The organism is Roseicella sp. DB1501 (genome assembly GCF_013112485.1).
Classification (GTDB): domain Bacteria; phylum Pseudomonadota; class Alphaproteobacteria; order Acetobacterales; family Acetobacteraceae; genus Paracraurococcus.
Genome location: NZ_JABFHG010000001.1, coordinates 610144 through 702909, shown reverse-complemented (window position 1 = coordinate 702909; position 92766 = coordinate 610144). Strand labels below are relative to the sequence as shown.

Annotated in this window: 82 protein-coding genes and 1 tRNA gene (1 of these 83 only partly in view); 34 read left to right on the top strand and 49 right to left on the bottom strand. The window is 72.6% G+C overall.

The genetic code is table 11. The features are described 5' to 3' along the window. Positions 1-50: 50 nt before the first annotated feature. Positions 51-127, top strand: a tRNA-Met gene (locus tag HJG45_RS03350). A 45-nt stretch (positions 128-172) separates the two neighbouring features. Here the strand turns inward: HJG45_RS03350 and HJG45_RS03345 are convergent. Beyond that, positions 173-1468, bottom strand: coding sequence for a thiolase family protein (locus HJG45_RS03345; protein WP_254452233.1), 1296 nt, complete (start codon positions 1466-1468; stop codon positions 173-175). A gap of 170 nt (positions 1469-1638) precedes the next feature. Between HJG45_RS03345 and HJG45_RS03340 the strand changes: the two genes are divergently transcribed. The 4 genes from HJG45_RS03340 (at position 1639) to HJG45_RS03325 (ending at position 5904) form a co-directional block, all read left to right on the top strand. Continuing rightward, entirely contained in the window at positions 1639-2448 is an 810-nt protein-coding gene (locus HJG45_RS03340) for an alpha/beta fold hydrolase (protein WP_171610627.1), read from the top strand. Positions 2449-2542: 94 nt separating this feature from the next. Continuing rightward, a complete protein-coding gene (locus HJG45_RS03335) occupies positions 2543-4126 on the top strand; it encodes an ABC transporter substrate-binding protein (RefSeq protein ID WP_171610687.1) in 1584 nt (527 codons plus the stop codon). 197 nt (positions 4127-4323) lie between these two features. Continuing rightward, entirely contained in the window at positions 4324-4635 is a 312-nt protein-coding gene (locus HJG45_RS03330; RefSeq protein ID WP_171610626.1) for a PepSY domain-containing protein, read from the top strand. Positions 4636-4758: 123 nt separating this feature from the next. Then, complete coding sequence (locus HJG45_RS03325; RefSeq protein WP_171610625.1) at positions 4759-5904, top strand: mandelate racemase/muconate lactonizing enzyme family protein; 1146 nt, start codon at positions 4759-4761, stop codon at positions 5902-5904. A gap of 39 nt (positions 5905-5943) precedes the next feature. On the opposite strand, the gene HJG45_RS03320 is transcribed toward HJG45_RS03325, so the two are convergent. From HJG45_RS03320 to HJG45_RS03270, 11 genes are all read right to left on the bottom strand, one after another. After that, positions 5944-6747: an enoyl-CoA hydratase gene (locus tag HJG45_RS03320; RefSeq protein ID WP_171610624.1), complete on the bottom strand. Its 804-nt coding sequence runs from the start codon at positions 6745-6747 to the stop codon at positions 5944-5946. A 54-nt stretch (positions 6748-6801) separates the two neighbouring features. Further along, entirely contained in the window at positions 6802-7431 is a 630-nt protein-coding gene (gene upp / locus HJG45_RS03315; protein ID WP_171610623.1) for a uracil phosphoribosyltransferase, read from the bottom strand. A gap of 73 nt (positions 7432-7504) precedes the next feature. After that, a complete protein-coding gene (gene pcaB, locus HJG45_RS03310) occupies positions 7505-8848 on the bottom strand; it encodes a 3-carboxy-cis,cis-muconate cycloisomerase (protein WP_171610622.1) in 1344 nt (447 codons plus the stop codon). Positions 8849-8852: 4 nt separating this feature from the next. Further along, entirely contained in the window at positions 8853-10004 is a 1152-nt protein-coding gene (locus tag HJG45_RS03305) for an alpha/beta fold hydrolase (protein ID WP_171610621.1), read from the bottom strand. A gap of 107 nt (positions 10005-10111) precedes the next feature. Further along, the gene (gene pcaF / locus HJG45_RS03300; RefSeq protein WP_171610620.1) at positions 10112-11320 is read right to left on the bottom strand and encodes a 3-oxoadipyl-CoA thiolase; all 1209 of its coding nucleotides are present in this window, start codon (positions 11318-11320) and stop codon (positions 10112-10114) included. A 123-nt stretch (positions 11321-11443) separates the two neighbouring features. After that, on the bottom strand, positions 11444-12451 hold the full coding sequence (locus HJG45_RS03295) for a serine hydrolase (RefSeq protein ID WP_171610619.1): 1008 nt from the start codon (positions 12449-12451) through the stop codon (positions 11444-11446). Between the two features lie 123 nt (positions 12452-12574). Next, positions 12575-13900, bottom strand: a complete 1326-nt coding sequence (locus tag HJG45_RS03290) for a TRAP transporter large permease (protein WP_171610618.1) — start codon at positions 13898-13900, stop codon at positions 12575-12577. Next, positions 13900-14421: a TRAP transporter small permease gene (locus HJG45_RS03285; RefSeq protein WP_171610617.1), complete on the bottom strand. Its 522-nt coding sequence runs from the start codon at positions 14419-14421 to the stop codon at positions 13900-13902. Before HJG45_RS03285 ends, HJG45_RS03290 begins: the two co-directional genes overlap by 1 nt. A gap of 1 nt (position 14422) precedes the next feature. After that, a complete protein-coding gene (locus tag HJG45_RS03280) occupies positions 14423-15478 on the bottom strand; it encodes a TRAP transporter substrate-binding protein (RefSeq protein WP_171610616.1) in 1056 nt (351 codons plus the stop codon). An 87-nt stretch (positions 15479-15565) separates the two neighbouring features. Then, entirely contained in the window at positions 15566-16192 is a 627-nt protein-coding gene (locus tag HJG45_RS03275) for a 2-dehydro-3-deoxy-6-phosphogalactonate aldolase (RefSeq protein WP_171610615.1), read from the bottom strand. Beyond that, complete coding sequence (locus tag HJG45_RS03270) at positions 16183-17103, bottom strand: 2-dehydro-3-deoxygalactonokinase (protein ID WP_171610614.1); 921 nt, start codon at positions 17101-17103, stop codon at positions 16183-16185. The genes HJG45_RS03275 and HJG45_RS03270 overlap by 10 nt, the downstream gene beginning before the upstream one ends. A 115-nt stretch (positions 17104-17218) precedes the next feature. Between HJG45_RS03270 and HJG45_RS03265 the strand changes: the two genes are divergently transcribed. Continuing rightward, entirely contained in the window at positions 17219-18400 is a 1182-nt protein-coding gene (locus HJG45_RS03265; protein ID WP_171610613.1) for a YncE family protein, read from the top strand. A 126-nt stretch (positions 18401-18526) separates the two neighbouring features. On the opposite strand, the gene HJG45_RS03260 is transcribed toward HJG45_RS03265, so the two are convergent. Beyond that, the gene (locus HJG45_RS03260) at positions 18527-19501 is read right to left on the bottom strand and encodes a hypothetical protein (protein WP_171610612.1); all 975 of its coding nucleotides are present in this window, start codon (positions 19499-19501) and stop codon (positions 18527-18529) included. Between the two features lie 208 nt (positions 19502-19709). On the opposite strand from HJG45_RS03260, the gene HJG45_RS03255 reads away from it, so the two are divergent. Beyond that, positions 19710-20906, top strand: coding sequence for an LLM class flavin-dependent oxidoreductase (locus HJG45_RS03255; RefSeq protein WP_171610611.1), 1197 nt, complete (start codon positions 19710-19712; stop codon positions 20904-20906). Positions 20907-20942: 36 nt separating this feature from the next. Here the strand turns inward: HJG45_RS03255 and HJG45_RS03250 are convergent, their stop codons facing one another. Continuing rightward, positions 20943-22799, bottom strand: a complete 1857-nt coding sequence (locus HJG45_RS03250) for an ABC transporter ATP-binding protein/permease (protein WP_171610610.1) — start codon at positions 22797-22799, stop codon at positions 20943-20945. Between the two features lie 162 nt (positions 22800-22961). Beyond that, entirely contained in the window at positions 22962-23933 is a 972-nt protein-coding gene (locus HJG45_RS03245) for a 2-hydroxyacid dehydrogenase (RefSeq protein WP_171610609.1), read from the bottom strand. 188 nt (positions 23934-24121) lie between these two features. Between HJG45_RS03245 and HJG45_RS03240 the strand changes: the two genes are divergently transcribed. Beyond that, on the top strand, positions 24122-24781 hold the full coding sequence (locus HJG45_RS03240) for a LysE family transporter (RefSeq protein ID WP_171610608.1): 660 nt from the start codon (positions 24122-24124) through the stop codon (positions 24779-24781). Positions 24782-24787: 6 nt separating this feature from the next. Here the strand turns inward: HJG45_RS03240 and HJG45_RS03235 are convergent, their stop codons facing one another. The 3 genes from HJG45_RS03235 to ggt all read right to left on the bottom strand — a co-directional run bounded on the left by HJG45_RS03235 (position 24788) and on the right by ggt (position 30043). Continuing rightward, a complete protein-coding gene (locus HJG45_RS03235; RefSeq protein WP_171610607.1) occupies positions 24788-26104 on the bottom strand; it encodes an NtaA/DmoA family FMN-dependent monooxygenase in 1317 nt (438 codons plus the stop codon). Positions 26105-26275: 171 nt separating this feature from the next. After that, complete coding sequence (locus tag HJG45_RS03230; RefSeq protein WP_171610606.1) at positions 26276-28093, bottom strand: ATP-binding protein; 1818 nt, start codon at positions 28091-28093, stop codon at positions 26276-26278. 201 nt (positions 28094-28294) lie between these two features. After that, entirely contained in the window at positions 28295-30043 is a 1749-nt protein-coding gene (ggt, locus tag HJG45_RS03225; RefSeq protein ID WP_171610605.1) for a gamma-glutamyltransferase, read from the bottom strand. Between the two features lie 98 nt (positions 30044-30141). Here ggt and pncA point away from each other — a divergent pair, with 98 nt between their 5' ends. Further along, positions 30142-30798 (top strand): bifunctional nicotinamidase/pyrazinamidase, encoded by a 657-nt coding sequence (pncA, locus tag HJG45_RS03220; RefSeq protein ID WP_171610604.1) that lies wholly within the window; start codon positions 30142-30144, stop codon positions 30796-30798. A 106-nt stretch (positions 30799-30904) separates the two neighbouring features. Here the strand turns inward: pncA and HJG45_RS03215 are convergent, their stop codons facing one another. Both HJG45_RS03215 and HJG45_RS03210 read right to left on the bottom strand, forming a co-directional pair. Continuing rightward, positions 30905-33055, bottom strand: a complete 2151-nt coding sequence (locus tag HJG45_RS03215) for a TonB-dependent receptor (RefSeq protein WP_171610603.1) — start codon at positions 33053-33055, stop codon at positions 30905-30907. A 68-nt stretch (positions 33056-33123) separates the two neighbouring features. Continuing rightward, complete coding sequence (locus HJG45_RS03210) at positions 33124-33852, bottom strand: aspartate/glutamate racemase family protein (RefSeq protein ID WP_171610602.1); 729 nt, start codon at positions 33850-33852, stop codon at positions 33124-33126. A gap of 173 nt (positions 33853-34025) precedes the next feature. Here HJG45_RS03210 and HJG45_RS03205 point away from each other — a divergent pair, with 173 nt between their 5' ends. Together HJG45_RS03205 and dinB are read left to right on the top strand one after the other, a co-directional pair. Next, positions 34026-34889 (top strand): hypothetical protein, encoded by an 864-nt coding sequence (locus HJG45_RS03205; RefSeq protein WP_171610601.1) that lies wholly within the window; start codon positions 34026-34028, stop codon positions 34887-34889. Positions 34890-34952: 63 nt separating this feature from the next. Next, positions 34953-36044: a DNA polymerase IV gene (dinB, locus tag HJG45_RS03200; RefSeq protein ID WP_368040504.1), complete on the top strand. Its 1092-nt coding sequence runs from the start codon at positions 34953-34955 to the stop codon at positions 36042-36044. A gap of 16 nt (positions 36045-36060) precedes the next feature. Here dinB and HJG45_RS03195 read toward each other — a convergent pair whose 3' ends face one another. Next, on the bottom strand, positions 36061-36738 hold the full coding sequence (locus HJG45_RS03195) for a TetR/AcrR family transcriptional regulator (protein ID WP_171610599.1): 678 nt from the start codon (positions 36736-36738) through the stop codon (positions 36061-36063). 124 nt (positions 36739-36862) lie between these two features. Between HJG45_RS03195 and HJG45_RS03190 the strand changes: the two genes are divergently transcribed. Then, the gene (locus HJG45_RS03190) at positions 36863-38053 is read left to right on the top strand and encodes an efflux RND transporter periplasmic adaptor subunit (protein WP_171610598.1); all 1191 of its coding nucleotides are present in this window, start codon (positions 36863-36865) and stop codon (positions 38051-38053) included. Positions 38054-38065: 12 nt separating this feature from the next. Next, positions 38066-41263 (top strand): efflux RND transporter permease subunit, encoded by a 3198-nt coding sequence (locus HJG45_RS03185; protein ID WP_171610597.1) that lies wholly within the window; start codon positions 38066-38068, stop codon positions 41261-41263. A 140-nt stretch (positions 41264-41403) separates the two neighbouring features. On the opposite strand, the gene HJG45_RS03180 is transcribed toward HJG45_RS03185, so the two are convergent. Continuing rightward, positions 41404-42243, bottom strand: a complete 840-nt coding sequence (locus HJG45_RS03180) for an IclR family transcriptional regulator (RefSeq protein ID WP_171610596.1) — start codon at positions 42241-42243, stop codon at positions 41404-41406. A gap of 131 nt (positions 42244-42374) precedes the next feature. Here HJG45_RS03180 and HJG45_RS03175 point away from each other — a divergent pair, with 131 nt between their 5' ends. The 5 genes from HJG45_RS03175 (at position 42375) to HJG45_RS03155 (ending at position 46181) form a co-directional block, all read left to right on the top strand. Then, the gene (locus HJG45_RS03175; RefSeq protein ID WP_171610595.1) at positions 42375-43475 is read left to right on the top strand and encodes an amidohydrolase family protein; all 1101 of its coding nucleotides are present in this window, start codon (positions 42375-42377) and stop codon (positions 43473-43475) included. Positions 43476-43506: 31 nt separating this feature from the next. Beyond that, positions 43507-44619, top strand: coding sequence for an amidohydrolase family protein (locus tag HJG45_RS03170; protein WP_171610594.1), 1113 nt, complete (start codon positions 43507-43509; stop codon positions 44617-44619). A 2-nt stretch (positions 44620-44621) separates the two neighbouring features. Then, positions 44622-45035, top strand: coding sequence for a Rieske 2Fe-2S domain-containing protein (locus tag HJG45_RS03165; RefSeq protein ID WP_171610593.1), 414 nt, complete (start codon positions 44622-44624; stop codon positions 45033-45035). 233 nt (positions 45036-45268) lie between these two features. Next, positions 45269-45685: a rhodanese-like domain-containing protein gene (locus HJG45_RS03160; RefSeq protein WP_171610592.1), complete on the top strand. Its 417-nt coding sequence runs from the start codon at positions 45269-45271 to the stop codon at positions 45683-45685. 22 nt (positions 45686-45707) lie between these two features. Beyond that, complete coding sequence (locus HJG45_RS03155; protein ID WP_174890352.1) at positions 45708-46181, top strand: DUF3237 domain-containing protein; 474 nt, start codon at positions 45708-45710, stop codon at positions 46179-46181. Positions 46182-46229: 48 nt separating this feature from the next. Here HJG45_RS03155 and HJG45_RS03150 read toward each other — a convergent pair whose 3' ends face one another. Both HJG45_RS03150 and HJG45_RS03145 read right to left on the bottom strand, forming a co-directional pair. After that, on the bottom strand, positions 46230-46910 hold the full coding sequence (locus tag HJG45_RS03150; protein ID WP_171610591.1) for an amino acid ABC transporter permease: 681 nt from the start codon (positions 46908-46910) through the stop codon (positions 46230-46232). Positions 46911-46973: 63 nt separating this feature from the next. Then, positions 46974-47654: an amino acid ABC transporter permease gene (locus HJG45_RS03145; RefSeq protein ID WP_171610590.1), complete on the bottom strand. Its 681-nt coding sequence runs from the start codon at positions 47652-47654 to the stop codon at positions 46974-46976. A gap of 83 nt (positions 47655-47737) precedes the next feature. Between HJG45_RS03145 and HJG45_RS03140 the strand changes: the two genes are divergently transcribed. Beyond that, complete coding sequence (locus HJG45_RS03140; RefSeq protein ID WP_171610589.1) at positions 47738-48325, top strand: hypothetical protein; 588 nt, start codon at positions 47738-47740, stop codon at positions 48323-48325. Between the two features lie 24 nt (positions 48326-48349). Here the strand turns inward: HJG45_RS03140 and HJG45_RS03135 are convergent, their stop codons facing one another. Together HJG45_RS03135 and HJG45_RS03130 are read right to left on the bottom strand one after the other, a co-directional pair. Beyond that, on the bottom strand, positions 48350-49108 hold the full coding sequence (locus HJG45_RS03135) for an amino acid ABC transporter ATP-binding protein (protein ID WP_368040503.1): 759 nt from the start codon (positions 49106-49108) through the stop codon (positions 48350-48352). Between the two features lie 44 nt (positions 49109-49152). After that, positions 49153-50019, bottom strand: coding sequence for a transporter substrate-binding domain-containing protein (locus HJG45_RS03130; RefSeq protein WP_171610588.1), 867 nt, complete (start codon positions 50017-50019; stop codon positions 49153-49155). A 343-nt stretch (positions 50020-50362) separates the two neighbouring features. Between HJG45_RS03130 and HJG45_RS03125 the strand changes: the two genes are divergently transcribed. Further along, the gene (locus tag HJG45_RS03125; RefSeq protein WP_171610587.1) at positions 50363-50608 is read left to right on the top strand and encodes a hypothetical protein; all 246 of its coding nucleotides are present in this window, start codon (positions 50363-50365) and stop codon (positions 50606-50608) included. Between the two features lie 79 nt (positions 50609-50687). On the opposite strand, the gene HJG45_RS03120 is transcribed toward HJG45_RS03125, so the two are convergent. From HJG45_RS03120 to HJG45_RS03110, 3 genes are all read right to left on the bottom strand, one after another. After that, complete coding sequence (locus HJG45_RS03120; RefSeq protein WP_171610586.1) at positions 50688-52127, bottom strand: OprO/OprP family phosphate-selective porin; 1440 nt, start codon at positions 52125-52127, stop codon at positions 50688-50690. Between the two features lie 448 nt (positions 52128-52575). Continuing rightward, positions 52576-53667 carry an S-methyl-5-thioribose-1-phosphate isomerase gene (mtnA, locus tag HJG45_RS03115; RefSeq protein ID WP_171610585.1) on the bottom strand — a complete coding sequence of 364 codons (1092 nt, stop codon included), beginning with the start codon at positions 53665-53667 and terminating at the stop codon, positions 52576-52578. A gap of 54 nt (positions 53668-53721) precedes the next feature. Then, the gene (locus HJG45_RS03110; protein ID WP_171610584.1) at positions 53722-54363 is read right to left on the bottom strand and encodes a glutathione S-transferase family protein; all 642 of its coding nucleotides are present in this window, start codon (positions 54361-54363) and stop codon (positions 53722-53724) included. A 209-nt stretch (positions 54364-54572) separates the two neighbouring features. On the opposite strand from HJG45_RS03110, the gene pal reads away from it, so the two are divergent. Continuing rightward, positions 54573-55109: a peptidoglycan-associated lipoprotein Pal gene (pal, locus tag HJG45_RS03105; protein ID WP_171610583.1), complete on the top strand. Its 537-nt coding sequence runs from the start codon at positions 54573-54575 to the stop codon at positions 55107-55109. Positions 55110-55272: 163 nt separating this feature from the next. Here the strand turns inward: pal and HJG45_RS03100 are convergent, their stop codons facing one another. After that, entirely contained in the window at positions 55273-55794 is a 522-nt protein-coding gene (locus tag HJG45_RS03100; protein WP_254452232.1) for a UPF0262 family protein, read from the bottom strand. Next, positions 55787-56248 (bottom strand): DUF983 domain-containing protein, encoded by a 462-nt coding sequence (locus HJG45_RS03095; protein WP_171610582.1) that lies wholly within the window; start codon positions 56246-56248, stop codon positions 55787-55789. The genes HJG45_RS03100 and HJG45_RS03095 overlap by 8 nt, the downstream gene beginning before the upstream one ends. A 421-nt stretch (positions 56249-56669) precedes the next feature. Here HJG45_RS03095 and HJG45_RS03090 point away from each other — a divergent pair, with 421 nt between their 5' ends. Beyond that, positions 56670-57335, top strand: a complete 666-nt coding sequence (locus HJG45_RS03090) for an aspartate/glutamate racemase family protein (RefSeq protein ID WP_171610581.1) — start codon at positions 56670-56672, stop codon at positions 57333-57335. A 144-nt stretch (positions 57336-57479) separates the two neighbouring features. Beyond that, on the top strand, positions 57480-60332 hold the full coding sequence (locus tag HJG45_RS03085) for a PAS-domain containing protein (RefSeq protein ID WP_171610580.1): 2853 nt from the start codon (positions 57480-57482) through the stop codon (positions 60330-60332). Positions 60333-60335: 3 nt separating this feature from the next. On the opposite strand, the gene HJG45_RS03080 is transcribed toward HJG45_RS03085, so the two are convergent. The 3 genes from HJG45_RS03080 to HJG45_RS03070 all read right to left on the bottom strand — a co-directional run bounded on the left by HJG45_RS03080 (position 60336) and on the right by HJG45_RS03070 (position 64460). Continuing rightward, positions 60336-60635, bottom strand: coding sequence for a hypothetical protein (locus HJG45_RS03080; protein ID WP_171610579.1), 300 nt, complete (start codon positions 60633-60635; stop codon positions 60336-60338). 83 nt (positions 60636-60718) lie between these two features. Next, on the bottom strand, positions 60719-61672 hold the full coding sequence (locus tag HJG45_RS03075; RefSeq protein WP_171610578.1) for an N-carbamoyl-D-amino-acid hydrolase: 954 nt from the start codon (positions 61670-61672) through the stop codon (positions 60719-60721). Between the two features lie 112 nt (positions 61673-61784). Continuing rightward, positions 61785-64460: a leucine-rich repeat domain-containing protein gene (locus HJG45_RS03070; RefSeq protein WP_171610577.1), complete on the bottom strand. Its 2676-nt coding sequence runs from the start codon at positions 64458-64460 to the stop codon at positions 61785-61787. Positions 64461-64879: 419 nt separating this feature from the next. Between HJG45_RS03070 and HJG45_RS03065 the strand changes: the two genes are divergently transcribed. Both HJG45_RS03065 and HJG45_RS03060 read left to right on the top strand, forming a co-directional pair. Next, a complete protein-coding gene (locus tag HJG45_RS03065) occupies positions 64880-65872 on the top strand; it encodes a tripartite tricarboxylate transporter substrate binding protein (RefSeq protein WP_171610576.1) in 993 nt (330 codons plus the stop codon). 221 nt (positions 65873-66093) lie between these two features. Further along, a complete protein-coding gene (locus HJG45_RS03060; RefSeq protein WP_254452231.1) occupies positions 66094-67011 on the top strand; it encodes a manganese catalase family protein in 918 nt (305 codons plus the stop codon). Between the two features lie 90 nt (positions 67012-67101). Here HJG45_RS03060 and HJG45_RS03055 read toward each other — a convergent pair whose 3' ends face one another. Together HJG45_RS03055 and HJG45_RS03050 are read right to left on the bottom strand one after the other, a co-directional pair. After that, on the bottom strand, positions 67102-68049 hold the full coding sequence (locus HJG45_RS03055; RefSeq protein WP_217362802.1) for an N-carbamoyl-D-amino-acid hydrolase: 948 nt from the start codon (positions 68047-68049) through the stop codon (positions 67102-67104). 3 nt (positions 68050-68052) lie between these two features. Further along, positions 68053-69441, bottom strand: coding sequence for a dihydroorotase family protein (locus tag HJG45_RS03050; RefSeq protein ID WP_171610574.1), 1389 nt, complete (start codon positions 69439-69441; stop codon positions 68053-68055). A gap of 484 nt (positions 69442-69925) precedes the next feature. Between HJG45_RS03050 and HJG45_RS03045 the strand changes: the two genes are divergently transcribed. Further along, positions 69926-70105, top strand: a complete 180-nt coding sequence (locus HJG45_RS03045) for a hypothetical protein (RefSeq protein WP_171610573.1) — start codon at positions 69926-69928, stop codon at positions 70103-70105. Between the two features lie 54 nt (positions 70106-70159). Here HJG45_RS03045 and HJG45_RS03040 read toward each other — a convergent pair whose 3' ends face one another. Further along, entirely contained in the window at positions 70160-71077 is a 918-nt protein-coding gene (locus tag HJG45_RS03040; protein ID WP_171610572.1) for a LysR family transcriptional regulator, read from the bottom strand. Between the two features lie 335 nt (positions 71078-71412). Here HJG45_RS03040 and HJG45_RS03035 point away from each other — a divergent pair, with 335 nt between their 5' ends. From HJG45_RS03035 to HJG45_RS03025, 3 genes are all read left to right on the top strand, one after another. Next, on the top strand, positions 71413-72951 hold the full coding sequence (locus HJG45_RS03035; RefSeq protein ID WP_171610571.1) for an MmgE/PrpD family protein: 1539 nt from the start codon (positions 71413-71415) through the stop codon (positions 72949-72951). Positions 72952-73194: 243 nt separating this feature from the next. Then, on the top strand, positions 73195-74334 hold the full coding sequence (locus tag HJG45_RS03030) for a bifunctional 2-methylcitrate synthase/citrate synthase (RefSeq protein WP_171610570.1): 1140 nt from the start codon (positions 73195-73197) through the stop codon (positions 74332-74334). A 581-nt stretch (positions 74335-74915) separates the two neighbouring features. Beyond that, the gene (locus tag HJG45_RS03025; RefSeq protein ID WP_217362801.1) at positions 74916-75542 is read left to right on the top strand and encodes a histone H1-like repetitive region-containing protein; all 627 of its coding nucleotides are present in this window, start codon (positions 74916-74918) and stop codon (positions 75540-75542) included. A 184-nt stretch (positions 75543-75726) separates the two neighbouring features. On the opposite strand, the gene HJG45_RS03020 is transcribed toward HJG45_RS03025, so the two are convergent. The 11 genes from HJG45_RS03020 to mobA form a co-directional block, all read right to left on the bottom strand. Then, entirely contained in the window at positions 75727-76344 is a 618-nt protein-coding gene (locus tag HJG45_RS03020; protein ID WP_171610569.1) for a nitroreductase family protein, read from the bottom strand. 69 nt (positions 76345-76413) lie between these two features. Beyond that, a complete protein-coding gene (locus HJG45_RS03015; RefSeq protein WP_171610568.1) occupies positions 76414-77046 on the bottom strand; it encodes an aldolase in 633 nt (210 codons plus the stop codon). A gap of 18 nt (positions 77047-77064) precedes the next feature. After that, positions 77065-78330, bottom strand: coding sequence for a 3-oxo-tetronate kinase (otnK, locus tag HJG45_RS03010; RefSeq protein WP_171610567.1), 1266 nt, complete (start codon positions 78328-78330; stop codon positions 77065-77067). Between the two features lie 67 nt (positions 78331-78397). Beyond that, on the bottom strand, positions 78398-78886 hold the full coding sequence (locus tag HJG45_RS03005; RefSeq protein ID WP_368040497.1) for a cupin domain-containing protein: 489 nt from the start codon (positions 78884-78886) through the stop codon (positions 78398-78400). Continuing rightward, entirely contained in the window at positions 78883-79326 is a 444-nt protein-coding gene (locus HJG45_RS03000; protein ID WP_171610566.1) for a GNAT family N-acetyltransferase, read from the bottom strand. The genes HJG45_RS03005 and HJG45_RS03000 overlap by 4 nt, the downstream gene beginning before the upstream one ends. Positions 79327-79370: 44 nt before the next feature. Continuing rightward, positions 79371-80270, bottom strand: a complete 900-nt coding sequence (locus HJG45_RS02995; RefSeq protein WP_171610565.1) for a class I SAM-dependent methyltransferase — start codon at positions 80268-80270, stop codon at positions 79371-79373. Between the two features lie 40 nt (positions 80271-80310). After that, positions 80311-81351 carry a glycosyltransferase family 4 protein gene (locus tag HJG45_RS02990; protein WP_171610564.1) on the bottom strand — a complete coding sequence of 347 codons (1041 nt, stop codon included), beginning with the start codon at positions 81349-81351 and terminating at the stop codon, positions 80311-80313. 43 nt (positions 81352-81394) lie between these two features. Continuing rightward, entirely contained in the window at positions 81395-81796 is a 402-nt protein-coding gene (locus HJG45_RS02985; protein ID WP_171610563.1) for a 6-carboxytetrahydropterin synthase, read from the bottom strand. Positions 81797-81807: 11 nt separating this feature from the next. Beyond that, positions 81808-82800 (bottom strand): zinc-binding alcohol dehydrogenase, encoded by a 993-nt coding sequence (locus HJG45_RS02980; protein WP_368040496.1) that lies wholly within the window; start codon positions 82798-82800, stop codon positions 81808-81810. Then, positions 82797-83618 (bottom strand): RibD family protein, encoded by an 822-nt coding sequence (locus HJG45_RS02975; protein WP_171610562.1) that lies wholly within the window; start codon positions 83616-83618, stop codon positions 82797-82799. The genes HJG45_RS02980 and HJG45_RS02975 overlap by 4 nt, the downstream gene beginning before the upstream one ends. Before the next feature lie 144 nt (positions 83619-83762). Further along, positions 83763-84404 carry a molybdenum cofactor guanylyltransferase MobA gene (gene mobA / locus HJG45_RS02970; RefSeq protein ID WP_171610561.1) on the bottom strand — a complete coding sequence of 214 codons (642 nt, stop codon included), beginning with the start codon at positions 84402-84404 and terminating at the stop codon, positions 83763-83765. Between the two features lie 159 nt (positions 84405-84563). Between mobA and HJG45_RS02965 the strand changes: the two genes are divergently transcribed. Next, the gene (locus tag HJG45_RS02965; protein ID WP_171610560.1) at positions 84564-85109 is read left to right on the top strand and encodes a BON domain-containing protein; all 546 of its coding nucleotides are present in this window, start codon (positions 84564-84566) and stop codon (positions 85107-85109) included. Between the two features lie 549 nt (positions 85110-85658). Next, positions 85659-87359 (top strand): sigma-70 family RNA polymerase sigma factor, encoded by a 1701-nt coding sequence (locus HJG45_RS02960; protein ID WP_171610559.1) that lies wholly within the window; start codon positions 85659-85661, stop codon positions 87357-87359. A 70-nt stretch (positions 87360-87429) separates the two neighbouring features. Here HJG45_RS02960 and HJG45_RS02955 read toward each other — a convergent pair whose 3' ends face one another. Next, positions 87430-88725, bottom strand: coding sequence for a dicarboxylate/amino acid:cation symporter (locus tag HJG45_RS02955; RefSeq protein ID WP_254452230.1), 1296 nt, complete (start codon positions 88723-88725; stop codon positions 87430-87432). A 245-nt stretch (positions 88726-88970) separates the two neighbouring features. On the opposite strand from HJG45_RS02955, the gene HJG45_RS02950 reads away from it, so the two are divergent. The 3 genes in view from HJG45_RS02950 to ftsH are tightly spaced (at most 8 nt apart) and all read left to right on the top strand, a layout consistent with a single transcriptional unit that may run on beyond the window. Further along, positions 88971-89384: an Hsp20/alpha crystallin family protein gene (locus tag HJG45_RS02950; protein WP_171610558.1), complete on the top strand. Its 414-nt coding sequence runs from the start codon at positions 88971-88973 to the stop codon at positions 89382-89384. Positions 89385-89392: 8 nt separating this feature from the next. After that, a complete protein-coding gene (lon, locus tag HJG45_RS02945; RefSeq protein WP_171610557.1) occupies positions 89393-91804 on the top strand; it encodes an endopeptidase La in 2412 nt (803 codons plus the stop codon). Continuing rightward, positions 91801-92766, top strand: the 5' portion of a protein-coding gene (ftsH, locus tag HJG45_RS02940; RefSeq protein WP_171610556.1) for an ATP-dependent zinc metalloprotease FtsH. Its footprint extends 876 nt past the window's final position; 966 of the gene's 1842 nt are visible here — the first part of the coding sequence; the start codon lies at positions 91801-91803; its stop codon lies beyond the right edge, outside the window. Before lon ends, ftsH begins: the two co-directional genes overlap by 4 nt.

Sequence of the window (92766 nt, the reverse complement as noted above, 5' to 3'; positions counted from 1 at the left end):
CGCCGCCGGGCCACCCAGCCGGATCCAAACACCCTCACACACACCACCCACGCGGGGTGGAGCAGCCCGGTAGCTCGTCAGGCTCATAACCTGAAGGTCACAGGTTCAAATCCTGTCCCCGCATCCAAACTCCTGACAAAGAAGCCCGCCCTACCGGCGGGCTTCTTCGCGTTCAGGCGGCCTCCACCAGCACGGCCATGCCCTGTCCGCCGCCCGCGCAGGCGCCGGCGATGCCGCGCTTCAGCCCGCGCCGCCGCAACTCCATCATCACCGAGAGCACGCAGCGCACCCCCGTCGCGGCCAGCGGATGGCCGAAGGCGATGGCGCCGCCATTCACGTTGAACCGCGCGTGCTCCACGCCGAGCGCGCGCCGCACCGCCTCCGCCTGCGCCCCGAAGGCCTCGTTGATCTCGAACAGATCGATATCCCCGATCCCGAGGCCGAGCCGCCGCAGCAGCGCGATCGTCGCCGGCACCGGGCCGATGCCCATCACCTCCGCCGGCACGCCCGCGGCACAGGCCGCGACCACCCGGCCGAGCGGCGCCGCGCCGCCACCGAGCGAGGCCGCGACCGCCCCGGTCGTCACCACCACCGCCGCCGCGCCATCGACGATGGCGCTGCTGTTGCCGCCCGTCTGCACGCCGCCGAAGACCGGCTTCAGCTTGGCCAGCGCCTCGATCGGCGTCGGCCGCACATGCGTATCCGCGGCAACCTCGGCGAGCTTGCGGGGCAGCGCGAGGCGGCGCGGCTTCAGCCCCTTGCCCTCGAAGACCTGCTCGGTGACCGGCGCGATCTCCTCGGCCAGGCGGCCGGCCTGCTGCGCGGCCAGCGCCCGGGCGAAGCTCTCCGCCGCATAGGCGTCCGTCTCCTCGCGGCTCACCTTGTGCAGTCGCGACAGGTTCTCCGCCGTGCTGCCCATCGGCAGCCCGCAGCCGGTGTCGAACAGCGCCTCCCACAGGAAATCCTTGAACTCCACCTGGCCCAGTCCGAAGCCGCCGCGCGAGGTGTAGGAGGCGACCGGGGCGCGGCTCATGCTCTCCGTGCCGACGCAGAGCGCCGCCTCCACCTGGCCGGCGCTGGTCGCCCGCGCGCCCTGCGCGATCGCCTCGAAGCCGGTGGTGCAGAGCCGCTGCACGCCATGCGCCGGCCGGTCATCCGGCATCCCGGCATAGAGGCCGATATGGCGGGCGAAGAAGAGGCTGTCGAAGCTCGCCTGGGTGCAATTGCCGGCGATGGTCACCCCGATCCGCGCCGGATCGATCCCCGCGCGCGCGATCGCCGCCCGCGCGGCATGGATGCCGAGATCGGTCGGCGAGACCAGGGCGAGGGCGCCGTTGTAGTCGACGAAGGGCGTGCGCGCCCCGGCGACCAACCTCGCATCGGCGAAGGTCTCGACAATGGCGCCCTCGGCATAGCGGCTCCAGTCGGGCGCATCGGCCATCGGCGCGGGATCGAGGGCGACATTCATGGCGGCGTGACCTCCGGGAGACTGGTTGCGGTCGGGCCGTGTCGGGCCGGCCCCTCGGCCGCAGCATGGCACGGACGGCGCGGCGGGAGGAGCGCCCCTCTTGGTCGCGCCTCTGGTCGCGCCGTCGGGACCCGTCCTAACCTGCGGTCCGGCAAGGCGGGCGAGGCGGCATGCGCGAGGGCGAGATCCTGCTGGCCGAGGGGCGGCTCGAGACCGGCTGGTGGGGCCCCGCGCCCGCGGCGGCGCCGACCCTCGTGCTGCTGCATCAGGGCCTCGGCAGCCTCGGCCTCTGGCGCGACATCCCGGCGCGCCTCGCGGCGGCGACCGGCTGCGGCGTCTTCGCCTGGTCCCGCTTCGGCTACGGCCATTCCGACCCGGTGCGGCTGCCGCGGCCCTTCGACTATCTGCGGCAGGAAGCGCAATCGGTGCTGCCGCGCGTGCTGGATGCGATCGGGCTGCGGCAGGGCGTGCTGGTCGGGCATTCGGATGGCGGTTCCATCGCCGCCATCCATGGCGGCACGGTCGAGGACCCGCGGCGGCGCGGCATCGTGGTGATGGCGCCGCATTTCTTCACCGAGGCCGCGGGCCTCGCCGCCGTCGCCGAGACCCGCGCCCGCTACGAGCAGGGCGATCTCCGCGCCCGGCTCGCCCGCCATCACCGGCATCCCGATATCGCCTTCCATGGCTGGTGCGACACCTGGCTGCATCCGGACTTCCCGGCCTTCTTCGACCTGCGGCCGGACATCGCCGGCCTTCGCCTGCCGGTGCTCGCCATCCAGGGCGAGGCCGATCCCTATGGCAGCCCGGCGCAACTCGAGGTGCTGGCGGAGCGGGCCGCCGGCCCGGTCGAGGTGATGCTGCTGCCAGGCATCGGCCATGACCCGCTGCTGGAGGCGCCCGAGACGGCCGTGCAGGCGCTGCGCGATTTCGTCGCCGGGCTGTTCGAGGGGCAGGGAGGGGCGCCAGGGCCGGGGAGGTGACGCCGCCGCGGCGGCCGGCTAGCCTCACCTTCGCTGAGGAGACCGCCGGTCCGCCGCCCCTAAGGAGAGCGACGTGACCCAATCCATGCCCCAAATGACCCGCCGCGGTGTATTGGCCGCGGCCGCCATCGGTATCGCCGCGCCGCGCCTCGCACTGGCGCAGGGGGCGCGGCTCATGCGATTCATTCCGCAGATTGATCTCTCGGTGCTCGATCCGCATGGCTCGCTCGCCTACATCACCCGCGGCCATGGGCAGATGGTCTTCGACACGCTCTACGGCATGGACAGCCAGTTCCAGCCGCAGCCGCAGATGGTCGAGGGCCATGTCGTCGAGGAGGATGGCAGGCGCTGGACGCTCACCCTGCGCGAGAACCTGCTCTGGCACGACGGCGAGAAGGTGACGGCGCGCGACTGCGTCGCCTCCATCCGCCGCTGGGCGAAGCGGGACGCGCTCGGCGGCGCGCTGATGGCGGCGACCGCAGAGCTTTCCGCGCCGGATGACCGCCGCATCCTCTTCCGCCTGAACAAGCCCTTCCCGCTGCTGCCGGCGGCGCTCGGCAAGGTCAGCTCGCCCATGCCGGCGATGATGCCGGAGCGGCTGGCCAATACCGATCCCTTCAAGCTGATCCCCGAGATGGTCGGCAGCGGGCCCTTCCGCTTCGTCGCCGGCGAGCGCGTCCCAGGCTCGCGCAACGTCTATGCGCGCTTCGAGACATACGTGCCGCGCGGCAATGGCAAGGCGGACTGGCTCGCCGGGCCCAAGGTGGTGCATTTCGACCGCGTCGAATGGACCACCATCCCCGATGCCGCGACCAAGGTGGCGGCGCTGCAGCAGGGCGAGCAGGACTGGTGGGAGAACCCGACCCATGACCTGCTGCCGCTGCTGACCAAGGACCGCAAGATCAAGGTCGAGGTGATCAACCCGACCGGCGCGGTGAACATGATGCGCCTCAACACGCTGCAGCCGCCCTTCGACAAGCCCGAAGGACGGCAGGCGCTGCTCCATGCCTTCAGCCAGACGGATTTCATGCAGGCGATCGTCGGCGACGATCCCGCCATGTACACCGTCCCGCACGGCGTCTTCTGCCCGAACACCCCGATGGCGAGCGAGGCGGGGCTGGAGCCGCTGAAGGGGCCGCGCAACTACGACAAGGCGAAGCAGCTGCTGAAACAAGCTGGCTATGGCGGCCAGAAGGTCGCCATGCTGGTCGCCACCGACTACGCCCAGTTCAAGGCGATCGGCGAGGTCGCGGCGGATGCCATGTCGAGGATCGGCATCAACGTCGATTTCGTCGCCACCGACTGGGGCACCATGCTGCAGCGGCGCAGCAACAAGGGGCCGCTCGACCAGGGCGGCTGGTCCTGCTTCAACACCGGCTGGGAGGGCGCGGACCATATGGACCCGTCCAACCACTATGCCATGCGCGGCAACGGCAACGATCCTTCCGCCTGGCCGGGCTGGTGCGTCGACCAGAGGCTTGAGGACCTGCGCAACGCCTGGTTCGACGCGCCCGATCTCGCCGCGCAGCAGGCGATCTGCCGCGACCTGCAGGTGCGGGCCATGCAGGTGGTCCCGAGCGTCCCGCTCGGCCAGTACATCCAGCCGACCGCCTACCGCACCAATGTCACCGGCGTCTCGCGCGGCTTCCCGGTCTTCTGGGGCGTGAAGAAGAGCTGATCCGAGGGGGCCGCCGGACAGAGAGGGCGGGCGGCCATCCGCCCCGGCCGCCGGCGCCTCGGCACGTCGCTGGACACGGGATTGTGTTGGAGCGAGCACGTCCTGCCCGCGGCATGCAGCGACGACCCCCCTGTGGCATTCTACCGCCGTCGGATTTGCCGGAGCTTCGATCCGATCCGGAAGAGGAGGCTCATCGCATGTCCCGCACCCTTCACCGCCGCTCCGCATTCCGCTTGGCGCTGCTCGGCTTCGCCATGGCGGCCACGCTGTCCGTCGCGCAGGCGGCGGATCGCCGCCGCGTCGAGAACGATGCGCCCACTGCGGCCGAGCGCAAGCGGATCGAGGGCGTGCTGCACGAGCGGGGCTATGTCCGCTGGAAGGAGATCGAGCGCGAGGATGCCGGCAAGACCTGGGAGGTCGACGACGCCTACATGGCCGATGGCAAGCGCTACGACCTTCGCCTCAGCGCCGATGACCTGAAGGAGATCGACAAGCATCCGGAGAACTGAGGGCGCAGCATTCGCGCCGATGGATGAAGTGCGCCGGGACGGTCGCGCGATGGCGGCTGCCCGGCCATACTGCGCGGGTGAGCGCGGCCTGCGCCACCATCGGGGCCTGGGCGGGGGAGACGGATGCGCATCGCCAGCGTCAGGACGCATGTGCTGGAGGCGGCGCTCGCCGCGCCCTTCGCCTATTCCCGCGCCTGGTATGGCACGCGCATGGCGATGCTGGTCGAGATCGAGACCGCATGCGGCCTGACCGGCTGGGGCGAGTGCTACGGCCCGGCCTGGATGACCGAGGCGGTGGTGCGCAGCGTCGCGCCATGGCTGATCGGCGAGGACCCGCTGCGGACCGAATGGATCTGGCAGGAGGTCTATGCCCGGTTGCGCGACCACGGCCAGAAGGGCGTGGTGATCGAGGGGCTGAGCGGCATCGACATCGCCCTCTGGGACCTCAAGGGCAAGCATTTCGGCGTGCCGGCGCACCGGCTGATGGGCGGGCCGCTGCGCAGCGAGGTGCACGCCTATGCCACCGGCCTCTACAGACGGCGGGAGGGCGACCCGCTCGCCTATCTCGCCGAGGAGGCGGCCGGCTATGCGGCCGAGGGCTTCCATGCGGTGAAGCTGAAGGTCGGCTTCGGCGTGGCCGAGGATGCCGCCATCGCCCGCGCGGTGCGGGAGGCGATCGGCCCCGATATCGGACTGATGGTCGATGCCAACCACGCCTATGACGCCGTCGCCGCCATCGAGCTCGGCCGGCGCATCGCGCCGCTCGGGATCGGCTGGTTCGAGGAGCCGGTGCCGCCGGAGGACCTCGACGGCTATCGCGCGGTGCGGGCGGCGCTGCCGATCCCGATTGCAGGCGGGGAGTGCGAGTTCACCCGGCTCGGCTTCCGCGAGGTGCTGGCCTCGCGCGCCATGGACATCATCCAGCCCGATACCTGCGCCGCCGGCGGCCTCTCGGAGTGCAAGAAGATCGCCGACATGGCCGCGGCCTTCGGCATCCGGTACAACCCGCATGTCTGGGGCACCGGCATCGGCCTCGCCGCCTCGCTGCAGCTCATGGCGGTGCTGCCGACGCATACGCCGACTTCGCTGGCGCCGGCCGAGCCGGTCTTCGAGTTCGACCGCACCGAGCACCCGATCCGCCAGGCGATCCTGCGCGCGCCGATCGAGCATGTCGGCGGCGTGGTGCGCATCCCGCAGGGGCCGGGCCTCGGCATCGAGATCGACCGCGCGGCGCTCGACCGCTTCCGGGCCCGCCCGCCCGGCGGGTGAGGCGGCCGGCGGCGCGCTGACGTCACCGGCCGGCCGATATCACGCCGCGGTCTGCGCCTTGCCGCGGGCGATGGCGGCGGCGAGGCCGGCCTCTCGGGTCTTGCGGAACTCCTCCGTCACATGCGCGAGCTGGTGCGTGTCGAAATGCGCGTTGATGGCGTCGCGGAAGCCCTGCATGTCGGCGGCGCGGTTCAGCGAGCGCTTGGTCAGCTTGATGGCGAAGGGCGGGGCGCTGGCGATGTCCTCGGCCAGCGCCTGCGTCGCCTCCTCCAGCGTCGCGCGCGGCACGACGCGGTTCACCATGCCGAGCCGGTGCGCCTCCGCCGCCCCCATGCGGCGGCCGGTGAAGAGGAACTCCTTGGCCGCCCGCAGCCCCATGACATAGGGATGCATCAGCACCTCCACCGCCGAGGCGGCCAGCGTCTTGCAGACCGGGTCGGCGAAGAAGGCATCCTCGGCGGCGACGATCATGTCGCACATATTCGCCACCATGAAGCCGCCCGCGATGCAGGCGCCCTGCACGGCGGCGATGGTCGGCTTCGGGCAGTCCCAGATCCGCAGCGAGTATTCCAGGTAGCGCCGCTCCTCATAGGCCCAGCGCTCCTCGACGGTGAAGGCCTGGCGGCGGGCCTGGCCTTCCTTCAGATCGTGGCCGGCGGAGAAGTGGTCGCCCTTGCCGGCGATGACGATGACGCGGACCGCATCCTCGGCGCTCGCCTCGCGCAGCGCCGCGTCGAGCTCGTCGAGCAGCACGCTGCTCTCGGCGTTGCGCATCTCCGGCCGGTTGTGGAACAGCCAGGCGACGGCGCCGCGGCGCTCCACCGCGATTTGCGTATAGGCCATGGTTTCCTCCTGTATCGAGCGTGAATCCTGGGGCGACGAGGGGCGTCCGGAGGGCTACCGGGTGCCGAACATCCGGTCGCCGGCATCGCCGAGGCCGGGGACGATGTAGCCGTGGGAATCGAGATGGCTGTCGATCGCCGCCGTCCAGATCGGCACCTCGGGATGCGCGCCGTGGAAGCGCTCCACCCCCTCCGGCGCGGCCAGCAGGCAGACCAGCCGCAGCTCCTTGCAGCCGCGCTCCTTCAGCCGGTCCACCGCGGCGACGGCGCTGTTGGCGGTGGCGAGCATCGGGTCGAGGACGATGACCAGCCGCTCCGCCACATCCGGCGGCGCCTTGAAGTAGTATTCCACCGCCTGCAGCGTCTTCGGGTCGCGGTAGAGGCCGATATGGGCGACGCGGGCCGAGGGCACCAGCTCCAGCATGCCGTCGACGAAGCCCATGCCGGCGCGCAGGATCGGCGCGAAGACCAGCTTCTTGCCGGCCAGCTTCGGCGCCTGCATCCGCGTCAGCGGCGTCTCGATCTCGACATCCTCGAGCGGCAGGTCGCGCGTGACCTCATAGGCCAGCAGCATGCCGATCTCGTTGAGCAGCTGCCGGAAGCCCTTGGTGGTGCGCTCCGCCTCCCGCATCAGGGTGAGCTTGTGCTGCACCAGGGGGTGGCGGACGAGATGCACGTCCCTCATCGCGGGTCCTTCCGGGCTGGGGGTTTCCCCCTGGGGGCTCTCCCCCCTGCTGTAGCACCGCAGGCGGGCGCGCCTATACCCGCGCCAGCACCCGGTCGACGAAGGCCTCGGCGGCGCCAAGGTAGCGCGACGGGTCGGTCAGCCGCTCCACCTGCTCGCGCGGCAGCTTGTCCGCCACCTGCGGGTCGCGCAGCAGCGCCTCGGCCAGCGGCACGCCCTCGGCCAAGGCGAGGTCGCAGGCGTGGTTCACCACGTGATGCGCCTCGCCGCGGCCCATCACCGGGGCGAGGCCCATCATCACCGCCTCGGCCATGATCAGCCCGCCGGTGCTCTCCAGGTTGCGCCGCATCCGTGCCGGGTCCACCACCAGCCCCTCGGCGATCACCCGGGCGCAGGCCAGCGCGCCATGCGCCAGCAGGAAGGCCTGGCCGACCGCCAGCGGCTCGGCCTGCCAGGGGCCGGTGCCGCGCTCCTGGTCCTGCGCCATGGCGGCGAGCATCTGCGGCACCAGCGCATGGACGCCCCGCGCCTGGGCGATGATGTACTCGCAGGAGATGGGGTTGCGCTTCTGCGGCATGGTGGAGGAGCCGCCGCGGCCCTCCTGGTGCGGCTCGGCCACCTCCGCCACCTCGGTCTGCATCAGCAGGATCACGTCGGTGGCGAGCTTCGAGAGGGCGCCGGTGACCAGGCCGAGGAAGGACACGGCCTCGGCCAGCCCGTCCCGCGCGACATGCCAGGGGATGTCCGGCACGGCGAGGCCGAGCTCCTCCGCCAGCGCCGCCTGCACCGCGAGCCCCTGCTCGCCGAGCGAGGCGAGGGTGCCGGCGGCGCCGCCGAATTGCAGCCGTTCCACCCGCGGGCGGAGCTGCACCAGCCGCTCGCGCATGGTCAGCAGCGGCGAGAGCCAGACGGCGGCCTTGTAGCCGAAGGTCACCGGCAGGGCGTGCTGCAGATGCGTGCGCCCGGCCATGACCGTGCCCCGATGCGCGCGCGCCAGCCGGGCGAGGCCGGCGATCACCGCCTCCAGCTCGGCCTCGATCAGGCCGAGCCCGTCGCGCACCTGCAGCACCACGGCCGTGTCCATGATGTCCTGCGTGGTGGCGCCCCAATGCGTCCAGCGCCCGGCCTCGGCCCCGGCCAGGGCGCTGAGCTGCCGCACCAGCCCGACCACCGGATAGCCGGTGTTGCGCGTCGCCGCGGCCAGGGCCGGCAGATCGAGCCGGTCGACATCGGCGGCGGCCGCGATCGCCTCGGCCGCCGCCGCCGGCACGATGCCGAGCCGCGCCTGGGCGCGGGCGAGGGCCGCCTCCACCGCCAGCATGCCGGCGAGGAAGGCGCGCTCGCCCATCGCGGCGCGCATGGCATCCGTGCCGTAGAGGGCGCCGAGGACGGGGCTGTCGGCCGGGTTCACGGGCATCGGGTCAGCCTTCCATCTCGTTCAGCGTCTCCTTGGCGATGCGGAGCGCGGTATTGGCGGTCGGCACGCCGCCATAGGCGGCGACCTGCAGCAGCACCTCGCCGATCTCCTCCGGCGTCACGCCGGTGTTGCGCGTCGCCCGCACATGCAGCCGGAATTCCTCGTGGTGGTGCAGGGCGGAGAGGATGCCGAGGCAGAGCAGGCTGCGGTCGCGCACCGAGAGGCCGGGGCGGGTCCAGACCCGGCCCCACACGCCCTCCAGGATGAAGTCGCGGAAGGGCTGGTCGATCGGCGTCAGCGCCGCCTCGGAGCGCGCCACATGCGCCTCGCCCAGCACCCGCTTGCGCATCACCATGCCGGCCTCGGCCGTCGCCGCGGGCAGGGCGGTGACGAGCTTCATATGGGCGAGCACGGCGCGGGTCATGGCCCCCTCGCGCTCGAGATTGGGGATATGCGCCGCCTCGGCGATGGTCACCAGATGGCTGCCGGGGATGGCGGCATGGATCGCCTGCGCCGCGGCGGGCGGCGTCGAGGCGTCGCGCTCGCCGACGATGACGGTGGCCGGGCAGCGGATGCGGCCGCGAACCTCCTCGGCGCGGCAGTCGCGCAGCGCCGCGGCGCAGCCGGCATAGCCGACCGGATCGGTGCCGAGCAGCATCCGCCGCAGGCCCCGGGAGGAGGCGAGGGAGCGGTCGCAGACCCAGCGCTCCATCACCGCGTCGGCGACGGCGCGCATGCCCCCCGTGGTCACGGCGTCGATCCGCTGCTGCCAAGTCTCCGGCGGGCCGAATTCCAGGGCGGTGTCGCAGGCCATCAGCGAGAGCACGCGATGCGGCGCCGTCGCCGCCATCTGCAGCGCGATCCGCCCGCCGATCGAGACGCCGCCGACATGCGCCGCGTCGATGCCGAGGCTGTCGAGCAGGGCCAGAGCGTCCTTCGCCAGCATGGCCATGCTGTAGGGGCCGGCAGGCGCCTCGGTCAGGCCATGACCGCGCATGTCCATGCGGATGACGCGGAAGCGCTTCGCCAGCGCCGCCGCCTGCGGGTCCCACATATGCAGCGTGGTGCCGAGCGAGTGCAGCAGCAGCACCGGCGGCGCATCCGCCGGTCCCTCGACCTGGGCATGGATGCCAATGTCGCCGATCTCGCAGAACATGCGATGCCTCCCGGTTCAGGCGGCACCAGGCCGGGGCCGGCCTGGCGCGGGGATGGAAGGGGCGCGCGGCCCCGTTCGGTCAGACCTGCCCAGTCGGACCTGCCCAGTCAGACCCGCTCGAGCACCATGGCGATGCCCTGGCCGACGCCGATGCACATGGTGGCCAGCGCGTAGCGGGCCTGGCGGTTCTGCAACTCCTGCACCGAGGTCTGCACCAGCCGCGCGCCCGACATGCCGAGCGGGTGGCCGAGCGCGATGGCGCCGCCATTCGGGTTCACGTGCTCGGCGTCGTCGGGCAGGCCGAGGTCGCGCGTCACCGCCAGCGCCTGGGCGGCGAAGGCCTCGTTCAGCTCGATGACCTCGATCTCCTTGAGCGAGAGGCCGGCCTTCTCCAGCACCTTCCGCGTCGCCGGCGCCGGGCCGAAGCCCATGATGCGCGGCGGCACGCCGGCGGTCGCGGCGGCGACCACCCGGGCGCGCGGCGTCAGCCCGTATTTCTTCGCCGCCGCCTCGCTGGCGACGATGATGGCACAGGCGCCGTCATTGACGCCGCTGGCATTGCCCGCGGTGACGCTGCCGCCTTCCTTGCGGAAGGGGGTGGGGAGCCTGGCCAGCGCCTCCAGCGTCGTCTCGGGGCGCGGATGCTCGTCCTTCTCGACCCTGAGCGGCTCGCCCTTCCGGCGCGGGATCTCGACCGCGACGATCTCCTGCGCGAAGCGGCCGCTGGCCTGGGCGCGGCCGGCGCGCTGCTGCGATCGCCAGGCGAAGGCGTCCTGGTCGGCGCGCGAGACCTGGAAGTCCTGCGCCACGTTCTCGGCCGTCTCCGGCATGGAATCGACGCCGTATTGCGCCTTCATCTTCGGATTGACGAAGCGCCAGCCGATCGTGGTGTCGTAGATCTCCGGCGCCCGGCCGAAGGGCTCGGCCTGCTTGCCCTGGACATAGGGGGCGCGGGTCATGCTCTCGACGCCGCCCGCGAGCATCAGCTCGCACTCGCCGGCCTTGATGGCGCGGGCGGCGATGCCGACGGCGTCCATGCCGGAGCCGCAGAGCCGGTTCACCGTGCTGCCTGGGATGGTGTCGGGCAGGCCGGCCAGCAGCAGCGCCATGCGGGCGACGTTGCGGTTGTCCTCGCCGGCCTGGTTGGCGCAGCCGAAGATCACATCCTCCACCGCCTGCCAATCGACGCCGGGATTGCGCGCCTGCAGCGCCTTCAGCGGCAGGGCGCCGAGATCGTCGGCGCGCACGGGGGCGAGGCCGCCGGCATAGCGGCCGATCGGGGTGCGGACGGCGTCGCAGATATAGGCCTCGGCCATGGCGTTCTCTCCCGCTTCGACGGATCGCCGCAGGGTTGATGGCCCGGCGGCGCGAATGAGACGGGAGAGTTGCGCCGGGGCGCAGCCGAGGTCAACGGGGCCGGGCTGCCGGCCCCGCTCCGGTCAGGCCAGGCTGCGCAGGGCGCCGCGCAGGATGTCGGCGATGGCGTCGAAGAACGCCTCCTGCACCGGGGCGAAGGCGCCGTCGGCGGTGTCCCAGTTCACCAGGAAGCAGAAGGTCACCGGGATGCGGCCGAAGGCGACCATCTGCCCGGCGAAGCTCTTGGCGTTGAAGCCGTAGAGGTCGCCGACCTCGCCGCCCTTGGCGTAGAGCACGGTGCCGGGCGGCGCCACGCGGGCGATCTGCGCCGCCATGGCCTGGATGCGCCTGAACTCCGTCAGCGTCGCCGGCTGGTTGAAGAAACTGCCGCGCAGAACCTGCTCGTACCAGGTGACGAGGTCGCGCGCCGTGCCGGCCAGGGTGACCTCGTCGTTGAGCGGCGGCCGGATGGTGGGGGGCGGGTTCGCCAGCACCCGCTGCAATCCCGGCCAGCCGAGATCGGTGCCGGCCGGCGCCCCGAAGACGTAGGATTCGAACACCCGCGTGGTGTCGGGAATCTGGACCGAGCGCAGCCGGGCCTCGGCGATCAGGCCCCGGATCCGGTCGGCCCCGGCCCGGGCCGAGGCGATGTCGGTCGCCATGTTGTCGCTGTGCGTGAGCATCGCCTCCAGCACCATGCGTGCCGGGAGCCGGCCGCCGAGGCCGAAGAGGACGGGGCTGCCGATGTTGCGCACCTCGTCATCGACCGCGAGCTCCTCGTCGAGCGCCAGGCGCTCCGCCTCCACCTCGCGCAGGTACTGGCCGAGGACGAAGGTCTTGTAGGCGCTGGCGATGAAGAGGCGGAGGCCTGGCTGGTGCGCGAAGCGCGCCACCGCGCCGCCCTCGCCGAGATGCAGCAGGTAGCTCGGCGAGCCGGGCAGGGCGCGGAACCGCTGCAGCGCCGCGCCGAGCCCGCCGGACCCGCCGGCCCGCGGGTCTTCGGTCGCCGCCGCCCGGCGCGGCGAGGCGGCGGCCAGCATGGGCGCGGCCAGCAGGGGCGGAGCCAGGGCGAAGACCGATCGGCGCTGCATCGCGTTCCTCCTCAAGGATCCATGCGCGAGGCGGATGCGGCGCACGGCGCGAAGGCAGGCTTCCCGTGTCACGATCCTGCATGCAAACGAAAACCGACAGGCCGGGGCGCCGGCCGGCGGCTTTCATCCCAACAGGCGAACGAGCCAGAGCGAGAGCGCGGGAAAGGCGACGCAGAGGCAGAGCCGGACCAGATCGGCCGCCAGGAAGGGCAGCACGCCGCGATAGGTCCGGGCGATCGGCACATCCCGTGCCAGGGCGCTGACGACGAAGACGTTGAGGCCGATCGGCGGCGCGGTCAGGCCGATGCCGACCACGACGAGCACGAGGATGCCGAACCAGATCGCCGTCTCCTCGGTGCCGGCGAGGCCGAAATCGAGCGCGGTCACCACCGGGAAGAAGATCGGCAGGGTCAGCAGGATCATCGCCAGCTCGTCCATCACCGCGCCGAGCAGGACATAGGCGAGCAGCAGCAGGCCGAGCACGCCATAGGCGGGGAAGTCCTGCTCCGAGATCCACATCGCCAGCAGCTCGGGCGCCGAGGTGAGGGCGAGGAAGGCGTTGAACACCTCGGCGCCGAGCAGGATGACGAAGATCATCGCCGTGGTCTCGGCGGTGGCCAGCAGCGCCTCGACCAGGGCGCGCCGGCCGAGCGTGCCGCGCAGCGCGCCGACCGCGATGGTGGCGATGCAGCCGACGGCCGCGCTCTCGGTCGGGGTGAAGATGCCGCCATAGATGCCGCCGACGACGACGATCGCGATCAGCAGCACCGGCACCACGCGCCGCAGGGCCTGCCGGCGCTCGGCACCCGAGGCCCGCGCGGTCGCCGGCGCCAGGCCGGGCCGCAGCCGGGCGATCGCCGCGATCACCAGGATGTAGAAGGCGGCCGCGAGCAGGCCGGGAAGCAGCGCCGCCATGAACAGCTTGGCGATGTTCTGCTCGGTGCTGATGGCATAGACCACCAGGATGACCGAGGGCGGGATCAGGATGCCGAGCGTGCCGCCCACCGCGATGATGCCGGTCGAGAGCCCGGTGTCGTAGCGGTAGCGCCGCAGCTCCGGCAGGGCGGCGCGGCCGAAGGTGGCGGTCGTCGCCACGCTCGAGCCGCAGACCGCACCGAAGGCGGCGCAGGCGCCGATCACGCCCATCGCCATGCCGCCCGGACGGTGGCCGACCAGCGCGTTGGCGGCGGCGAAGAGGTCGCGCGCCAGCCCGCCACGCTCGGCGACCGCGCCCATCAGGATGAAGAGCGGGATGACGGAGAGGGTGTAGTTGGCGAAGAGATGCCAGGGCGTGGTCTTCAGGTAGTTCAGCAGCACCGGCAGGTCGACGATCCAGAGATAGCCCCCGGCGCCGGCCAGCAGCATGGCGAGGCCGACCGGGCAGCGCAGCGCGATCAGGCCGAGCAGCGCGGCGAAGCCGATCGCCGCCTGGACGAATTCCGGCGCCATCAGCCGCGCCCCCGCGCCAAGCGCAGCGCCCAGGGCAGGGCGGCCAGCGCCGTCGCCGCGAAGCCGAGCGCGCCGAGCCCGACCGCCCACCAGGTCGGCAGGCCGAGCACCATGGTGGTGGTGCCGCTCGCCAGCGTCTCCCTCGCCCCGACCAGCAGGCGTTCCGCCAGCACCGCGGCGACGGCGATCCAGACCAGCATCCAGACGGCATCGATGCGGTCGGTGACCTGCCGCGGCAACCAGCCGGTGAAACTGTCGACCAGGATGTTGCCGCGCATCCAGGTGCCGTAGGCGAGGAAGCCCATGACCGCGAGGCCGGAGCCGAGCGAGACCAGCTCGAAATCCCCCGGCACCGGCTGGCCGGTGAGCCAGCGCTGCGCCACGCTCCAGACGGTCAGCAGCGCCGCCGCGAGCAGCGCCGCGCCGCCGGCGAGCGCCAGCAGGCGGGCGAGGTGCGCGATCGCGCCTCCATCCTCCGGGCCCGATATCGGGCCCGGGGGCGACGCAGCGGGCTGCGCCATGTCAGGCGAGGCCGGCGCCGTGCTTGTCCACCAACGCCCGGGCCCGGCCGAGCAGGGCGTCGCCGTCGATGCCGCGCTCCTTCATCTGCGCCAGCCAGCCGTCGATGACCGGCTTCGTCGCCTCCACCCAGCGCGCCTTCTCGGCCTCGGCGATCACCGTCACCTGGTTGCCGCGCTTCTTCACCTCCGCCTCGACCACCGGACCGCGCTCGTCCCAGGGGCGGGCCGCCATGCGCGCCGCCGCCAGGTCGCTATTGGCGTCGAGCACCTTGCGCAGCGCCTCCGGCAGGCCCTCGTACTTCGCGCGGTTCATCGCGAGGATGAAGGTGGCGATGTAGAAGGTCGGGCTGCCCGGGATCTCGGTGTGGTACTTCACCATCTCCTGCAGGCGGATGGAGGGCACCACCTCCCAGGGCACCACGGCGCCGTCGATGACGCCCTGGCTCATCGCCTCCGGGACCTGCGGCACCGGCATGCCGACCGGCGCCGCGCCGAGCGCCCGCAGCGCCTCGCCGGTGAGCCGCGTCGGGAAGCGCAGCTTCAACCCGCGCAGGTCCTCCATGGTCCGCACCTCGCGTCGCGCATGGATCAGCCCCTGGTCATGGCCCCAGACGCAGATCGGGTGCACCTCGCGGAACTCGTCGCGCAGCTCGGCATCGGCGAATTCCTGGATGGCGAGGCAGTTGGCGATCGCCCGCTTGTGCGAGACGAAGGGCAGCTCGAAGACCTCGATCCGCGGGAAGCGGCCGGGCGTGTTGCCGGGCAGGGTCCAGATGATGTCGGCAACCCCGTCGCGCGCCTGGTCGAAGAGCTGCGGCGGCGCGCCGCCGAGCTGCATGGCCGGGAAGATCTGGATGCGCAGGCGGCCCTCGCTCTCCTGCTGCACCTTCTGCGCCCAGGGCTGCAGGAAGAAGCGGTGGACGTTCGAGACCGCCGGCAGAAAATGGTGCAGCCGCAGCGTCAGCGCCTCCTGCGCGCCGGCAGGGCGGATCAGCGCGGGCAGGGCGAGGGTGGCACCCAGGGTCGCCCCCAATGCGAGGGCGGTGCGGCGTTGCATTCTGGCGTTTCCCGACATGGTTGTTGCAGCCATGGCGCCGGCGGTGCCGCCGTCCCGCTCGCGATATGCCCCTGATTCGAGATCGTTTCAACCGCCATGCAGGCTGTCGAGGAGGGCCTTGGCGCGCTCGCCGACCGCCGCGGCGGTATCGCCCGGCTTGTAGAGCGAGGAGCCGATTCCGAAGCCGCGCGCCCCGGCCGCCCGCCAGGGGCCGATCGTGTCCGCCGCCATGCCGCCGACCGGCAGCACCGCCGTTCCCTTCGGCAGCACCGCGAGCAGCGCCCGCAGCACGGCGGGCGAGGCGGCCTCGGCCGGGAAGAGCTTCAGCGCATCCGCCCCGGCGGCGAGCAGCGAGAAGGCCTCGGCGGGGGTGAAGAAGCCGGGCGCGGCGAGCAGCCCCGCCGCCTTCGCCGCCCGCACCAGGGCAGGGTCGGCATGCGGCGTGACCATCAGCCGCCCGCCCGCGGCGGCCACCGCCTCGACCTGCGCCGGCGTCATCACCGTGCCGGCCCCGACCAGCGCCCGGTCGCCGAAATGCGCCGCCATGCGGCGGATGCTCTCGACCGGCTCGGGCGAGTTCAGCGGCACCTCCAGCACGCGGAGGCCGGCGCCGACCAGCGCCTCGCCCACCGGGATCGCCTCCTCCGGTGTCAGGCCGCGCAGGATGGCGACGAGCGGGCAGGGGTCGAGCCATTCGGCAAGCGTCAGGGCCATGGGATCATCTCCGCGATCAGGGCGAGGCCGCGCGCCACGATGTCGTCGGCATGCCGGCGATGCGCCAGCCCATGCTCGGCGAAGGCGAGGGCATAGGCGTGGCAGAGCGTCTCGCTGCCGGCGAGATGCACCATCCCCTGGTGCACCGGCCCCTGCGGCACGCCCTCGGCCAGCACCGATCGCAGCTCGTGGCCGATCAGCAGGCCGGAGAGGTAGCTCGCCGTCTCCGTCGCGGCGAGCTCGCCGGCGAGGCCGAGGGCGCGCGTGCCGAACAGGTGATGCAGCAGCCCGCCCGGATCGCCCGCCCGCCGCACCCCGCGGCGGAAGGCCGCGTCGGAGCCGGTGCCGGAGCTGGGGCCGGGCTCGGCGAGGCGGCCGAGGATGCTGTGCTGCAGCAGCACGGCGCGGGTCTCGCCGGTCATCTGGGTGGCGAAGCCGGCGATGCCGCCGCCGGCGAGGCGCGCCCATTTGCTGTGCGTGCCGGGCAGGCAGACCAGCGCCTCCGCCCCGGCGGGCAGTTCGGCCAGCAGGCCGAGCAGCTTGGTCTCCTCGCCGCGCATCACATCCGGCACGCCGGCCGCGTCGCGCGCGGTCAGGCCGGGGACGAGGCGGCAGGCGGCGCCCTCGAAGGGCAGCGCGATGACGGCGGCGGCGATCTCGGCAGGCCCGGCCGGGCAGGGCAGGTAGGGCGCCTCCTGCCAACCCTGCCGGCTGCCGACCATGCCGCAGAGCAGCACCCGCCGCTCGCCCTCGGCGAGCCAGGGGCCGATCGCCTCGCGCAGCGCGGCCGGGAAGCCGCCGGGCGGGACGGTGAGGATGCCGCCCTCGCGCTCGATCCGGTCGCGCACGCCGCCGCCGGGGGCGAGGCGGTAGGCGCGGAAGGCGGTGGTGCCCCAATCGATGCCGATCATGCTCTTCCTCTGCCCCGGCAACGGGTGCCGCGCAATCCATGCCGCCGCCGGGGTGGCTGGACAGCCGGCGCGGGGCGCCCGACACTCGACGGCACCGCTCCAGGGGGCCAGCCGCATGACATGCCTGCCGCGCGCCGGCTTCGCCGCGCTGACCGCCGCCCTGCTGGCCTGCGGCACGGCGGCCCCGCCGGCCCGGGCCCAGCTCCTGCTCTCGGCGAACGACAACAAAATCACGCTCGAGAACGGCGCGCTGAAGGTGCTGCGGGAACCGCAGCCGGACACACTCTCGATCCTCGATCTCTCGGTCAGTCCGCCAGCGCTGCGGGCGGAGATCCCGGTGCCGGCCAGCGCCATCGGCCCGCCCAGCTCCGTCGCCGTCACGCCGAACGAGAAGCTGGCCCTGGTCACCGCCAACCAGCGCCCCGACCCGGCCGAGCCCGGCAAGCTCCTCCCCGGCAACACCATGGCGGTGATCGACCTCACCGCCACGCCGCCGCGCATTGCCGCGACCCTGCCGACCGGCTCGGCGCCCGCCGGCGTCTCCATCAACCGGGCCGGCACGCTGGCGCTGGTCGCCAACCGCGCCGAGGGCTCGGTCAGCGTCTACCGCATCGCCGGCGGCCAGGTGACGCCGGCCGGCAAGGTGGATATCGGCCCGGTCGGCTCCGAGGTCAGCGATGTCGCCTTCACCCCGGACGGGCGCTTCGCGCTGGTGACCCGCTACGGCGACCACATGCTGAACCTGCTGCAGATCGAGGGCGACAAGGTCACCAAGCTGGATCGCGAGATCACCGCCGGCGTGCGCCCCTATGGGGTCACGGTCGCGCCGGATGGCCGCTGGGCGGCGGTGGCGAATATCGGCCGCGGCACCGGCGATGCCGATACGGTGAGCCTGATCGACCTGACGCGCGAGCCCTTCCGCGTCGTCGACACCATCAGCGTCGGTCAGACGCCCGAGGGCATCGCCGCCAGCCCGGATGGCCGGCACTTGGCGGTGACGGTGATGAACGGCTCCAACAAGCGGCCCGGCTCGCCCTTCCATGGCCCCGGCCTGGTCCGGATGCTGCGGGTGGAGAATGGCCGCATGGCCCTGGTCTCCAAGGCGCAAGTCGGCGCCTGGGCGCAGGGCGCCGCCTTCTCGCCGGATGGCCGCATGCTCTTCGTCGGCAACATGCTCGACAAGGATCTCTCGGCCTTCCGCGTCGCCGAGGATGGGCAGCTGACCGAGGCTGGGCCGCGCATCAAGATCGCCGGCGCCTCGGCGGCCCTGGCGGTGGCGAGCCGCCCGCCGCGCTAGACCATGATCCGCTCACACAGGGTCGCGGATCATGGTCCAGGCCGTTGTTCGATCGCGTGAGTCACGCTGTTCGGTGAGGCCACCTCAAGCGATCACGCTCCAAGGCCTGGCCGCGGAACACGGCGCCTACCGCCCCCAGGTCCCGATCACCGCGGCGGCGGCGGGGGCGAGGACGTCGCTCTGCAGCCCCTGCGGGTCGCCGAGGACGATCCGTGCCAGATCCTTGTCGAGCATGACCCGCGCCAGCACGCCGAGCACGTCGTCGGGCCGCGCCTCGCCGAGGGGCGGCGGCGGCACCGGCGTCTCGGCGAAGACGACGCGGTCCTGCCGCTCGGGCGTGTCGTGCAGCAGCCAGTCGAAGAACTGCCGTTGCAGGTTGCCGTTGCGCGCCTGGTGCACGCCGATGACGACGACCACCGCGCGGTCCCAGGCGAGATCGGGATAGGCGGCCTTCCAGCGCTCGGCCTGGGCGCGGAATTGCTCGAGTTGCGCCCGGGCGGCCCATTCCAGGTTGCGCCCGATGCCGGCGCGCATCTGCGTGCCGAGCGCCTCCAGCAGGCCAGGCTCGACCGCGCCGCGTTGCAGGATGCGCTGCGTGGTCCGGCGGGTCTCGGCGAGCATGTCGCCCTGCAGCTGCCGCACTTCCTCCGGCAGGCCGGGCTGCTCCGCGAGCTCCGCCTCGGCGGCGCGGAGCTGCGCCTCGAAGCGGGCGAGCCAGTCGCGGCGCGCCGCGTCCAGCGGGCCGGGCCCGTCGGGCTGCAGGCGCACCGCGAGGGTCGCCGCGGCATGCGCGACGGCGCTCGCCTGCCGGTACTGCGCCAGGTCCATGGCGAAGAGCTCGGGCGCCTCGACCCCGGGGCGGTAGAGGGCGATCTGCTCGAAGCGGTTGACCAGCACCGGCACGCTGGCGCGCAATCCGGCGAGGCCCTGCGCCACGGCGTCCTGATAGGCCTCGCGGAAGCTGCCGCTCAGCTCGGCCAGCGCATCGGCCCGGGCCCGCGCCGTCCAGCCGGCCAGCAACAGGCCGGACAGCAGCAGGCCGGGCAGCGCGAGGGCGGGAAGCCTGCCCGGCGGACGGGCCCCGGCGGGGTTCAACCTCATCGCATCTCCTCCCGAGGGGCGGCGGCGCATGACCGTGACCGCAGGCCGTGATCCGTCGCCGTGACCGGCTGCTGGGATGACGCGGCAGCGCGGCGCGGGTTTGCCGGCGGCGGGCCGGCAGGCGGCAGGACGGTCGGTTGACCATCGGCCGGTCCCGTCCCTAGCCTGCTCACGGAATCATCGTCACACCCAGGAAAGGCATCCCTTCATGGCCCATCGCGGCTTGCGGTTCGGCATCTTCCTCGCCCCCTTCCACCGGGTCGGGGACAACCCGACGCTGTCGCTGACCCGCGACATGGAACTCGTGCAGTGGCTCGACCATCTGGGCTACGACGAGGCCTGGATCGGCGAGCACCATTCCGCGGGGTGGGAGATCATCGCCAGCCCGGAGGTCTTCATCGCCGCCGCCGCCGAGCGGACGCGGCACATCATGCTGGGCTCGGGCGTGACCTCGCTGCCCTACCACCACCCGCTGCTGGTGGCGCAGCGCTTCGTGCAGCTCGACCACATGACCCGCGGCCGGGTGATGATGGGGGCGGGCCCAGGCGCCCTGGTCTCCGATGCCTACATGATGGGCATCAAGGCCGAGGACCAGCGGCGGATGATGGATGAGAGCCTCGACGCCATCACCCGGCTGCTGGCCTGCGAGGAACCGGTCACCATGAAGACCGACTGGTTCGAGCTGAAGGAGGCGCGGCTGCACCTCGCGCCCTACAGCAACCCCCGCTTCCAGATCGCCGTCGCCTCCGCCACCACCCCCTCGGGCGTGCTGGCGGCGGGCAAGTACGGGCTCGGCCTGCTCTCCCTCGGCGCCGGCCTGCCGGGCGGCAACGCCAAGCTCGCCGAGCACTGGCGGCAGGGCGAGGCGGAGGCGGCGAAGCACGGCAAGACCCTGCCGCGCGACGGCTGGCGCCTGGTGGTCAACATGCACTGCGCCGAGGAGGACGAGCGGGCCTTCCGCGACGTCGCCAAGGGCGAGCGGATCGAGACGCTGAGCTATTTCAGCGAGACGCTGGGCCGGCCGCCCATGCGCTCGGAGGACCCGCTCGGCGACGGGCTGAAGGCCGGCACGACGCTGGTCGGCTCGCCCGACACGCTGATCAAGGGCATCGAGCGCCTGCTCGAATACACCGAGGGCGGCTGCGGCGGCGTGCTGTTCCGGGCGCATGAATGGGCGAACCGCGAGGACACGCTGCGGAGCTACGAGCTCTTCGCCCGCTGGGTCATGCCGCGCTTCCAGGGCTCCCTCGCCATGCCGGCGCAGAGCCGCGAATGGTGCAGCGAGAACCGCACCGGCATCTTCGGCCCGAGCATGGGCGCGCTGCGCAAGGCCTTCACCGATGCCGGGCAGGAAGTGCCGGACCACATGCGCATGAAGCTGCATACCGGGAAGGTCGATCTCTGATCCGCTCCGCCCGGCCGCGCAGGCCGGGCGGTTGCGTCAGAGCGCCTGCAGCCGGCCCTGCATCGCCCGGGCCGGCGCGGCCTGGCGGTCGGGCCGCGGCGCCGGCCGCTGCTCCGGCAGCGCATGCGCATGCGCCACCCGCAGCCGGCCTGGCGCGGGCAGGGGCGGCAGCGCGGCGGCAGCGGCGCCGATGAGCCTGCCCTCCTCGATCCGCAGGACGCGGTCGTGCCAACGCGCGAGACCCGGCCGGTCGCCGGTCGAGACCAGCCCCACCCCCGCCAGCTCCTGCTCGAAGAGCCGCATCAGTCCCGCCTCGGCGATCTCGTCGAGCGCCGAGGTCGCCTCGTCCAGCAGCGCCCAGCGCGGCCGGAGCAGCAGCAGCCGAGCGAAGCCGAGGCGTTGCTGCTCGCCGAGCGACAGGATGCGGTCCCAGCGCCCCGCCTCGTCGAGCCGCGCCGCCAGCCCGCCCAGGCCGCAGCGCGTCAGGGCGAGGACGATCGCCGCCGTGTCGACATCGCCCGGCCCGGCGGGGTAGCAGACCGCCGCGCGCAGCGTGCCGAGCGGCAGGTAGGGGCGTTGCGGCAGCAGCAGCGTCTCGGTCCGCGCCGGCCGGCGGATGCGGCCCTCGCCCCAGGGCCAGAGCCCGGCGGCGGCGCGGATCAGCGTGCTCTTGCCGCAGCCGCTGCCGCCCTGGATCAGCACGCGCTCGCCGGGACGGATCTCGGCCTCGGCCTCCTCCAGCAGCACCTGGCCGGTCGGGCTGCGGAGCGTCAGCGCGTCGAGGGCGAGCAGAGACCCGCCTTCCTCGACCGCGATGCCGCCGCGCTCCGCCAGCCGGCCCGCCGCGGCGAGGCTGTCCTCGAGCGCCATGATGCGCTCCATATGGCTGCGCCAGTCGGCGACCTGCGGCCAGTGCTCCTGCAGCCAGGAGAGGGCGCGCACCACCTCGGCGAAGGCCTGACCGAGCTGCACCAGCGTGCCGAGGCCGATCGCCCCGGCGAAGTAGCTCGGGCTCGCCAGCAGCAGCGGCAGGGTGGCGGCGACCATGCCGTAGCCGGAGGCGATCCACATCAGGTGGCGCTCCTGCCGCAGCATGCGGTGCATCACGCCGACCACCTGGCCGAAGGTCTGGTTCAGCCGCCCCGCCTCGTCGGCGCCGCCGCCCAGCATGGCCACCGCCTCGGCCTGCTCGCGCTGGCGGATGAGGGCGAAGCGGTGCTCCGATTCCGCCTGGTTGCGGTCGATATGGATGCCGATCAGCGGCCGGCCGACCAGCCAGGTGACCAGCGTGCCGCCGGCCGCGTAGAGCAGGGCGAGGCCGAGCATGCCGCCCGGCAGCGCGACGCCCGCGACCGGGATGGCGGCCGAGAGGGACCAGAGCAGCCCGACGAAGGTGACGAGGTTGACCGCGGCGTAGAACAGGCTGGTGCCGAGCTCGACCGAGACGGCGGTGGCCCAGCGGGTGTTCTCGCTGATCCGCTGGTCCGGGTTGTCGGCCGCCTCGGGCAGCAGCGCCATGTGGTAGTTGCGCCCGTCGCGCACCCAGCGCCCCTGCAGGTGCTCCACCAGCCAGCGCCGCCAGGAGAGGGCGAGGATCTGCTTCGCCCAGAGCTGCGCCACGGCGAGCGCCATGGTCAGCAGGGCGAGCAGGGGAAAGAGCCAGGCCTGCAGCGTCATGCCCGACTGGTCGCGCCGCTCGAGCGCCGAGAAGAAGGCGCCGTTCCAGGCGTTCAGCCCGAGGGTGGTGGCGATCTGCGCCAGGGTGAGAAGCACGACGAGGGCGGTGAGCCCCCAGGCGAGACGCCGCTCGCCGGAGCCGTACCAGCCGCGGGCGAGATGGAGCGTGCTTCGCAGCGCGCCATGGCGGGAGCGGTCCGCAGGATCGCTGGCCAAGACGGGCACTCCCCTAATAGTTGATCAGTCTAGGGAGTACCTATATGGACAAGCGTGCCCTCGCCAGGAAAATGCGGCGGAAATGGGGTGGGACCGGGGCAACTGTGGCAAACTTGCCCGGCAGCCCGACCCCAAAGGGGGGCCGGGCCGCCGGGCGCGCGGTCAGCCCGCCAGCTCGGGGATGATCCAGAGCGGCCTCTCGCCGCGGGCGACGCGCTGGCAGTTGTCGAAGGCGTTGCGGAAGCGGGCCTGCTGGTTGTCCCAGGTCGGGCCGGCGAAATGCGGCGTCAGCACCACGGTGTTCAGCCGGAAGAGCGGGTTGTCCGCCGCCGGCGGCTCCTGGTCGAAGACGTCGAGCCCGGCCCCGGCGATGCGGCTCTCGGCCAGCGCGGCGGCCAGCGCCGGCTCGTCCACCACCGGGCCGCGGCAGGTGTTGATGAGATAGGCGGTCGGCTTCATGCGGGCGAGCTCGGCGGCGCCGATCATGTGCCGCGTCGCCGGGGTCAGCGGCACGTGCAGGGAGACGATGTCGGCATTCGCCAGGATCTCGCCGAGCAGGCGGAAGCGGACCGCGAGCGCGTCCTCCTCGGCCTCCGAGACGCGGCGGATGTCGTAATACTGCACGTCCATGCCGAAGGCGTTGGCCAGCCGCGCCACCTTCTTGCCGATCGCGCCCAGCCCGACGATGCCGAGCGTCTTGTCGCGCAGCTCGTAGAGCTTCGTCCCGGCCAGGTCGTTGCCGCGCCAGCGCCCGGCGGCGACGCTCTGGTGCTGCCAGACCAGGCGGCGGCAGGCGGCGAGCATGAGCAGGATCGCATGCTCGGCTACGGCGGTGGAATTGGCGCCGCCATTGTTGCAGACCGGGATGCCGGCCTGCCGCGCCGCCTCGATGTCGATGGTGTCGTAGCCGGCCGAGAGGAGCTGCAGCAGCTTCAGCCGCGGCGCCCGGGCATAGAGCCCGGCATCGATGGCGCGGCTGCCGAAGCCGACGATGAAATCCGCCCCCGGCAGCGCCGCCTCGAATTCCGGGCTGCCGAGCGGCGCGACCACCATCTCCATCTCGGGCGGCGCGAGCTCGCGCGCGAGATCCATCGCGCTCAGCGGGTTGTCCATCATCAGGATGCGCGGGGCCATGACCGTTCCTCCGGGTCTTGCCTCCGTCATGGCCGGGGCCGGCGGCGACGGCAAGCCCGGCGCCCGGCGCCGCGTCTCCGCCGCCCCGGATCGGCCAGGGAACTGGGCCGCCGGCGGCATACGGTGGCGCACAGCGCGAGGACACGCCGCAGGGCTAGAGGCCTGGGGCCGAAGCGTGGGGCGCAGCCATGCCGCAGGACGTCGCCGGGTTCCTCTTCCTCTCCCTCGCCGTCATGGCGACGCCGGGACCGGCCGTCGCGCATGTCCTGGCCAGTGCGCTGCTAGGGGGCGCACGCTTCGCAGGCGCGGCGATGGCGGGGCTGATCCTCGGCCACTGCGTCACGATCTCCCTCAGCCTCATGGCCGGCGCGGCGCTGATGGCCTCGCCGGCGCTGCTCGCGGCGGGGCAGGGCGCGGCGGCGGCGGTGCTGCTGCTGCTCGGGCTGCGCCTGCTGCGGCGCGGCCTCGATCGCGCCGGCGCGGCAGCGGTGGGAGGCGCCGCGCCACGCTGGCCGGAGAGCCAGATCGGGGTGGTCGCCGGCGGCTTCGTCATGACGCTCGGCAACCCGATCTCGCTCTCCTTCGCCGTCTCGGCCGCGGCCGGCTTCCTCGACCCGGCGCGTCCGCACCTGCCGCAGAGCCTCGTCCTCGGCGGCGCCTATATCGGCGCGGCGGCCGCGGTCTACGCCGCCTATGCCGCGCTGGCCGCCATGGCGCGCGGGCGCGTGCTCGGGGCTGTGGCGCGGCGGCAGGGCCTGATGCGCCTGGCCGCCGGCCTGGTCATGCTGGCGGCGGCCGGGATCATCGGCCTGCGCAGCGCCCGGCTGCTCGAGGCGTCGATGCCGTGACGGCGCTCAGAACTCCAGCAGGTTGTCGCGGAACTGCGCGTGGCCATAGGCGCGCCGGGCCAGGCCGCGGCGCTGCAGCGCCGGCACCAGGCCATCCGCCACCTCGGCGATGGTGCGGCGGCTGACATCGCCCATGGAGATCAGGAAGCCGTCGCCGCCCACCTCCTCCATCGCCTCGGCCATCTGGCCGGCGACCGCATCCGGCGTGCCGACCAGCTCGATCGAGCCGCTGCTGCCGCGATAGCTCAGCATCGCCTCGCGCAGGCTGCGCTTGCCGGCGACGCGCTTGAAGTCGTCGAGGCTCTGCTGGTGGCCGTTGGTGTGCAGGTCGAGCGAATCGACCGGCGCGTCGAGGTCGAAGCGGGAGAAGTCGATATTGGTGATCTTGCCGAAGAAGGCGAGGAGCTGCGGCACCTGCCGCTCGGCCCGGGCCTTGCGGGCGTCGAGGCGCGCGGCGGCCTCCTCCGCCGTCTCGCCGAGGCAGGGATTGACCAGGTAGAGCAGCTTCACATGGTCCGGGTTGCGCCCGGCCGCGGCGGCGCGGGCGCGGACATCGTCGCGATAGGCCTTCATCGCGCCGGTGCCCTTGATGCTGGCGACGATGGTGTCGGCATTGCCGGCGGCGAATTGCCGGCCGCGCGGGCTGCCGCCGGCCTGGGCGATCACCGGCCGCCCCTGCGGGCAGGGGCCGGAGTTCAGCGGCCCGTGGGTGCGGTACCAGCGGCCCTCGAAATCCACCGCATGCACCTTGGCGGGGTCGACCAGCACGCCGCTCTCCTCGTCGGCGAGGATCGCGCCCGGCGCCCAACTGTCCCAGAGGCCGTTCACCACCTGCATGTACTCATCGGCCATGTCGTAGCGCAGGTCGTGTTCCGGCAGCCGATCCAGCCCGTAATTCCGCGCCGCGACGTCCGAGCTGCCGGTCACCATGTTCCAGCCGATGCGCCCCGAGCTCACCTGGTCGAGCGAGGCGATCATCCGCGCCAGCAGGTAGGGCGGGTGGGTGAAGGTGGCGAAGGTCGGCACGATGCCGATGCGCCGCGTCGCCGCGGCCATCAGCGTCGCGGTGACGGCCGGGTCCTGGCGCGGCACGGCGAGGCCGTGCTTCAGGTAGATCTCGGTCGAGCCGCCGAAGCTCTCCCCGACATAGGAGCTGTCCTCGATCAGGATGTAGTCGAAGCAGGCGCGCTCAAGCGAGCGCGCCATGTCGCAGAACAGGTCGGGGACCATCCAGTCGCGGCCGATCGCACCCGTCCAGGGCTCTCCCCAGGCCTGGACCGAGGATCCCTGCAGGAACCAGCCAAGGTGGAAGGGCTTGGGCATGCATCGACTCCCGCGGTGAGATGCCGCGAGCCTAGCATGCCCCATGCCAGCCGGGCCGGGCCGGGCCGCTGGACCATGATCCGCTCACACAGGGTCGCGGGTCATGGTCCAGGCCGTTGCTTGATCGCGTGAGTCACGCTGTTCGGTGCGTCCACCTCAAGCGATCACGCTCTAGTCCGCGCCGGCCGGGGTCAGCCGCGCCAGCTCAGCCCGCAGCACCGCGCGGTCGATCGGCTTCGTCAGATGCCCGTCCATGCCCGCCGCGCGGATGGCCGCGCCGTCCTCCGGCATGGCATAGGCGGTGAGGGCGACGACCGGCACGCGGCCCATCGGCCCCGGCAGGGCGCGGATCAGCCCCGTGGTCGCGTAGCCGTCCAGCCCGGGCATGCCGATATCCATCAGCACCAGGTCCGGCCGCGCCCCGGCCCGCAGGGCGGCCAACGCCTGCGACCCGTCCGCCGCTTCCAGCACCGCATGGCCATCCTGCTCCAGCATGGCGCGGGCGATCCGTCGGTTGGCCGCGGCATCGTCGACGACGAGGATGCGCAGCCCGTCGCGCGGCGACAGGACCAGAGGGGCGGGAATTAGGGCGGGTGCGGCCGGTCCTGCGGCGGGCAGCGGCAGGCTGGCGGTGAAGCGGCTGCCGCGCCCCTCCGGCCCCGGGCAATAATCGAGCCGGCCGTCCATGGCGCGCGCCAGCGCGGCGCTGATGGCGAGGCCGAGGCCGGTGCCGCGCCCGGCCTCGCTCTCCTGCCGCGCCTGGGCGAACTCGACGAAGAGGTTCTCCCGCAACTCGGCCGGAACCCCCGGGCCGGTATCGAGGACGGCGAGGCTCAGCCCGCCCTCCGGCAGGCAGCGCGCCTCGAGGGTCACGGCGCCGCCCGCCGGCGTGAACTTCACGGCATTGCCCAGCAGGTTCAGCAGGATCTGCCGCAGCCGCACCGGATCGGCGAGCAGCGTCCCCGGCAGGTCGGGCGCCAGGTCCGGCACCAGGTCGATCCGCTTCTCCGCCGCGGCGCCGCGGACCAGGTCCAGCGCCTCCCGCAGCAGGTCCCGCAGCGGCACAGGCCGCGGCGCGAGCTCGAGCCGGCCGGCCTCGATGCGGGTGAGGTCGAGCACGTCGTTGACGATGGCCAGCAGGTGCCGCCCCGCCTGCTCAAGCGTCTCCGCCTGCTCGCGCTGGTGGGCCGAGAGCGTGGGGTCCCGCGCCAGCACCTGCGCCATGCCGAAGACGCCGTTGAGCGGGGTGCGCAGTTCATGGCTCATGCGGGCGAGGAAGCGGGACTTCTCCCGGCTCGCCGCGGTGGCGGTGTCGCGCGCCCGGGTCAGCACCGCCTCGGTCGCCAGGGCGCTGCGCTCCCCGGCCAGGGCGACGAGCAGCACCGCATGGCTGGCGAGCAAGGCGACGCCGATGATGGCGATGATGTCGTCCCACATCGCTGCCGGCGCCTCGCCGCCATGGCTGTGGAAGGGCAGGAGGAAGGCCAATCCGGCGCGCGCCGCATAGGTGACGCCGTGCGCGATCAGCACGCCGACCGCCGCGCGGTGCGAGGGCAGCCGGTGCCGCCGCATGCCCTGGCGGAAGGCCTGCGCATTCGCCAGGCTGTAGAGCGTGATGATCGTCGAGCCCAGCGCGACGCGCTCGGGCAGGGAGGTGAGAAAGCCGGGCAGCAGGCAGAAGATGCCCCAGGCCGCCGCGCCCGCCAGCAGGCCCGGCGCATGCACGCTGAGGCCGGAGAAGCGCCGTGTGCCGCCCCAGAGCAGGCCGTAGCCGAAGCAGACGGCGGCATTGCCGAGCAGGATCGGGATCCAGTCCGGCACCAGTCCGCGCAGCGCGAAGACCGGCATCGACAGCGCCCAGGCGACATGCGCGGCGGCCCACCAGGTCAGGGCCGGCTGGGTCCTGTCGCGCCGCCAGATGAGGAGGAACAGCCAGGCGAAGACGGCCGCCAGGGCGAAGCTGAGCGCGACTCGGGCGGATGTGGTCAACTGCAAGAGACATGCACCCTGCGAGGACACAGGCAGGGAACGCACGCAAAAGGCGTTCTCTGCGATGTTTTCTTAATCCCAGGTTGTATAGCGGGTCATGCATTCCGGGAGCAACCGTCTCCCGCTCCGGATTGCGCGCCCCGGATTGTGCATCCCGGCTTGTGCGTCTGGCGCGGCTGGCGACCCCTGCGCGCCGGCTCTTCAGCGTCCGCGGGACTGGTCCGGCCAGAATCGCACGCCGGCGCGTGCCAGGCCGCCGCCGAGGCCGATCGCCGTGCCATCCGCCCGCCAGCAGGCGGCGCCCTCGAGCATCCCCTCGGGCCCGAAGCCGATCGCGCACATGCCGCCCGCGACATGCGGCAGCATCAGCGGCGCATGGCCGAGCGCGCGCAGCCCGGCCTCGGCCGCGCTGCCGAAGCCCGCCTCCATCTCGAGGGCCTGGCCCTGGGTCCAGAGCCGCGGCGCCTCCACCGCCTCCTGCAGGCTCATCCCGTGGTCGATCAGGTTGATCAGCGCCTGCATGGCCGAGCCGAAGATGCGCAATCCCCCGGGTAGGCCGAGCGCCACCATCGGCACCCCGTCGCGCAGCGCGATCAGCGGCGCCTGGCTGGTGGTGATCCGCTTGCCGGGCGCGATGGAGAGGGCATGGCCCGGCCGCGGGTCGAACAGCGCCATGTAGTTGTTCGGGATCAACCCGAGCGCCGGGATCAGGAAGCGGGCGCCGAACAGGCTGTTGATGGTGTGCGTCGCGCAGAGGATGCGGCCCTCGGCATCGGCGACGGTCAGATGCGTGGTGTTCGGGCTCTCGCCCGCGGCCGGCACGCCGGCAGACCAGGCCTGCGCCCGGCCCGGGTCGATCGCCGCGCGCCGCTCGGCGGCATAGGATTTGGAGAGCAGCGTCTCGACCGGCACCGGGACGAAATCCGGATCGGCGGTGGCGGCGGCGCGGTCGGCGAAGGCGATCTTCAGCGCCTCGGCGATCAGGTGGCAACTCTCGGCCGTGCCGAAGCCGAGATGCTGCAGGTCGAAGCCCTCCAGGATGTTCAGCATCTGGATGACATGCACGCCGCCGGAGGAGGGCGGCGGCGGCCCCACCACCTCGATGCCGCGATAGGTGCCGCGGACCGGGGCGCGGGCGACGAGGCGCATGTCGCGCAGGTCGGCCGCCGTCAGCAGGCCGCCGCGGCGGGCGACCTCCTCGGCGACCAGCGCCCCGAGCGCGCCGCCATGCAGCGCCCCTGGCCCCTCGCGGGCGATGGTCTCGAGCGTCTCCGCCTGGGCGCCGATGACGAGCCGCGCCCCGGCCGGCAGCGGCGTGCCGCCGGGCAGCAGCAGGGCGGCGATGGCAGGGTCGCGCGCCAGGTCCGGCGCCGCCTCGGCGATGCATTCGGCGAGATAGGGCGTGACCGCGAAGCCGCGCCGGGCGAGGCGGATGGCCGGCGCCACGACATCGGCGCGCGGCAGCCGCCCGTGCCGCTCCAGCGCCGCGCACCAGGCGAGCAGGTTGCCGGGCACCGCGACGGCGCGCGGGCCGACCGCATTCTCCCGCCCCACCGTCTCGAGCGCCGCCGGCCAGTCCTGGCTGACCGGCGTGAACATGTCCGGCCTTCCGGCAGCGGGCACGGTGGAGAGGCCGTCCAGCACCTCGTGCCGGCCATCGGGCAGGCGCAGATGCGTCATGCCGCCACCGAGCAGCCCGACCATCATCGGCTCGACCACGGTGAGAGCGAAGAGGGCGGCGATGCCGGCATCCACCGCATTGCCGCCGGCCGCCAGCATCTCGGCGCCGGCGGCGGAGGCGAGGGGATGGTTGGTCACGACCATGCCGCGGCTGCCGAGGGCCGGCTGCTTCTCGGAGGCGAAGGCGGTCCCGGCGCGGCTGCGCCACTCATTGGGTGCGCGGCTGCGCCACTCATTTGATGCGCGGCTGCGCCATTCGGATGCGATCATGGCGGGAGCCTCCATCCGATCGGTACTGCCGGCAAGCCCGCGGTGGCGCGCGCGGGAAGCCCGTTGCAAGCTGCCGCGACTGCCGCGAGGGAGAACCGATGACCGCCATCCGCCTCGATGCCGCCACCGACATCCTCGGCGTCGTCGACGTCCAGCCCACCTTCATGCCGGGTGGCGAGCTGCCGGTGGCCGGGGGGGAGGCGGTGGTGCCGGTGATCAACCGGCTGCTGGCCGGGCCCTTCGCGCATGCCTTCGCCACCCAGGACTGGCATCCGCCCGGGCATTCCTCCTTCGCCTCCTCGCATCCGGGCCGGGCGCCCTTCGAGAGCATCGAGATGCCCTACGGCCCGCAGACCCTCTGGCCGGACCATGCCATCCAGGGCAGCGCGACGGCCGCGCTGCATCCGGCCCTGGCGCCGGCACGACTCGAGCTGGTGATCCGCAAGGGCTTCCGGCCGGAGGTCGACAGCTACTCCGCCTTCTTCGAGAACGACCGGCGGACCACGACCGGGCTGCATGGCTGGCTGCGGGAGCGCGGCGTGACGCGGCTCTTCCTCGCCGGCCTCGCCACGGATTACTGCGTCGCCTATTCGGCCGAGGATGCGGCGCGGCTCGGCTACCAGGTCTTCGTCATCGAGGAGGCCTGCCGCGGCATCGGCCTGCCGGTGGAGGGCGGCGGCACCACCATCGACGCGGCGCGCCGGCGGCTGGAAGCCATGGGCGTCCGCTTCGTCGGCACCGCTGCCTTCGCCTGATCCCGTTGCCCTGCCGCGGCTTCGCCGCGGCAGGCTGTGACGCACTTACGATCAAAAGCGAATCACGGGGCCCCCGCGACGGCGCGCAGCGACGTCGTGGGGATGGCTAGAACGCCCGGCTCAGCCCCGCCAGCACCGTCCGCCTGAGCCCGTATTGCGGCGCGCCGACGCCGATGCCACTGCCGTCGCGCAGCTGGTAGATGCTGTCGAAGGCGTTGATGAGGTCGAGCCGCGCCGTCCAGATGCCGCCATCCGGCCCGGTGAAGTCCTGCGCCACGCCGAAATTGAAGGTGGCATAGGCCGGCAGCTTCTCGGAATTGGCGAAGCCGCGCCGCAGCCCGTTGCCGTAGAGCATGCTGGCCGAGAGCCGGCCGCCCTCCCAGCCTCGCCAGATGGCGCCGGCCGAGCCGGTGAAGAGCTGGTCGTGATCGGTGCGGACATATTTGCCGGCGATGTAGTCCAGCTCCTCGGCATCGAAGGTGAACTGTGCCGAGCGGATGTCCCGCGCCGCCGAGCGGCTGATGGCGAGGTTGCCGTAGACCAGCCAGCGCTCGCTGCGCCAGTTGCCGCTGAACTCGACGCCGTAGATCTTGCCCTGGCGGTAGTTGAAGGGCGTGAAGATCAGCGCGTTGCCGAACTGCCCGAAATCGAGCAGGTCCCGCACGTCCTTGTAATAGGCATCGACGCCGAGGGTGAGGCGCTCGCCCAGGCGCTGCGAGACGCCGATGTCGAAGCGATGCGCCCGCTCCGGCCGCACCGGGTCGTTCCGCAGGTTCGCCGGCGCGCCGGTGGTCCCCTCGAATTGCGCCAGCGTGGCGTTCGAGACCAGCTCGAATTGCGGCGGGGTGAAGGTGCGGGCGTAGCCGGCATGGACCGTGGTGGTGTCGGTCGGCCGCCAGACCAGGTTGACGCGCGGGGAGAGTTGCCCGGCGGTGACGTATTCCACCATCTGGTCCCAGCGCAGGCCGAGATTGAGCGTCAGCCGGTCGGTGATGCGCCACTCATCCTGCATGTAGGCGCCGTAGAGCCAGCCGGTGCGGCCGAAGCGGTCGGTCAGGGTGAAGGGGTCGTCCACCGCCTCGCCCGCGGCATCGAGCGGCAGGACGGTGGTGTCGCTGCGGAAGCGGGCGCGCTCGCCGGTCACCTGGAAGCCGGCGCGCAGCGTGTGGCGCTCGCTCACCCGCCAGGCGGCGTCGGTCTGCGCGCCCATGGCGAGGCTGCCGCGATAGACATCCGAGGCGACGCCGTTGAACACCATCTCCCCCACCACGCTCGGCACGTAATGGATGGAGGAGGAGCGGATGAAGGGCGCGATCTGCAGGTCGACATCGCCCCAGCTCTTCTGCAGGGCGGCGGTGCCGTACCAGGTGCGCTCCCATTGCCGGGCGCGCAGCGCGGTGCTGTCGAAGTCGGAGACGCCATAGGCGGTGTATTCCGGCGCGATCCCGGGCGTGGTCGGGATGCGGAAGCGGTTCAGCGAGGTGCCGGCGATGAGCGAGAGACGGGTCGTGTCGTCGAGCTGGCGGGCGGCATAGGCGAGGCCGCGCGTCTGCTCCGTGCCGCCGTTGCGCGCCTGCCAGGAGCTGGTCGGGTTCTCGATCCCCTGGTCGCTGCGGAGGAAGCTGCCGCTGGCGAAGACGTCCCAGCCGCCGATCAGCCCGGCCCAGTTGGCATAGGGCTGGACCGTGCCGCGCGAGCCGCCCTGCACGCCGACGGAGCCGCCGGGATCGAGCGCGCCGCTGCGCGTCTCGAGGTCGATGACGGCGTTGGTGCGGAAGCCGAATTGCGCCGGCAGGGCGCCGGTGAGGACGGAGACGCTGCGCAGCGAGCGGGCATCGAAGACCTGGCCGAAGCCGGAAAGCCCCTCGGGCAGCGCCACGCCGTTCAGCCGGTATTGCAGGTTGCGGTGCTCGCCGCGGACATGGATGTCGCCGAAGCTGTCCTGCACCACGCCGGGGGTCTGCAGCAGCACCTGGTTCAGCGGCTGCGCGCCGCCGCCGGGCAGCGCCTCGATCGTCTCGCGGTCCACCGTCGTCTCGCGCGCGCCGAAGCGGGCGAGGATGCCCTGTCGCGCCGCCGCGGCGCGCTGCGCCTGCACCACCAGCTCCGGCAGCGTCGTCACCGCGGCATCGGCCGGTTGCGGGGCGGCCGGCTGGCCCGCCGGCTGGGGCATGGTCTGCTGGCCCGTGGCCGGCTGGGCGAAGGCGGGCAGGGCGAGGGGCGCGAGCAGGAGGCCGAGGCCGAGGCGGTGGGTCATGGGTAGAGTTATATTATAACGTAACCGCTCGACAAGGCTGCTGCGGCGCGTTTTTCCCAGCCGCCGCGCTACCAGGGCAGGGCGAAGACGCGCCCGTGCCGTGCCAGCGGCGCCGCATCCGCGCCGGCCGCCCCGAAGGCGCCCCAGAGCGAGACCGAGACGCTGTCGAGCACCGGGATGCCGAACTCGGCCTCGAGCCGCGGCGCCACGCGGGCGCCGCGGAAATTGGTGCAGTGGATGGCGATCGCCTCCGGCCCCGCCGCGGCCACCTCGCGCACCAGCCGCTCGATCACCACCTCGCCATGCGTGGCGAAGCTGAAATTGCCCGGATCCTCCAGATGCCGCTCGGCGACGCAGTCGAGCCCGGCCTCGGCCCAGCGCGCCGCGATCGCCCGCTGCACCTCGCCCAGATAGGGCGTCACCAGCCCGACCCGGCGCGCGTCGAGGGCGGCCAGGGCGCGCATGAGGGCGAGCGTCGCGGTGGTCGCCGGGATGCCGGTGCGTTCGGCGATGGCGGCGCAGAGCGCGCGGTCCTGCTCGAGGCCGAGCCAGGCGCCCGAGGTGCCGTTCCAACAGATCGCATGCACCTTGGCATCGGCCAGCAGATCCGCCGCGGCAAGGACCGGCGCGAGGTCGAATTGCGACCGCGATCCCGCGCCCATGTCGATCGCCACCACGCGGAAGCGGGCGAAATGCGCCGTGGCCGCCGGCAGGTCGGCGAGCAGCGCCGCGGTCAGCGGCTCCAGCACGGTGTTCGAGGAGGGGGTGAGCATGCCGAGGCGGAGGGGGCTGTCCATGCTCCCTTCTCCGGCAGCGGCGGCCGGATGGTCAACGGCGCGGCGCGGCGCGTGCGGCGCGGCACGGCGGGCGGAAGGCCGGCATGGCAGCGTCGGGCCCGGATCGCGGGCAGGGCGCAGGCCCGGCGGCGAGGGCCCGGGCGAGACGGGCGCGGTGATCGAGGAGACGCGTGGTGCGAGCCGCAACCTGGTGGCGGCGGGGGGCGCGGTTGGCCGTGCTGCTCGCCCTCTTGCTGACCCCCTTGCTTGCCCTGGCCGCGGCGCGGGCCGCGGAGCCGATGCCGGACCCGCCCGGCGGCAGCGAGGTGCTGCCGCTCGGCCCAGCCTTCGGCATCCTCACCCTGCCGCGCACCGCGCCGCCAACAGGGCATCGGTCAGCGGGGCGGAGGCCAGGCGAGCCTTGGCCGGTGGCGATCCTGCTGCCCGATGTCGATGGCGGCACGACGGGCGTCATCGCCTATGGCGACCGGCTGCTGGAGAACGGCATCGCCCTGCTCGAATCCCCCGAGGGCGCCGAGGCCCGGACCGAGGCCTGGCTCGCGGCCGGCCTCGCCGCCATCGCCGGCGATGCGCGGCTCGATGGCCGGCGCGTCGCCGTGCTCGGCCTCGGCGCCGGCGCGCGCGCGGCCCTGCTGGCGCTCGCCGCCCAACCAGCCCCGATGGCAGCCCCGATGGCAGCCCCGGTGGCCCTGGCGCTGCTCTATCCGGGCTGCGACGCGACGCTGGCGGAGGCCGCCCGGGGCCTCGCGGTGGGGCGCGTGCTGCTGCTGCATGGCGAGGCCGATCCGGCGAACGGCGCCGCGGCCTGCGAGGCGCTGGCGGCCGCCATCCCGCCCGCCGCGCGGGCGCGGCGCCGCATGCTGGCCGGCACCGGCTATGGCTGGGATGCGCTCGGCCTGGCGCCGCCCGGCGCCGCGCTGCTGCTGCCGGACCCGACCGGGCAGGGTGGGCGGCTGCGCGCCTGGCCCGACCCGGCCGCGACGCTGGTCGCCGCCGACCACCTCCTCGGCTTCCTGCTCGCCGCCTTCGGGCGCTGAGGCCGGCAGTCGCGCGGCATGCTATCCTCGGCGGCGGAGCCGCTGCCCGTGACGCCCCCCTCCGTGACCCCGCCGGTCCGCAAGATCTGCCATGTCGATCTCGACGCCTTCTATGCCAGCGTCGAGCAGCGCGACGACCCCGCCCTGCGCAGCCGGCCGCTGGCCGTCGGCGGCTCGCGCGAGCGCGGCGTGGTGGCGGCGGCGAGCTACGAGGCGAGGCGCTTCGGCGTCCGCTCCGCCATGCCCTCCAGCCAGGCGCTGCGGCTCTGCCCCGAGCTGGTCTTCGTGAAGCCGCGCTTCGAGGTCTACCGCGCCATCTCGCGCCAGATCCGCGGCATCTACGAGGCCTACACGCCGCTGGTCGAGCCGCTCTCGCTCGACGAGGCCTATCTCGACGTCACCGAGAACCTGAAGGGCATCCCCTGGGCCAGCCGCATCGCCACCGAGATCCGCGCGGCGATCCGCGCGGAGACCGGGCTGACCGCCTCGGCCGGCGTCTCCTACAACAAGTTCCTCGCCAAGCTCGCCTCCGACCACCGCAAGCCGGATGGGCAGTTCGTCATCACGCCGGAGATGGGGCCGGGCTTCGTCGAGGGGCTGGAGGTGGCGCGCTTCCACGGCGTCGGCCCGGCGACGGCGGCGAAGATGCACCGGCTCGGCATCCGCACCGGCCGCGACCTGCGCGAACGCCCGCTCGCCTTCCTGCAGCAGCATTTCGGCAAGGCCGGGGCGCATTTCCACGCCATCGCCCGCGGCGAGGACGACCGGCCGGTGCGGCCCGACCGGCCGCGCCGCTCGAGCGGCAGCGAGACCACCTATCCGCAGGACCTGACCGAGACGGGGCAGGTGGAGGCCGGGGTGGCGGCGCTGGCGGCCGAAGTGGCGGCGTGGTGCGAGCAGCATCGCTGGTTCGGCCGCACGGTGACGGTGAAGCTGCGCTACGCCGATTTCCGCACCGTCACCCGCAGCCGCACCCGGCCGCTGCCGGTGCGGGACCGCGAGGCGCTCATCGCGGCGGCGCTCGAGCTGGTGCGCGGGCTGTTCCCGCTGCGGCGGCCGGTGCGGCTGCTCGGCGTGACGGTGGGCGCGGCGGAAGCGGAGGCGGGGGCGCAGCCGAGCTTCGATTTCGGGCATCCGCCGCCCGCCGGGGGATGAGCTGCGCGGCGAGGGGTCAGCCGGCGGGCCCGCCGGCGCCGAGGCCGGCGAGCAGCAGGTCGAGATGCGCCGCCTGCATGGCGGCGAGGTCGGGCGCGGCATCGCCGAGGATCATCTGCCAGACCGAGCCGGCCACGGCCGGCGCCATGATCACCGCGGCGAGGCCGGGCAGCGCGGCCGCCGCCGGGCGGAACTCGCCCGAGGCGATGCCGGCGCGCAGCACCGCCTGCGCGATGCCGAGGGCGCGTTCCAGGATCTCCCGGCGGTAGAACTCCGCCAGGGCCGGGACGCGTTCGGCCTCGGTGAGGATGAGGCGGAAGAGGGCGCGCTCGCGCTGCTCCTCGCGGATGCGCGCATAGGCCAGGCCGATCAGGTCGGCGAGCAACTGCCGCGCCGAGCCCTGGAAGCCGCTGAGCCGCCGCTCCGCATCCTCGAAGATCGGCCGGGCGCAGGCCGCGATGCTCGCCTGGAACAGCTCGGCCTTGGAGGGGAAGTAGTGGTAGATCAACCCCTTGGCGATGCCGGCGCGGCTGGCGACCGCCGCCATGCGGGCGCCGGCATAGCCGCGCTCGGCGAACTCCTCGATCGCCGCCTCCAGGATCTGCGGCATGCGCGCCTCGGGCGGCAGGCGAGAGCGGGTTTCCTGCCGGGGCGTTGCCCCGTCCGTCGCGTCCCGCCCCGCGGCCTCGGTCATCGGTCCGTCATCCCTCGATCCGGTTGTTGACCTTTCGGTCAGTATCACTAGATTGCCTGTCGCAGCTATTGACCATCTGGTCAATGGCCGGTGAGAGGAGAGGCCGGGAGGCCCGAGGACCAGCATGCCGGACCACCCGCTTCCTGATCGGCTCACCTCCGATCAGCTCACCAGGGGCGATGCGACGCGCCCCGCGGCGCGGCGTCGCGGCCTGTGGCTCGGCCTGGCGGCGCTCGTCCCGCTGCTCGCCGGCGCCGGGCTCTGGCTGGCCCTGCGCCCGGCCCCGCCCGCCCCGCTCCCGACCACCTCGCCCTTGGCCGCCGCCGTGGAGCCGCCGCCGGCGCTGACCGTCGGCCTGATTCCGGTGCGGCGGCTGGCGCTGCGCCGCCCGGCGATCGGCGACGGCTCGGTCACCGCCTGGCAGGAGCTGGTGATCGGCACCGAGACCGGTGGGCTGCGCGTGGTTGAAGTGGGTTTTGAGGAGGGCGATGCGGTGCGGCAGGGCCAGGTGCTGGTCCGGCTCGACCCCGCCCTGCCAGCGGCCCAGCTGGCGCAGGCCGAGGCGGCCGAGGCCGAGGCCGAGGCGGCGCTGCGCATCGCCGAGGCCGATCTCCGCCGCTCGACCGAGCTCGCCCGCACCGAGAGCGTCGCCCGCCAGACCCTCGAGCAGCGCCAATCCGCGACCCGGCAGGCGGCGGCGCGCCTCGCGGCCGCCCGCGCCCGCCGCGAGGAAGCGGCGGCGCGCCTCGCCCAGACCCGCATCCTGGCGCCGAGCGACGGCATCGTCTCCCGCCGCAGCGTCCTGCCCGGCGCCGTGGTGCAGCCCGGGCAGGAGATGCTGCGGCTGATCCGCGACGGGAGGCTGGAGCTCGATGCCCGGGTGCCGGAGCTCGACCTCGCCGGCATCGCCCCGGGCCAGGCGGCGCGGGTCTTCCATGGCGAGCGCGAGATCCCGGCGCGGGTGCGGGCGGTGGCGCCGGTGGTGGCCGGCGACACGCGGCTCGGCATCGTGCACCTGACCCTGCCGCCCGACTCCGGATTGCGGCCCGGCATGTTCGCGCGCGGCGAGATCACGCCGCCCGCCGCCGCTCCGGTCCTCGCCGTGCCGCAGGAGGCGGTGGTGTTCCGCAATGGCGCGCCGGTGGTCTTCGTGCTGGCCGAGGGCGCCGAGCATGTCGAGGCGCGCCGCATCGCCACCGGCCTGCGCCAGGACGGGCAGGTGGAGGTCGTCTCCGGCCTCGCCGAGGGCGAGCGCGTGGTGGCGACCGGCGCCGGCTTCCTCAGCGAGGGCGACCGCGTCGCCCTGGCGCGCTGAGGGAGGCTGGCCATGGCATCCGCCCCCACCCCCGATGCGGGGACCGAGTACCGCAACATCTCCGCCTGGGCGATCCGCAACCCGATCGCCACCGTGGTGCTGTTCCTGCTGCTGACGGTGGGCGGGCTGGTCGCCTTCCCGAGCCTTCGCATCAACAACACGCCCGATATCGACCTGCCCGCCGTCGTCGTCACCGTGCTGCAGCCCGGCGCCGCGCCGGCCGAGCTGGAGACGCAGGTGACGCGCCGGATCGAGGACGCGGTCGCCGGCATCGGCGACGTCAAGCACATCACCTCCATCGTGCAGGACGGCACCTCGACCACGGTGATCGAGTTCTCCCTGGCCAAGGACCCCGACCGCGCCACCAACGACGTGCGCGACAAGGTGGCGCAGATCCGCGCCGACCTGCCGGCGGCGATCCGCGACCCGATCGTCAGCCGCATCGAGATCACCGGCGGCGCCATCCTCACCTATACGGTGGCGGCGCCGGCGATGAGCACGGCCGAGCTCTCCTGGTTCGTCACCGACACCGTGGCGAAGTCGCTGCTCGCCGTGCCGGGCGTCGCCCAGGTGAACCGGGTCGGCGGGGTGGAGCGGGAGATCCGCGTGGCGCTGCGGCCGGACCGGCTGCTCGCCCTCGGCATCACCGCGGCGCAGGTGAACGCCCAGCTGCGCGACGCCAACATCAACCTCCCCGGCGGCCGCGGCACGCTCGGCGCCAGCGAGCAGAGCATCCGCACCCTGGGCTCGGCCGCCTCGGTCGAGGCGCTGCGGGCGCGGCCGATCATCCTCTCGAACGGCCGCACGGCGCGGCTTGGCGACCTGGCCGAGGTGACGGATTCGCATGCCGAGATTCGCACCGCGGCGCGGCTCGACGGACGGCCGGTGGTGGCCTTCGAGGTGCTGCGCACCCGCGGCTCCTCCGAGGTGCGGGTGGCGCGCGAGGTCGCGGCGCGGGCGGCGCTGCTGGAGGCCGAGCATCCCGGCATCGAGATCCGCAAGGTCACCTCCACCACCGCCTTCGTCGAGGCCGGCTATCACGGCGCCATCGAGGCGCTGCTGGTCGGCTCGGCGCTGGCGGTGCTGGTGGTCTGGATCTTCCTGCGCGACTGGCGGGCGACGCTGGTGGCCTGCGTCGCCATGCCGCTCTCGCTGATCCCGACCTTCCTCGTCCTCTCCTGGCTCGGCTACGCGCTGTCCAACATCACCCTGCTGGCGCTGACCCTGGTCGTCGGCGTGCTGGTGGACGACGCCATCGTCGAGATCGAGAACATCGTCCGGCATCTCCGCAGCCGGCCGGAGCAGGGGGCCTATCGCGCCGCGCTCGCGGCCTCGGCCGAGATCGGCCTCGCCGTCATGGCGACGACCGGCGCCATCCTCGCCGTCTTCATCCCGGTCGCCTTCATGCCGGGCATCCCGGGGCAGTTCTTCCGGCAGTTCGGCCTGACCGTCGCCGCCGCCGTCACCTTCTCGCTGCTGGTCGCGCGGCTGCTGACGCCGCTGATGGGCGCCTATCTGCTGCGCCAGCCGCGCGAGCACCGCTCGGAGGAGGTGGGGGAGGGGGTGGTCGGGAGGCGCTACCTCGCTTTGCTCGGCTGGTGTCTCCGGCATCGGTGGGCGACGCTGGCGGGCGCGACCGGCTTCTTCCTGCTCTCCCTCGCTTTGGTGCCGCTGATCCCCTCGGACTTCGTCCCGGCCGCCGATCGCGGCCGCTCGGCGCTGGCGCTCGAGCTCGCCCCGGGCGCGACCTTGGCCGAGACCGATGCCGCGGTGCGGCGGGCGACGGCGATCCTGAATGCGCGGCCGGAGGTCGCCTCGGTCTTCGCCTCCCTCGGCACCGCGACGGTCGCCGGCGGCCCCGGCATGGGCAGCACCACGCGCGAGGGCGACCCGCGCAACGCCAACCTGATCGTCACCCTGCTGCCGCGCGGCGAGCGGGCGCTCAGCCAGCAGGGCTTCGAGGCGGCGGTGCGGCCGGCGCTGGAGGCCATTCCCGGCGCCCGCATCCGCTTCGGCGCCGACGGGATGAGCGGCTCCAAGGCCTCCATAACCCTGATCGGCGACGACGCCGCGGCGCTGGCCGGGGCGGCGCGCGAGCTGGAGCGGCAGATGCGGACCATCCCCGGCCTCTCCGGCGCCCGCTCGGTCGCCAGCCTGGAGCGGCCGGAGCTGCAGATCCTGCCCCGCGATGCCCGCGCCGCCGAGCTCGGCGTCTCGGCGGCGGCGATCGGCGCCACGGCGCGCATCGCCACCATCGGCGATATCGACCAGTCGCTCGCCCGCTTCACCCTGCCCGACCGGCAGATCCCGATCCGCGTCATGCTGGCGGAATCGGCCCGCACCGACATGGATGCGCTGCGCAGCCTGCGCGTCGCCGGCCGCGCCGAGGTCACCGTGCCGCTCGAGGCGGTGGCGGAGATCCGGCACGGCGCCGGCCCGGCGCAGATCGACCGGCTGGACCGGGTGCGCAAGGCGACGGTGGAGGCGGAGCTGAACGGCATGCCGCTCGGCGAGGCGACGGCGCTGGTCGCCGCCCTGCCGATCATGAAGAACCTGCCGGCCGGGGTGCGGGAGCGCGAGACCGGCGACAAGGAGGTGATGACCGAGCTTTTCGGCGGCTTCATCGTCGCGCTCGGCACCGGCGTGCTGCTGATCTACCTGGTGCTGGTGCTGCTCTTCGGCGGCTTCCTGCAGCCGCTGACCATCATGTCGGCCCTGCCGCTCTCGCTCGGCGGCGCGCTGCTGGCGCTGCTGCTGGCGCAGAAGGCGCTCGGCGTCTCGGCGGTGATCGGCGTGCTGATGCTGATGGGCATCGTCGCCAAGAACTCGATCCTGCTGGTGGAATACGCCATCGAGGCGCGCCGGGCCGGCCTGGCGCGCAGCGCGGCGCTGTTCGAGGCGGCGCGCAAGCGGGCGCGGCCAATCGTCATGACGACGATCGCGATGACCGCCGGCATGGCGCATATCGCGGCCGGGCTCGGCGCCGATGCCGAGTTCCGCGCGCCGATGGCGCTGGTGGTGATCGGCGGGCTGATAACCTCGACGCTGCTCAGCCTGGTGGTGGTGCCGGTGGTCTACACCGTCGTCGACGATGCCGGGCAGCTGGCGCTGCGGGCCTGGCGTTGGCGGCCGGCCAGTGGCTTCGCGCCGGCTGAGATTGCAGTGATGGAGGGACAGGGGGCTGGCGGCGGTCCCGCTCGGCGACCGTGACCGCGGCCCGGGGGCCGCGGTCCGGTGCTCTTTTAGTGCGGGACGTTTCGCTCCCCGCGCCGTCTTGGTTCGGCGCGGAAGGTGTTTCCGTTGAGAGGAAATCGCCTTCCTCTCCAAGGGAGCACAGCTGATGGGGCGGGTCAAGCCCTCGTCAAGGCCGTGCGAGCATTCAAAATCGGGCGCAAGCGCCGCTCGATCTCGGCCCGCGCCGCCTGCAGCCGCTGCAGCACCTCCTGCCGGCGCGGCGGCTGCAGCCGGGCCGAGATGGCGGCGAGGCTGAGCGAGGCGACCGGATCGCCCGCCGGGCCGAAGATCGGCTGGCCGATCCCGGTGGTGCCCGGGACGAGGTCCTGCACCAGCGTGTAGCCGTCGCGGCGCGACGCCTCGATCCAGTGCCGCAGCCGCTCGTCATCCACGCCATGGGCGGCCCGCCCGGCCCGCTGCTCCGGGGCCAGCAGCAGGCGCTCGATCTCCGCCCGGTCCTGCAGGAAGGCGAGCAGGGCGACGCTGCCGGCGCCGAGGCCGAGCACCCTGCGGTCGCCGGGATTGGTGACGACGGCGCGGATCGGGTAGGTGCCGTCGATGCGCGAGACGCAGATGGCCATGTCGCCGGAGCGGAGCGTCAGATAGACGGTGTCCTGCGTCGCCTCCGACAGCGCCTGCATCACCGGATGCGCCACCTCCGCGAGGCCGAAGCGGTTGGCCGCGGCGAAGGCCCAGCCGGCGAGGCGCATGCCGAGATGGTAGCGGCCCCCCGCGGCTTCCTGCTCGATGAAGCCGTGCTCGGCCAGCGCCGCGACCAGCCGGTGCACCGTGGTCTGGCTGAAGCCGGAGCGGCGCACCAGGTCGACGAAGCGCAGGCCCGTGGCGCCGGCATCGGCGAGGGCGTTCAGCAGGACGGCGGCGCGACCGAAGGATTGTTCCAGGCCGCGCTCGCCAGGGGTGAAACTCCGCTCCATGGTCGCGGGCTGTACGGGCATCCCTGCTCCTGATCACGGGCCCGGTCGTTGACGCCGACACCCATTCATGTTTCGCTATAAAGAATTCGATTTCCTTTTAACGGAAATTTGTAACGCCGGCAAGCCGCCGATCCCGGCGCCGGGGAGGAGCGATGACGCAAGAGGCCCCGCCATCCGGCGCCTTTTCCGGCCTGGCCGGCGCCGTCGATTGCGACATCCATCCGGTGCCGCCCGACATGCGCGCCCTGCTGCCGCATCTCGACCCCTACTGGCGCGAGCATGTCGAGCGCCGCGGGCTGGAGCGGGAGAATCTCGACACCAGCGCCTATCCGCCCGGCGCGCCGATCAACGCCCGCCCGGACTGGCGGCTCCCGGCCGGGCCGCCCGGCAGCAGCCTCGCGGCGCTGCAGGCGCATCTGCTCGATCCGCTGGCGCCGCGCGCCGCCATCTGCAACCTGATCCATGGCGCGCAGATGATGATTAGCGAGGATCTCTCGGCTGGCCTTTGTCGCGGGCTCAACAACTGGCTGGCGGCCGAGTGGCTGGACCGCGACGACCGCCTGCGCGCCTCCATCACCGTGCCGGTGCACAGCCCGGAGCTGGCGGCGGAGGAGATCGAGCGCCTGGCGCCCGACCGCCGCTTCGTGCAGGTGCTGCTGCTGGCCATGACCGAGTTGCCGCTCGGGCGGCGCATGATGTGGCCGATCTACCGGGCGGCCGAGAAGCACGGCCTGCCGGTCGGCATCCATGCCGGGTCGAGCTTCCGCCACCCGCCGAGCGCCGGCGGCTGGGGGTCCTACTATCTCGAGGACTACGTCTCCTACGCCCAGGGCTTCGCGGGGGCGCTGAACTCGCTGCTGGCCGAGGGCGTGTTCCAGAAATTCCCGGCGCTCCGCGTGGTGCTGATCGAGAGCGGCGTCACCTGGCTGCCGGCCAGCCTGTGGCGCATCAACAAGACCTGGCGCGGGGTGCGGGCCGAGGTGCCCTGGCTGGACCGCCTGCCGGCCGATCTGGTGCGCCAGCATGTGCGCCTCACCCTGCAGCCCTTCGATGCGCCGCCCGATGCGCGGTCCCTCGAGGTGCTGCTCGACCAGCTCGGCTCCGACGAGCTCCTGCTCTTCTCCACCGACTATCCGCACTGGCATTTCGACGCGGCGGAGGGGCCGCTGCCGGCCGGGCTGCCGCCCGCCCTGTTGCGCAAGATCACGGTGGAGAACCCGCTGGCCACCTATCCGCGACTGGCGGCGGCCTGATGCCGCCCATCCTTCATACGGGAGACCTGCGATGAACGCGGCGCTCCGGAATCCCCGGATCGAGCGGCCGGGCGAGGCGCATCTCGGCTTCGTCGATTGCGACGTGCATCCCTTCTACCGCACGCCGGCGGATTTTGATCCCTTTCTCTCGGCTCGCTGGCGCGAGCACCGGCAGAGCATCGGCGGCCGGTCCCGCCAGGGCCTGGCGCGCACCTCGCTCTATCCGCGCATGTCGCCGGGCAACGGCATGCGCGGCGATGCCTGGCCGAAGACCGGCGGTCCGCCCGGCTCCGACCTGACATTGATGCGCGAGCAGCTCCTCGACCTCTTCGACGTGAAGGCCGGGTTGCTGGCGCCGCTGGTCGGCGGCGCGGCGGCGGAGCGCAATGTCGAGTTCGGCGCCGCCATGGCAAGGGCGGTGAACGAGTGGCAGGCGGCGGTCTTCTGCGACCCCGAGCCGCGCCTCAAGGCCAGCGTGCAGATCACGCTGGAGCACGAGGAGAGCGCGCTGGCCGAGATCGCGGCGCGCGCCGGCGATGCCCGCTTCGCCCAGGTGAACATCCCGCCGCGCGGGATCGAGCCGCTGGGGCGCCATCGCTACCGCAAGATCCTCGCCGCCTGCGCCGCCAACGGCTTCCCGATCTCGCTGCATCTCGGCGGCACCTCGGGTCATGCCAGCACCGGCGGCGGCTGGCCGAGCTTCTACCATGAGGAGCATCCCTCCTACGTGCAGTCCATGCAGACCCTGGTCACCAGCCTGGTCTGCGAGGGCGTGTTCGAGGAGATCCCCGACCTCAAGGTGGTGATGGTGGAGGGCGGCTTCGCCTGGCTGCCCTCGCTCGCCTGGCGGCTCGACACGCACTGGAAGCGGCTGAAGGCCGAGGTGCCGCATCTGAGGCGGGCGCCGAGCGAGTACATCCGCGAGCATTTCTGGGTCTCGACCCAGCCGATGGAGGAGCCGGAGCGGCCGGACGACATGCTCCGCACCATCGAGTGGATCGGGCCCGACCGCATCCTGTTTTCGACCGACTATCCGCACTGGGATCAGGATGACCCGCGCTACGCCTTCAAGGTGCGGCTGCCGGAGGACTGGGCGCGGATGATCTACCGCGAGAATGCGATCGCGCTCTACCGGCTGGACTAGGGATGGCGCGGCATGTCGTCGCCGCCGTCGGCGAGATCCCGCCCGGCGGCCGCAAGCTGGTGACGATCCGGGGGCGGGAGATCGGCGTCTTCAACCTCGACGGCGCCTATTACGCCCTGATCAACCGCTGTCCGCACCAGGGCGCGGCGCTCTGCACCGGCGCCATCGTCAGCCGGCTCGAGGCGCCGATGCCGGGCGAGTACCGCCTCGCCCAGCCGGGCAGCATGCTGCGCTGCCCCTGGCATTGCTGGGAATTCGACATCCGCACCGGCCAGTCCTGGTGCGAGCCGGAGGATGTGAAGGCGCGCAGCTACGCGGTCACGGTCGAGCCGGGCGAGCGCCTGGCGCGCGGTCCCTTCATGGCGGAGACGGTCAGCGTCGCCGTCGAGGAGGATTACGTGGTGGTGACACTCTAGATTCCCCACGACGTCGCTGCGCGCCGTCGCGGGGGCCCCGTGGAGTCCCTCCTGCCCGAGACGCGTCACAGCCTGCCGCGGCGAAGCCGCGGCAGGGCAACGGGCAGCGACGGTTCGGAGAGCCGCCTTCAATTCTCCACGACGTCGCGGGGGCGGCGGCGGGCAGCCTTGGCGGATTGCCGTGGCGGCGGGCTCGCCGCATTGTCCCCGCCGGATCAAGAGGAACTCGCCGCATGCCAGGCGTGCCCGATATCTCGCCCGCCGAAACATGGGAGGCGCTGAAGGCCGATCCCGAGGCGGTGCTCATCGATGTCCGCACCGATGCTGAATGGAATTTCGTCGGCCTGCCGGACCTGACCGAGATCGGCAAGCAGACGCTGCTCGTCCCCTGGCAGCTCTATCCCTCCATGCAGGTCAATGGCAGCTTCCCGGACCATCTGCACAAGGCCGGGCTGACCGCGACCCACCGCCTCTACTTCATCTGCCGCTCCGGCGCCCGCAGCCTCGCGGCCGGGCAGGCGGCGCAGGCGGCGGGCTTCCCGCAGGCCTTCAACGTCGCCGACGGCTTCGAGGGGCCGGTGGATGCCGAGGGGCATCGCGGCATGGTCGCCGGCTGGAAGGCCGCCGGCCTGCCCTGGCGCCAACGCTGACCGAGAGAGGGACGAGACGACCATGGTGACCACGCCGCTGCCCCTGAACACCGAATTCCTGTTCCGCATGGCGCTGCAGGCCGGCACGCCGCAGATGGCGGCCGCCGGGCCGGGCCAGGAGCTGCGCGTCATCCCGGTGACCGGGGGCAGCTTCGAGGGCCCCTCGCTGCGCGGCGAGGTGGTGCCGGGGACGACGGCCGACTGGCTCCGCGTCGAGCCCGACGGCACGGCGCATATGGATGTCCGGCTGGTGATGCGCACCGACAAGGGGCAGCATTTCTACATGCATTACAGCGGCGTCCGCACCGGCCCGCCGGCGGTGCTGGCGCAGCTCGGCCGTGGCGAGGCGGTGGACGCCTCGGCCTATTACTTCCGCGTCGCCATCCGCTTCGAGACCTCGGAGCCCGAGCTCACCTGGCTGAACCGGGTGCTCGCGGTCGGCGTCGGCCAGCGCCCGCCCACGGGGCCGACCTACGACGTCTATGTGGTGCGCTGAGGCGAGCGTGAATCACGCCTTCAGATCACGGAGGCGGGCGGCGGGGCGTTACTGCCGCGCCGCGAGCTGCCGGTTCTCGAGGCGGCTCAGCAGCCGCACCACCGGCCAGAGCAGCAGGAAGTAGATCACCGCCGCCGCCACGATCGGCGTCGCGTTGTAGGTCACGCTCTGCGCCTGCCGCGCCTGGAAGAGCAGCTCCGGCAGCGCCACCACCGAGGCGATGGAGGTGAGCTTCACCACCTCCAGCGTGTTGCTGATCAGGTCCGGCAGCACGTTGCGCACCGCCTGCGGCAGGATGACATGGGCGAGGGCCTGCCCGCGGCCAAGGCCGGTGGAGCGCGCCGCCTCCATCTGCCCGCGCGGCACGCTCTCGATCCCGGCCCGCAGGATCTCGCCGTAATAGGCACCGGTGTTGAGGAAGAAGCCGATCGCCACCGCGCCGAGCGCCGAGATCTCGAGCCCCGCGAAGGGCAGGCCGGCATAGAGGAAGATCAGCAGCACCAGAGGCGGCAGGGCGCGGAAGAAGTCGACCCAGGCCATCAGCGGCCAGCGCACCAGCGGGTGCTCGACCGTCGAGAGCAGCGCCAGGATGGTGCCGCCGAGGATCCCGAGTGGCACGACGATCACCGAGAGCAGCAGCGTCTGCTGCAACCCCTGCCAGAGGATCGGCCAGGCCTCCCGCAGGATGTCGAGGGAGAAGAAGGCCAGGAGGAAGTCGTCGAGGGTCATCGGCTTGCCCTGTGCGTCACACTCCGGCCCCTGCTTTCGGCATTCTCTTGCGACCGCATGGCGCTAGCGCTTCCATGCGAAGCGGGTCTCGATCCAGCGGCCGAGGATGACCACCGGGACGAAGAGCACGACATAGGCGAGGGCGCCGAGCGTCAGCGGCGTCGGGTTGAAGGAGAAGGAGACGCCGGCCTGCGCCGCGCCGAGGATCTCCGAGACCGCGACCACCGAGCCCAGCGCCGTGCCCTTGGTGATGGCGATGGTGCGGTTGGTGAGGGGCGGGATCACCATCCGCACCGCCTGCGGCAGCACCACCCAGCCGAGGGTCTGCAGGAAGGAGAGGCCGGTGGAGCGCGCCGCCTCCCACTGGCCGCGCGGCGTGGCGGTGATGCCGGCCCAGAAGATCTCCTCGGCGAAGGCCATGAGCACGAGCGAGAGCGAGAGCCAGGTCGCGGCGAAGCCCGAGAGGGAAAGACCGGCGGCCGGCAGGCCGAAATAGAGCAGCGCGATGATGACCAGCGGCGGCAGGGCGCGGAACAGGTCGACCAGGAAGACGATCAGCCAGTTCAGCGGCCGGAGGCCGAAGCTCCGCAGCACGGCGAGGATCAGCCCGGCCGCCAGCCCGCTCGCAATGATGCTGAGCGCGAGCAGGATCGTCAGCCAGAAGCCGTCAATGATCCGCGGCAGATACTCCCAGGCGACCCGCGCGTTGAAGAAGGAATCGACGAATCTGTCCCAACTGCTCATCGCCGGCGACCCCGCGGGCAGGCCTTGCCCTGGCCGCGCCGCCCGGTGCAGAGCTTGCGGGACCGAGCCAGGGATCTGACCGGATGCCGTTGCCTTCGCACCTTCGCCTGCTGCCCCTTGCCCTGCTGCTGCTCGCCGCCTTCGGCCCGCCGCCGGAGGCCGAGCGCGCCGTCCCCGGCGGCCGCGCCGGCTTCATCGCCGACAATGCCGGCGGATGCTGGATCTGGGTTGGCGGCCTGCCGGCCAGCGCCGAGGGGCTGGTCGGAAGCTGGACCGGCCCCTGCCCGAAGGGTCCCGCCGAGGGAGAAGGCCGGGCGGTCACCACCTGGCGGGAGGCCGGGCGGGAGAAGCAGATGGTCTATGAAGGCGCGCTGCAGGCCGGCAAGGCCGAGGGGCAGGGCCGCCTCTCGCATTACGAGGCCGGGCGGCTGGTGGTGCAGGAGGAGGGGGCCTATCACGAGGACCGCTTCACCGGCGGCCGCTTCATCATCCCTGGCGCCGGCCTGATCTACGAGGGCGGCTGGTTCCTCTCCGGCCCGCATGGCGAGGGCCGGCTGGAGGTGGATGGCAAGGTCTTCGAAGGCAAGTGGGAGCTCGGCTGCCTGCGCAGCGGCAATGCCTGGATCGCCTTCACCCGGCCGCCCAAGACCTGCGACAACCCGGCCACCTGACCACACGGAAGCGGGCGGCATCGCTCAGTGCCGCTCGACCTGGCCGAGGAAGGCGCGGGTCCGCTCCTCCCGCGGCGCGCCGAAGATGGCCGAGGGCGGGCCCTGCTCGACGATGCGGCCATCCGCCATGAACACCACCCGGTCGGCGGCGGCGCGGGCGAAGCCCATCTCGTGGCTGACCACGACCATGGTCATGCCGTCCTCCCGCAGCTCCCGCATCACCTGCAGCACGCCGCCCACCAGCTCGGGGTCGAGCGCCGAGGTCGGCTCGTCGAACAGCATCACCCGCGGCTCGAGGGCGATGGCCCGGGCGATGGCGACGCGCTGCTGCTGGCCGCCGGAGAGCTGGCCGGGATAGTGCCCGGCGCGGTCCTCGAGATGCACGCGGGCGAGCGCCGCGCGGGCGCGCGCCTCGGCCTCTGCCCGGCTCTTGCCCTGCACCTTGCGCAGCGCCAGCGCGACATTCCCGAGTGCCGTCATGTGCGGGTAGAGGTTGAAGGACTGGAAGACCATCCCGATCCGCTGTCGGGCCTTGTTGATGTCCGTCCGGCGGTCCAGCAGGTCGATCCCCTCCACCGTGACGGAGCCGGAGGAGGGTTCCTCCAGCCGGTTCAGGCAGCGCAGCAGGGTCGACTTGCCGGAGCCCGAGGGGCCGATGATGAAGACCAGCTCCCGCTCGGCGACGGCGAGATCCACCCCCTTCAGCACGTGCAGGGCGCCGAAATGCTTGTGGATCGCGCGCGCCTCGACAATCGGCGCGGCGCCGCCCGCCGCCGGCCGCACCGCCCCGGCGAGGGGGCCGGCAAGGGGCCCGGCGGGAAGCGCGGTCACGGGCAGGCCACCTCGTGCGTGGTCTCGTCATAGCCCGGCAGGCCGGGCACGCCAAAGCCGGGGAAGACCACCCGCTCGGCATCGTCGGGCTTCGGCTCGGCGCCGAACCACTTCTTCGACAGGGTGGCGACGGTGCCCTCCTGTTTCAGGCACTCGATCACCTTCTCCACCTGGTTGCGCGTCGCCGCGCTGTCCTGGCGGAAGGGCGTGCCCCAGTGGAAGCGGGTGCCGGGCAGCACGAAATCGGCGATGTATTGCGGCGTGCGGGAGGCCGAGTACTTCACCACCGTGTTGCCGGCGAGGTTGGCATAGGCCCGGCCCTGCAGCACCGCCTGCACCGCATCCGCCTGGCTGTCGAAGGCGAGCAGCGTCAAGCCCAGCCGCTCGGTATTGTTGCGCACCCATTGCTCATAGGGCGTGCCCTTGTTGACGCTGATCGTCTTGCCGCGCAGATCCTCCTCGGACCTGATCGGCGCCGCGCCGCGCTTGATGCCGAATTGCAGCTCGGTCCAGAGATACCCCTCGGTGAAGAGCAGGTTGGCGGCCCGCTCGGGCGTCACCGTGGTCGGGGCGCAGAGGAAGTCGTAACGACCGGCATTCATCGCCGGGATGAGGCCGGAGAAGCTGGCGCCGGTGATCTCGACCGGCCGGTTGAGCTTCTTGCCGATGGCGTCGAACAGGTCGATCTGGAAGCCCTGCAGCCCGCCCTGCAGCGAGGGGAAGGCGTGCGGCGCATAGGTGCCGTCGACGCCGCAGCGGAGCGGCGGCTGGCCGGACTCCTTCGCGCCGACGGTGATGGTCTGCGCCCCCGCGGTCCCGGCGAGGCCGATGGCAAGGGCGAGGGCGGCGGTCAGCAGACGCATCGGGACGGGGCTCCGGCGGGCGGTGAAGGCGGCGGGAGCCTCCCCCATCCGCCAGGGGGGCGCAACCGCCCGGCCGGGTGGTTTCCGCCCGGCGCCGCTCCGCCGGTGCCTGCGGGATGGGCTGTTGCCGCCGCCGCTGCCCAGGGGGATGGCAGGGAGGGCAGCAAGGGTCGGCAGCCGCCGGTCGCCAGGTGGGCGGGGAGGCTTTGCCATGAAATCGCCTCAGGCTTTCCCCCTTCGTGCCCCGTCCCCGGTGTTCAAGAGGGCGTGCCGGGCGCCCCGCCCGACGCAGAGAATGGGCCGGGCGCCCCGCCCGGCCTGGCAAGCGAAGGACGACACCATCATGCAACGCATCGCCTGCGCGCTGATCGGGAGCGCGCTGCTGCTCATCACCGCGCTGGTCGCGCTGCTGCTGAGCGATGCGCTGGCGCCGGGCCGGGTGCCGCCGATGCTCTGCTTCTGGGCCGCCTGCGGCGCCGGCGGCATGCTGCTCGGCGGCCTCGGCCTGCTGGAGTTCAGCAGCCGCCACGTCGTCCTGCCCCAGGCCTCGGCCGGCCTGTCCTATCCGCGGGCCGGCGGGGCGGCCTGAGCCAGGCCCCCGCAGGACCGAGCGCCGCGGCGCATGCTGCGAAGCCAGGCCGCGCGGAGATGCGGCGCCCGGCGATGGATCAGAAGGCGAGCTGGGTGCGCAGCGCCAGGGTGTGGAACCGCTTGCCGATCTGCGTCGTGCCGGCGGCGTTCAGGCGGTCCACATTCACGATGTCCCAGTTCAGCATGAAGCGGAGGAAGTTGTTCGGGTACCAGGACAGCCCCATGCCGACGACCTCCTGCCGCCCGCCATAGACCCCGCCCGTCGCCGCCTGCGGCCTGCCGCGCGTCACCTGGTCGTTCAGGTCGACGACGCTGTAGCGGGCCATCGCCTCCCAGGCGCCCCAGCCGCCGCCGGCAAAATCGAAGGGATGCGCCGGGCTCGGCCGGCCGAAGGCGCTGGAGGAGGTGCTGTAGCGGCGCGGCTCGCCGGTGATGACCCAGCTTCCCTCAACATAGCCGCCCTCGAAGGTGAGGTCGGGCCGCGGCGCCGCCCCGGCCTGGGACTGGCTCACGCCGATCTGCACATATTCGCCCTGGAGCATGAAATTGCGCCAGCGCAGGCCGAATTCCGGGCCCCAGCTATAGGCGCTGTCGGCCGGCAGCGCGCCGGTATCGATGAGCCGCGTCTGGTCGATGCGCCATTCCGGCCGGTCGCGCAGCCGGAGCGACTGGCCATCCGCCTGCCGCCGGATGTCGAAGGCGTAGGACCCGGTGACGCCGAGATGCAGGTCGGTATCGGCATCCGTATAGGGTCGGCCGGCGAGGCGCGCCACGGCGCCCGTCTGCCCGCTGGTCGCCTGGGTGCTGTTGGAGCCGTAGCTGTCGCCGGTCAGGTAGCCGGCGAGGAACCAGCGATCCGCCGCCCAGCGGCCGCCGATCGAGGCGCGCGAATCGCCGGCGGCGAGGCCGCGGGCGATCTCGATGATGCTCGGGCGCTCCAGCATCAGGAAGTCGTTGGAGCTCATGGAATCGGCGAGCCCGTAATAGGGCTTGTAATAGCCGAGGGTCAGGGTGAGGGGCTTCACCGGCGACCAGTTGAAATTCGCCTCGTACAGCGTCGGCGAGCCATCCGGCGAGCCGCCGAAATCGGGCGTGAGGTTGAGCTGGAAATTCTCGTAGCCGAAGCCGAAGAACAGCCGGGCGCGGCGCAGGTTCTGCCCGAAGCTGTCGAGCCGCGCCGCCGGGCTGCCGCCGAAGCCCGGGCTGTCCTGCAGGGCGCCGCCCACATCCCACTGCACCTGGCCGCCGAGCGAGGCGCGGAACCGGCCATCGCCCGAGGTGATGGTCGGACGGCCGCGATCGAAGAAGACGCGCACCTGATCGGCCGGCGTCGCCTCGGTCAGCCGGGCTGGCGGTGGGGTGGTGTCGAGACGCCGCTGCGCCGCCTGCGCCTCGGCGCGGGCCTCGGCGGCCTGTTGCTTCGCGGCACGGGTCTCGCTCTCGCGCGCCTGCATGTCGCGGCGCATGCGGGTCAGCTCGGTCTGCAGGCTGCGGATCTGCCGCTCGATCGCCTCCATCCGGGCGGCATCCTGGGCGCGGGCCGGACCTGCCGGGACGGTGCCCAGCCCGACCGTACCGATGAGGAGCGCAATCCCTGGGCTGATTCTAGGCGTGTTCATCATGATGCCTCTTCGCGTCGCGGCAGACCTAGAGCGTGATCGCTTGAGGTGGACTCACCGAAAAGCGTGACTCACGCGATCAAACAACGGCCCAGACCATGATCCGCGAACCTGTGTGAGCGGATCGTGGTCTAAAGGGCCAGCGAGCGGAGGCGGTGAGTCGTTTCCGTGAAATCGCGCGCCCCGCCCGGCGCCTCCCGGGCGGTAGGGCCTAGAAGCGCCTGTCAAAACCGCCGCTGCCCGTTGTCCTGCCGCGGCCAAGCCGCGGCAGGCTGTAACGGATCATGGGCGGGAGGGACTCCATGGGGCCTCCACGAAGCCGCGAAGCGGTTTCGTGGGGAGTAATCTAGGCAGCTTCCGGATAGAGCCCGCGCAGCCCGGGCTCGGAGGCGTCGCAGCGACCGCGCTCGGTGATCAGGCCGGTCACCAGCCGCGCCGGCGTCACGTCGAAGGCCGGGTTGGCGGCCGGGCTGCCCTCGGCGGCCACCCGCACCGTCTCGATCCGCCCATCGGCGGTGCGGCCGGTGAGGTCCGTCACCTCCGCCGCGTCCCGCTCCTCGATCGGGATCTCCGCGACGCCGTCGCCCACCCGCCAGTCGATGGTCGAATGCGGCAGCGCCACCCAGAAGGGCACGCCGTTGTCGCGCGCCGCCAGCGCCTTCAGATAGGTGCCGATCTTGTTGGCGACATCGCCCTGCCGCGTCACCCGGTCGGTGCCGACGATGCAGATATCGACCTCGCCATGCTGCATCAGATGGCCGCCCGCATTGTCAGCGACGACCGTGTGCGGCACGCCGTGCTTGCCCAGCTCGAAGGCGGTCAGCGCCGCGCCCTGGTTGCGCGGCCGGGTCTCGTCCACCCAGACATGCACCGGGATGCCGGCATCATGCGCCTGGTAGATGGGCGAGAGGGCGGTGCCGTAATCCACCGTCGCCAGCCAGCCGGCATTGCAATGGGTCAGCACGTTCACCCGCTCGGCCGGCTTGCGGGCCGCGATCTCCCGCAGCAGCGGGACGCCATGGGCGCCGATGCGGCGACAGGTCTCGGCATCGTCGTCGGCGATCGCCAGCGCCTCGGCATAGGCCGCGGCGACGCGCTCGGCGGGCGGCAGGTTGTGCAGCCGCGCCCGCATCCGCCCGAGCGCCCAGCGCAGGTTGATCGCGGTCGGCCGGGTCTCGCCGAGCAGCGCGACGGCGCGCTCGAGGCTCTCGGTGGAGGGGTCCGCCCGCAACGCCAGCGCCACGCCATAGGCGGCGACGGCGCCGATCAGCGGCGCGCCGCGCACCTGCATGCTGCGGATCGCCCGTGCCACCTGCGCCGGATCGGTGAGGCGGAGGATGTCGAGCTGCCAGGGCAGCCGCGTCTGGTCGAGGATGCGGACGGACCAGCCATCCGCATCCACCCAGACGCTGCGATAGGGGGTGCCGTCGATCTTCATCCGCCCCAGATGCGGCGGCGCGGCGCGAAAGGCAACCGGCCGCCGCGGCCGGGATCAGTCCAGCAGCAGGGGCATGCCGGGATCGCCCTTCGCCATCGCCCGCTGATAGGCCGGGCGGGCGCCGATCCGCTGCAGATAGGCGCGGATGGCGGGGTAGGGGGCGAGGTCCACCGGGCTGAAGTAGCGCATGGTGGTCAGGGTGAAGCCGATCATGATGTCGGCCGCCGTGAAGTCCCGGCCCGCCAGCCAGGGCTGCGCCGCCAGCCGCCGCTCCAGATGGCCGAGGGCGCGCTCGCGCCGCTCCTGCGCCGCCAGCAGCACCTTGTGCTCGGCCGGCAGGCCGGCCCGGCCGAGCAGCATCAGCCGCCCCAGCACCGGCTGCAGGGTGCCGTTGGTGAAGTGGAACCAGTAGAGGTAGTCGGCGAATTCCGGCGCCTCCGGCCCGGGCGCCAGCCTTCCGCCGCCATGCCGCGCCAGGATGTATTCCATGATGGCCGCGGATTCCGCGAGCAGCACCTCGCCCTCGGTGATGACCGGCGCGGCGCCGATCGGGTGCAGCGCCCGGAGCTCGGGCGGCGAGAGCATCGTCACCGGGTCCCGGGCGTAGTGCTTCAGCTCGTAGGGGATGCCGAGCTCCTCGCAGAGCCAGACGATCCGCTCGGATTGCGACTTGCCCAGGTGATGCACGGTCAGCATGGCCGGTTCCTCCGCGGGGCGGCGAAGGCCGCACTGCCCCGCCAGCTTGGCCGGTTCCGGCCGGGGCGCAACCGCGTGCCGGATTGTCGCAGGCGGCGGGTTTCGCGACCGGGACTGCACGCATCGCTTGCACCAGAGCGCGCGACGGGCGATGCCCTCACCAGGGGGTGATCGCTTCCGACCCCCCGCTTTCGCAGAGACACAGAAAGATGCGCATGAAGATCGCGCCCGTCGCGGCCCTCGGCTTCGCCCTCCTCGCGGCCGCCTGCTCCGACTCCGCCGAGAATGCGGCGACCAGCGGCAATGCGGCAGGGGGCGGCATGCAGGGCGGCATGCAGGGCGGCCTTGCCGGCTCCACGCTCGGCGGCCAGCGCGCCGGCGCGGGCCAGCCAGGCTCACAGGAGGATCTGGCCGCGACCGCCGGCGACCGCGTCTATTTCGGCACCGACAGCGCCTCGGTCGGCGCCGACCAGCGCCCGACCCTGCAGCGCCAGGCGCAGTGGCTGGGGCAGTATCAGCAGGTCCAGGTCTCGGTGGAAGGCCATGCCGACGAGCGCGGCACCCGGGAATACAACCTCGCCCTCGGCCAGCGACGGGCGAATGCGGCGCGCGACATCCTGGTCAGCAACGGCGTCGCGGGCAGCCGCATCCAGACGATCAGCTTCGGCAAGGACCGGCCCGAGGCGCTCGGCTCCGACGAGCAGGCCTGGGCGCAGAACCGGCGGGCGATGACGGTCGTCCGCTGAGGCGGCCGGCCTCGGACCGGTCAAAGGACCGGCTCCTTGGTGTTGCGACCCCTATCGGATCGTCGCCGCCCGTCGTCCTGCCGCGGCGGGCTGTGACGCACCCATGACCAGAAGGGATTCATGGGGCTCCTGCAAAGCCGCGAGGCGGTTTTGCGGGGATGCCTCAGATCCGTTGATGCAGCGCGCAGACCAGGGTGAAGAGCCGCCGCGCCGTCTCGAAATCGAGGCCGATGCGGCCCTCGAGGCGCTGCATCAGCAACTCGGCGCCCTCGTTGTGCAGGCCGCGCCGGCCCATGTCGATCGCCTGGATGCGCGCCTCGTGGCCGCCCTCGGCCACCGCCTGCTCATGGCTCTCGACAATCAGGTGGTAATCCTTGATCAGCCGCCGGAAGGGCCCGAGGGCGAGCGCCACGGCCCGCACCGGCGTGTCCTGCCCGTCGCGGATATCGAAGACGAGGCGCCCCTCCCGGACGCAGAGATACAGCGCGAAGGGGCCGCCCGGCACGCCGATCGGGTCGAAGCGGTTGTCGGTGAGGAGGTCGGCCACCGCCTGCCGCCGGTCGGCCTCGGCATAGGCCGAGGGCAGGGCGGTCGCGTCCGGCAGGAGGATGTCAGTGAGGCGTCGCTGCGCCGGCTCTGCCTCGGCCGGCATCGCCGCGCCGCCGCCGCGGGATGGCTCAGCCATGCGGGGTGCCGCCGCGAGGGTCGCGGCCCTGCGGGGCCAGCGCCGCCTCCTGCTCAGCGGCCATGAAGCCGAGCGTGCTCATCCAGCCCACCACCGCGCCCTTGATCGGCCGCAGCAGCAGCGTGCAGATGATGGCGAAGAGCGGCAGCCAGACCACCATGTGCAGCCACATCGGCGGCTGGTAGGCCTTCTCCACCCAGAGCACGATCGGCACCAGGATGTGCCCGGCCAGGAAGATGGTGAAATAGGGCGGCGCGTCATCCGCCCGCAACAGGCCGAGCGGCGCGTGGCAATGGCTGCATTCCGGCACCACCCGCAGATAGCCGGCGAAGACCCGGCCGAGGCCGCAGAAGGGGCAGCGGTTCATCAGCCCGCGGCGCACCGCGAGCAGCAGCGGCGGTGGCGCGAGCGCGGGCGCGGCGGTCGCAACGGCGCTCTCGGGGCTCCAGCGCATGGTGGTATTCCTCCTGTCCGGCGGCCGGTACCCGATATGGGCATGGTCGAAATGCTGGTGGCCTACTGGTCCGCGGCAGTCGTGGGTGAACCCGCGAACCTCGCGGGCAGGACAGTAACGCGGCCAGCCTGACCTGTCTCCGCAGGGCCGATGCGGACGTTTGTGCAATGCAATATCGGCCCTCCACCCATCCCCGATCAAGCGCCGCGATGCAGCCCCGCGTTCCCCGCATCCCTGGGTGGCCCTGGAGCGTGATCGCTTGAGGTGGACTCGCCGGAAAGCGTGGCTCACGCGACCGAACACCGGCCTGAACCATGGTCCGCGACCCCGCGTGAGCGGATCATGGTCCTGGGATCAGGCCGAGGGATCAAACCAGGGACCGGGCTTGCCTCGCCGCCGCAATGGGGGCGAGGCTCGCGGCATGTCCGAGCGCATCCTCGTCATCAACCCCAACACCACCCGCTCCTGCACCAAGGGCATCGCCGCGGCGATGGCCTCCCTGCCGATGCCGGCGGGGCTGCGGCTCGAGGTCGCGGAGCTGCCGGCCGGGCCGCCCGCCATCGCCAGCTGGGAGGACTGGCACGCCGTCGCCCTGCCGCTCTGCCGGATGGTCGAGCGCCAGCCGGCGGCGGCCTATGTGATCGCCTGCGTCTCCGATCCGGGGCTGGAGGCGGTGCGGGCGGCGACGCCACGCCCGGTGCTCGGCATGTTCCGCTGCGCGGTCGCGGCCGCGGTCAGCCGCGCCGAGCGCTTCGGCATCCTCGGCTTCGTCGCGGCGAGCGAGGCGCGGCAGCGCCGGGCCTTGCAGGCCATGGGGCTGGAGGCGCGGCTCGCCGGCTGGGTGCCGCTCGACCTGCCGATGGCGGTGCTGACCGAGCCGGAGGCGCCGCGCGCGCGCATCGCGGCGGCGGCGCGCCGGCTGGCCGAGGCCGGGGCGGAGACGATCATCCTCGGTTGCACCGGTCTCGCCGGGCATGCCGCGCTGGCCGCCGAGGCGGCCGGCCGGCCGGTCATCGAGCCCTGCCGCGCGGCCGGCGCCATGGCGCTGCTCGCCGCGCTCGGCGAGCGGGAGGTGCCCGCCGCATGAGCCATCCCGGCCGCCGCGGCGAGCTTGCAGCCGATGGTTGCAATCCGGCGGTGGGCGGGCTTCCCTGATGGCGATGGTCCCGATCGCAGCAGCGATGCCGGAGAGGCAGGCTCGGCCGCATCCCGGCGCGCGGCGCCGATCCGGATGACGGCAGCGCATCCGTCCGCGCGTGCCTGGCGCTGCCTGGATGTGGGGCTGGCGGCCGCGGCCCTGCTCGCCCTGCTCTGGGGGGCGATCATCCTGACCATCCACGGCGACGAGCGGATGGCGATCGCCGCCGCCTTCCGCGACACCGCCAACATGGTGCGCACCGTCGAGGCGCAGGTCGCCGGTCGAATCGAGGCCATCGATGCCCGGCTGCGCGCCGCGCAGGCGCTCCATGCCCGCGACCCGGAGGGGTTCGGCTTCGGCGCCTGGAGCGGCCTCGGCGCCACGGGCGACATCCCGACCGGGATGGTGATCGGGCCCGACGGACGCATGCGGGTCGGGCTGCCGGGGACGCCTCTCGACGACATCGACCGCTCCGACCTTCCCGCCTTCCGCTTCCATCTGGATCATCCGGACGAGGATCGCCTGTTCATCAGCGCGCCCTTCATCGGCCGGCTGTCGCGGCGGCGGGTGCTCGCCTTCTCCCGGCCCCTGCACCGCGACGGCGCGGTGGCCGGCGTCGTGCTCTTCGGCGTCGATGCCGCCAGCTTCCTCCGCCTCTACCGCGAGCTCGACATCGGCGGCGTCGTCGCCCTGATCGGGGCGGATGGGATCGTCCGCGCCTGGGCGCCGGAATCGGGCATGACCGGTCGCAGCATCCCGCGCGATGCGGAGACGCAGGTCCCGCCCGGCGAGATGCAGGTCTCGCGCCGCCTGACAATGGCAGTGGACGGGGTGGAGCGCTTCGTCACGCTGCGCCGGGTCGCCGGCCAGGACCTGGTGGCGATGGTCGGGCTGCCGGCCTCGGAGGTGCTGGCGCCGGTGCGGAGCGACCGCAACCGGCTGCTGCTGCTCGGGCTGCTCCTCTCCTTCCTGATCGTGATGGTCTCGGTCCTGCTCGCGCAGCGGCGCCGCGCCGCGGGCCGGACGCAGGCCGTGCTCGAGGCGGCGGTCGGCCATATCAGCCAGGGCATCCTGATGGTCGATCTCCTCGGGCGCGTCGCCCTGGCGAATGCCCGCGCGATCGAGCTGCTCGGCCTGCCGCCGGAGCTCGCCGTGCCGGGCCGGCCGCTGCGCGACATCATCGACTGGCAGGTGGCATCGGGCGAGTTCGGCCGGGAGCAGGTGCCGGATCCGCATATCCGCAGCATCGCCTCGGCGCCGGGCGCCCCGCCCGACATCTACGAACGGGTGCGCCCAAACGGCACGGTCCTCGAGATCCGGACCGAGCACCTGCCGGATGGCAGCCATGTCCGCACCTATACCGACCTGACCGCGCCGCGGCAGGCCGCCAGGATCCTGGCGGAGGCGCGCGACCGCGCCGTGACGGCGGAGGCGGCGCTCGCCGCGGCCATCGAGAACGTCCCGCACGGCGTCCTGATGGTCGATGCCGAGAACCGGATCGTGGTGATGACCCGGCGGGCGCGCGAGATGCTGGACCTGCCGGAGGCGCTCGGCCGGCCGGGAACCGATGTGCGGGAGATCTACCGGGTGCAGGTCGAGCGCGGCGACCTGGCCGATGCGCCCGATATCGGCGGCGGCACCCGCATGGTGCTGGCCGAGCGGCCGCCGGTGATCCCGACCTACGAGCGGCAGCTGCGCAACGGCCGGGTGATCGAGGTGCGCACCACCGTACTCGCCGATGGCCGGGCGGTGCGCACCTATACCGATGTCAGCGAGCGCCGCGCCGCCGCCGCGGCGCAGGAGACCGCGCGGCTGGCCGCCGAGGCCAATGCCCGGGCGCGCACCGAATTCCTTGCCATGGTGAGCCATGAGCTGCGCACGCCGCTGAACGCGGTGATCGGCCTCTCCAGCCTGCTGCTCGACCAGCACCCCCCGGAGGCCCAGGCGCAGTACCTGCGGCTGATCCACGAGGCGGGCAACCATCTGCTCGCGCTGGTCGACGACATCCTCGACGTCACCCGGCTCGAACGCGGCGAGATGCCGCTGCTGGCCGAGAGCTTCGAGCCGCGCGAGAGCCTCGGCGGGGTGGTCGAGATGCTCCGGCCACAGGCCGAGGCGAAGGGGCTCTCCCTGTCCTTCGAGGTGGCCGAGGCGGTGCCCGCGCGCGTCATCGGCGATGCCGCGCGGCTGCGCCAGGTGCTGCTGAAGCTGCTCAGCAATGCGGTGAAGTTCACCGAGCGGGGCGGCATCCGCGTGGTGCTCTCCGTGCTCTCGGCCGGGGGCGAATCGGTGCGGCTCGGCCTCACCGTCGCCGATACCGGCATCGGCATCCTGCCGGAGGCGCAGGAGCGGCTGTTCAACCTCTTCGCCCAGGGCGAGGGCGGCGTCGCGCGGCGCTTCGGCGGCCTCGGCCTCGGCCTCGCCATCTGCCGCCTGCTGCTCGAACGCATGGGCGGCAGCATCCGCCTCGAGAGCGCGCCCGGGGCGGGCAGCGTCTTCCGCTGCGAGGTGCTGCTGCGACGGGCCGATCCTCTCCCCGCGCCCTCGGCCGGGCCCTGGCACCGGCCGCTGCGGATCCTGGTCGCCGAGGACGTGTTGGCCAATCGCCTGCTCATCAACCACACCGTCGCCCGGCTCGGCCATGCCGTGGACATCGTCCAGAACGGCCAGGAGGCCCTGACGGCGCTGCAGGCGAGGCCCTACGACCTGGTGATCATGGACGTGCTGATGCCGGTGATGGACGGGGTGCAAGCGACGCGGGCGATCCGCGCCCTGCCGGGGCCGGCCGGCCGCGTCCCGGTGATCGGCCTGACGTCGCATGCCTCGCCCGAGGCGGAGGCGGAATGCCTCGAGGCCGGCATGGACCGCTTCGTCCGCAAGCCGATCGGCCCGGACGGGCTGCGCGCGGCGATCGCCGCCGTGCTGGAGACGCGCGCGGTGGTCTGACGGTCAGCGCTGCGGGTTGCGACCGCCGCCGGTGGCCGCCTGCTCGCCGCCATTGATCGGCGCGCCGCTCTCCTCCGGCCGGCCGACATCGGGTTGGATCGAGCGGCGATCCGCCTCCAGCGCCGTGGCGGCGGCGTTCGGCTGGATCGGCCGCGGTCCCTCGGGACCGCCGCTCTCCACGATGCGGTCGCGCTGCACGCCTTGCTGTAGCTGGCGCGAGGCCCGCTCGGCCGGCGTCTCGGCGCCCGCGGCCGCGCCGAGGAGCGTGGCGGGAAGGCAGGTCAGCAACAGGCGGCGGCGCATGATCGGTGCATCCCGGGGCGCCACCAGCGGCGCCGTCGCCAAGCGCAGCGCGCGGGACCCGGTCCGGGTTGCGCGGCGCCGCTTCAGCCCTGGCGCGGCGGCGCGGTGCTGCCGGCCTGGCCGGTGATGCGCCCATAGGCCTCGGGCCGGCGGTGGCGGGCGAAGTCGAAGATGGTGCGGCGGCCAAGCTCGCACATGCCGAGGTCGCAATCGGCGAGGATCAGCTCGTCCGCCCAGCTCGTCGCCTGGGCCATGATCTCGCCCTGCGGGTTGACGATGATGGAATGGCTGAAGAGTTCGTGCCCGTCCTCGGTCCCCGCCTTGGCGACGGCGGCGGCGAAGCAGGCATTCTGGTAACACCCCGCCTGGACCGAAAGATGGCTGTGGAAGACGCGCAGGTGGTGCGCCTCGAAGCCCCTGTTCTCCATGTTCAGGCTCGGCGTGTTGTAGCCCAGCATGACCAGCTCGACCTGCTGCAGCCCGAGCACCCGCCAGGCCTCCGGCCAGCGGCGGTCGTTGCAGATCAGCATGCCGATATTGGCCTCGGTGCCGCCGACCGGGGCGCGGACCACCGGGAAGCCGAGATCGCCCACCGCGAAATAGCGCTTCTCGAGATGCTGCACCCGGCGCTGCGGGTCGAACTCCTGGTGCCCGGGCAGGTGCACCTTGCGGTATTTCAGCACGACCTCGCCGCTCGGATGGACGTAGGCGGCGGTGTTGAAGCGCCTTCCATCCGGCGTCTTCTCGGCATAGCCGAGATGGAAGCCGATGCCGTAGCGCCGCGCCGCCGCGAAGAGCGGCGCGGTGGCCGGCGAGGGGAGGGCGGCTTCGTACCAGTGGTCCGCCGCCGCCAGCTCCTCCTCGTACCAGCGGGGGAAGAAGGTGGTCAGGGCCAGCTCGGGGAAGACCACCACCTCGGCGCCACGGCGATGCGCCGTCTCCATCAGCCGCACCATGCGGCCGACCGCGACCTCCCGGCCCTCGGCCTTCTGGATGGGGCCGAGCTGGGCGGCGGCGAGGGTGAGGCGGCGGGTCATGCGGCGGGCTCCGGGCAATGAGGGCAGGAGCTTAGCCTGGGGCGCCCGCTTCGGGAGGGCGCGGCCCTCGCCGAACCCCACCTGCCCGGGGCCGAAAGGCGCTTGGAACCCGTCAGTCTCGCGGAGATGGGGGCGGCAGGGGTTCGCGCAGGCGGTCGAGGGCGCGGTCGAGGAAGCCGAACTGGCCGCCGAACGCGGCCAGCCGGCGGAGGACAGGTTCGAGGCGCAGCGCGAATTCCCGGTGCCGGCCGAGCGCGGCGAGCGCATCCCGGCTCGGTGTCTCTGCCGCGCGGTCCAGGTAGCCGCGCAGCGCGTCGATCACCGCGGCGAAGGGCTTCGATTTCTTCAGCGCCTCGATCGCCACCAGCGTCGCGGGGCTGCCGGCCAAGCCGCCGGCGGGGCCCAGCGCGGCCAGGGGCACGGCGGTGGCGGCGAAGGCGAGGCCGGCGGCGACGGAGACGATGGTGACATTGCGCGCCATGCCGGCGCCGACCAGCGTGCTCCGCTCGGGATGCGCGCCGGCGCCGATCTCAGGCGCGTTCTCGCGCAGCGCCGCGGCGACTTCCGGCTTCACGAGGGTCGGCTCCCCCTGCGTCGCCGCGACGAAGGCGCCGATGGCGGCGCGGAGTTCCGCCAGCTCCGTCTGCGTCAGCGTGTAGCGCGGCGCTTCCTCCAGCGCCTCTTGCCCGGTGCGCGTCGCCAGGATGAACAGCGCATGCAGGCTGAGGAGCGATTCCGCGGCCTCATCCGCCTCCAGGCCCAGCGGCGGCAACTCCCCGGCCGCGATCTGCCGGCCGGTGGCACGGATGGCATTCTCCAAGCGGACGCCGGCATTGAACAGCCGGTCGAAATCCACCTCGGCCAAGGGCCGGTCGAGCAGGTGCAGATAGGGGCCCACGCGCCCGAGCAGGAAATCGTGCGGCCGATTGTCCCGGTCGAGCGCCGCCCTCAGGGTGCGGGCGAGGTCGCACAGCTCGGGATGCAGGCTGCGCAGGCGGCGGAGGTTGTTGCCCTCCGCGTCGAGATCGCCGGGCGGGGCGAAGGCGATGGCGCCGGCCGCATCGAGAACGACCTGGCCGCCGGCGCCCTGTTGCGGCAGGGCCGGCAGCATGGCCAGGGGATCGGCGATGGCGTCCGGCGCCGCGGGCTCCAGCTCCCCCCGCAGCCAGGCGAGCACGTTCCGCGTCGCCTCCGGCTCGCCGGGCGCGATGAGCTGCGGCAGCGGCGGCTCCAACGGGTTGTCCTGAAGATGCAGGCCGCCGCCGTAATTCGGATCGCCGGGATTGTTGCCGAGCGCGGTCAGGCGGCCCAGTGACCTTGGCAGGGAGGTGAGAGCGTTGTTTCGCAGATCGAGCCGGTAGAGCCGTTCCAGTCTGTCGATCTGCTCAGGCACCTTGCGAAGGCCGAGACTCCGGCATTCGAGCTGGATCAATCGGCTTACCGACAGGACCGGCGCCAAGTCGGTCACCTGGGTGCTGGAGCAGTCGAGGCTCCGGAGCGCCGTGAGGCCGGCGATCGGGGTCAGGTCGGCGACCTGGGTGCTGGAGCAGTCGAGGCGCTGGAGCGCATCGAGGCCGGCGATCGGGGTCAGGTTGGCGACCTGGGTGCGGAAGCAGTCGAGGCTCCAGAGCATTGTCAGGCCGGCGATCGGGGTCAGGTCGGCGACCTGGGTGCTGGAGCAGTCGAGGCTCCAGAGCATTGTCAGGCCGGCGATCGGGGTCAGGTTGGCGACCTGGGTGTCTGAGCAGTCGAGGCTCCGGAGCGCCGTGAGGCCGGCGATCGGGGTCAGGTTGGCGACCTGGGTGTCTGAGCAGTCGAGGCTCCGGAGCGCCGTGAGGCCGGCGATCGGGGTCAGGTCGGCGACCTGGGTGCTGGAGCAGTCGAGGTGCTGGAGCGCATCGAGGCCGGCGATCGGGGTCAGGTCGGCGACCTGGGTGTCTGAGCAGTCGAGGCTCTGGAGCGCGGTGAGGCTGGAGAGCGGGGCCAGGTTGGCAACCGGGGTGTCGTAGCAGTCGAGGCGCTGGAGCGCCGTGAGGCCGGCGATCGGGGTCAGGTCGGCGACCTGGGTGCGGGAGCAGCCGAGGCTTTGGAGTGCAGCGAGGCGGGCGAGAGGGGTCAGGTCGGCGACCTGGGTGCCGGAGCAGCCGAGGCTTTGGAGCGCGGCGAGACCGGCGATCGGGGTCAGGTCGGCGACCTGGGTGCCGGAGCAGCCGAGGCTTTGGAGCGCGGCGAGACCGGCGATCGGGGTCAGGTCGGCAACCTGGGTGTCGGAGCAGTCGAGGCGCTGGAGCGAGGCGAGACCAGCGAGTGGGGTCAGGTCGACGACCTGGGTGTCGGAGCAGACGAGGCTCTGGAGCGCCGTGAGGCTGGCGAGTAGGGTCAGGTCGGCGACCTGGGTACGGGAGCAGTCGAGGCTCTGGAGCGCCGTGAGGCTGGCGAGTGGGGTCAGGTCGGCGACCTTGGTGCCGGAGGCGTTCAGCCAAGCCAACCGCCCCAGGCCCGCGACGAAGTCGAGGCTGCCGAGATCGCTCCACGCGAGCCCCACTTCTTCCAGGTCCGCCAGGGCCCGCAGCCTGTCGCGCCGCGCATCCACGGCGTTTGGCGCATGGCCGTGATCCCAGGGCGGCTCGCTCCCCAGATCCAGGGCCCGCAGATGGGTCAGCCGGAACAACTCCTCCGGCAGGTCCCGCAGCCCGAGATTCCGCAAATCGAGGCGCCCCGTCCGTCGCTCTGCCTCCTCGGCGATCCGCCGCCGTGCCTCTGCGATGCCGCCAGCGCCGTCGCTCATAGGCAGCAGCCTAGCGCTCGGCGGCGCCGCAAGCCCAGCGTCCATACTGCCGGAGCTGGGTTGCGGCATAGGAAAAACTTCTTGATCTGTTGCGATATCCGGCGCATCCTGCGCGGTCCGCACCAGGGGCCCGCGCCGATGCCACCTGCCTCACCCGCCACCCCATCCATCCCGCCGCCGGCCCTCGGAGCCGCCCTGGATCGCCGCATCGCGGCCCCGCCCCCGGCATTTGTCCGAAGGCTGCGCTGGCCATCGCCCCGCCGCCACCGACTCCCGACGCGCCTGCCACCCGCACCGCCCCCGCCGGGCATTTTGTCCGAAAGCGGCATCGCCTCGCCTGCCGGCCCGCCCCCCGCATGCCGCAGCCGCGAGGCAGCCCCCTTGCTGCCCCGCCACCCCTACGCGATGACAGGCGCGCCATGACCCATTCCGCCCCGCGCCTCCGCCTCGCCCGCCGCACCCTGCTCGCCGTCGCCGCGGGTGGTCTCGTCGCGCCCGCCCTCGCCCAGGGCGGCTTCCCCGACCGCCCGCTGCGGATGGTCATTCCCTTCCCGCCCGGCGGCGGCAGCGACATCCTCGGCCGGCTGCTGGCGCAGCGCATGGGCGAGGCGCTGGGCCAGCCGGTGGTGCCGGAGAACCGCTCCGGCGCCGGCGGCAACATCGGCACCGAGGCGGTGGCGAAGGCCGCGCCCGATGGCTACACGCTGGTCACCGTCTTCAACACCATCGTCGTCAACCAATTCGTCTATGCCCAGCTGCCCTTCGACCTGAAGCGGGACCTGGCGCCGGTGGCGAAGGTGGCGCTCGCCCCGACCCTGATCTGCGGCGGCCCCAGGCTGCAGGCGCGGGACCTGCGGGAGGTCGTCGAGATCAGCCGGCGCGAGCCGGGCCGGCTGAACCACGGCACGCCCGGCCTCGGCACCATCACCCATGTGAGCGCCGAGCTGATGGATGCGATGTCGGGCGGCAAGCTGACCCATGTGCATTACCGCGGCACCGGCCCGGCGGTGACGGCCTGCGTCAGCGGCGAGGTGGAGCTGGTCTCGGCGCCGCTCTCGGCGGTGGACGAGCTGGTCAAGGCCGGGCGGCTGCGGGCGCTCGGCAATCTCGCCGGGCAGGACAGCCCGCTGATGCCGGGCGTGCCGACCGTCGCCGCGGCGGCGGGGCTGCCGGGCTATGCGGTGGATAACTGGGGCGCGGTGCTAGCGCCGGCCGGCTTGCCGGAGCCGATCCGGCAGAAGCTCGAGGCGGCCGCGCGCCAGGCGGTCGACACGCCAGAGGGCCGGGCGGCGCTGGCGGCGCGCGGCATCGAGAGCAGCTTCGGCGACGGCCGGGCGCTCGCCACCGTCATCGAGGCCGACAGCCGGCGCTGGGAGCCGGTGATCCGCAAGGCGAATATCCGAGTGGAGTAAGGCAGGCCCGCAGGGCGGCGGCAGGGGCACCGGGCAGCGACGGGCCCGCATGTTGCTCCTGCTCCGGCTCCTGCTCCGGCTCCTGCTCCCGCTTCCGGTTGCCGGCGGAGCGGCGCCGGCGAATCCATACTGTCGCGGAACGCGCATGAACCCTGGCTGCCGCGGGCCGTTTTGCGGCCTCGCGGCTCTGCGGGCCGCAGCAGGGAGAGTCCGGGATGTTCATGCGCATCGATAAGTTGCAGGCCGAGCTGCCCGCGCCGAAGCGGAAGGATCCGAACGCCGCCGCGGCTTTGCAGGAATTGCTGGGCGGGAAGTACGGCGAGATGTCGACGCTCGGGAACTACATGTTCCAGAGCTTCAATTTCCGCAGCAAGGACAAGCTGCGCCCCTTCTACTCCCTGGTCGCCAGCATCACCGCTGAGGAACTCGGCCATGTCGAGCTGGTGAGCAACGGCGTCGCCATGCTCGCCAACGGTCCGGATTCCGCCCAGGACGAGGTGGGCGGCGCCGATATCTCCAAGGCGCCCTTTGAGGCGATGAAGGACATCCGCTCCTTCGCCAGCTTCGCCTCCCATGCCGGGGGCTCAGTGCCGGTGAACAGCAACGGCATGTCCTGGAATGCCGACATGGTGACCACGACGGGCAATGTCGTGGTCGACCTGCTGCACAATTTCCACCTGGAATGCGGCGCCCGGCTGCACAAGCTGCGGGTCTACGAGACGCTGTCGGACCCGACCGGGCGCGAGGTCTGCGGCTACCTGCTGGTGCGCGGCTCGGTGCATGCGCATGCCTATGCACTGGCATTGAAGCAGATCACCGGCGCCGACATCACCAAGGTGCTGCCGACGCCGAACATCCCGCTCGGCAACATCCCCGAATGCCAGAAGTACCTGCAGGAGGGCTCGCACCGCCGGCTCTATACCTGGAGCCCGGCCGACTACAAGGAGATCGCCGGCCTCTGGGGCAATGGCGAGCAGGCCCTGCCGGGCGACCCGCCGGGCGAGTTGCAGGTGGTGGACGGCATGCCGGAGGGCGGCAAGATTCACCAACTCACCGGCGTTGCCTCGGCCTTCACCCCGGACTACGCGCCCGAGGAGATGTTCGAGGTCGCCACCAAGCTCTACAAGATGTCGCGCTGATGAGGAGCGGGGCCGGCAGCTCGCCGGCCCCGCCCGGTGCCCCGCCGCGGCAGGCTGTGACGCATCCCGGGCAGCGGCATCGTGGGGGTGTTAAACTGGCGGCACCGCCCCCGTCCGCTCGGTGATCGGGCCATACCATTGCGGCCGGCGATGGGCGGCGAAGTTGAACATCTTCTCCTTCCCCTGCCGGCAGGCATCGAGATCCACCTCGGCGAAGATCAGCTCCTCGCCGAGCCCCTTGGCCTGTGCCACCACGATGCCGTTCGGATCGACGATGCAGGAGCCGCCGATGAGCCCGGCGCCGTCCTCGTTGCCCGCCTTCGCCACCGAGACCGCCCAGGTCGCGTTCATATAGGCATTGGCCTGCACCGCGAGGGTCGAGTGGAAGGTGCGCCGCTCGGCACTCTCGCCCTCGCCACCGTTCGGGTCGTAGGCGGCGGAGTTGTAGCCGATCAGCACCAGCTCCACCCCTTGCAGGCCGAGCACCCGCCAGCCTTCCGGCCAGCGGCGGTCGTTGCAGATCAGCATGCCCATCACCGGCGCGCCCCAGGCGGCCGGGCCACGCGCCGCCGGGAAGCCGGTATCGCCATACGCGAAATACATCTTCTCGAGCTGCTGGTAGCGCTGACCGGGCTTCACCCGGTCGGAGCCGGGAAGGTGGATCTTGCGGTACTTGAAGAGGATCGACCCGTCCGGCCCGACGGTCACGGCGCTGTTGAAGCGCTGCCCCTCCGGCGTCAGCTCGGCATAGCCGACATAGAAGCCGATCCCGAGCCTCCGCGCCCGGTCGAAGAGCGGCTGCACCTGCGGGTTCGGCATCGCCGTCTCGAAGCAGGCCAGCAGCTCCGGGCTGTCCCGCTCCATCGGCCAGCGCGGGAAGAAGGTGGTGAAGGCGAGCTCGGGGAAGACGACGAGCTGCGCCCCCCCTGCCGCCGCGCCCTCGAGCAGTGCGATCATGCGGTCGAGGATGGCGGCGCGGCTGTCGGCGCGCTGGTTCGGGCCCATCTGGGCGCCGGCGAGACGCAGGATGCGGGACATGGCTCAGCCCTCCCCCAGGTAGGTGTCGCGGTGCTGGCGCGGCACGAAGCGCCCGCTGCCGGGGCGGGCCAGCACCGTGCCGCCGTCCCAGATGCAGGCGCCGCGCAGATAGGTGGCGGCGACGCGGGCCCGCATCGCCCGCCCGTCATAGGGGGACCAGCGGGCATCCTCGCGGTCGCGGATCTCGCTGGCGTCGAAGGCGAAGTCACCGCGCTCCAGCACGCAGAGATCGGCGTCGCAGCCGATGCGGATGGCGCCCTTCTTCGGGTAGAGGCCATGGAAGCGTGCCGGGCGCTCGGCGCAATAGCGGGCCATCAGCGTCGCCGGCAGGCCGCGCTCGGCGAGCAGCGTGTACATCAGCGGCGCGAAGCTCTGCAGCCCGGTCAGCCCGGCGCCGGAGGCGAAGATGTCGCCGTCATAGACCTTCCGCGCGCGGGGCCAGGGGGCGTGGTCGGTCGAGACATAGGCCACCTGGCCGGCGCGGAAGGCCTCCCACATCCGCTCCACCTCGGCGGCGCTGCGGAAGGGCGGGTTGCACTTGCCGAAGCCCTGGAGCCGGACCAGGTCCTCCTCGGTCATGCACAGATACTGGATGCAGGCCTCGCCCGAGGTGCGGGCGCCGCTGCGGCGGTAGAGCTCGGCCAGCTCGAAGCCGCGGGCGATGGAGGAATGGGCGATGTGGACGTGGCAGCCCGTCTCCAGCGCCATCTCGAAGATCTCGAGATCGGCCATGCTCTCGGCCAGCGGCGGCCGGGTGCGGGCATGCATGATCGGGTCGGTGCGGCCGGCCGCCTTCGCCTCGGCGGTCAGGCGCTGCACCAGCTCCTGGTCCTCATTGTGGATGGCGCACATGAGGCCGGTCTTCGCAATCTCGCGGAAGGCGGCGAGCATGGTCGGGTGGTCGATGCGCGGGAAGCGGACCGCATCGTATTCATAGGTCGAGAGCTTGAAGGAGCAGATCCCGGCCTCGGCCAAGCCGGCGATGGCCTCGACGCCGCCCGCCTTGGTGATGGTGCCGTAGAGCGCCATGTCGACATGCGAGGTCGCCTCGACCACCGCCACCTTCTCCCGCAGGATGCCGGCATCCGTCACCGGCCGCGGCACGTCATAGGGCATGTCGACGCAGGTGGTGACGCCGCCGGCCGCGGCCGACATCGAGGCGCCCTCGATCCCCGGCCAGCCAGTGCTGCTGCTGGTATGCATGTGGCCGTCCACCAGCCCGGGCAGCAGCAGCCGGCCGGCATGGTCCTCGACCGCGGCGGCGGGCGGCGGCGTGCCCTGGCCGATCGCCGCGATCACCTCGCCGCGCACCGCCACATAGCCATCGCTCAGCACAGCGTCGGGCAGCACGACATCGCCGAGGATCACGCGGTCGAAGGGGGTTGGGGGCATCTCGCTCTCCGGCATCGGGTTCGCCGGACCCTAGCCCTCTTCCCCGTGCAGTTTGAGGGGGGTGGGCAGGCGAAAACTGCCGCCGTCGCCCGGCAATGCCTGCCGGGCGGGCGGGGATTGCCGGCTGCGCTGGCTCTTCCCGGCGCGGGCGGATGCCGCGCGCGCCGCGTTCCGTGGGAAAAAATTACACTGACATCATGATCGCTCCTTGCCCGAAGGCCAGCGGACAAGGGGTTCGCTGCCCGGCGGAGGCAGGCGATCAGGCGGATCGGTTCGTCGACCCCATCCTTCCTAGAGGGCTGAGCGCGGGTGCAGGCCCCGCGACAGGCGAGCGACAGCGGGGCTGACGGCATCCCCCAGAGCAGAACGGACGACACGGGAACGACGACGTCCGGCGGTTCCGCCAGTGCCGCGGCCAGCGGCCCGACGCTGCCGCAGCTTGCGGCCGCGCTGACGCAGGTCCTGATGCCGGCCCCGGGGCAGTTTGCAGGGCGCCGGCCGGGCGCATCGCCACCACCATGCCGAGGCGCCCGATGACGGCGCCGGCCAGCAGGGCAGCGACCCGATGCGCGACCTGATGCAGGCGATGACGCGGGCGCTCGATGCCTGTGCCGCGCAGAACGGCCGCAGCGCCGCAGCGAGCGGGACCTCGGTCAGCGCTTGAAGGCCGGCGACCCGTTGCGACGCGCCGGCAAGATCGTCGGCTGCCGCGGTGCCGCTATGCTGGTGGCGGCTGGCCGCTCTGCGGGAAGACCTGCCGCGCCACCCGCACCGCGAGCCGCGAGGCATCGGTCTCGCGCTCACTGTTCCAGACCAGCGCCACGCCGACCGATTCGACCGGCCCCGCCAGCTCGCGGAAGGCGACGCCTGGCGGCCGCAGCACCGCCATGCCGGAGCTGACCAGGGCGACGCCGAGCCCGGCCGCGACGAAGGCAAGCTGCGCCATGGCCGAGGAAACCTCGCGCACCGGCATCGGCTCGAAGCCCGCCGCGCGGCAGGCGCTGATCTGCCGGTCGAAATAGGCCGGGCTGATGCTGCGCGGCAGCAGCATCAGCGGCTCCCGCGCCAGGGCGGCGAGGGGCAGGGGGCCGGCCCCGGCGAGCAGCGCATGCCCCTCGGGCAGCGCCGCCACCAGCGCATCCTTGCCGAGCGGCAGGACCCGCAGCGGCAACCGGTCGCGGTCGAGGCGCGCCAGGGCGAAATCCACTTCGCCGCGCCGCAGCGCCTCCACCGCATCGGCGGTGTCCATCTCCTGCACCGCCATGGCGGCATCCGGCTGCGCGTCGCGGAGCGCGCGGACCAGCGGCGGCAGGAAGTCGAAGAGCGCGGAGGTGACGCAGGCGAGGGCCATCGGCAGCTGCCGCCCGGCGCGCAGCTCGCGCGCCAGCGCCTCGATCTGCTTGGCATCCTCGGCGAGTCGGCGGATGCCCGGCAGCAGCGCCTCACCCTCGCGCGTCGGGCGCGCGCCCTTGCGCGTCCGCTCGAGCAAGCGGACGCCGAGCTCGGCCTCGAGCGCCTGGATCTGCGCCGAGAGCGGCGGCTGCGACAGGCCGAGCCGCGCCGCGGCGCGTCCGAAATGCCCCTCCTCCGCGACGGCGAGGAAATGCGCCATGCGGCGGAGGATGCGGAAATCCATGCGTCACCTCGTTCGGGCAGGCCCGGGCAGCCGGGCCGCGGCGCCGTCCGCCCGCACCGCGCGCGAGCCCGCCACGGCCCGCATCGGCGACCGGCGCCAGCTGGCGCCGCGGCGGCCGCATCTTGCCTCGCGCCCGCGATACGGAAATCCTATCGATCCGCTGCGTCAATCGGAATGGACGAAGTCCGCGCGCGGCGGGACAAAGCCCGCCTCATCGTCCGCCTTCGTCCCGGACCGTCCCGGGGCAGGTCGCGCGGGCATCACCACGATCCGGGGCCATGCCGAGGGGCACGGTCCCGGCGCCCCATGGCCGATCAAAGGGAGCCAGGCCCGTCATGCAGATGCACCCCGTGAAACTCTACCCGTCCAAGGCGATGCTGCCGCGCGAGGAGCAGCTCGCCTGGAAGATCGCGGGCGTGGCCGCGGACAAGGTTGCCGTCCAGAAGGACGTGCAGGAGATGATCATCAACCGGATCATCGACAACGCCTCGGTCGCCATCGCGGCGATCAACCGCCGGCCGGTGGTCTCGGCCCGCACCATGGCGCTCGGCCATCCGCGCAAGGGGGGCGCGACCATCTTCGGCCTTTCCAACGCCAAGGGCTTCTCGCCGGAATGGGCAGCATGGGCGAACGGCACCGCGGTGCGCGAGCTCGACATGCACGACACCTTCCTCGCCGCCGACTACTCGCATCCCGGCGACAACATCCCGCCGATTCTCGCGGTCGCCCAGACCATGGAGAAGTCCGGCCGCGACCTGATCCGCGGCCTCGCCACCGGCTACGAGATCCAGATCGACCTGGTCCGCGCCATCTGCCTGCACGAGCACCGGGTGGACCACATCGCGCATCTCTGCCCCTCGGCGGCCGCCGGCATCGGGGCGCTGCTCGGCCTGAAGCAGGAGGTGATCTTCCAGGCCGTGCAGCAGGCGCTGCATGTCTCGGTCTCCTTCCGCCAGAGCCGCAAGGGCGAGATCAGCTCCTGGAAGGCCTTCGCCCCGGCGCATGCCGGCAAGCTGGCGGTCGAGGCGGTGGACCGCGCCATGCGCGGGGAGGGGGCGCCGAGCCCGATCTACGAAGGCGAGGACAGCGTCATCGGCTGGGTGCTCTCCGGCCGCACCGAGGCCGACAAGCACGGCCGCGCCGCCGCCTACGAGCCGGTCTACTACCAGGTGCCGCTGCCGGGGCCCGGCGAGGCCAAGCGCGCCATCATGGACAGCTACACCAAGGAGCACTCGGCCGAGTACCAGTCCCAGGCCCTGATCGACCTCGCCTTCCGCATGCGCGAGCAGATCAAGGACATCGAGGACATCGAGCGGATCGTCATCCATACCTCCCACCACACGCACTACGTGATCGGCACCGGGGCGAACGATCCGCAGAAGATGGACCCGAAAGCCAGCCGCGAGACCCTCGACCACTCCATCATGTACATCTTCGCCGTCGCCCTGCAGGACGGCCGCTGGCACCACGTGGACAGCTACGCCCCGCGGCGGGCCGGGCGGGCGGACACGGTGCGGCTCTGGCACAAGATCGAGACCACCGAGGACCCCGAATGGACCCGCAAGTACCACTCGCGGGATCCGGAGGAGCTCGCCTTCGGCGGCCGGGTGGAGATCTTCTTCAAGGACGGCACCAAGCTGGTCGACGAGCTCGGCGTCGCCAACGCCCATCCGAACGGCGCCCGGCCCTTCGGGCGGGAGGACTACATCAACAAGTTCCGCACCCTGACGGACGGCATCATCTCCGCCCGCGAGGCGAACCGCTTCCTCGAGGTGGTGCAGGATCTGGCGAAGCTGCAGGCCGGCGAGCTGCACCTGGTGAACGTGGCGCTGCCCGCGGGAGCGCTGACGGAAGGCAAGCCGGGCATCTTCTGAGTCGAGGACGCCGGCGGGACCGGGCGGCGGGGCGCCCGCTTGTGCAACCCGTCCCGCCGGGGTGAGGTTTGCGTGGGACGACCGGCATCGTCCCGCCATCGGGCGTGGCACCGGCCGCCGGCCGCGCCCCGCCAGTCGTCCCGACGGGCCGCCCGACCCGTCGATCCCGGGTGCCCCGGCAAGGCCGGACCGCCGGCCATCCGCCCCGCCCGGGACCCTGTTTCCACGTGAGGAGCGCAGAGCATGAGCGAGAAGAGCAACACGCCCGAGATCAAGAAGGGCCTGGTCGGCGTCTATGCCGACGTCTCCACCATCTCCAAGGTGATGCCGGAGACCAACAGCCTCACCTATGGCGGCTATGCCGTGCAGGACCTCTGCGAGACCTGCACCTTCGAGGAGGTCGCCTACCTCCTCTGGCACGGTGAGCTGCCCAACGCCGCCCAGATCGAGGCCTTCAAGAAGGAGGAGGCGAGCCAGCGCGCCATCTCGCCGGCGCTGCACCGGGTGATCCGGGAATTCCCGAAGGACGCCCATCCGATGGACGCCATCCGCACTTCGGTGTCCTTCATGGGCCTCGAGGACCCGGAGGCAGGCGACACCTCCGACGCGGCGCAGCGGCGCAAGGCGATGCGCCTGCTGGCGAAGATCCCGAGCTGCATCGCCGCCGCCCACCGCGCCTCGAAGGGGCTGGAGCCGATCGAGCCGAACCCCGCCCACTCCTTCGGCGAGAATTTCTTCAACCTGGTCTTCGGCAAGGTGCCCCAGCCGGAGGTGCTGAAGGCCTTCGACGTCTCCCTGATCCTCTATGCCGAGCACACCTTCAACGCCTCCACCTACACCGCCCGGCTGGTGACCTCGACCGGGGCGGACATCCACGGCGCCATCACCGCCGCCATCGCGGCGCTGAAGGGGCCGCTTCACGGCGGCGCGAACGAGGCCGTGATGCACATGCTGAAGGAGATCGGCGACCCGAAGATCGCCCGGGAGTGGCTGCAGAGCCGCTTCGACCACAAGGCGCTGGTCATGGGCTTCGGCCACCGGGTCTACAAGAGCGGCGACAGCCGCGTGCCCACGATGCGGAAATACGCCGAGAAGATGGCCGAGGTGGTGGGCGACCGCACCTGGATGGAGATCTCCCGCATCCTGGCCGACGAGATGCTGACCAAGAAGAACATCCACCCGAACCTCGATTTCCCGGCCGGCCCCGCCTACTACCTGATGGGCTTCGACATCCCGCTCTTCACCCCGATCTTCGTCGCCTCCCGCATCACCGGCTGGGCGGCGCATGTCTTCGAGCAGGGCGCGGACAACCGGCTGATCCGGCCGCTCTCCTGGTACACCGGGCCGGAGCAGCGCCCGGTGCCGCCGCTCTCCGCGCGGTAGCGCCGCGCCGCGGCCAGCGGCGTTCGCAGGGAGCGATCGAAGAACGGCCGCCGGACTCTCCGGCGGCCGTTCGCGTCTTCGCCCTTCGCAGCAACGCCGCATGCATGCGGCGCGATGCACGGCGCGAGATGCGCACGCGGAAATTCGATGCGCGAATTGCGGTTTCTGTTGACACGCTGGTTGCGTGTGCAGATAGCGTGCATTGCGCAGGACGTCGCACGCGATTCGCACGATCCGCAATCGCCGCAACCAGCGACGGCATGCCGCAGCAGGGAAGGACGGTCCATGGACCGCAGGCAGCACGGGATGGCGACGCGCCGCGTCGAAGGTCCCGCGCCGGTGCCGGGCAACGATGCCAAGCCCGGCGAGGGAGATGCAGCCGAGGGAGGCATGATGCGGCCAGGTGCCGCCGATCGCCCCCGGCCGCGTTCCGCTCGCGCGACCTGGACAGCGACCACGACGGCGCCACGCGCTACGGGATCCGCGCGCCGCCGCCATCGCACGACCGTTCCTGCCTCCACCCGGGAAGGCCGCGCCGCGGCATCCTGGCTCACCACGGAACGCGCAAGGAGATCCTGACCGTGACCGATACTCCCGAGACCCCGAAGGCGCAGGCGATGGCGATGTCGACCACGCGGCGCACCGCCAAGAAGCCCGCCACCGCGCGCGGCCGCGTCGCCGCCAAGAAGCCTGCCGCCCGCAAGGCCGCCGCGCCGAAGAAGACCGCCGCCAAGAAGCCTGCCGCCCGCAAGCCCGCGGCGAAGAAGGCGACGACCGCGCGCAAGCCGGCCGCCCGCAAGACCACGGCGAAGAAGGCGACGACCGCGCGCAAGCCGGCCGCCCGCAAGACCGCGACGAAGAAGGCGACCACCGCGCGCAAGCCGGCCGCCCGCAAGGCCACCACGGCGAAGAAGGCGGTGGCGCGCAAGCCCGCCGCTCGTAAGGCCGCGACCACCCGCAAGCCGGCGGCCCGCAAGGCGACGACCACCGCGCGCAAGCCCGCCGCTCGTAAGGCGACCACCGCCGCCCGCAAGCCGGCCGCGCGCAAGACCGCCGCGCCGAAGCGCGCCGCCGCCGCCAAGGCCGCGACCTCCTCGCGCTCGGAGGCCGCGAAGAAGGCCGCCGCGACCCGCGCGGCGAAGAAGGCCGCCGCCGCCACCCCGGCGCCCGCGCCGGAGACGATGAGCGAGGAGACCTCCGCGACCTGAGGCGCGGCTGCATCGCGGCCTGGTCGGGGCCGCGGGCTGCTGCATCCCTGGCGACCGGGCAAGGCCATCCCTGGCGGCGGCGGCGCCATGCGGTGGCCCTACCCTCGATCCCGGCGAGAGGGCGCCGTTCCGCGAGGGACGGCGCCCTTTTCGCGTCAGCCGACGGTGTCGTGCCCCGCGGCGATCAGCCGCGCCAGCCGCCGAAGAAGGCGAATTCCTCGATCGGGCGGCGTTGCCGCGGCGCCGTCTCGCGTGCCGCCAACGCCTCCGGCAGCGCCTCGGGCGGGCCCACCTCGCCGATGGCGATGGCGGCAACGGGATCGAAGCGCTCCGGGATACCGAAGGCGCTGCGCGCCGCCGCGGCGTCGTAGCCCGCCATCGCATGCGCCTGCAGCCCGATCGCCGTGGCCTGCAGCGCCAGCAGCGCGGTCGCGGCGCCGGTATCGTGCCAGCCATGCCGGAGCGGGTTGCCGTTGTTCGGGTTGTGCGTGCGGGCGACCGAAAGCAGCAGCGCGCCGGCCTGCCGCGCCCAGCTCTGGTTGTTGGGCGAGAGCACGCCGAGCAGCCGCTCGAAGGCCTCCTTCTCGGCGTCGCGGCGGGCGACGATGAAGTGCCAGGGCTGCAGGTTGTTGCTGCTCGCCGCCCAGCGCGCCGCCTCCAGCAGCCGCTCGATGGCGCCGGGCGGCAGCGGGGCGCCGGTGAAGCTGCGCGGGCTCCAGCGTCGGGCGATGAGCGGCTCGATGGGATGGGCGGCGGGCGCCTCGCGCCCCGTGGCGGCGCGGCTGGTCTCGGGATGGCTCATGGCGGCTCCTTTGCTCCGCCCGCCATGCTCCGCCCTCGGCACGCCCGGTCAAGGGCGTGCCGGCGCGCGTCAGCCGAAGGCCGAGAGCAGGTCCTCGATCTCGGCCGGAGTCAGCAGGCGCGGCTGCCGTCCCTGCAGCAGCAGGGCGAGCTTCGCCGCCTCCTCCAGCTCCTCCGCGGCGTAGACCGCGTCGTCGAGCGTCCTGCCGCTGACCACCGGCCCGTGATTGGCGAGCAGCATCGCCTGCGCCTCGCGCGCCGCCGCGGCGATCGCCGGCTCCATCGCCGCATCGCCCGGCCGGTAGTAGCGCACCACCGGCAGGACGCGGCCGACCCGCATGACGAAATAGGGCGTCAGCGGCGGGATGGGCGCGGCCTCGCCCGGCGCGGCCAGGCAGGCGATGGCGGTCGCATGGGTGGAGTGCAGGTGCACCACGGCGCCCGCCTCCGGCCGCGTCTCCAGCACCGCGCGGTGCATGAAGACCTCCTTCGAGGGCTTGTCGCCCGAGACATGCCGCCAGTCGGGGTCGAGCTTGCTGATCCGCGCCGGGTCCAGCCGGCCGAGGCAGGAGTTGGTCGGCGTCATCAGATAGCCGTCCGGCAGCCGGACGCTGATATTGCCGGCGCTGCCGACCGAATAGCCGCGGCCGAAGAGCAGCCTGCCATGCGTGGCGATGGCCTCGCGGAGCTCCGTCTCATCCATGGCGTCTTCCCTTCTCCGCTAAGCGTCGAATGCCTTGAGGAAGAAGTCGCGCGCCCCGAAGTTGCCGCTCTTCAGCGCCAGGTGCAGGCCGCCCGAGGGACCCGCGATCTCGGCATAGGTCCAGGGCACGCCGGGATCGATCTCCGGCCCGATGCGCAGCGAGGCGACGCCGAGGCGCGAGACGACGGCGCCCGATGTCTCGCCGCCCGCCACCACCAGCCGCCGCACGCCGCGCTCGACCAGCCCGGCGGCGACCGTGGAGAGGGCCTGTTCCACCAGCGCGCCGGCGGCGTCGCGGCCGAGCTTCGCCTGCAGCGCCGCCACCTTCTCGGGCGGCGCGCTGGCTGCGATGACGACCGGCTGCGCGCCGAGCTTGCCCTCCGCCCACTCCAATGCCTGGGCCGCCAGCGCCGCCGCCTCCGGCTGCGCCAGCACGTCGAGCTCGAGCACCGGCGCATGGTCGCGGGCATAGCCGATCTGGCCGAGCGTCGCGCGCGAGCAGGAGCCCGCCACCACCGCCGCATGGCCCTGCATGGGCGGCAGCGCCGCCGCCGCCTCGCCGCGTTCGGGCAGCAGGCCCTTGGCGCGGAAATTCGCCGGCAGCCCCATGGCGACGCCCGAGCCGCCGGTGATCAGCGCATGCTCCGCCGCCGCCTCGCCGATCGCCAGCAGATGCGCATCGGTCACCGCATCGACGATGGCGTAGCGGCGGCCGCTCTCCTTCAGCACGGTCATCGCCCGGCGGATCGCCGTCGCGCCCTGCTCGACGGTGGCGAAGGGGACGAGGCCGACGGCGCCATCGGTCTGCCGGCCGAGGACGCGGACGAGGTTCGCATCCCGCATCGGGGTGAGGGGGTGGTTCTCCATCCCGCTCTCGTTCAGCAGCGCCTGGCCGACGAAGAGATGCCCCTGGTAGACGGTGCGCCCATTGGTCGGGAAGGCCGGGTTGGCGAGGGCGAAGCCGCAGCCCAGCCGACGCACCAGCGCATCCGCCACGGGGCCGATATTGCCCGCATCGGTGCTGTCGAAGGTGGAGCAGTACTTGAAGAAGACCTGCCGTGCCCCGGCGCTGAGTAGCGCCTCGCAGGCGGCGAGGCTCTCGGCCACCGCCTCCCGCACCGGCGCGGTGCGCGACTTCAGCGCGACGATGACGGCATCCGCCTCGGGCAGCGCGCTATCCGGCACGCCGATCACCTGCACGGCCGTCATGCCGCCCTTGACCAGGGTGTTCGCCAGGTCGGTCGCGCCGGTGAAGTCATCGGCGATGCAGCCGAGCAGGGGCATGGTTGTCTCTCTCCCGTGAGGCGGCAGCCAATCTAGCCTGCCCGGCGCCCGGCGGCGATCCGCCGGCTCAAAGCGGCGAGCCGTCCCTGCGCGTGTAGCGCCAGCGCCCGTCCGGCTGCATCTCCCCCTGCAGATCGTCCTCCGGATAGGCAACGCTGTCGCCGGCGCTGCGGTCGCCGACCTCGAGATAGAGCACCTCGCCCTCGCTGCGGTTCACCAGGTGATGCGCCGGGCCGCCGGCCGGGAAGCCGGCGCAGTCGCCGGCGGCGAGGCGGCGCTCCTCCGTGCCGAGCACCAGGGTCGGCGTTCCTTCCAGCACGTAGATCCACTCATCCTGCCGCGCATGCGCATGATGCAGGGAGGAGGCGGCGCCCGGCGTGAGCCGGGTGAGGTTCACGCCGAAATTGCGCAGGCCGAAGGGGTCGCCGAGCACCCGCTTCTCGCGTCCCGCGAGCTTCGCGGCGAGGTCGGACGGGAAGCCGGCGGGGCGCGGCAGGGGCGGCAACCCGGCCGCGCGCAGGGCGATCGGGTGCCGGACGATCGGGCGGCCGCTCACGGCGCATCCTCCGTCAGGCGCTTGCGCAGGAAGAGGCGCTCGCCCTTCGGCGGATAGGGCAGGCGGGCGAATTCCACGTAGCCCTGCTTCTCGTAGAAGCCCGGCGCCTGGAAGCTGAAGGTGTCGACCCAGGCGGAGTGGCAGCCGCTCGCCTGCGCCCGCCGCTCGGCGGCGGCGATGATGCGCCGGCCGAGGCCGCCGCCGCGCAGCCCCTCCTCGATCCAGAGATAGCGAAGGAACAGCCAGCCGGCATAGATTTCGCCCCGCAGGCCGCCGGCGACGCGGCCGTCGCGGCGGGCAAGGACATTGACGACCTGCCAGGGCTGGTGCCCCGGCCATTGCTGCTCGTTATAGGCCTCGAGGCCCCTGGGCAGGGCGTCGAGGTCCTCCTCCGATGGGGCATCCTCGATGCCGAAGGTCAGTCCGGGTGGCAGCGACATGCGGCCAGCATAGCGCGCTTCGCCCGCGGCGCGGCCAGTGCCAATCAGCCGCGCGGCGGCAGCGCCAGCACGTCCCGATGCCCGATCCGCGCCGAGAGGCGCTGCGCCTCCACCTGCGCCAGGCGCGCCGCCGCCCAGGCCTCGATCCGGCCGAGGCTGCGCGCATCCTGCCGCGCCGCGGCTCCGGCATGGTCCTCGACGAGCGCTGCGAGCAGCGGATCGGCGACGTCGCGCAGCGCCGGATGCGCGACCGAGCCGCGCTGCCGCACCAGCCAGTCGCTCGGCGCGCTCTCGACCGCGAAGCCGCGCGCGGCGAAGACCTCGGCGATCGCGGCCGGCGCGCGCGGGCCGAGCGCGGGACCGCCGAAGCCCTTGTCCCGCGCCTGGTCGCGGCGGAAGCCGGTCGCGACGCGCGCATCGCCGGGATGCGGCGGTGTGAAGCGGGCCGGCCCGTCGACGCAGAGCGAGGCGTAGAAGGGCAGGCGCAGCGCCGCGGCCACGCGCTCCAGCCAGGGGCGGGAGACGAGGTCGCAGAGCGCCGAGCTCACCACCGCATCGGCATTCGCCAGCGGCAGGTTGGCCGGCGCCTCGGCCAGGTCGGTGATGAGCGTCTCGATCCGCCAGGCGCCGCCCGGGGCGTGCACCAGCAGGGTACGACGGTTCGGCGCGGTGACCGGGAAGCCCACCTGGTCGGCGCGGTCGGCGATGGTGTCGAAGGCCGCCTCGGCCATGTCGCGGCTGCTGTCGACCAGCGTCCAGACCTGGGCGCGGCCGAGGCGCGGCGCCAGCCAGCGCAGCAGGCTGCCGGTGCCGGCGCCGAGATCGAGGAAGCGTGGCCGCGCCGGCAGCCGCGCCAGCAGCCGCGCCGCCAGCGCCTCGGAGCGGGCGACGGCATCGACAGGCTCGCGCAGCTCGAGCCAGCCGGGATCGAATTCCTCGGCCATCAGCCGTCGCGGCGTCCGGCGGGTCTGACCAAGCGCCGCATCAGGCGCGCTCCAGCTCGGCGGCGAAGGCGGCGGCGCGGTCGGACCAGCGCGGCAGGCGCTGGCCGGCCCGCCAGGCGGCCTCGGCCATCTCCTGGCGCATCTCGGTATCGGCCAGCATCCGCCGCAGCGCCTTGGTGAGGGAGACGACATCGCCGGGCGGCGAGACGGCGCCGGCCTCGATCGGCACGAGATCGGCGATGGCGCCGCCGGCGGTGATGGCGACCGGCAGCCCGCGCGCCAGCGCCTCGGCCGCCGCCATGCCATAGCCTTCCCACCAGGTGGCGAGGGCGAAGATGTCGGCGCCGCGATACAGCGCCTCCAGCGCCTCGACGTCCACCTCGCCGGCGAAGGTGACGCGCCGCGTGAGGCCGAGCGTCTCGGCCAGCGCCTGCAGGCCCTCGGCATGCACCCGGTCGCGGTCGTTGCCGCCGGCGATGGTCAGCCTCCAGTCGAGGTCGAGCAGCCCGGCCAGGGCGCGCATCAGCACGTCATGCCCCTTGCGCGGCACCAGCGTGCCGACGGAGAGGATCGCCGTGCCGGGGCCGCCGGAGCCGGGCGAGCGCGGCGCCGGGTCGGTGCCGGGCTCGACCACACCGATGCGCGCCGCCGGCACCTCGAACTCCGCGGCGAGGCGCTGCGCGGTGTGCGGCGAGGTGGCGAGGATGCGGGCGAGGCGCGGGAAGAGGTCGCGCTCGATGCCGCGCAGCGCGTCGCGGTCCTCCTGCGGCGCGCCATGCTCGAGCGCCGTCGGGTGATGGATCAGGCCGATGGCGCGGCGGGCGGCGAGCGACTCGGCGAACTCGGCGAAGGCCGGCAGGCCGAGCCCGTCGATGACCGGTCGCACATCCTCGGGCAGCGCCGCGAGGGCGGCGCGCGCCGCCACCTCGGCCGCCGCATCGGGCAGCGGGTGGCGGCCGGCGAGCTCCACCACCTCGACCGCATGGCCGAGCGCGCGCAGGCCCTCGACCATGCGCCGATCATAGATATAGCCGCCCGAGAGCGTCTCGAAGGGTGCCGGGACGAGGAGGGCAATCCTCATGCGGCGGCCCCGGCGCGGGCGGATGGCCTAGGCGGCGCACGTCTCATGCGACCGCGCCCTCATAGGCGGCCCAGGCATTCGGGCTCTCGCGCAGCAGCACCTTCAGGCCAGTGACCTGGCTGCCCTGCGGCCCGAGCCGGCCCTCGCGCAGCGCGGCGCAGAGAAGCGTGTGGATGTGCCGGCAGAGATATTCGGTGGTGGTGTTCTGCCCGGCGAACTGCCCCTCCTCGTCGAGATTGCGGTAGTCGAGCCCGTCGAGGGCGCGGCGCAGCTCCGTCTTGGCAAGGCCGATATCGACCAGCAGGTTCAGGTGGTCGAGCTGCGGCGCGCGGAACTCCGCCTCCACCGCGAAGGTGGCGCCGTGCAGGCGCTGGGCCGGGCCGAATTCGGCGCCACGGAAGCTGTGCGCGACCATGATGTGGTCGCAGACGGTGAGCGAGAACATCGCGGCACTCTCTATGAATAGGTGATGACGGGGCAAGGGGGGGCGCCGGCGCCGCGCGCGAGGAGGCCGGGCAACCGCTGCGGCAGCTCGGCGAAGCGGGCGACCGGCGCGCAGAGCGCGTCGAGCCGCGGATCCCCGAGCAGGGCGAGGGCCAGGGCGAGGCGCTCGGCATGGCTGCGGCGGCCGCGCATCGCCGGGGCGACGGCGCCAACCTGCGAGGAGAGCAGGGCGAGGCGCCGCGCATGGAAGGCCTCGCCGAGCGGCAGCGACACGGCGCGATCGCCATGCCAGCTCGCCTCGACGATGCGCGCCTCGAAGCCGGCGCGGTCGAGGGCGAGCTGCAGCCCGGCCGCGCTGGCGCTGGCATGGATGATCAGCTCCTGCTCGCCCGGCGCGTCCTCCGGCGGGGCGAAGCGGGCGCCGATGGCGGTGGCGAGCGCGGCGCGGCCGGGATCGAGGTCCACGACCACCGGCGCGATGCCCGGCATGCGGGCGAGCAGCGCCGCAGCCAGCAGCCCGACCGCGCCGGCGCCGATGACCAGCACCCGCTCGCCCGGCAGCGGCCGCGCATCCCAGAGGATGTTGAGCGCCGTCTCCATATTGGCGGCGAGCACCGCGCGATGGTCGGGCACCGCATCCGGCACCGGGATGCACATGGCCGCGGGGGCGAGGAAGCGGTCCTGGTGCGGGTGCAGGACGAAGACGCGGCGGCCGCGCAGCGCCGGCGGGCCCTCCTCGGCCACGCCCATGGCGCAGTAGCCGTACTTCACCGGAAAGGGGAAGTCGCCGGCCATCAGCGGCGCGCGCATCGCGGCGTGCTGGCTCGGCGGCACCCGCCCCTCGAAGACCAGCCGCTCGGTGCCGCGCGACAGGGCGGAGGCGCGGCAGCGCACCAGCACCTCCCCCGGCGCGGGCGGCGGCAGCACCTCCTCGCGCAGCTCGGCGCGGCCGGGCGCGACCAGCCAGAGCGCCCGGGCGCGCAGGCCCTCATCCGCCGCGGTCACGGCGCGGCGCCGGCGGCCTCGCCCGGCCGGGCGCGGTGCAGCGGGATGTCGAACAGCACGTCGGGATCGAGGGCATGCACCGTCCAGGCGAAGCGCAGCCCGTCGGCGATGCGGGCGACCTCGGGCAGGGTGAAGGCCGGGACGCCCGAGCCGAGCAGCACCGGCGCCACCGTGACATGCAGCCGGTCGAGGCAGCCCGCGGCGAGGAAGCGGCTGACCGTGACGCCGCCGCCCTCGACGAAGATGCGGGTGAGGCCACGGGCGGCGAGCGCGGCCAGGATGGCCGGCACGTGCAGGCCGCCATGCCCCTCGCCATGCCTCCCGCTGCGCGGCAGCCGCAGGACCTCGGCGAGGCCGAGCCGGTCGGGCCCCGCCGCATCCTCGGCGCAGAGCAGCAGCGTCGGCGGGCCTTCGCGGAACAGGGTGAAATCGGCGCCGAGCCGGCGGTCGGTGTCGAGGACCACCCGCACCGGGCTCGGCCCGGCGCAGTCGCGCGTGGTCAGCCGCGGATCGTCCTGCCGCACCGTCCCTGCGCCGATGACCACCGCATGGCAGAGGGCGCGCAGCCGGTGCGTGTGCAGGATGTCGCCGCGTCCGCCGATCCATTGCGAAGAGCCGGAGGCGGTAGCGATCCGCCCGTCCAGGGTCTGCGCCAGGCGGCCGACCACGATGCAGCCATCGGCGGCGCGCGGCGGGGCGAGCAGCGGGCCGAACAGCGCCCCGAGGGCGCCCTCCAGGGCACCATCGGGCAAGGGGCTGGGCGCGTCGCGCAGCCGGAGCAGCGACTCCCAGTCGGGGTGGAGGGCGATTCCATCCATCGGGCGCGGACCATGCGGGAAGGCTGACGGGGATGCCAGCGGATCAAGGCCCGAGGAAGGCAGATCCCGGCATGCCGCGGCGGCGATCGGCCGTGGCCGGCGATCGAACGCGGTGGCGCCACGATTGTTCGCGGGCCCCGCGCGTCAGCCGAATGGCGTCGTGGTGGTGGGGGCGGCGCGCAGCACGGCCTCCGCCCGGGCCAACTCGTCCGGGGTGTTGGCGTTGAAGAAGGGGTCGCAGGGCAGGGCCGGCCACTCCGCCGCGGCGCAGCCGAGCATGGCGGCGACCCGGCCGACCTTGCGCTCGCCGGCGAGCAGCGCCTGGCGTAGCGGCTCGCGCAGGCCGATGGGCCAAAGCGCGATGGTCGGATGCCGCTGGCCGCCCGATGCGGCGCAAGCGAGGGGCAGGCCGGCGCCGCGCCGTGCCGCCTCGAGCCGGGCCACGAGATCGGGCGGCAGGAAGGGCGTATCGCCAGGGACCGAAAGCAGCAGCGGCAGGTCGGGGCGATGTGCCGCCGCCCAGTCGAGCGCCGCCAGCACGCCGGCGAGCGGGCCGGGATGGCCCGGCAGCGAATCCGGCACCACCGGCAGCGCCGGCCATGCGGCGAAGCGTGCGGCCTCGCCATTGGCGTTGAGGATCACCGCCGCGACCTGCGGCCGCACCCGGTCCAGCACATGCGCGAGCAGCGGGCGCCCGCCGAGGTGCAGCAAGGGCTTGTCGGCGCCGCCCATGCGCCGCGCGAGACCGCCGGCCAGGATGACGGCGAGACTTCCAGGCGCGGTCATGCCGCGCGAGGCCGACGCGGCGCGGCCGGGAGGTTGCGGGCGAAGCCGGGCGAAGGCGCCAGCGGATGCGTCATGGCGACGCAGCGTGACGAGAGGCCAGGGACCGCGCAACCGGGCCGCCAGCGATGGCGTTTCTCGAACACAATCAGGAGGACACCCATGCCCACCTATCGCTTCCCCGCCGAGGCCGGCCTGGCCCTGGAGGGAGGAGTGCTTAGTGCGGACGCCATCGGCAACCGGCTGAATTCGCTCGGCCTGACGCGCGAGGGTGTCACGATCAGCCGCCACGACGATGCCGTCACCCTCGAGGGGCGGCTCCCCGACGAGGCGACGCGCGAGCGGGTGTTGCTTGCGGTCGGCAACCTGCAGGGCATCGCCCGCGTCGACGACCGGATGACGGTGGCGCGTGACCGGGGCGGCTTGCTCGACGCGATCGGCAGCTTCGCGCGGCTGCCCTCCGGCAGCGCCAATATCGAGGCGGCGGAGCGGGCCGTGCATGCGGCGAAGCCCGATCCCGATGCGCGCTTCGGCCCTGGCGGCAGCATCCTGCACGTGGTGCAGCCGGGCGAGACGCTGGAGGCGATCGCGGCCCGCCACTACCACGACACGGCGGCGGCGGGATGGATCCTGGAATCCAACGACCCCGTGCTGACCGATGCCGCTGCGCTGCGGCCGGGCATGGTGCTTCGCCTGCCGCCGCGCTAGACCATGATCCGCTCGCAAAGGGTCGCGGATCATGGTCCAGGCCGTTGTTTGATCGCGTGAGTCAGGCTTTCCGGTGAGGCCACCTCAAGCGATCACGCTCCAGCGGTTCCTCCCCCAGGCAGGCATCGCCGTGGTGCGGTCGTGCTCCTCGTGCCGGCCTGGTGATTGCCGGCACGGACGGCGACCGTGCCCGAGGCCGTGGAGCCAGCGACGTCGATCCGCCCGTGATACGGATTGTCGCGTCACGTTGCCGCGATTTATGGATGTCTTGACCTGATTCCGCCGCCATGCCTAGGAACATCGGCATCGCTGAGGTCCATGCCAGCGTTGCAACCCTGCTCCGTCAATTGCGCAGCAGGGCTGGCAGGGATCGGCGTTTATCACCACATCCCTCGCGCGCCCCGATGCTGCGCGTCCCTCCCTACGGCTGAGCCCGCTCGCGTGCCGCTCCGCGGCGCGGCGGGCCTTTGACCGTTCATGCAGGGACGTCACCGGGGTACGGGCTGACATGCAGGCGGACCGCAGGGTCTGCCGGGAGTGGATCGAGTGATGGACGGGTTTGTCACCGAGACGATGCTGGACGAGAACGAGGCCGAGGTGCGCGTCTCGCGTCCCCTTGGCGCGCCGGCTTTCGAGGCGCTGGTCGCTCGCGTGCCGGGTGGTGACGAGATGCCCGCCTGGGAGGAAGGGGAGACCGCCGAGGAGGACAGCGAGGACGCTCCGGGCGATCTCGCTGCCGATGCGGAGGATGGCGAAGGGGAAGCCCCTTCGGCCGAGACCGAGGTCGCTGCCCCGGCGGCCGGCAATTACGACGAGGCCGCGCTCGGGCGGACCGACGATCCGGTGCGGATGTTCCTGCGCGAGGCCTCGCGCACGGAGCTGCTGACGCGCGAGCAGGAGGTCGAGCTCGCCCAGCGCATCGAGGCCGGGCGCGAGGCGATGCTCGGCGCGCTCGGCGCCTGCCCGACGACGCGGCAGACCCTGGCGGCCTGGCGCGACGCGGTGGCGGCGGGCGGGCTGCCGCTGCGCGATCTCGTCGAGCTCGAGGCGATGGCCGCGGCGGCCGAGACGCCGGCCGAGGGGACCGAGGAGGGCGAGGCCGCCGAGGGCACGCTGGACCAGCGGCTGCGGCCGGAGATCCTCGCCTCCTTCGACGCGACCTTGGCCGCGCCCGCCGATGTGCCGGCGACCGAGATCGCCGCGCTGATCTCGACGCTGCGGCTGCGCGCCGACCGGATCGAGACGCTGATCGAGCAGGTGCGGGGCGCCCATCGCCGGCTGACCAGCCTCGATGGCCGCGCGCTGCGGCTGGCGACGGCGGCGAAGATCGGGCGCGAGGCCTTCCTGAAGCTGTGGGACGATGCCGAGGGCGCGGCGAAGCTGGCCGCCAAGCTCAAGGGCGCCGGGCCGGAGCTGCTGGAGATCCGGGCCGAGGTGGCGCGCATCGAGGCCGAGGCTGGTCTTCCCGCCTCGATGCTGCGGCGCCTGCATGCCGAGTTGAGCCGCGGCGAGCGCGACATGCGCAAGGCGAAGGAGGAGCTGACGCGCGCCAACCTACGGTTGGTCGTGCATATCGCCCGCAAGTACCGCAATCGTGGTCTGCTGCTCGGCGACCTGATCCAGGAGGGGAATATCGGCCTCATGCGCGCGGTCGAGAAGTTCGACTGGCGCAAGGGGTTCAAGTTCTCGACCTATGCCACCTGGTGGGTGCGGCAGGCGATGACGCGCGCCATCGCCGACCAGGCGCGGACCATCCGCGTGCCGGTCCACATGGCCGAGACCGCCTCGAAGATCGCCCGGCTGGGCCGCATCCTGGCCCACCGGACGGGGCGCGAGCCGACGGCGGAGGAACTCGCCCAGCGGCTCGGCGTGCCGACGGAGAAAGTGAAGTCGGTGCAGGGGATCGTGCGCGAGCCGGTCAGCCTCGACACGCCGATCGGCGAGGAGGAGGACGGGCGCCTTGGCGACCTGATCGAGGACCGCAACGCGGTGCATCCCTTCGATGCGGTCGCGCGCTCCGGCCTGCGCGAGGCGGCGGCACGGGTGCTCTCCGACCTGACGCCGCGCGAGGAGCGGATCCTGCGCATGCGCTTCGGCATCGGCATGGAGCGCGACCACACGCTGGAGGAGGTCGGCAAGACCTTCCACGTGACCCGCGAGCGCATCCGGCAGATCGAGGCCAAGGCCTTGAAGAAGCTGCAGAACGGCCAGCGCGGCCGGGCGCTGCGGAGCTATCTCGACCGCAGCTGAGGGCGACGGACGTCAGGATGAAACAAGGGGCGGTCCTGCGGGGCCGCCCCTTTCGCGTTGGGGGCGGGGTTCAGGCCGGCCTGCGCGTCGGGACGTAGCCCTCGAGGTCGCTCGCCGCATCCGCCCGGTCCTCTGGCTCCGGGACCATCTCGCCCTCCCATTTGCCGACCACGGCGGTGGCGAGCGAGTTGCCGATCACGTTGGTCGCCGAGCGGCCCATGTCGAGGAACTGGTCGATGCCGATGATCAGCAGCAGCCCGGCCTCGGGGATGTTGAAGGTGGTCAGCGTCGCCGCGATGACGACGAGCGAGGCGCGCGGCACGCCGGCCATGCCCTTGCTGGTCAGCATCAGCAGCAGCAGCATGGTCGCCTGCTGCCCCCAGGAGAGCTCGATGTTGTAGGCCTGCGCGATGAAGAGCGTCGCGAAGGTGCAGTACATCATCGAGCCGTCGAGGTTGAAGGAATAGCCGAGCGGCAGGACGAAGCTGATCACCTTACGGCTGACCGGGAAGCGGACGAGCTGTTCCATCAGCTGCGGATAGGCCGCCTCGCTGCTCGCCGTGCTGAACGCGAGCAGGAAGGGCTGGCGGATGAGGCTGATCAGCTCGAAGACCCGGCGGCCGAAGATGAGGAAGCCGACCGCGGCGAGCAGGCACCAGAGGATGGCGAGGCCGAGATAGAACTCGGCCACGAATTTGCCGTAGGTGACCAGGATGCCGAGGCCCTGGGTGGTGATGATCGCCGCCATGGAGGCGAAGACGGCGAGCGGCGCGAGTCCCATGATGTAGCCCGTCACCTTCAGGATGACGTGGCTGAGCTCCTCGGTCCAGGCGACGACTGTCTTCGCCTTCTCGCCGAGGGCGGCACAGGCCACGCCGAAGAAGATGGAGAAGACGACGATCTGCAGGATCTCGTTGGTCGCCATCGCCTCGAAGATCGAGCGCGGCACCAGATGCGCGACGAAATCCTTCAGCGAGAGGGAGCTGGTGCCGATGCCGCTCGCGGCGTGCGTGTCGGGCAGCGGCAGGTCGAGCCGGGCGCCGGGCTGCAGGATGTTCACCAGCACTAGGCCGAGCAGCAGCGACACGACCGAGGCGCTGAGGAACCAGGCCATGGCCTTGGCGCCGATCCGCCCGACCGCGCGGGTATCGCCCATATGCGCGACGCCGACGACGAGGGTGGAGAAGACCAGCGGCGCGATGATCATCTTGATCAGGCGCAGGAAGACGTCGGTGACGAGGGAGATGTAACCGGAGATCGCCTTGGCCGTCTCAGGGTTGGGCCAGAGCACGTGGCAGAAGTGGCCGGTGATGATCCCGAGCACCATGCCCACCATGATGAGCAACGTCAGCCGCTGGGTGCGCAAGGGCCGCCCTCCTGATTCGCCGGGCGCCGCCAGGGCCCGTCACGGAAGCATGAAGGAAGCGATGGCAGCGCAGGAGAGGACGCCAATCTGGTCAAGGGATTGTGAGATGCGCCATGCGGCCGGCCATTGCCGCGGCCCGGCGCCGGTTGCGGCAGCCCGGCGGTAGGAACGATCGCGCGAAGGGCGCATTGTCTCGGGCGGAAGCCGGCCGGCGTCGGGCCGGCAGGATTGGGATACGCGGCGGCATGACGAGGAACGACCGGGAAGCCTGGATGTGGGCCGAGGCCTGCGACGCGCTGACGCGGGCGGAGCGCCTGCATCGCCGCTTCTTCGAGCTGCGGCCCGGCCCCGCAGCCGGCCCGCCGCTCTGGCAGCCGCCGGCAGATGTGCTGGAAACCGATCGCAGCGTGCTGGTGATGGTCGCGCTTCCGGGCGTCGAGCCGGCGGGCATCGAGGCCGTGATCGAGGGCGGCGCGCTGCGCGTCTCCGGCGTGCGGCGTCTGCCGCCGGAATGGCGCGATGCCGCCATCCACCGCCTCGAGCTGCCACAGGGCCGGTTCGAGCGGCGCGTGCCCCTGCCGCCCGGCCGCTACAGCGCCGCGGTGCGGCACTCCATGCAGAATGGCTGCCTGCTCGTCAGCCTCGACAAGACCCTCTGAGGCCCCCGATGTCCGCATTTCCGCATGACCGCCCGCCGCCGCGCCTGCCGGATCTCGGCCCTGGCGCCGAGGGCCAGCCGCTCGCCGCGCTGCCGCCCGATGCGCTGCCGATCCTGCCGGTGCGCGAGATGGTGCTGTTCCCGGGCGGTGTCGTGCCGCTCGCCGTGGGCCGCCCGAGCTCCGTCGCCGCCGTGCAATACGCGCTGCGCGAGGGCCGGCCGATCGGCGTGCTGATGCAGCGCGACCCGCAGGCGGCCGAGCCAGGCGCGGCCGACCTGCACCGCACCGGCACCGTCGCCAACATCCTGCGCTGGGTGACGCTGCCCGATGGCAGCCACCAGCTCGTCTGCCAGGGCGTGCAGCGCTTCCGCGTGCTGGACTGGGTCGCCGAGCGACCCTTCATCGCCGCCGGCGCCTTCCGCATCGAGGAGCCGGAGAGCCGCACGCCCGAGCTCGAGGCGCGCATGCTGAACCTGCGCAACCAGGCGCTGGAGGCGCTGCAACTGCTGCCGCAGGCGCCCGAGGGGCTGGTCGCCACCGTGCAGGGGCTGGACCAACCGGGCCCGCTCGCCGACCTCGTCGCCGGCTATCTCGACATCCCGCCGGACGAGAAGCAGTCCATCCTCGAGACCGTCGATCTCGGCGAGCGGCTCGACCGCGTCTCCCGCGTGCTAGCGCAGCGGCTGGAGGTGCTGCGGCTCTCGGCCGAGATCGGCCGGCAGACCCGCGCCAGCCTCGATGCGCGGCAGCGCGAGGTGCTGCTGCGCGAGCAGATGGCGGCGATCCAGAAGCAGCTCGGCGAGGATGACGGCAAGTCCGCCGAGATCGCCGAGCTGACCGCGGCGGTCGAGAAGGCCGGGATGCCGGCCGAGGTCGAGGCGGCGGCGAAGCGCGAGCTGAGGCGGCTGGAGCGCATGCCGGAGGCCTCGCCCGAGCACGGCATCATCCGCAACTACCTCGACTGGCTGATCGAACTGCCCTGGCGCCTGCCGGCGGGGCAGGGGATCGACATCGCCGAGGCGCGGCGGATCCTGGACGAGGACCACTACGGGCTCGAGAAGATCAAGCGCCGCATCGTCGAGTATCTCGCAGTGCGCAAGCTGGCGCCGGAGGGCAAGGCGCCGATCCTCTGCTTCGTCGGCCCGCCCGGCGTCGGCAAGACCTCGCTCGGCCAGTCCATCGCCCGCGCCATGGGCCGCGCCTTCGTCCGCGTCTCCCTCGGCGGCGTGCATGACGAGGCGGAGATCCGCGGCCATCGCCGCACCTATATCGGCGCCATGCCGGGCAACATCCTGCAGGGCATCCGCAAGGCCGGCGCGCGCGACTGCGTCATGATGCTCGACGAGATCGACAAGATGGGGCGCGGCATCCAGGGCGATCCCTCGGCGGCGATGCTCGAGGTGCTGGACCCGGAGCAGAACGGCACCTTCCGCGACAACTATCTCGGCGTGCCCTTCGACCTCTCCCGCGTCGTCTTCATCGCCACCGCCAACATGCTGGACACCATCCCCGGCCCGCTGCGGGACCGGATGGAGATCATCGAGCTCAGCGGCTACACCGAGGAGGAGAAGCTGCAGATCGCCCGGCGCTACCTGGTGCGGCGGCAGCTCGAGGCGAACGGGCTGACGCCGGAGCAGGCCAGCCTGACCGACGCCGCGCTGCGCAGCATCATCCACGCCTATACCCGGGAGGCCGGGGTGCGCGGGCTGGAGCGGGAGATCGGCCGGGCGCTTCGCCATGCCGCGGTGCGCATCGCCGAGGGCAGCGCGACCAACGTCGCCATCGATGCCGGCGACCTCGCCCCCATCCTCGGCGCGCCGCGCTTCGAGAACGAGGTGGCGATGCGCACCAGCGTGCCCGGCGTCGCCACCGGCCTCGCCTGGACGCCGGTCGGCGGCGACATCCTCTTCATCGAGGCGACGCGCACGCCGGGCGGCGGCCGGCTGATCCTCACCGGCCAGCTCGGTGAGGTGATGCGCGAGAGCGCCCAGGCGGCGCTGAGCCTGGTGAAGGACCGCGCCGTCTCGCTCGGCATCGATCCCGCCCTCTTCGAGAAGTCCGACATCCATATCCATGTCCCGGCCGGGGCGACGCCGAAGGACGGGCCGAGCGCCGGCGTCGCCATGTTCACCGCCCTGGTCTCCCTGCTGACCGGCCGGACGGTGCGCAGCGACACGGCGATGACCGGGGAGATCAGCCTGCGCGGCCTGGTGCTGCCGGTGGGCGGCATCAAGGAGAAGGTGGTCGCCGCGGCGCGGGCCGGCCTCACTCGCGTGATGCTGCCGGCGCGCAACCGGCGGGACGAGGAGGATATCCCGGCCGAGACCCGCGCCCGGCTCGAGCTCGTCTGGCTGGAGCGCGCCGAGGAGGCGGTCGCCGCCGCGCTGGAGCCGGTCCGGGCGAAGGAGGGTGTGGCGTGAACAAGGATGGCCGCTTCAACACGCTCTATTGGGCGGTGGCGCTGCTCGGGCTGGTGCTCGTGCAGTATGTCGCCGCCCGCAACCAGCAGGTCGCCAACATCCCCTACAGCGAGTTCCAGCAACTGCTGAGCGAAGGGAAGGTGGCGGATGTCGGGGTCTCCGACCGCTTCATGCAGGGCACGCTGAAGCAGCCCCTGCCGGGCGGCCAGACCCGTTTCACCACCACCCGCGTCGATCCCGACATCGCCAAGGAGCTCGAGGGCCATGGGGTCAAGTTCAACGGCCAGATCGAGAGCACGTTGTTCCGCGACGTGTTGTCCTGGATCCTGCCGATGGTCTTCTTCGTCGGTATCTGGGTTTGGCTCGGCCGCCGCATGGCGGCCGGTGGCGGGCTGATGCAGATCGGCAAGAGCCGGGCGAAGATCTATGTCGAGAGCGACACCAAGGTCAGCTTCGCCGATGTCGCGGGCGTCGACGAGGCGAAGGACGAGCTGCGCGAGGTGGTCGATTTCCTGCGCGAGCCGGAGCGCTACGGCCGGCTCGGCGGCCGGATGCCGAAGGGCGTGCTGCTGGTCGGCCCGCCGGGCACCGGCAAGACCCTGCTGGCCCGCGCCGTGGCGGGCGAGGCGAAGGTGGCCTTCCTCTCCATCTCGGGGGCCGAGTTCGTCGAGATGTTCGTCGGCGTCGGCGCCGCCCGCGTGCGCGACCTCTTCGAGCAGGCGCGCGCCCGGGCGCCGGCCATCATCTTCATCGACGAGCTCGACGCGCTCGGCCGGGCGAGAGGCCTCGGCGGCGGCTATGGCGGCGGCGTGAACTCGGAAGCCGAGCAGACCCTGAACCAGCTCCTGGTCGAGATGGACGGCTTCGACTCCCGCGCCGGCCTCGTCATCCTCGCTGCCACCAACCGGCCGGAGATCCTCGATCCCGCCCTGCTGCGCGCCGGTCGCTTCGACCGCCAGGTG

Excerpts from the sequence above, each read along its gene's own strand:
- HJG45_RS03020 (WP_171610569.1), bottom strand. The coding sequence starts at position 76,344 with ATGAGCCATCCCGAGACCAGCCGCGCCGCCACGGGGCGCGAGGCGCCC.
- pcaF (WP_171610620.1), bottom strand. The coding sequence starts at position 11,320 with ATGGCCGAGGCCTATATCTGCGACGCCGTCCGCACCCCGATCGGCCGC.
- mobA (WP_171610561.1), bottom strand. The coding sequence starts at position 84,404 with ATGACCGCGCCTGGAAGTCTCGCCGTCATCCTGGCCGGCGGTCTCGCG.
- HJG45_RS03340 (WP_171610627.1), top strand. The coding sequence starts at position 1,639 with ATGCGCGAGGGCGAGATCCTGCTGGCCGAGGGGCGGCTCGAGACCGGC.
- HJG45_RS02985 (WP_171610563.1), bottom strand. The coding sequence starts at position 81,796 with ATGTTCTCGCTCACCGTCTGCGACCACATCATGGTCGCGCACAGCTTC.
- HJG45_RS03335 (WP_171610687.1), top strand. The coding sequence starts at position 2,543 with ATGACCCGCCGCGGTGTATTGGCCGCGGCCGCCATCGGTATCGCCGCG.
- HJG45_RS03035 (WP_171610571.1), top strand. The coding sequence starts at position 71,413 with ATGCAGATGCACCCCGTGAAACTCTACCCGTCCAAGGCGATGCTGCCG.
- HJG45_RS03210 (WP_171610602.1), bottom strand. The coding sequence starts at position 33,852 with ATGGACAGCCCCCTCCGCCTCGGCATGCTCACCCCCTCCTCGAACACC.
- pncA (WP_171610604.1), top strand. The coding sequence starts at position 30,142 with ATGACCGCCATCCGCCTCGATGCCGCCACCGACATCCTCGGCGTCGTC.
- HJG45_RS03180 (WP_171610596.1), bottom strand. The coding sequence starts at position 42,243 with ATGCCCGTACAGCCCGCGACCATGGAGCGGAGTTTCACCCCTGGCGAG.
- HJG45_RS02975 (WP_171610562.1), bottom strand. The coding sequence starts at position 83,618 with ATGGATGGAATCGCCCTCCACCCCGACTGGGAGTCGCTGCTCCGGCTG.
- HJG45_RS03030 (WP_171610570.1), top strand. The coding sequence starts at position 73,195 with ATGAGCGAGAAGAGCAACACGCCCGAGATCAAGAAGGGCCTGGTCGGC.
- HJG45_RS03235 (WP_171610607.1), bottom strand. The coding sequence starts at position 26,104 with ATGCCCAAGCCCTTCCACCTTGGCTGGTTCCTGCAGGGATCCTCGGTC.
- pcaB (WP_171610622.1), bottom strand. The coding sequence starts at position 8,848 with ATGCCCGTGAACCCGGCCGACAGCCCCGTCCTCGGCGCCCTCTACGGC.
- HJG45_RS03195 (WP_171610599.1), bottom strand. The coding sequence starts at position 36,738 with ATGACCGAGGCCGCGGGGCGGGACGCGACGGACGGGGCAACGCCCCGG.
- HJG45_RS03165 (WP_171610593.1), top strand. The coding sequence starts at position 44,622 with ATGGCGCGGCATGTCGTCGCCGCCGTCGGCGAGATCCCGCCCGGCGGC.
- HJG45_RS03000 (WP_171610566.1), bottom strand. The coding sequence starts at position 79,326 with ATGTCGCTGCCACCCGGACTGACCTTCGGCATCGAGGATGCCCCATCG.
- HJG45_RS03080 (WP_171610579.1), bottom strand. The coding sequence starts at position 60,635 with ATGCGCCGCCGCCTGTTGCTGACCTGCCTTCCCGCCACGCTCCTCGGC.
- HJG45_RS03065 (WP_171610576.1), top strand. The coding sequence starts at position 64,880 with ATGACCCATTCCGCCCCGCGCCTCCGCCTCGCCCGCCGCACCCTGCTC.
- otnK (WP_171610567.1), bottom strand. The coding sequence starts at position 78,330 with ATGCCCCTGCTCGGCTGCATCGCCGATGACTTCACCGGCGCGACCGAC.
- HJG45_RS02995 (WP_171610565.1), bottom strand. The coding sequence starts at position 80,270 with ATGGCCGAGGAATTCGATCCCGGCTGGCTCGAGCTGCGCGAGCCTGTC.
- HJG45_RS03280 (WP_171610616.1), bottom strand. The coding sequence starts at position 15,478 with ATGCAACGCCGCACCGCCCTCGCATTGGGGGCGACCCTGGGTGCCACC.
- HJG45_RS03345 (WP_254452233.1), bottom strand. The coding sequence starts at position 1,468 with ATGAATGTCGCCCTCGATCCCGCGCCGATGGCCGATGCGCCCGACTGG.
- HJG45_RS02965 (WP_171610560.1), top strand. The coding sequence starts at position 84,564 with ATGCCCACCTATCGCTTCCCCGCCGAGGCCGGCCTGGCCCTGGAGGGA.
- HJG45_RS03255 (WP_171610611.1), top strand. The coding sequence starts at position 19,710 with ATGGCCCATCGCGGCTTGCGGTTCGGCATCTTCCTCGCCCCCTTCCAC.
- HJG45_RS03305 (WP_171610621.1), bottom strand. The coding sequence starts at position 10,004 with ATGTTCTGCGAGATCGGCGACATTGGCATCCATGCCCAGGTCGAGGGA.
- HJG45_RS03050 (WP_171610574.1), bottom strand. The coding sequence starts at position 69,441 with ATGCCCCCAACCCCCTTCGACCGCGTGATCCTCGGCGATGTCGTGCTG.
- HJG45_RS03090 (WP_171610581.1), top strand. The coding sequence starts at position 56,670 with ATGTCCGAGCGCATCCTCGTCATCAACCCCAACACCACCCGCTCCTGC.
- HJG45_RS03185 (WP_171610597.1), top strand. The coding sequence starts at position 38,066 with ATGGCATCCGCCCCCACCCCCGATGCGGGGACCGAGTACCGCAACATC.
- HJG45_RS03320 (WP_171610624.1), bottom strand. The coding sequence starts at position 6,747 with ATGGCCTATACGCAAATCGCGGTGGAGCGCCGCGGCGCCGTCGCCTGG.
- HJG45_RS03245 (WP_171610609.1), bottom strand. The coding sequence starts at position 23,933 with ATGGCCCCGCGCATCCTGATGATGGACAACCCGCTGAGCGCGATGGAT.
- HJG45_RS03070 (WP_171610577.1), bottom strand. The coding sequence starts at position 64,460 with ATGAGCGACGGCGCTGGCGGCATCGCAGAGGCACGGCGGCGGATCGCC.
- lon (WP_171610557.1), top strand. The coding sequence starts at position 89,393 with ATGTCCGCATTTCCGCATGACCGCCCGCCGCCGCGCCTGCCGGATCTC.
- HJG45_RS03260 (WP_171610612.1), bottom strand. The coding sequence starts at position 19,501 with ATGAGGTTGAACCCCGCCGGGGCCCGTCCGCCGGGCAGGCTTCCCGCC.
- HJG45_RS03330 (WP_171610626.1), top strand. The coding sequence starts at position 4,324 with ATGTCCCGCACCCTTCACCGCCGCTCCGCATTCCGCTTGGCGCTGCTC.
- HJG45_RS03095 (WP_171610582.1), bottom strand. The coding sequence starts at position 56,248 with ATGCGCTGGAGCCCCGAGAGCGCCGTTGCGACCGCCGCGCCCGCGCTC.
- HJG45_RS03155 (WP_174890352.1), top strand. The coding sequence starts at position 45,708 with ATGGTGACCACGCCGCTGCCCCTGAACACCGAATTCCTGTTCCGCATG.
- HJG45_RS03160 (WP_171610592.1), top strand. The coding sequence starts at position 45,269 with ATGCCAGGCGTGCCCGATATCTCGCCCGCCGAAACATGGGAGGCGCTG.
- HJG45_RS03120 (WP_171610586.1), bottom strand. The coding sequence starts at position 52,127 with ATGGAGGCGATCGAGCGGCAGATCCGCAGCCTGCAGACCGAGCTGACC.
- HJG45_RS03100 (WP_254452232.1), bottom strand. The coding sequence starts at position 55,794 with ATGGCTGAGCCATCCCGCGGCGGCGGCGCGGCGATGCCGGCCGAGGCA.
- HJG45_RS03290 (WP_171610618.1), bottom strand. The coding sequence starts at position 13,900 with ATGGCGCCGGAATTCGTCCAGGCGGCGATCGGCTTCGCCGCGCTGCTC.
- upp (WP_171610623.1), bottom strand. The coding sequence starts at position 7,431 with ATGAGGGACGTGCATCTCGTCCGCCACCCCCTGGTGCAGCACAAGCTC.
- HJG45_RS03075 (WP_171610578.1), bottom strand. The coding sequence starts at position 61,672 with ATGACCCGCCGCCTCACCCTCGCCGCCGCCCAGCTCGGCCCCATCCAG.
- HJG45_RS03215 (WP_171610603.1), bottom strand. The coding sequence starts at position 33,055 with ATGACCCACCGCCTCGGCCTCGGCCTCCTGCTCGCGCCCCTCGCCCTG.
- HJG45_RS03125 (WP_171610587.1), top strand. The coding sequence starts at position 50,363 with ATGCAACGCATCGCCTGCGCGCTGATCGGGAGCGCGCTGCTGCTCATC.
- HJG45_RS03130 (WP_171610588.1), bottom strand. The coding sequence starts at position 50,019 with ATGCGTCTGCTGACCGCCGCCCTCGCCCTTGCCATCGGCCTCGCCGGG.
- HJG45_RS03170 (WP_171610594.1), top strand. The coding sequence starts at position 43,507 with ATGAACGCGGCGCTCCGGAATCCCCGGATCGAGCGGCCGGGCGAGGCG.
- HJG45_RS03275 (WP_171610615.1), bottom strand. The coding sequence starts at position 16,192 with ATGGCCCTGACGCTTGCCGAATGGCTCGACCCCTGCCCGCTCGTCGCC.
- HJG45_RS03265 (WP_171610613.1), top strand. The coding sequence starts at position 17,219 with ATGACATGCCTGCCGCGCGCCGGCTTCGCCGCGCTGACCGCCGCCCTG.
- HJG45_RS02960 (WP_171610559.1), top strand. The coding sequence starts at position 85,659 with ATGGACGGGTTTGTCACCGAGACGATGCTGGACGAGAACGAGGCCGAG.
- HJG45_RS03190 (WP_171610598.1), top strand. The coding sequence starts at position 36,863 with ATGCCGGACCACCCGCTTCCTGATCGGCTCACCTCCGATCAGCTCACC.
- HJG45_RS03015 (WP_171610568.1), bottom strand. The coding sequence starts at position 77,046 with ATGGATGAGACGGAGCTCCGCGAGGCCATCGCCACGCATGGCAGGCTG.
- mtnA (WP_171610585.1), bottom strand. The coding sequence starts at position 53,667 with ATGAAGATCGACGGCACCCCCTATCGCAGCGTCTGGGTGGATGCGGAT.
- HJG45_RS03270 (WP_171610614.1), bottom strand. The coding sequence starts at position 17,103 with ATGATCGGCATCGATTGGGGCACCACCGCCTTCCGCGCCTACCGCCTC.
- HJG45_RS03110 (WP_171610584.1), bottom strand. The coding sequence starts at position 54,363 with ATGCTGACCGTGCATCACCTGGGCAAGTCGCAATCCGAGCGGATCGTC.
- pal (WP_171610583.1), top strand. The coding sequence starts at position 54,573 with ATGCGCATGAAGATCGCGCCCGTCGCGGCCCTCGGCTTCGCCCTCCTC.
- ggt (WP_171610605.1), bottom strand. The coding sequence starts at position 30,043 with ATGATCGCATCCGAATGGCGCAGCCGCGCATCAAATGAGTGGCGCAGC.
- HJG45_RS03150 (WP_171610591.1), bottom strand. The coding sequence starts at position 46,910 with ATGACCCTCGACGACTTCCTCCTGGCCTTCTTCTCCCTCGACATCCTG.
- HJG45_RS02990 (WP_171610564.1), bottom strand. The coding sequence starts at position 81,351 with ATGAGGATTGCCCTCCTCGTCCCGGCACCCTTCGAGACGCTCTCGGGC.
- HJG45_RS03055 (WP_217362802.1), bottom strand. The coding sequence starts at position 68,049 with ATGTCCCGCATCCTGCGTCTCGCCGGCGCCCAGATGGGCCCGAACCAG.
- HJG45_RS03285 (WP_171610617.1), bottom strand. The coding sequence starts at position 14,421 with ATGGCGCAGCCCGCTGCGTCGCCCCCGGGCCCGATATCGGGCCCGGAG.
- HJG45_RS03325 (WP_171610625.1), top strand. The coding sequence starts at position 4,759 with ATGCGCATCGCCAGCGTCAGGACGCATGTGCTGGAGGCGGCGCTCGCC.
- HJG45_RS03085 (WP_171610580.1), top strand. The coding sequence starts at position 57,480 with ATGACGGCAGCGCATCCGTCCGCGCGTGCCTGGCGCTGCCTGGATGTG.
- HJG45_RS03240 (WP_171610608.1), top strand. The coding sequence starts at position 24,122 with ATGCCGCAGGACGTCGCCGGGTTCCTCTTCCTCTCCCTCGCCGTCATG.
- HJG45_RS03140 (WP_171610589.1), top strand. The coding sequence starts at position 47,738 with ATGCCGTTGCCTTCGCACCTTCGCCTGCTGCCCCTTGCCCTGCTGCTG.
- HJG45_RS02950 (WP_171610558.1), top strand. The coding sequence starts at position 88,971 with ATGACGAGGAACGACCGGGAAGCCTGGATGTGGGCCGAGGCCTGCGAC.
- HJG45_RS03175 (WP_171610595.1), top strand. The coding sequence starts at position 42,375 with ATGACGCAAGAGGCCCCGCCATCCGGCGCCTTTTCCGGCCTGGCCGGC.
- HJG45_RS03040 (WP_171610572.1), bottom strand. The coding sequence starts at position 71,077 with ATGGATTTCCGCATCCTCCGCCGCATGGCGCATTTCCTCGCCGTCGCG.
- HJG45_RS03295 (WP_171610619.1), bottom strand. The coding sequence starts at position 12,451 with ATGCAGCGCCGATCGGTCTTCGCCCTGGCTCCGCCCCTGCTGGCCGCG.
- HJG45_RS03060 (WP_254452231.1), top strand. The coding sequence starts at position 66,094 with ATGCGCATCGATAAGTTGCAGGCCGAGCTGCCCGCGCCGAAGCGGAAG.
- HJG45_RS03145 (WP_171610590.1), bottom strand. The coding sequence starts at position 47,654 with ATGAGCAGTTGGGACAGATTCGTCGATTCCTTCTTCAACGCGCGGGTC.